The sequence below is a fragment of the Glacieibacterium arshaanense genome, from assembly GCF_004681125.1.
Classification (GTDB): Bacteria; Pseudomonadota; Alphaproteobacteria; order Sphingomonadales; family Sphingomonadaceae; genus Polymorphobacter_A; species Polymorphobacter_A arshaanense.
Genome location: NZ_SIHO01000003.1, coordinates 54364 through 165940 on the forward strand (window position 1 = coordinate 54364; position 111577 = coordinate 165940).

The window sequence follows — 111577 nt, forward strand, 5'->3', positions numbered from 1 at the left end:
GTCCCAAGCGCGCTGCGCCTCATCGAAAACCACGACATGTTCGGACGGAACTTGATCGGGAGCGAGATATTCGTCGCGGAAATGGTGGACGTTCTGCACGAACTTGTCGGGGGAGCGGGCGGCAAGGTGCCGGGCATCGCTGTCGCCGGGATTGGCACGGCCCTTACGGTGCTGGTGATCGCGCCGCAGCGCTTCGCGCAGCACATCGACCAGCGGGCCATTGCCCGACAGATAGGTCGCATCCTCGCCGATATCGCGGGCCATTCGGCCACAGGCGATGTTGAGCCCGGCGAGCGTTTTGCCGGCACCGGGGACGCCGGTGACGAAGCAGATCGCCTTGCCGCCACTGGCGCGCATGGCTTCGACCACCGCTTCAATCGCCGTCGCGGTTAGCGTCAGATTCTCGGCGCCAGCTTCCGAGCGCGAGATTTCGGCGACGTCATGGCCGCGGTACAACGCCTCGGCGGCTTCGATGATGCTCGGCGTCGGGCGGTAGCCGCCGGCGGCCCAATTGAGCGCATCGAAAGGTATGGCATCGCCCGCGGCAAGCATGCGCTTAATCGTCGGCAACACGTCGTCGGCGCTAACACAGATCGGCGTATGCACGCGGTCTGGCGCCCAGAACCCGAAGCCCAGTTGCTGTGGCGAAGCCTTGGTCGCAATCAGCAGCGGCACGATGGTCTTGTCGTGGCTGGTGACGTGGAAGTTCTTGAGGTCGAGCGCATAGCCATGGACTTGCTCGATCGCGTGGCGCGGAAAGCCTGTTTCGCCAACCTTGTATTCGAGCACGAAGATCAGGCCACCAACGACGATGACGGCATCAGCACGCCGCCCCATGCGCGGAATGGCAAACTCGATGAAAATTTGCGCTTCGGGCAGGGCTGCGCCAATCGTTTGCAGATGCGCGATTTCAAACTGCCATGCACCGCGCTGGGCAGGCTCGAGCGCAAAGGTCGCGGATAGCCCGTCGGCCAACTCACCGAACACCGCATTGGCGTCAGCCGCGGCGAGTGCCGCCCCGCTTGCATGGAAATAGGCCCGCCGCATGGCCCTGGCTTGCCAGGCCTGGGGCGGCAACGCAAATCATTACGCCGTGGCAGCAAAGGCGGGCGTTGTGGCGGAGCCTGTAAAAAATTTCCGGCCCGGCCCCTTGTATCGGAATACAGTTTAGATATATCGGGTACATCGAATTATCGATATATCAAAATGGAGTCTAAATATGTTTCATCATTGGAAGGGCGGTCGTGGCCGTCATCATTTCGGCGAGGGTGACGGCGGCGAAGGCCTGCGTGGGCGCATGGGGCGCCACGGGCGTTCGGGGCGGATGTTCCAGCACGGCGATTTGCGCTTGCTGGTGCTGGCGCTGATCGCCGAGGCGCCGCGGCATGGCTATGAGCTGATCCGCGAGATCGAGGCGCGGCTGGGCGGCGCCTATGCGCCATCGCCCGGCGTCGTCTATCCGACGCTGACGATGCTCGAAGAACTCGGCCTCGTCACCAGCGCGGTCACCGAAGGCACCAAGCGCCAGTACACGATCACCGACGCCGGCACCGCTCACCTCGCCGAAAACGCCGCAACGGTCGAGGCGATCTATGACCGCATCGCCAACGCCGGCAACCCGGCCGACTTCGGGCCGCAGGTGCTGCGCGCGATGGCCAACCTCAAGTTCGCGCTGCGCTTGCGGCTCGGACGCGGCGGGTTGAACGCGGCACAGGCGGCGAAGATTGCCGCGGCGCTCGATGCCGCGGCGCTCGAAATCGAAAAGGCCTGAGCCGTGGCGGAGGCTGTCGCGGTCATCGCCACGCCCAACGGCTCGAAATACCTCCAGCAGCTGTGCAAGCATTGGTCGCACAAGCTGGAGACCGAGTTCGATGCAGTGCGCGGCCGGGTCAATTTCGAGGTGGCGGCGGCGCATTTTGCCGCTGCCACCGACGCGTTGACGGTGACGGTGGCGGCACCCGACGCGACGACGCTCGAAAGCATCGAGGCCGTGGTCGCCAGCCACCTGCAGCGCTTCGCCTTCCGCGAGCCGCTGGGTATCGACTGGGTGCGGGGTTAGCGAGCGCCGAATAGTCGAGAGTTTAAGGGCCTCCGGCGGGCAGGCCTGAGGCCTGCACCCGATTGTTATGCGCTCTTCAAATGGGTGCAGGCCTCAGGCCTGCCCGCCGGAGGTCCTTCTCTTAGCCGTACAGCTTGTCGAGCCGCTCGGCGTAAATCTGCTTGAGCACGTGCCGGCGGATCTTGAGGCTCGGCGTCATCTGCAGGTTTTCCACCGTGAAGGGTGCGTCGGCGATGATGACGCGGCGGACTTTTTCGACTGTCGCGACATTGGCGTTGACGCGGTCGACGGCGGCCATCAGCGCGCTGCGGAATTCGGGTTCGTCTTTCAGTTTGGCGGGGTCGGTGGGCATGCCCTTTTCGCGCGCCCAGCTCATCGCCCATTCGGGATCGGGGACGACGACGCCGACCAGATACGGCCGGCGGTCGCCATAGACCATCGCCTGGACGATTTCGGTCTGCAGCGTCAGCATGCCTTCGACGCGCTGCGGCGCGACATTGTCGCCCTTGTCGTTGACGATGATGTCCTTCTTGCGGTCGGTGATGACGATGTGGCCGTCTTCGTCGATATGGCCGATGTCACCGGTCAGCAGCCAGCCGTCCTGCAGGACCTTGGCGGTGTCCTCCTCGTTCTGCCAATAGCCGTGCATGACGAGCTCGCCGCGCACCAGGATTTCGCCGTCGGCGGCAATCTTGACCTCGACGCCGTCGAGTGCCGGGCCGACGGTGTGGATCTTGATGCGGCGGCTCGGGCGGTTGCACGAAATTAGCGGCGCGGCTTCGGTCTGGCCGTAGCCCTGCAGCAGCTTGATGCCGAGCGATTCGAAGAACAGCCCGACTTCGGGGTTGAGCGGCGCGCCGCCCGACACCAGCGCCTTGAGGTTGCCGCCGAAGCGCTGCTGGACCTTGTGGCGCACGGTCTTGTCGAGCAGCGCGTCGAACGGCCGCTCCCAGAACGGCAGCCCCTGGTTCTCGTAGCGCTTGCGGCCGAGCCGCATCGCCTGGTTGAACATCACGACAGCGATGCCGCCCTGCTTTTCGATGGTCTTGACGATGCGCGCGCGCAGCACTTCGAATAGCCGCGGCACGACCACCATCAGCGTCGGCTTGACCTCCTCCATGTTGGCGGCGAGCTTTTCGAGGCCCTCGGCGTAATAGATGCTGGCGCCGAGCCCGATCGGCACGAACTGGCCGCAGGTGTGTTCATAGGCGTGGCTCAGCGGCAGGAACGACAAGAAGCTGTCGGGGTCGGGCGGGAAGTCTTCGGCAATGACGCGGATGGCGCTGGCGACATTGCACAGGATGGCGCCGTGGTGCTGGCGGACGCCGCGCGGCGCGCCGCCGGTGCCCGAGGTATAGATCAGGCAGGCGAGGTCGCCGCGCTTGGCGGTTTGTGCGGCGCGCGTTGCCGCGACATTGGCGGGGTTTTCGGCAATCAGCGTCTGCCACTGGTGCAGCGTCGCGCCGCTTTCCTGACCGATGCGCAGTGCCTCGATGCCGATGACGGTTCGGCATTCCTTTGAGCGGTAGACCGCGGCGAGCAAGGTCTTGGCGAGCTTGGTGGTCGAGACGATCGCCGCGACGGCGCCACTGTCATCGAGGACGTGGAGATGGTCGGATTCGGTGTTGGTGATGTAGGTCGGCACCGTCACCGCGCCCGCCGCCATGATGGCGATGTCGGCGAGGCACCATTCGGGGCGGTTTTCGCTGACCAGCATGACGCGGTCGCCGGGCTTGATACCAATGCCGCGCAGGCCGGCGGCGAGGCTCGACACAGTCTCGGCGGCCTGCCGCCACGAAATCGGCACCCAGGCGCCTTCGTGCTTGTGCGCCAGCATCACCGCGTCGCCAAGCCGTTCGGCCTGATCGAAGAACATCGTGACCAGATTGGGCCAGTTCGCGCACTTTTCGGCCGAGGTCAGCATGCCGTCGCTCCCGCAATTATTGTTATCGGCTGCTTATAGCCCGAGCGCGACGCCTTCGCTACGCGGGTCAGCGCCGCCGCGCCAACCGCCGGCGACGCGTTCGATGCCGTTCGCCTTGTACGGCAAGGACGTCACGGTAATCTCGCTATGACCGAGCGCCTTGAGCTGCGGGATCATCGCCGCCAGCGGCGCGCCCTGCGGGCTCGATTCGATGATCAGCCGGTTATCGAACACCATCATCACCGGCAGCGCGATTGCGTCCTGCACCGGTCTTTTCCAGTCGAGTACCGCGATGATCGATTTCGCCACCTGCGCCGGAATCGTCGGGCCACCCGCGGCGCCGATAGACAGCAGCACGTGACCCTTGTCATCATAGACGATGGTCGGTGTCATCGACGAGCGCGGGCGTTTGCCGGGCTCGACGCGGTTGGCGACGGGTACGCCGTCGACCACTGGGATGAAGTCGAAATCGGTGAGTTCGTTGTTGAGCACGAAGCCGCCCGAAATCAGTCCCGACCCGAACGAGCCTTCGACGGTCGAGGTCAGTGACGCAACATTGCCGCGCGCGTCGACAGCGGAGAAGTGCGATGTCGACGGCACTTCGTTGCTGGTGCCGGCCTTGCGCGGCGGCGCACCGCGCGGGCGTCCGGCGCTGACCGTCGCCATCGTGCCGGTGGCGCTGATCAGGTTGCCGCGGCTGCGGATATAGCCGGCGTCAATCAGCCCGGCGGTCGGCACCTGCACGAAGTCGGGATCGCCGACGAACGCGGCGCGGTCGGCAAACGCCAGCCGCTCGCTTTCGGCGAGCAGGTGCCAGGCGACGGGGTTGTCGGCGCCCAATGCGGCGAGGTCGAAGCGCTGGAGCTGGCCGAGAATCTGGATGACCGCGATGCCGCCCGATGACGGCGGCCCCATGCTGCAAATCTTGTAGCTGCGGTATTTGCCGCATACTGCTGGCCGCGCCTTGGCGGTGTAGCCCGCGACATCGGCGCGCGTCATGCCCGACGGGTTCATCGTCGAGGTTGTTACCGCCGCGACCAGCGCGTCGGCATTCGGGCCGGTGTAGAAGGCCTTGGGGCCAGCAGCCGCAATGGCTTCCAGAGTGCGCGCCAACGGTTCGTTGACGATGCGGCTGCCGACCGGTTTGGGGCTGCCATCGGGCAGCAGGTATAGCGCCGCGCCTTCGCGGGTGCGCGCCAGGTTCTTCGCCTGCGCCGCGACGCCCGCCGCCATGCGCGGCGACATGACGAAGCCGCCACGTGCCAATGCAATCGCCGGTTCGAACAGCTTGGCCCAGGGTAGCGTACCGAGCTTGGCATGTGCCATTGCCAGCATCGCGATGTTGCCGGGGACGCCGACGCTCTTGCCGCCGGGCTTGGCGACGCCGCCGGCGAGCGGCTTGCCGTCAGCGCCGAGGAACATTGTCGGGGTCGCCGACGCCGGTGCGGTTTCGCGGCCGTCGAAGCTCAGCACGCCGCCGCTGGCGGGTTGATAGACCAGCAGCCCGCCGCCGCCGATGCCCGAGGATTGCGGCTCGACCACCGACAGCGCCAGCAAGGTCGCGGCACTGGCGTCGAATGCGGAACCGCCGGCGCGCAGCATCGCGACACCGGCTTCGGCGGCACGGTAGTCGGCGGCAGAAACCATCGCGGTGGATACACCGGCGACCGGGGTGGCAGCAGAAGTCGAGGCAGGCGGGGCAACAGGTGTCGTCGCGCACGCCGACAACAACAGCGCCGCCAGCAAAATCGGACCCTTCATACGTTCCCCCGGTCGTTGGCCGCGCGCAACGCGGCGCGGCGGTCGTATCGTCAGCTGTCTACCCCTACCGCTTCGGAAACGCGACGGAAACCATCACGTCGCAGCAGGCGCACCAGGTCGCGCTTGATATCGGTAATCAATTCCGGACCCTTGTAGACCAGCCCGGTATAAAGCTGGACGAGGCTCGCGCCGGCGCGGATTTTGGCATAGGCATCGGCGCCGCTGGAAATGCCGCCGACGCCGATCAGCGGCAGCTTGCCGCCGGTGGCGCGGCGGAAATCGCGCAAAATCGCCGTCGAGCGTTCCATCAGTGGCTTGCCCGACATGCCGCCGGCTTCATCGGCGTTCCTGCTCGTCAGACCGTCACGTGCCAGCGTGGTGTTTGAAATGATCAGCCCGTCGATCCCAGAACCGGTGATGACATCGGCGATATCGGCGACATCTTCGGGCTGCAGGTCAGGCGCGACCTTGACGAACAGCGGCAGCAGCAGCGGCCCGCGCGCGGCGATCACCGCCGAAACCAGCCGCGTCAGCTCGGCGCGGTCCTGCAGCGCGCGCAGCCCCGGCGTATTGGGGGAGGAGATGTTGACGGTGATATAGCTCGCCCAGCGCCCCATACCGCGCACGCCTGTCGCATAGTCGCGGATGCGGTCCACGCTGTCCTTGTTGGCGCCGACATTGACGCCGACCTGGCCGGGAAGGCCGTGGCGCGCTGCCAGCCGGTCGCGCACCGCCTCGAGCCCTTCGTTGTTGAAGCCGAGCCGGTTGATGACGGCCTCATCCTCGCGCAGTCGGAAGATGCGCGGGCGCGGGTTGCCGTCCTGCGGCTCGGGAGTAACGGTGCCGACTTCGGCGAACCCGAAGCCCAGCCGCAGCATGTCATCGGGGACTTCGGCGTTCTTGTCGAAGCCCGCGGCAATGCCGACCGGATTGGGAAAGGTCAGCCCGGCGACCGTTGTCGACAGCATCGGGTCATCGGGTTTGGCGGTTTTGCCCATCCCCATGCCGACCGCTGCGAGCGTCAGCCGATGCGCGCGTTCGGCATCGAGGAGGAACAACAGGGGTCGCAAGAGTCGAAACATCACATCACCATGGCAGGCCGCTCGGGACTGGTCAAAACCAGCAGCCACTTTTATGCACGGTGTAGGTTAATTTTTTGGAGGCTCATGTGTCGCGTCATTTCTTGCTCGCCGTTTCGGCGCTTGCCGTACTCGCCGCACCACTCGCTGCCGCACCCGCTGCGCCCGTTGCCGCGACGGCGGCAGTCGACCAGTCGGCGGCGCTCAACGCCTTCTTCGCCGATTATGACAAGGCAGCACTGGCGCGCTCGCCGATGCGCTCGGCATATCGCGGGCTAAAGACCGACTATGGCAAATGGGACGACATGAGCGATGCTGCCGAAGTCGCCGACCATGACTTCGACATGAAATGGCTCGCCGACATGCGCACGCGTTTCGCCGGCGCCAAGCTCGACCCGCAGGCCAAGCTGTCCTACGAACTGTTCGAAAAGACGATGGCGCGCCGCGACGGCGGCTTCAAATTTCGGCACGACGGCTATGTCTTCGACCAGATGAACGGCGCGCAGGCCGATTATCCGGCGTTTCTGATCAACATCCACCGCGTCGATACCAAGCAGGATGCGCTCGACTATGTCGAACGGCTCAAGGGCATCGGCCCGGCGCTCGACCAGAACATTGCGGTGTCTAACGAGCGCGCCAAAAACGGCGTGATGCCGCCGAAGTGGGTCTATCCGTTCGTCATTTCGGACGCGCAGAACATCATCAAAGGCGCACCGTTCGATAACGGCCCGGACTCGGCGCTCTATGCCGATCTCAAGGAAAAGGTCGCCAAGCTCGACATTCCGCAAGCCGAAAAGGACGCGATTATCGCCAGCGGCCGCACGGCATTGCTGACCTCGGTCAAGCCGGTCTATGAACGTGTCATCGCCGCGATGAACGCGCAGGAACCCAAGGCCGGCACCATCGACGGCGTCTGGCGCTTCAAAGACGGCGCCGCCTATTACAACGAGCGGCTGGCGAACTACACCACTACCGCGATCACCGCCGAACAGGTCCACCAGCTCGGCCTGCAGCAGGTCGCGCGCATCCATGACGAAATGCGCGGCATCATGCGCGAAGTCGGTTTCAAGGGCGACTTGCCGGCGTTCTTCAAGGAAATGCGCGGCAATCCGAAGTTCCTGCTGCCCGATACCGACGCCGGCCGCGCCGAATATCTCGCCACCGCCAACGCCGACATCCGCGAAGTCGAAGCCAAGCTGCCCAACTGGTTCGGCACGCTTCCCAAGGCAGCGCTCAAGGTCAAGGCGGTCGAAGCGTTCCGCGAAAAATCGGCAGGCAAGGCGTTCTACCAGTCGCCGTCGCAGGATGGCTCGCGGCCCGGTACCTACTATGTCAACCTCTACAAGATGGGTGACATGCCGACGACCGAGATCGAGGCGCTGGCCTATCACGAGGGCATCCCCGGCCATCACCTGCAGCTCGCCATCGCCACCGAATTGAAGGACATCCCGCCATTCCGCAAGTTCGGCGGTTACACCGCTTATTCGGAAGGCTGGGGGCTGTATTCGGAGAAGCTGGCGAAGGACATGGGCCAGTACCGCAACCCGTATAGCGACTTCGGCCGCCTGCAGCTCGAACTGCACCGCGCGGTGCGCCTGGTTGTCGATAGCGGCATCCACTACAAGAAATGGAGCCGCGAGGACGCCGTCGCCTATGCGCTGGCGAATACCGCCGAGACGCCGGGCGCCATCCAGAAGGCAATGGAGCGCTACGTCGTGTATCCCGGCCAGGCGACCGCCTATATGATCGGCCGTCTGAAGATTTCGGAACTGCGCGCGCGTGCCGAAAAGGCGCTTGGGGACAAGTTCGATATCAAGGCGTTCCACGATGTCGTGCTGACCAACGGCGCGGTGCCGCTCGACGTGCTTGAGGCCAATGTCGATGCGTGGATTGCGGCGAAGAAGGCCTGAAGTCCGATAGAGCAAGAGCCTCCGGCGGGCAGGGACTTGTCCCTGCACCCGGTAGTTCGGCGCGGCGCCAGCACAACCGACGCCGCGATTGATGCGCCAACGCAAATTAATGGGTGCAGGGACAAGTCCCTGCCCGCCGGAGGCTCTTCAAATTCGATTCACCTTGAATTCCCGGGATGCCGTGCAACCCCGTCGCGTCCGCCGCCGTTAACGCAGCGGGCATGACCCGCAGGGATCGTCAGGCGCGTGGCCACGCCGCCTCATCATCCGTCCTTTACGGCCCGGTCGCCTGCAGGCGCGCCGGGCCGTTTTTTTGGGGGTGCGACAGTCACTTTGCTTGACTTGCCCCCCATGCTCCCCACATAAGCCGGACGAAATTAGTCCTGTTTTGCTGCACACCCTGAAAGGTGCTGATGATCCGGCTGACCAACCTTGCCGATTATGCGGTTGTCGTGATGACTGCGGCGGCCAAATCGCCCGAGCGCCGGCTGTCTGCGCCCGAGGTGGCGCTGGTGACGGGGATTCCGGTGCCGACGGTGGCGAAGCTGATGGGCACGCTGGCGCGCGCCGGGCTGCTGGCGGCGTCGCGCGGCGCCGGTGGTGGTTTTCAGTTCTGCCGGCCGGCGGCCGAGGTCAGCATCGCGGCGATTATCGAGGCGGTCGATGGCCCGATTGCACTGACGCAGTGCCAGCATCCCGCCGATGGCGTCACCGCTAGCGATTGCAGCATCGGCAGTTCGTGCAGCGTCCGCGGCCATTGGGCGCCGATCAACCGCGCGGTGCGTGATGCGCTGGGCGCGGTGACGCTCGCCGACCTGATCCAGCCGGTTGTCGCGCGTGAAAGTGTAACGGCATGACCGACGATACCCGCACGCTTGACGTCAACGCCGAAGCCCAGGGCGCGGTCGATGACCTTGCGAACTACAAATGGGGCTTTGTCAGCGACATCGAATCCGAAATGGCCCCCAAGGGGTTGAACGAGGACACCGTCCGCTACATTTCGGCGAAGAAGGGCGAGCCGCAGTGGCTGCTCGACTGGCGCCTCAAGGCCTACCGGCTGTGGCTGACGATGGAGGCACCCGACTGGGCCAAGCTCGATATCGCGCCGATCGATTATCAGGACGCCTATTATTACGCCGCGCCCAAAGCCAAGCCGTCGCTGGCGTCGCTCGACGAACTCGATCCTGAAATCCGCCGCACCTATGAAAAGCTCGGCATCCCGATCGAGGAGCAGAAGATGCTCGCCGGCGTCGAAGGTTCGCGGCGGATTGCTGTCGATGCGGTGTTCGATTCGGTCAGCGTCGCCACCACCTTCCGCGCCGAACTTGAACGCGCCGGCGTCATCTTCCGCTCGATCAGCGAGGCGGTGAAGGAATATCCGGAGCTGGTGCGCAAGTACCTCGGCTCGGTCGTGCCGCAGCGCGACAACTATTTTGCGGCGTTGAACAGCGCGGTCTTTTCCGACGGCACCTTCGTCTACATCCCCGAAGGCGTGCGCTGCCCGATGGAGCTTTCGACCTATTTCCGCATCAACGCCGCCAACACCGGGCAGTTCGAGCGCACGCTGATCGTCGCCGACAAGGGCAGCCATGTCAGCTATCTCGAAGGTTGCACGGCGCCGATGCGCGACGAGAACCAGCTCCACGCCGCGGTCGTCGAGCTGGTGGCGATGGACGATGCCGAGATCAAATATTCGACCGTCCAGAACTGGTACCCCGGCGACAAGGACGGCAAGGGCGGCATCTACAATTTCGTCACCAAGCGCGCGAACTGCCTCGGCAAGCGCAGCAAGGTCAGCTGGACGCAGGTGGAGACCGGCAGCGCGATCACCTGGAAATACCCGTCGTGCGTGCTTTCGGGCGACGACTCGGTCGGTGAATTCTACTCGGTCGCGGTCACCAACAACCGCCAGCAGGCCGACACCGGCACCAAGATGATCCACCTCGGCAAGCGCAGCCGCAGCACCATCGTCAGCAAGGGCATTTCGGCGGGCCGGTCGAACAACACCTATCGCGGGCTGGTGCGCGTCGCGTCGGGCGCCGAAGGCGTACGCAACTTCACTCAGTGCGACAGCTTGCTGCTGGGCGACGCCTGCGGCGCGCACACCGTGCCGTATATCGAAGTGCGTAACCCGTCGGCGCAGATCGAACACGAAGCCACCACGTCGAAGATCAGCGACGACCAGCTGTTCTACACGATGTCGCGCGGCCTCAACGCCGAGGAAGCCGTAGCGCTGATCGTCAACGGCTTCTGCCGCGACGTGATGATGCAACTGCCGATGGAGTTTGCCGTCGAGGCGCAGAAGCTGCTCGGCATCAGCCTCGAAGGGAGTGTCGGATGAAACGCAATCTGCTTGGCGCCGTCGCGCTCACCCTCGCACTTGCTGCCTGCGGCAAGCCGCCGCCGCGCGCCGATGTGCCCGGCCAGGACGCGCGCGCCGCGATGGACAAGGCCGCTGCAGTCTATGCCGAATGCGTCGACACCGCCGCGAACAGCATCGATCTCGCGCAGTTCAAATCGGGTGACATGCAGGCCGGCACCGCCGCCAGCCAGATCATCAAGGGTTGCGCCGATGCGCGCACCGCGCTGATCGCCAAGGTCTATGACGTGCGTCGCATCGGCTATCCCAAGGAAGAAGAGCGCGTGTCGCATTCGGTCGCCGAACAATCGGTCGATGCCATCGAAGGCGAGCTGCGCGAACGCGCCGTCGTCGCGATTGTCAGCCGCCAGGTCGGCACCACCGCACCTACCGCCGAAAAGGCCAAGTAATGCTCGAAATTCGTGACCTGCACGCCACCGTCGACGGCAAGGCGATCCTCAACGGACTGACGCTGTCGATAGGCGACGGCGAGGTTCATGCCATCATGGGGCCCAACGGCGCCGGCAAATCCACCTTGTCCTACGTGCTTGCCGGTCGCGCCGGATACGAGGTCACCAGCGGCAGCGTGACGCTTGCCGGGCAGGATCTGCTGGCGCTCGACGCGCATGAACGCGCCGCGGCCGGGCTGTTCCTCGGGCTGCAATATCCGGTCGAAATCCCCGGCGTGTCGAATCTGATGTTCCTGCGCACCGCGCTCAACGCGCAGCGCCGGATGCGCGGCGAGGCCGAAGCCTCGGGCGCCGAGTTCATGAAGCTGATCAAGGCCGAAGCGGAGGCCTTCGGGCTGTCGATGGACATGCTCAAGCGCCCGGTGAACGTCGGCTTTTCGGGCGGCGAGAAGAAGCGCAACGAGATGGTGCAGATGGCGGTGCTGGCGCCGAAGATGGCGGTGCTCGACGAAACCGATTCAGGGCTCGATATCGATGCGCTGCGCGTCGTTGCCGACGGCATCAACCGGCTGCGCGCGCCCGATCGTTCGACACTGCTCATCACGCATTACCAGCGCCTGCTCGACTATGTCGTGCCCGACCGCATCCATGTGCTCGTCGCCGGTCGCATCGTGCGTTCGGGCGGCCCCGAACTGGCGCTCGAACTCGAACGCGACGGCTATGTGGACATTGCCGCGTGACCGCACTGCCCACCCGCAGGCAGGAAGACTGGCGCTACAGCGACCTTGAGGCGCTGCGCGAAGTCTGGCCGCAGGATATCGCGACGACTCGCGCGCTGAGCGTCGCGGCGGGAGAAAGCGCGCGGCTCGATGACACGCTGACCGGCAGCGACTGGCACAATGAAACGGTCACCATCGACCTCGGTGCCGGCGCGACGCTTGACGGTATCATCGTCCAAGCGCGCGATAGCCTTGCGGTGACGACGCAGCACTACCGCATCAGCCTCGGCGCCGGCGCGCGCTGCACGCTGCATGTGCTCGCCACCGGCAGCCGCTTCGGGCGCATAGCCATCGACGTCGAAATGGGCGAGGCCAGCGACTTCAACCTCGGCGGCGTGATGATCGGCGGCGGCGCACAGACGCTCGAAATCGTCACGCATGTCGTGCACGCCCAGCCGCGCGCCACCAGCCGCCAGGTCGTGCGCAGCGTCGCGGGTGACACCGCGACGACCAGCTATCTCGGCAAGGTCGGCGTCGCGCGCAGCGCGCAAAAAACCGACTCGGCGCAGTCGGCGAAGGCGCTGCTGCTGACGCGCACCGCAACCGCGAATCTCAAGCCCGAGCTCGAAATTTTCGCCGATGACGTCAAATGCGCGCACGGCGCCAGCGTCGGCGCGCTCGATGCCAATGCGCTGTTCTATCTGCAAAGCCGCGGGCTCGATCCGGCGGCGGCGCGGGCGCTGCTGACGCGCTCGTTCCTCGCCGCCGCGTTCGCCGACCTCGACGACGAAGCCGCCGAGCGCCTGACCGATGCAGCGATTGCCGCGCTGGGGACCAACCAATGAACGCGCATCTTCCGCACGCCAGCCACCGCGCCGATTTCCCGGCGCTGGCCAATGACTGGGCCTATCTCGACACCGCCGCGACCGCGCAAAAACCGCAGGCGGTGATCGATGCGATCACCCGCGCTTACGGCGTCGATTATGCGACGGTGCACCGCGGCGTTTACGAACGCTCGGCGACGATGACGCAGAGCTTCGAAGCGGTGCGCGCCAAGGTCGCCGACTTCATCGGTGCGGCATCGGCGAACGAAATCGTCTTCACGCGCGGCGCTACCGAATCGATCAACATGGTGGCGCAGGCGTTCGGCGGCATGCAGTTGAAGCGCGGCGACCATATCCTGCTGACCGCGCTCGAACATCACAGCAATATCGTGCCGTGGCAGATGCTGCGCGGCGCTCTGGGGCTGGGCATCGATGTCGCGCCGTTGACGCCTGACGGCAAGATCGACACCGACGCGCTGATCGCGATGATTGGCCCGCGCACCAAGCTGGTGTCGGTCGCGCATGTGTCGAACGTGCTCGGCAGCGTCGCCGACGTGCGCCGCATTGCCGATGCCGCGCACGCCGCGGGCGCCAAGCTGCTCGTCGATGGCTGCCAAGCGGTGCCGCGGCTCAAGGTCGATGTGGCGGCGCTCGATTGCGATTTCTACGTGTTTTCGGGGCACAAGCTCTACGGCCCGACGGGCATCGGCGTGCTGTGGGCGCGGCCCGAGCTGCTGATGCGGATGCCGCCGACACAGGGTGGCGGCGCGATGATCGAAACCGTCACCTTCGAAGCGACGACCTATGCCAAGCCGCCGCAGCGCTTCGAGGCCGGCACGCCGCATATCGTCGGCGTCATCGGGCTCGGCGCGGCAATCGATTATGTGAACAGTATCGGGCTCGACACCATTGCGGCGCACGAAGCGCGGCTGGTCAAGGCGGCGCGTACGGCGCTCGCGGGGTTCGAGCGCGTGCAGCTTTACGGCCCCGAAGACAGCGCCGGCATCGTCAGCTTCAACGTCGCGGGCGTCCACCCGCACGACGTCGGCACCATCCTTGACGAAACCGGCGTCGCCGTCCGTGCCGGGCATCATTGCGCGCAGCCGCTGATGGCACTGCTCGGCGTGCCCGCTACGGCGCGCGCCAGCTTCGGCATTTACAACAACGCGTCCGATATCGAACGGCTGGCTATCGGTATCGCGCGCGTCATCAAGATCTTCGGCTAGCGGAGTAGACCAAGTGGCTGAACGCAAATTTGAAGTCGAGGAAGTCGAAAGCGCGCCCGAAGTGCCCAAGGCGCCGCCGGTCGGCAGCGCCGCCGTTGAGTCGCGCAAGCCGGATTTCCTCGAAGGCTTCATCCGCGAAAAGCCCGCAGCGACGCCCGCCGGCGAGCCCGGGGGCGACCTGTACGAAGCCGTAATCGACGCGTTGCGGTCGATCTACGACCCCGAAATTCCGGTCAACATCTATGACCTGGGGCTCATCTACAACGTCGAACTGGATGACGATCACGCGCTGGTGACGATGACGCTGACGACGCCGCACTGCCCGGTCGCCGAAACTATGCCCGGCGAAGTCGAACTGCGCGTCGGCAGCGTGCCGGGAATCGGTTCGGCCGAGGTCAATCTCGTCTGGGATCCGCCGTGGGATCCGGCGAAGATGAGCGACGAAGCCAAGTTAGAGATGGGAATGCTGTGATGGAAACCGTCACCACCCCCCGCGTCCGTGCGCCGCGCCCGGCACCGATTACGGTCACTGAAAACGCTGCCAAGCGCATCGCCGACATCATCGCCAAGGCGCCCGAGCCGGCGGCCGGCGTGCGGCTGACGACACCCAAGCGCGGCTGTTCTGGACTGGCATATAGCCTCGCCTATGTGACGCAGCCCGCTGTCGGCGACGAACGCGTCGAAACGCCGGGCGGCACGCTGTTCATCGACGGCGGCTCGCTGATGTATCTGATCGGCAGCGTCATGGACTGGCAGGAAGACGACTTCACCGCCGGCTTCGTGTTCACCAATCCCAATGCCAAGGGCCAGTGCGGCTGCGGCGAAAGCTTCACCGTCTGACGATTCCCTGGCGCGCGGTGGCGGTGGCGCTGTTATGCCTGCCGCTCGGTAGTTGTCTTGTCGCGAGTGCGGTGACCACGGTCGTGCTGTTGCCGGTCAAGGTGGTCGGTGCCGGGATCGACGCGGTCGTCACCACTGATGCCGAAGCCGATCAAAAGCGCGGTCGCGAAGCACGCGAGGCCGAGGAAAAGGCCAAGAAGGCGCATGAGAAGCAGGCCAAGGCTGACGCAAAAGCCGCCAAGGACGCGGCGAAGGCCAAGCCCGGGGGCTAGCTGCCCGGCCCCAGCGCCGGATCGAGATCACGCGGGCGCACGAACGCACTGAGCTTCGCGCAGCCGTCATCGAGATCGGTCCAGCGTTCGACATTGCAATCGAGCACCGCCACCGTCGCGGTCGGGTATTTGACTTCGGCTTCGGCCCGCAGCGCGTCATCGTCGCCCGCCAGTAGCAGCACCAGATCTTCAAGTCCGGGGTTGTGGCCCACCATCAGCAGCCGCTCCACCTTGTCATCGGCAGCCTGCACGACTTCGAGCAAGGTCGCCGCCGACGCCAGATAGATGCGCGGTTCGAAACGTGGCTCGAGCCCGAAACCGATGCCGCGCTCGAACGCCTCGATGGTTTCACGGACGCGCTGGGCCGGTGACGCAACGACCGCGTCGAAATTTACCGCTTCATCGGCGAACCATTGCCCGATGCGCATCGCGGCGCGCTGGCCGCGCCGGCTGAGCTGCCGGTCGAAATCGCGTTCGACCGGATCATCGCCCGATTTGGCGTGACGCAACAGGATCAGTCTCTTCACGCAGCCGTTCTTCCCCACTCCGGGCCCCATCATGTAGCAGCGTTACGGCGCTGTAAAAGCGTGATGTTACAATTCGACTTGTTTTGCCAGCACCGGTGACGCCGTCTGCATCGCTGCGACCGCTGCCACCGCATCGTCGATGCCCAGCCTATCGACCGGCGTGCCCGGCGGGAAGGCGCTCAGCAGCCGCGACGGCACCGCGGGGCCGATCAGCACGAACGCGCCGTGATCATTGGCGCGGCGGATCAGCCGCCCGAACGCCTGCGCCAGCCGGCCCTGTGTTACTAGGTCATCGTACGCCGTGCCGCCGAACGCTGCGCGCCGCGCCGCGTGCAGCACCGTCGGGCGCGGCCACGGCACGCCTTCCATGACCACCAGCCGCAGCGATTGGCCCGGCACATCGACTCCGTCGCGCAGCGCGTCGGTGCCGAGCAGCGAGGATTTGGGTTCGGCGCGAAAGATGTCGACCAGCGTGCCGGTATCGATCGGATCGACATGCTGTGCGAACAGCGGCAGGCCTTCCTTCGCCAACCCGTCGACGATGCGCGCATGGACACTGCGCAGCCGCGCAATCGCAGTGAACAGCCCGAGCGTGCCGCCGCCCGCCGCCATGATCAGCCGGCGATAGGCGGTGGCGAGTGCCGGCAGGTCGCCGCGCTTGATGTCGGTGACGATGAGCACGCGGGCTTGCCCGGCATAGTCGAACGGGCTGTCGACGGCGAAGCGCTGCGGCGGCAACGCCAGATGCGTCGCGCCGGTACGCAATTCGGTGTCGCGCCATGCATCGCCCGCCGTGTCGCCGCGTGCGCGCAATGTCGCCGAGGTGACCAGAACGCCATGCGCGGGTTCGAGCACGGCTTGCGCGAACGGCCGCGTCGGGTCGAGCCAGTGGCGATGGATGCCGACATCGAGTTCGCGGGCTTCGATGCGGTCGACAGCGAACCAGTCGATGAAGTCGGGTTCGGCCGGGCCGCCAAGCCGCGCCAGCAGCGCCACCCAGGCGCCGAGCGTCGTGGCGCGCAGCCGCAGCCCGCTGGCGGCGCCTTCGATGCGCGCACGCCCCGGTCCGTCGAGCCAGTCGGGGGCGTCGTCAAGGACCGCGACCAGCCGCGCTTCCAATGCCGCGAGCGGCGCGCGCAACGCTTCGAGCGCGGCGCTGGCGACGGCGGCGGCCTCGATGACGGCGGCGCTGACGTCGGCGACTTCGGTTTCGAGGCTGTAGCCGGCCTCGGCATTGTTGGCGCGCGCCAGCACCTGCGTGCGCACCGCGGAAAGCAGCGCTTCGATCGGCCCGTCGGGGCTGCCGCCGGTGATGCGGCCGCGCCAGTCCTCGCCGGGCAGCGCGCGCGCGGCGTGCCCGGCAGCTTCGAGCGCCAGCGCGCCGGCGTCGTCATAACTGATGATATCCGACAATCTCGCGGCAAGGCCTCGCCTTCGGCCGCGGCCGCCCTTTTCGGGGCCGAGGATCCAGCGCCGCAACTCGATGGCTTCGGCGGCGGTCAGGTGCAGCGAAAAGCTCGAATCGGCAGCGTCGAACAGGTGGTGGCCTTCGTCGAAGACGATGCGCGTCATCGCCGCGCCTTCGGCCTTGCCGCGTACGGCGTTGACCATCACCAGCGCGTGGTTGGCGATGACGAGGTCGGCGCCGACGCTGGCGCGCGTCGCCTTTTCGATGAAGCAGGTGCGGTAATGCGGGCAGCCGGCGTAGATGCATTCGCCGCGCTGGTCGGTCAGCGCGCGCGCCGCGTTGCGCGGGAACAGCGGGCCGAGCCAGCCGGGCAGGTCGCCGCCGACCATGTCGCCGTCGCGGCTGTATTCGGCCCAGCGCGCCGCCAGCAGCGCGAATACCGCGGCGCGGCCCGAAAAGCCGCCTTGCACCGCGTCCTCGAGATTGAGCAGGCACAGGTAATTTTCGCGGCCCTTGCGCACCACGACCTTACCGCGCTTGGCGACCGGTTCCGGGTAGGCGCGTTCGGTTTCGTGATCGAGCTGGCGCTGCAGCGCCTTGGTATAGGTCGACAGCCAGACGGTGCCCTGCGCCTGTTGCGCCCATAGCGACGCCGGCGCGAGATAGCCGAGCGTCTTGCCGATGCCGGTGCCGGCTTCGGCGAGCACGACATTGGGGGCATTCGCCATCTGGCGCGGGCGGAACGCGAACCCCGCCGCATGCGCATAGCCGCGCTGGCCGTCACGGCGTTCTGCGCCGATACCGAGCAGCCGGTCGAGCGTCGCGTCGATGGCGCCGTTGCTGAGTGCGACATCGGCGGGACGCGGGCGCGGCGGCGTTTCCTCCCACTTTTCGAGCTTGGTGAACAGGCTGCGTTCGGGACGCGGCGGCGGCTTGAGCCGCCGCAGGATTTCGGGCGCCCAGTTCCAGCCATGGCGCGCCAGCGCCTGCGCCAGTGCATGCGCGCCGTGACGTTCGGCCCAGTCTGGGGCATCGAGCACGTCCAGCAGATATGCCGCCGCAACCTGCAGGAACGCCGCTTCCTCGGCGCCGTCGGCGGGGGCGGCCAGCCCCAGCGTCGCCGCCAGCCCATAGGCGGTGGGTACGGTAAAACGCGCCGGATAGACGAACGCGAACAGTTCGAGCAGGTCGAAGCCGCCGAGTTCGGGATAGCCGAGCCGGCTCGCGGTGACCGGCGCGCCGAGCAGCAGATGTGGTGCATCGGCGGCGGCGCGCACCGCCGCGCCGCGGGTGACGGGCTGCGTGCTGCCATCGGCACTGCGAATCCACGCTCCTAGATGGTTGGCGACAAGCGCAGGCTGCGGGAAGGTGGACGGCATCCGCCGACTTTAGGCAAAGCGGAACATAACGCAAACAAAGAAAGTGCCCTTCACGCGCGCCGCGGCCGTTTACCGCGCCGCCGTTACCTGTCACAACCCCGCGCGGAAAATGACCTGTTTAAGGATACGACAATGACGCAATCGAAGCTGGTAATCCGCGGTGGCCGGATCGTCGATGGCACCGGCGCCGACGGCTATCTCGGCGATGTGTTGATCGAAGACGGCACGATTGTCGCGGTCGGTGCAGTCGGCGCCACCGACGCCCGCGAAATCGACGCGCGCGGCATGGTTGTCGCCCCCGGCTTCATCGATATCCACACGCATTACGATCCGCAGATCTGCTGGGACCGGCTGGCGACGCCGAGCCTCGAACATGGCGTCACCACCGTGGTCATGGGCAATTGCTCGCTCAGCCTCGCGCCGGTGCGCCCGGCCACCAGCGGCGTCGAAGGTGGCAAGGTCAAGCTGATCAAGATGTTCGAGAAGATCGAGGACATCAAACAGGCGACGTTCGACCTTGCGGTGCCGTTCAACTGGGAAAGTTTCGGCGACTATCTCGATCATATCCGCCCCGGCCTCGGCATCAATGTCGGTGCGCTCGTCGGCCATTCGGCGATCCGCTATTATGTCATGGGTGCCGACAGTCAGGAACGCATCGCCACCGACGCCGAGATCGAGGCGATGTGCGAGCTGATGCGCGGCGCCATGGCGGCGGGCGCGATGGGGCTTTCGACCTCCTATGTCGATATCGACGAGGACGGCCGCCCGGTGCCGAGCCGGCTGGCGGACATGCGCGAGAAGATCGCGCTGTGCAAGGCGATGGCCGAAAGCGGCCGCGGCGTGCTGCAGACGGTGCCGTATTTCATCGATATCGAAAAGCAGCTCGAAAACATCGAGGAACTCGGCGACCTTAGCCTAGCGAGCGGCATCATGTGCTCGATCGCGCCGATCACCTACAGCCCGGTCGCACCCGAAAACTGGAAGCGTTCACTGGCCAAGCTGGAGGAGCAGCGCGCGCGCGGCGCCAAGGTGTTCGGCCAGTCGATGCCGCGCAGCTTCGACATCAACATCATCCTCTCCGAAACCTCGTTCCTGCTCTATCCGGTGCGCAAGTGGGACATGCTGATGAAGCTGCCGCTTGCCGAACGCATCATCGCCTTCGGTGATCCGGTGGCGCGGCCGGTGCTGGTCGAAGCGGCCGAACGGCGGATCATGCCGCTGCTGCGCAACATGGCGGTAGGCCGCGTCTATGCGCCCGAAAACGCGCGCTACCTTGGCCGCAAGCTGCTCGATATTTCCGCCGAAACCGGCAAATCGCCCGCCGACGTCATGCTCGACATCGCGGTTGCCGACGGGTTGCGCACCGAATTCCAGATTCGCGGCGCCATCCATGCCGATCCCGAAATCGTCAGCATCATCCTCGACCATCCGCTGATCCACATCGGCGGTTCGGACGCCGGCGCGCACGTCACGCAATTCTGCGGCGCCGGCGATACCTGCGACATGATCGAGCGCTACGTGCGCGAATTCGGCAAGATGAGCCTTGAACGCGCCGTCCACCGCATGACCGGCGAGCCGGCGCGCGACTGGGGCATCCGCGGCCGCGGCACGCTGGCGCCCGGCCAGGCCGGCGACGTGGTGATCTTCGACGCCGCAACGATCGCGCGTGGAGACGAGATTTTCGAAGACGATTTCCCCGGCGGCGCCAATCGCTATGTCCGCCATGCGACAGGCATCGACAAGGTCATCGTCAACGGCGCCGTGGTGGTCGACAAGGGCGCCTACACCGAAGCGCGCGCGGGCGTCATCGTCTGATACCGGCCACCGTGACCGGCGTCCGTTGCAGGCGAAACATCGCCCGGGGCGTGCCGGTCCGGTAACTGCCGCGCCGAACCGAGGAGAGCGCCAATGTCCCGTTCAACCCTATTGCTGCTGCTCGCCGGTAGCGGATTGTGTGCGCTGGTGGCATGCGATCACCGCGATGCACAGGCGCCCGCACCGGCGCCTGCCGCCACCGCCACTGCCGATGCACGATATCCCGACCGCGTCTATTGGGGCGACGAGCATGTCCACACCGCCTGGTCGGCGGATGCGGCGATGGCAGGCGCGACGCTCGACCCTGAAGCGGCGGTGCGCTTTGCCCGTGGCGAACAGGTCACGTCGAACACCGGGCAGCCGGCGAAGCTGCATCGCGCCTATGACTGGGTTGCAATCACCGACCACAGCGACGGCATGGGCGCGATCAACGAGATGCAGGCCGGCAACACCGACATGATGGCCGATCCGCAAATCAAGCGCTGGGTCGGGATGATGAACGCGGGTGGCGCGACAGGTAAGGCGGCACAGCGCGAAGTCGTCAACGCGCAGGCGACGAAGTCACTGCCGAAAATCCTGATGGACCCCAGATGGATGGTGTCAGCGTGGCAGAAGACCGTCGACATCATGGAAAAATACAATCAGCCCGGCAAATTCACCGCGTTCATCGCCTATGAATGGACGTCGAACGGCGAAAAGGGCGAGAACCTTCACCGCAACGTCATCTTCCGCGATGGCGCCGACAAGACGCGCGCCACGCCGCCGCTGACGACATTCCAGTCCACCGTACCCGGACGCGCCGGCACCGATCCCGAATCGCTGTGGAAGTGGCTGGGTGACTGGGAAACCAAAACCGGCGGTCAAGTGCTGGCGATTCCGCACAACGGCAACATGTCGAACGGCTGGATGTTCCGCGCTGCACGTTATGACGGCACCCCGATGACGCGCGAATGGGCCGAGGCGCGGGCGCGCTGGGAGCCATTGTACGAAGTCTACCAGATCAAGGGCACCGGCGAGGCCAACCCGAAACTGTCGCCGAATGACGAATTCGCCGATTTCAACATCTGGGACACCGCCGACCTCAACGGCAATCCCAAGCAGCCCGGCGACATCGATACCGAATATTGGCGGCAGGCGCTGCGGGACGGGATGAAGCACCAGGCGACGCTTGGTACCAACCCGTTCAAATATGGCGCGGCGGGCGGTACCGACACGCACACCGGGCTGCCGTCAGGGGGTGAGGAGAATAATTTCTGGGGCAAGTTCGCGGTCAACGAGCCCAAGGCCGGCCGCTGGAACCAGGTGTTCCGCAAGGAAGTCACCGGCCCGCGGCTAGATTGGACGATGGCGGCTGCCGGCATCACCGGAGTCTGGGCGACATCGAACACCCGCGCGGCCATCTGGGATGCGATGAAGCGCAAGGAAACCTATGCGTCATCGGGGCCGCGCATCACCATCCGCTTCTTCGGCGGCTATGGCCTCCCAGCCAAGGTGCGCGCCGCCGACATTGCCGCCACCGGCTATGCCAGGGGCGTGCCGATGGGAGGCGATCTCAAGCCCGCACCGGCGGGCAAGGCACCGGTGTTCGTGTTCGCCGCGATGAAGGACCCCGACGGCGCCAATCTCGACCGCCTGCAGATCGTCAAGGGCTGGGTCGATGGTCAGGGTGTCACGCACGAGAAGATCATCAACGTCAAATGGGGCGGCAATCGCAAGCTCGACGCGGCAGGCAAGTTGCCGTCGGTCGGAAACACCGTAGATCTGAACACCGCGACCTATACCAACAACATCGGCGCGACCGAACTCGTCGGCAGCTTCACCGATCCCGATTTCGATCCGAAGCTGCGGGCGTTCTATTACGTGCGCGTGCTCGAAATTCCGACGCCGCGCTGGACGCTGTATGACAGCGTCAAATACAAGGTGAAAATGGATGCCGCGGTGCCCATGGTGCAGCAGGAGCGCGCGGTAACGTCGCCGATCTGGTACAACCCAGCCTAGGCGCAATGCGGGGAGGCAAAGATGAAAAAAGCTCGCAGTGTCGCGCAGTTCGTGCGCGCAACATTGGTTGGCGGCGTGATCTTTCTGGTGCCGGTGCTGGTCATCGCGGTGCTGTTGCGCCACGGCATCAAGCTGGCTACCAAGCTCGCGGCGCCGCTGCTCAAGCACATGCCCGACTTGATCGGCGGAATCCTTGTCGCCGATCTGGTCGCGGCGACGCTGCTGCTGCTGCTGGCGTTTGCGGCCGGGCTGTTTGCGCGCACCAACCCCGGCCAGAGCATGATCCAGTGGGTCGAAAACAGCCTGATCGGCAGCCTGCCGCAGTTCAATTTTGTGCGCGGCGTAGCCGAAGGCGTCGGCGGCAGCGACGACCGCCATGTCGATGTCGTGCTGGTGCCGACCGACGCCGGACTCAACCTTGCCTTCGTGTTCGAACCGAGCGATGCGCCTTGGGTTGCGGTGTTCATCCCCGGCGCGCCCGACTGGCGGGCGGGCGGCGTGGCGTTTGTCGAACGCGCCAACATGCAGCCGGCGGGCATCGGCTTCATCGAGGCGATCAAGGTGCTGCGCAAGCTGGGCTCAGGCGCGCACAAGGTCATCGCGACGTTGGAGCGCGGTCCCGCCTGACGGCGCGGCTTAAGGGCTGACCCCTCGACTTTCAGCGCCGTCACCGGCAATAGGGCGCCATGACGACGACCGTATCCTCCGAAGTGCGCGCTGCCGCGCTTGTCTCCAAGGCCTGGCCATTCGAGGAAGCGCGCAAGCTGCTCGAACGCTACAAGGACGGCCCGCCGGCCAAGGGCCATGTGCTGTTCGAAACCGGCTACGGCCCGTCGGGGCTGCCGCACATCGGCACCTTCGGCGAAGTCGCGCGCACGACGATGGTGCGCCGCGCGTTCGAGCTGATGAGCGATATCCCGACGCGGCTGATTGCGTTTTCGGACGATATGGACGGGCTGCGCAAGGTTCCGGGCGGCATTCCCAACCCTGAACTGCTCGCGGCCAACCTCAACAAGCCGCTGACGCAGGTGCCCGATCCGTTCGGCACGCACGACAGCTTCGGCGCGCATAACAACGCGCGGCTGCGGGTGTTTCTCGATACCTTCGGGTTCGAGTATGAATTCCTGTCGTCGACCGACTGCTACAAGTCGGGGCGCTTCGATGCGACGCTGCTCGCAGTGCTGGCGAACTATGACGCGGTCATCGATGTCATCCTGCCGACGCTTGGGCCCGAGCGGCGCGCGACCTATTCGCCGTTCCTGCCGATCGACCCAGCCAGCGGCGACGTGTTGCAGGTGCCGCTCGTCGCGCGCGACGTGGCGGCGGGCACCGTCAGCTATGTCCGCCCCGGCACCAACGAGACCGTCACGGTTCCGGTCACCGGCGGCCATTGCAAGCTGCAGTGGAAGGTCGACTGGGCGATGCGCTGGGTGGCGCTCGATGTCGATTATGAAATGGCCGGCAAGGATCTGATCGACTCGGTGATGCTGTCGGGCAAGATCACCCGCGTGCTGGGCGCGCGGCCGCCCGAAGGCTTCAACTACGAACTGTTCCTCGACGCCGAAGGCACCAAGATTTCGAAGTCGAAGGGCAACGGGCTGACCATCGACGAGTGGCTGACCTATGCCGCGCCCGAAAGCCTGTCGCTGTACATGTACCAGAGCCCGCGCAAGGCCAAGCGGCTGCACTTCGACGTCATCCCCAAGGCGGTCGAGGAATATTACAGCTTCATCAAGGCGTTCCCCGACCAGCCGCTCGAACAGCAGCTCGGCAATCCGGTGTTCCACATCCACGGCGGCAAGCCGCCGAAGTTCGACCTGCCGCTGAGCTTCGGGCTGCTGCTCAATCTGGTGACCGTCGCCGGCACCAGCGATCCGGCGGTGCTGTGGGGTTTCGTCAGCCGCAATTTCCCCGGCACGACACCGGCGACGCATCCCGAAATCGACCGGCTGGTGGGCTACGCGATTGCCTATGCGCGGGATTTCGTCGTGCCGACGTTGGCGCGCCGTGCGCCGACCGCGCAGGAGCGTGCCGCGCTCGAAGACCTGTCGACGCGGCTTGCGGCAATTGGCGCGGGTGCGGACGCCGAAGCCTATCAGTATGAAGTCTACGAAACCGGCAAGGCGCATGGCTTTGAAAACCTGCGCGACTGGTTCAAGGCGCTGTATGAAATCCTCATCGGCACCAGCAACGGCCCGCGCATGGGCTCGTTCATCGCGCTCTACGGGCTCGATGAAACGCTGGCGCTGATCAACGAAAGCCTGTCATGAAATCTGTCCTCATCGCCGCCGCACTGTTGCTTGCCACGCCGGCGTTCGCCGCGCCCAGCGCTGCAAGTCTGTTCGCCGCGGGCAAATACCCCGAAGCTGTTGCCGCCGGCACGACCGAAGCCACGGCCGCATCGCTGATCATCGCTGGCCGCGCGCAGCTGCAGATCGCCGCCTACCAGACCAGCGACAAGGCGAAGGCCCGTAGCCTGATCGCCGCCGCCAACAGCAATTTCGACGCTGCCCTCGCTAAATCTCCGGGCAATGTCGATGCGACGCTGCAGAAGATCATCGCGCAGGGCTATGTCGCCAAGCTCGACCAGTCGCCCGGCGGCGCCAAGGCGATGAAGAAGGGGCTCGACGCCTTCCTCGCCGCGCACCCCGACAACGCCGTCGCCTGGGCGGTGCTCGGCGGCTGGAACGGCGGCGCTGTCGCGTCGGTCGGCAAATTCGTCGCGGGCACCATGCTCGGCGCCAACCTCGGCGGTATGACCAAGGCGTTCGATCGCGCCATGGCGCTGGCGCCGACCGACCCGGCACACCCGAGCTTCTACGCGCTGACCTTGCTCGACATCGATGATGACAATGCACCGCAGGCCAAGGCGCTGCTGACGCGTGCCGCCGCGATGCCCGCCACCGATGGCTACAGCATCGCGCTCAAGAACGCCGGCGGTGCGGTACTCAAGTTGCTCAATGCCGGTGACAACAAGGGCGCACAGGCAGCAGCGCGGCGCGTGTTGCCGTTCGGGATGCTGGGCAAGAGCTAATAGCCTCCGGCGGGCAGGGGCTTGCCCCTGCACCCATATGTTTGGGGCCGGTGCTGCGGGAACTGATACTGGTTGATTTGGCGCGGTCGGAAATCCGGGTGCAGGGGCAAGCCCCTGCCCGCCGGAGGCGCTTTTCGCCTTCAGATCGCGTCGAAAATCGCCACCTGAAACGTCCCGGCGCCGCGACGCAGCGGCTTGATGTCCTGTTGGTACTTTGCCGAGAACCAGAAGGCCTCGGCCGCAGCGCGCGACGGGAAGCGCGCCAGCACGGCGTTGATGCCGGCGGGCCAGCCCTCGACGGCGTTTGACGGCACACCGGCGAACTGCGTGACACCACCATGCGCGGCGTAGAGACCTGAGTCCTCGAGCGCCTGGCTGTAGGCGGCGACCTTTTCGCTATCGGTGATGCGCGCGGTCATCAGCAGATAGGCCGGGCGCGGGGCGTCGCCGGTGGTGGGTTCGGTCATGTGCGTGTCCTGTCCAAAATGCGGGCGATGGCCGCCGCGTTGGATGCCTGTTAGCACAGTGCGCGCGGAAAATACGCTTGTCACCGCACGGACGGCGCTGCCGCACGCAATCCGCCTTGCGGTGCAGCGCGGTGCGGGGCATGGGTTCGCTTCGGCACGAAGGGCAGTTGATACATGCAACGTCGCAACATCCGCATAGCAGCACTGGTTTCGACGGCGCTGGTCGCCGTGTTGGCGACGCCTGTGGCGGCGCAGGACGCCGCAGCGGCGGCTGCACCGGCGACACCCGCTGCGGCGCTGGCGCTCGACGCCAGCGAGATCGGGCTGCTCAATACGCTGGTCACCGCCGAGGGCCGGCGCGCGCCGCAGCAATCGACCGCGGTGGCGCTGACCGCGCTGACCAGCGAGCAGCTCGATGCGCGCGGCATCATCACGACGCCGCAGCTGGCACGCATTGTCCCCAATCTGATCGCGACGCCGACGCCGGGGCTGGGGCTGACCAACGATTACACGCTGCGCGGGCTCGGCGGCGGCAGCCGGACGGGCGGCGATGCAGCGGTCGGCACCTTTATCGACAATGTCCATGTCCCGACGCCGGCGGCTGACAGCCTGCGCGGCTTCGACCTCGACCGTGTCGAGGTGCTGCGCGGGCCACAGGGCACGCTTTACGGCCATGGCACCACCGCCGGTGTTGTCGCGGTGACGCTCGCCGAACCCGATACGCGCTTCGGCGGCTACGGCGAGCTCGACTATGGCAAATACAATAGCTGGTTCGGGCGTGCGTCGCTCGATGTGCCGCTCGGTGACGGCTTCGCAGTCAAGCTGTCGGGCTTTTATGGCAATCAAGACGGTTACGTGACCAATCCGCTGACCGGCGAGGATTTGAACGGGGTGGAAACTTCGGGCATCCGCGGGGCATTGCGTGTCGCGCTGGGCGAGCATTTTCGCTGGAACGTGGCGGTGGCCTATACGCAGGCGCAGGGTGAGAACATCGTCAATTTTGCCTGCGATCCGGCCAGTCCGCTGTCTTGCAACGACCGCTACAGCACGACCGGGCTGCGCGCGACGGCGCCCAACGGCATCTACACGCCGTATGCGCCCGCGGTGGTCAGTGGCGCCAAAGCCAATTTCCCGCTCGGCAACAGCGTCGACACGCTGCTCGTCACCTCGAACCTGCAATGGGTCGGGGAGAAGGTAACGCTCAGCCTGATTACCGGCGTGGTGAATACCGACCAGAACTATGCAATCGATTTCGCCGACGGTAGGGCGATGCCGAGCCTGTTGGTCCCCGTGCCGGTGGTGCACGGCTATCCGTCGGGCGGCTACAGCGTGACCAGCCAAGGGCAGTTCGACAGCTTCTCGCAGGATGTGCGACTGGCGGGCAAACTGTGGGACGACCGCATCGACTATGTGGTCGGCGGCTATTTCTTCAGTGAAAACAACAACGTCGATTCCGCTGACATCTTCAACCTGGGCGGTAGTGGCGTCGGCACGCCTGTAGTGCTCGCCGACCGCCGGCTGACCAGCCACACCAGCTCGAGCGCCGGCTACGGCCAGATCGACTTCAACGCGACGAAGCAACTGACGCTGACCGCCGGCCTGCGCTACGCCAGCGAAACGCGCAGCTTCAGCCTGACCGACAATCGCGCCGGCTGCCAGTCCAGCGCGTCGGGCTGCCTGAACAGCGCCAACCTGCTGATCAACGGTACCCTCGTGCCGACCGAGGCGACGCATGACGCGTGGATGCCGCGATTCGTGGCGCGCTGGCAGCAGAGCGACGCGCTGATGGTCTATGCCAGTGCCAGTAATGGCACCGGCGCCGGCGGCTGGAACACGGCAGCGATCACGGCGCAGGGCGTGCTGCCCTATGACCCCTCGAATGTCTGGAGCTACGAGCTCGGCGTGAAATCGCAGTGGCTGGGTGACCGGCTGCGCGTCAACCTGACCGGCTTCTATATCAATGCCAATGACGTTCAGGTCAGCTCGGCGGGCGTCGGCGCGACCGGTGCGCTCGATGTCACCACCGCCAACGTGCCCGATTTCACCAATAAGGGCCTTGAACTCGAAGTCATCGGGCGGCCATTCACCAATCTCGTGCTCACCACCAGCATCGGTTACCAGAACGCCAGCTACGGGCTGGGCGGCAGCACCGCCGACTTCAACGCCTTCGGCGCCAAGTCGCTGGCGCGCCAGCAACGCGATTGCCAGGCGCAGCTTTTGGCAGGCAAGATTCCGCTTGGCAGCGGGGCTTCGAATGCCGCCGACTGCGCGCGCGGCGTGATCGATGCCAATGGCGACCTTGCTACGCCGGCGAACACCCCGGCATGGACGGTGGCGATCGGCGGCACCTATAATTTCGCGATCCCGACCGCCGGTATCGTCCTCAGCCCGACGGTCAATCTGTCGTATCGCTCGGGCATTCAAACCGGTGCCGCCAACGCGACGCTCTATACCGGCGCCGTGACCTCGGCGTTCAATGGGCAGGTCTATCCGGCCAACCCGTTCGGCGGCGATGTCATCAGCGGATCATATGACGGGTCGGCGGTGCTGGTCAGCGCGCAACTGGCGATGGAAACCGACGAGGGCAACTGGCTGGTGGCCATCGCTTGCGACAACTGCTTCGACACCGGCGCAACCACCGCCAGCACGGGCAACTGGAGCTATTTGCAGGTGCCGATGACGTGGACAATCCGCGCAAAACGCAGCTTCTGAGCGACATCCGCGATATTTGTTGCGGCTTTGACCGATATCCAGCGGTTTTGGTGCTTTCTCCTCTGGACAAGAGCCGCGCGCGCGGTTGATATCGTCGCAGGTGGGCGTGATTGTTGCGTCACTTAAACAAACGGGATGGGAGGAATTTTCATGGCAGACGAAAAGAAGCCGAACGCACTGCAAAAGCCGTTGACGCCGTCGCCGGCGCTCGCAGCCGTCGTTGGCGCCGCCATGCTGTCGCGTGGCCAGGTTGTCAGCAAGGTGTGGGAGTATATCCGCGCCAACAACCTGCAGAACCCCGCTGACAAGCGCGTCATTCTCGCCGACGCCAAGCTCAAGGCCATTTTTGGCAAGGACAGCTGCACGATGTTCGAAATGAACAAGTTCCTCGCTCAGCATCTGAAATAGTCCGGCCCGGACTTCGGACCGGATACCGTATCGAAATCCCCGCTCGCAGCCACGAGCGGGGATTTTTTCATGGGGCGTCATGACGACAAATGCTTGAAGCGCCTCCGGCGGGCAGGGGCTTGCCCCTGCACCCATTAATCGGGGTGGCACAGCAACGCCAAATGTCGCGTGCGGTGCGCCGATGCAAACTGTCGGGTGCAGGGACGAGTCCCTGCCCGCCGGAGGCTCTTGAATGCCGCCAATAGCACCTGGCCATGCATGGCGCGACCTGCTCGCCGGGCGCTGGCAGGCGTTCGCGCTGATCATGCTCGGCATGTGGCTGATGGCGGCGGACTCGCTGGTTACCGCGACGATCATGCCGAGTGTCGGGGCAGGGCTTGGCGGCTATGCGTGGTTCGGCTGGGCGACGTCGGGGTACCTGATCGGGCTGGTGGTCGCGGGCGCGTGTGCCGGCTGGCTCAGTGACCGCTTCGGCTTGCGCGGCGTCATGGTGGCGTCGGGCATCATTCTGGCAGCAGGCTGCTGGATCAGCGCCGCCGCGCCGTCGATGCTGGCGTTCGTCATCGGCCGCACTGTCCAGGGCATCGCCGCCGGCTGGGTCAGCGGATTCTGCTATGTGATGATCAGCATGGTGTTTCCCGAACGCCACCTGCCACGGGTGTTTGCGGCAGCGACAAGCGTCTGGGGCATCGCCACCTTGCTCGGGCCGCTGGTCGGCGGGGTGTTTGCCGATGCGGGGAACTGGCGCGGGGTGTTTCACATGTTCGCCGGGCAGGCACTGCTGTTTGCGGTCGCTGCGCTGTGGCTGGTACCGCGCGCCGCGCCGCCCGAAAAGCCGGCGCGCGTGCCGGTGCGGCCGTTGCTGCTACTGACGCTGGCGGTGGTGCTGATGTCGAGCGCCGGGGTGACCGCGAACGTCACATTGGCGCTGGTGCTGGTGCCGGCCGGGCTGGCGTTGCTGCGGGCGGCCATCCTTGTCGACCGCCGTGAACCAGCGGGACTGCTGCCCAAGGCCGGCAGCCGCATCGGCACGGCGCTGGGGTCGGCGTATGCGGCGTTCTTTTGCGCCACCGCCGCTGCGGTCGGCTTCAGCGTCTATGGTCCGGCAATACTGCAGTTCACCAACGGGCTCAGCGCGCTGGAGGCCGGCTATGTCATCGCTGTCGAGGCCTTGGCGTGGACCGGTATCGCATTGCTGGTTGCGGGCGCACGCGAGGCCTGGGTCCACCGCTTCATCGTCGTTGGCATTACCATGATCGCACTCGCCACCGCGCTGCTGGTCGGCGTCATGGCCTCGGGTAATCTGGCACTGGTGCTGGTGGCGGGGGCGTTGCTCGGCGGCGGCTTCGGGATGAGCTTTGCGTTCATCAGCCGCGATATCATGGTCAACCTGTCGGATGACGATCGCGCCATCGGTTCGGGGGCGATCAACGCGGTGCGCAACGCCGGCGGCGCGGCGGGCGCGGCGATTGCCAGCGTCGCTGCCAATCTGACGGGCTTCGCACACGGGCTAACGCCGGCGAATGTCACCAGCGCGTCGTTCTGGATTTTCGCGACGGCGCTACCGCTGGCACTGGCGGCAGTGGTGTTCGCGGTGCGGCTGGTGCGGCTAATGGCAGCCAGCGCCCCGGCCGCGCCTGACGGCAGCGACCGGGGGACCTGAGCGGGCGCTAGAGTGCGGCGCGCAGACGGTCCATCGTCGCCTTGTGCAGCCAGATGTTCATCGAGGCGGAGTCGTTCGTGTCACCGGTATAGCCGAGTTCGACGGCGAGCGACTTGCGATTGGCGAGGCTCGAATCGATGCCGACGAGCTTCATCAGGTCGACGATCGAACTGTCCCAGTTGAGTTTCTGGCCGGCCTTCGACGCCATGTCGGTCAGCACGACTTCGAGCGCCACCTTGGGTGCAGCGGGTGCGGCCGGGGCCGCGGCAGCAGCAGCAGCAGGCGCAGCGGCGGCGGGTGCAGCTGGCGCTGCCGGTGCCTTGCCGAAAATCTTTTCCTTGATTGCGGTGAAGATGCTCATGAGGTTTGGCTCCCTAGGTCAAAAATCAAAGCTAGCGGAGCACCGCCAGCGAGTCTAGCGTCGGTTGACGAATTGGCAACCAATCGCAAATGTCAATTTATTGTAATATCAGGCTTTATTGGCCGGGCGGCCGGATTTCAGTCGCCACCAGCCCAGCACGCCGTAGCTGGCCATCGCAGCGAGCAGTACGCCGAGCAGCGCCAGCAGCACTTCGCCGCTGCGCCCGCCAATATAGCCCAGGGTATGCACGCCCATGCTCGAGTTGAACATCCGGGCGCCAGCACCGTGGTCGGCAGGATTGACCACGGCCACGACCTTGCCGTCGGCGACGTTGATGCGGGTGGCACCTTCGGGGTTGATGTCTGCTGCTGCCTGCACGTTGATGGTGATTGGCTTGTCGGCGGCGCGCGGCATGGCGACCGCGCGAATTTTGGCACCGGGCATCGCCGCCTGCGCCGCGGCAAGCGTCGCCGTCCAGCTCGGTTCGCCCGTTGAAGGCGCTACGGTCGGCGCCTTGGGCAGTGCAATGCCGGGCAAGTTGCCGACGATGCGCTTGAACGCCCAGGCCGAACCGCTGCTGAACTGCAGGAACAGCGGCAGCGCCAGCAGCAAAGCGAGGTTGCGGTGGCTGGCGAGCAGCACCGGGCGCTTGAGCGAGGCTGGCCAGACGCGCCATGAAAAGCCGCGCCGCATCGGCCAATAAATGATCAGCCCGCTGATGATCATCGCGATGCCGGCCAACCCGGCGATGCCGGTGATGTTGGTGCCGGTTTTGCCGATCAGCAGCGTGTGGTGGATGTCCAGCGCCCTGTCGCCGATGCCGCGCGTGCCCTTCCAGCGGTCGACAACCTTGCCCTGCGCGTCGATCCACGCCTGCTCGCCACCTTTGAGCGATACGCCATGGACGGCGAGGTCATACGGCGCGAACCGCGCGGAGACCAGCGCGCCGGGATTAGCCGCGACAAACGCATCGAGCGCCGGGCCAAAGCTCGCCGGATCCGGCACCGGGCCACGCGCAGCGGGCAGCGCGATGCGCACAAAATCGCCGCGGAACGCCGCGACGGTGCCCGAAAGTGCGATGACGACAAGAATGGCTGCGAGCACGACGCCGCACCAGCGGTGGATTTTGCGCAGCAGCTGCATGGTCATTCGGTCTCCGTCCTGGTGGCGCCATAGTTGCGTTTGGTGCCGCCGAGCAAGATGATGTCGGCAATCAGCGTGCGGTCAAGCAATGGTGCCAGCGCTGCATAGGCGGCGACACTGGCCAGCGCCAGCATCGTCGACAGCGGCACTAGCAGATTGAGCGCGATGATCGCGCCCGCCAGCGCCAGTGGCGACAGCACCAGCCGGAACGGCGGCGGCGCGCAGCCCCACAGCTTCGCGAAGCGGTGCGATGCAATCCAGACCATCACGAAGCCGGCGAGCGAGGCGATGGCATAGCCCATGGCACCCAGCGCGTGGCCGAGCGCCAGCGCAAGCACGACCGTCGTCGCCAGCCCGATGCATTGCGACCACAGCACGCGCGTCTGCGCGCCGGCTGCCGCGAGACCCCAACGGGCGTGCCCCGACCAGATGGTGACCGGCACCATCCATGCCATCACGGCGAGCAGCGGCGCGGCATCGAGCAGTTTGGGGCCGAGCGCCAGCCGCACGATCGGCGTCGCGAACACCGTCAGCACCAGCGCGAGGAAGGTCGCACCCCAGCCGGTGACGCGCAGCGACCGTGCCAGCAGGATGCCGAGCGAGCCGTCGTTCCGCGCATAGTTGCGCGTCACCGACGGATACAGGTTGAAGTGATAGAGGTTGCTGAACGTCACCAGCGACGTGACGATGCGTGACGCGGCGGCAAACCATGCGGTGGCGACACCACCGATCAGCGCGCCGATCAGGAACAGCGGCGCATATTGGTTGAGTGCCCAGACCAGATTGGTCGATCCCACTGCCGCGCCCTCGCGCAGCAATGCGCCGAAATCGGCGAACGAGCCACGCAACCGGATGCGCGCGATACGGTGGTGCTGGACCATCAGACAATACAGCGTCATCGCGCTGACCGCGGCAATTTCGGCCCAGCCGACCTCAAGCAGATCGCCCGGCGCGCGCACCAGCGTCCAGATCAGTGCGGCGAACACACCCATGCGCAGCATGTCGGCGATGGCCGCCGCCGCCATGCGTTCGGTCGCCTGGAACAGCCATTGCTGGCGCCACGGCGTCGTCAGCAGGCTGAGCGCGAACAGCCAGACCAGTGCCAGCGGCACCGTCGCCTTCATCAACTGCGTCGCGATAATCAGCATCAGCGGCACGGCAATGAACGCCAGCAGCAGGCGCGCGGCGGGAATCTGGAATGCCAGCAGCGGCAGTTCGTCGGGGTCGCGGCCGACGCGGCGCGTGCCGATGACATCGAGCCCGCCGTCGACCAGCATCGCGAAGAACACCGCCAGCCCGACGACATATTCGACCGCGCCATAGTCGACCGGGTCGAGCATGCGCGCCAGCCAGGCGAAAGCCGCAAAGCCGAGCAGCTTGGCGATGACCTGCCCGCCGGCGAGGACGATATAGTCGCGGAAGAACTTGGTGCCGCTACCGGCGAGCTTGTTCCACAGCGTGACGCTAGGCGTGGTCATGACGTGCCGACCGGTGGCGTGCCCGTACAGCGCGCTTGGGAACCGGAAATGCCGTCGCCCACGGGCAAAACCGCTCTACTTGATGGCGAGATAGCCTTCGAAGCAGATGTATTTGCACACGGTGGTGATGTCCTCGAAACCGGCGCGGCGCATCAGCCCGAAGTTGCCCTCGGTCGAAAACGGCTCGAGAATGCCCTTGAGGCTGCGCGTCTTGCCGACGATTTCCTTCTCATCGAAGCCCTGGCGCAGCTTGAATTCATTGTAGAGCCCCACCGCTATGTCCTGGAAGCGCGCATCAGGCGCGCGGACCTTTTCGAACATGATGAACGCACCGCCCCAGTTGAGTGCCTCATAGATGCGGTCGAACAATTGCTGGCGGTCGCGCGGCGGGATGAACTGCATCGTATAGTAGGAGATGATCAGGTCGGCCTTTTCGAACGCGAAGTTGCGGCCGTCCTCCTCCAGAATCGTGATGCTCGGCACGTCGGCGCAATGCGCGCGCGCCTTGGCGACCATCGGCGCCTCGACATCCATGCCGATGAACTTGGCGCCGACGCGGTGCGCATTGTGCAGCGCCAGCTTCTTGAGCAATTCGCCCGTCGAGGTGCCGATTTCATAGACGGTGCTGGTCGGCGACAGGAACCAGTCGCTCAACTGGCAGGTCAGGTCATGGCCTTCCTCGTAGAGCGGCACCGAATGGCGGATGTGATCGACAAAGGTATCCGCGACGCTGCCGCCGAAGCTCCACGCCGCATTGCCCGCTTCGATGTTTTGCCCGACCTTAGTTGCCATCTTCGAATCCCCTCGACTGCCCGTGCGCCCGCAACATAGCAGCGCAGCGCCGTTTCAAACACCCAGTGCGTTGATATCCAGCGCATCTTCCAGCGCATCTACTCTGGCAACTGTTTCAGAACGACCGCGCCTCACCGCGACTTCACGCACCAGCGCCAGATAGTCGTGCATCGCCGTCGCCTCGCTCCAGCGCGTTGCCACCGCGGCCTGGCCCGATGCACCGAGACGGTCGCGCAGCGCGGTGTCGGTGGCCAGCGTCATCACCGCGACGCGCAGCGATTCGCTGTCGGTGAACAGCAGGCCGCCGCCGCTTTCATCCAGTATCTGGGCATAGGGGCCAAGGTCGCGGGCGATCAGCGGCGTCGCCTCGCGGAATGCTTCGAGTGCGACCATCGGGAAGACTTCGTAGCAACGCGAACAGGCGATCAGCGCGCGCGCGTTGCGGTACAGGCCGGGCAGTTTGGCGGGATCGACCTGGCCCAGAAAATGCACATTGGCCTTGCCCTTGGCGAGTTCGTGCAGTTCGGCGCCATAATTGCCCTCGCCGGCGATCAGCAGGTCGGCGGGGATGCGTTCGTCCCACGCCGGGATGACATCCTGCAGCCCCTTGATGACTTCAAGCCGCCCGACAAACAGAAAATACGGGCGCGGATAGGGTGACTGCGCACTGGCCCCGCGTGCTTCGGTTTCGTCGGCGGGCATGAATGATGCCATCTGCCGCATTTCGCGCTTGAAGCCGAAGGCGCGGTGGTTTTCGGCGACCGAATGGCTCAGCGCGATGAATTCGTCGACATGCGCGGCCTCGCGTTCGAGCAAGCCGGTGGAACGCCACAGCTGCGGCGGCCGATGAAACGCCAGCGAGCATTTGAAGCAGTCGCGCGCGTCACACAGCTCGCGGTTGTAGCGCCACAGCACATGGTTGGCGCACACCATCCAGTGCTCATGCGCGGTATGCAGCTTGACGGCGTCGCCGAGCGCCCAGACGCCGGGGCCGCCGACCAGCGAGATATTATGGTAGTGGATCACATCGAAGCCGCGACCCAGCAGCGCGGAAATGGCATCGCGCTGGACGACGGGCTTGCCGATCTGCTGCGTCAGCAGCGCCGAGCCCGTCGGCCAGCGGCTCGACAGCCGGTGGACGGTAACGCCGGGCGGTTCGGGTAGCGGCGGCGGCGGTTCTTGGCCGGTCATCGCGCACCACGCATCGGCGTCATAGATGACTTCGACTTCGCAGCCGGCGCGGGCAAGTGCGTGTGCGAAACTGCGCACATAGCGCCCGTCGCCGCCGAAATTGCACGGCGGGTAAAAGGTCGTGACGAGAGCGACACGCAGCGGCGGTACAGGCTGCGGTTTCGCCATGTCAGGCGCTGGCGTCGGCCGTCGCCTCGGCAGCCGCGACGCCGCGGATCAACCAGATCCCACCGTCGCGTTCGGTCACGCGGTAGCTGCGCAGCTTGAAGGCGTCGCACGCCGACTTGCCGTCGGTCAGGTTGAACGCGATGCCGTGGCCCGGACAGAAAATCTGCGTCGCGTCATGATGGCCATCGACGAGATCGACCATGCGGTGCGGGCAGCGCCGGTCATAGGCGCGCAGGCCTTCGGGGCTGCGCACCAGCAGCAGCTTGAGACCCGGACCATCGACCGCGAGCTTGTCGCCGGCGGGCAGGTCGGCAACCGCGCACAACCGCGTTTCGCCCGAGGCCGCGGGTGCGTCGGCCAGCGTCAGATGGCGGGTGTGCGGATCGGGCGGCACCGGGACTTGGCCTACCGACGGCTCGCCGTGGAACTTGTCGGCGGGAAACAGCGCGATGTCGGCAAAATCGCGACGCGCCAGCGCGGTGCTCGAATACCAATGTTCTGCATTGAACGGCGCATTGTCGTTGAAGCGCGGCGCGTTGGGGTTGATGCGCATGGTCAGCGCGACGCGGGTGTCGTCCGAAATGTTGACGTGCGTGCCGTGGAGCATTTCAGGGTTGAACAGCAGCAACTGCCCGGGCTTCAAGTCGACCTTGGTCGGCGCCGGCAAATTGATGCCGGGCGCCAGATACATGCTCGACGGCTCGTAATCGACACGGTTGCCGAACAGTTCGGGGTACAGGATGACGGTGTTGCCGGTGTTGACGCCGTCGATCGACAGCCAGACATTGAAGCCGTCATAGCTGTGGCCATACCAGGTATCGATGTGCGGGCCGTGGCTGCGCGCCAGCGTCGGCAGGTCGCCGTGGTAAAGGTCATCGTTGAAGGCGATCTGGTGCGCGGCGATCTTGGCGCGCTTGCGGATGCGGCGGGTAATCTGGTTGATGAAGATCGACGGCCGGCGCAGCCCGGCCTCGATCAGCCGCAGCCGCTCCTCCCAGTCCGTCGGCGGTGCGTCTTCCTTGCCGCCGACGCGCGCGACGACCTGCGGATAATGGACGCGCAGCACAATGAGCATGTCGACATAGAAGGGGTCGGGCAGCCCGATGGTCTCATGGCCGACTTCATAGGCCCAATAGTAGAGATCGTCGCGGACGCGCTTGTTGATGAAATCTTCGAGCAGCAGCACCTTCTCGACGGGGAAGTGCAGGTGCAACTTGCGCAGCCCGTCGCGTTCGACGCCGGCGCGCGCTGCCGGCCCGGCAAAATGCGCTACCCCGGCCAGAAACGCGTCATGCAGCTTGGCGAGGATGGCATCGCGGCCGGCATAGTCATCGAGGATCGCATGCTCGCCGCCGAAAACGATTGCCTGGGCATCGGCTAGTTTCACCTGGAGGTCTCCTTCAATTCCGCCTCTGCGGTTTTGCGATATACCTTGACGGTGCCGCCGCCAAGCGTGCCGTCGAACGAAGCCGCAAGATTATATTCACGCGCGATACGCGCCATGGCTGCTTCCTGACCCGGCAAGACATGGTCATCGAACGCCGTGACGATCCAAACGCGCTGGCCCTGCAGCGCATTCAGATCCGCCTCGGTGGCGATCACCGGCCAGCCGGGTGCGAGATAGGATTTGAGCGGTGCGCTGGCCAGCCCGATCGAGGTCGCGACATCGCCCGGCGCGCGCTGCGCCGCAATGAGTGCCAGCGCGCCGGCGAAATCCTGCTTGGGCCGCGCATAGTTGCGCACCAGCAGCAGCGCAGATGCCGCCACCATGACCAGCGTGCCCGCGATCAGTAGCGCGCCCGCGAGTTTCGGGCGCCCAACACGCGCTGCCAGCCAATCGGTTAGCGCCACCGCACCGGCAGCGACGCACAGGAAGACGAAGCCGATATCGACGAAGAAATAACGCGGCCAGATACGGAAATCGAGCGCCACCAGTAGCGCCAGCGCCACCGGAATCGACAGCAGATAGACCGCGACGATGACCGGCGCCCGCCGCCGCATCGCGTTGATGCCCAGCCCGACGAGCAGCAACGCGCCACCCAGCGCCAGCGGCGCCAGCGGGCCGAAGCTGTCGAGGCTCGCAGTGATTTCGCGCAGCGTCCGCAGCGGATTGACCCACTCGGCCATCGCCGAACTGGTCTTGCCCGATGACACGGTGTTCATTGCCTTGAGCACCTGCGTGTAAAGCGGCAGGTGCAGCAGCAAGGTCAGCAACCCGCCGACGACAAAGCCATAGACCGGGCGCCAGTCGCGCTGGCCGCGAACCCACACGACGACATAGACCAGCGCATGCGCGGCGAAGAAGAACCCTGCCGACAGATGCGTGTACATCGCCGCTGCAACGCAAATGCCGTAGCCGGTCCAAACGCTCAGTCTGGGGTTATGCAGCCCGCGCGCCAAGAGTAGCGTCGCGAGCGACGTCCAGAACAGCAGCGCGGTATAGCCACGCGCGTTCTGCGAGAACCAGACATGGTGATACGAAATCGCCAGCAGCAGCACCGCGAGCAAAGAGGCGCGTCGGCCGGCAGCCTCGCGGCCGATAAGCCACAGCACGACCAGGCTGGCGACGCCGTAGAGCATTGCCGGCAGCCGTAGCGCCCAGGCGCTTTCGCCGAACGCCAGGATCGAAGCACGTGCCTGCAGCGAATAGAACATGTGGTTGTTGAGCGAAGAAAAGTCGCCGACGAGGTCGCCATAGGGTTTGCGGACAAAGTCGGTCAGCGTCAGGATTTCGTCATACCAAAGCGGCGCATTGAGCCCGATGACGCGCAGCACCAGCGCCAGCAGCAATATTGCCGCAAGCGCCAGCCACTCGTTGCGGCTGACCGGCTCAGCCGCCACGGCCGGCCTCGAGCGTCTGCCCCAGCGATGATTTCCAACGCGCGATGGCTTCGACCGGCGGGGTGACGGAAATTGCCAGATCGCCGTCGATCATCGCCTCCAATCGCGCAAAATCATCGCGCGCCGCCGTCGGCAGGTTGAAGTCGCGACCCATTTCCTGCGCGCGGTTGTCGATTTCGACGATGATGGCGCGGCGGCCGTGCTGCAGCGCGCGGATGCCGCCGTGCAGCCGGTTGCCGACATAGTCGAGGCTCGGCGCCTCGCGCAGCAGCCGGTCATAGGCCGACAGGCTGGGCTCAAGGATGCGGATGTCGTCGCCAAAGCTGCGCAGCCAGTCATGGTCCTCGGCAGTCTGCACCCAGGCGTGGATGACTTTATAGCGCGACCGCAGCGTTTCGATCAGCCGGCCGTCGGCGGCGCGGTCGGGGATATAGGTGTTGAGCGTGGTGACCACCTCGTCGGCGCGGGCGCGCGGCAACGCGGCGCAACGCTCGGGCGACAGGTTCCACAGTGTCGGGCAGCCGGTGTTGACGGTGTTGGTAATGCCGATGGCGGCAAGCATCGCCTGCGCCTGGCTGTCGCGCACCGAATGCAGCGCCGTAGGATGCAGCACGCGGCGCAGCAGCCAGCGCGTGTAGGGGTCGGGCTTCATCTGGTGCTGGTACCAACCCACCCCCATCAGCACGACGTTCATGCCGAGGAACGCATCGCGCGGGCTGAGCCGCCATACCGAGCGTAGCCACTGGTGCGATGAAATCAGGTTCGATCCGCCCGCGACCACCAGATCGGCGGCCTGCACCATCGCCCGGCCCTTGGCGCCCATCGTGTCATGGCTGGCGACGCTGGCGACCAGTACGTCCTTCAACGGCCGGTCGAGTTGTTCGCGCACCGCTTCCATGATGATCTGGTCGCCGATGTTGGTCGAAGCGACTGACGTGTCGAGCAGGACCGCGCGCTTCATGCGTTTGCCTTGGTGATGCGCGCGCCGATGATGACCTCGAAATCGGGGTCGCAGAAATCGAGTTCGTCGGGTTCGAGCTCCTCGAGCGCCAGCCCCTGCAGATAGGCGGTCGCCGACAGCACATTGCCGTACGGTGTGACGACCGCGGTCGATCCAGGGAAGCGCTCGGCGGCCAGCCGTTCGACGGCGGGCGCGGTCAGCCGCCAATATTCGCCCCAGTCGTCGCGGCCCAGTCGCCGGCCGATCTTGGAGATGCCCGAGGTCGTCAGCAGCAGCACGCCACCGGGCTTGAGGATACGGTGCAGGGTGTCGAGCGCGGCATTCATGTCCCAGATCATCTGCAGCGTCTGCGTGAAGATGATGCAGTCAAAGCTGTTGTCGGGAATGTGCGGTGCATTGGTCAGGTCGGCGACGATGGTGGCGTCGGGATTGCCTTCAACATAGTGCAGCACTTCGGGTTGGGTGACGCGGCCCTGGCCGTATTTGTTGATGTAGAACGGGTCGCCGAGTTCGAGCGTGCGGCCCCGAATTGCATCGGCATTGGCCGCCAGAAACGCCTCGATATAGTGGCGGTCGATCGGCCGGCCGCGCTCCATGCCGAAGCTGGCGCTGACTGGGGTAACGCGGCGCAGGTCGCCGAAGCTGACGCTGCCGCGACGCGGCCATTGCAGCCCGTATTTGCGCCGCATGCTGCCGATCCACGCGCGCTGGCGCGGGGAGAGCAGCCGCCGGAGCAGGCTGTCCTGGCTGCCTTTGCCTGCGTCAGCCAAACCCGCCTCCCAGTTTTTCGCGCAAGGTCCGCAGCCCCTGCCGGACGCGCAGATAGCCATTGCGGCCGTCGAGCAGCCCGCGCCAGTGCCGCCGGTCGCGGAAATAATGCATCTCGATGCGCGGCAGGTCGTGTGCGTCGCGCCGCTGCTGCGCGCGCCCCAGCCGCGTGCCGAAACCGAAGCGGTAGTGCCGCGCGATGGTGGCAACGACCGCCGCGTTGACCGCGCCATAGGGGGCGGCAAAGCTGGTGACCGGCGCGCCGGTCCACGCTGCCAGTTCGGGGGCGCAATCGGCGATTTCGCGTTCGCAGGCGGCGGTGTCGATGCGCGTCAGATTGGCGTGGGTGCGGCTATGGCCGCCGAACTCGAACCCGGCTTGCGCCAATGCGGCAATGTCATTTGCGGCCATCAACCGGCGGAGCGGCACATCGGCGCCTTCCCAATCCTCCGACCCGCCGATGCGCGCGGTCGGCACGAACACCAGCGCGCTGAAGCCATGCTGCTTCAAGATTGGCGCGGCAGTTTCGGCAAAGTCGGCGAACGCATCATCGAAGGTAATCAGCACCTGCTTGCCCGCCGGTGCACCGTCCCACCAGCGCCCGAAGTCATCGAGCCGCTGGCTGGCATAGCCGGCGTCGGCGAGCTCGGCCATCTGCATCGCGAAGGTGGCGGGCGCAATGCTTGTCGGCCCGACGTTCGCCGAGATCGAATGGTAAGTGAGCACCAGCCCCGACATCAGTCCTCGACGACATGCGTTTCGAAGACCGCGCGATAGTCGTGCCACTTGGCGCTGTCGAAGCTCCCGTCGGGACGCAGGCAATCGACCGCGCCATGCGCCATCGCCAGCGCGTGATGCGTGTTGTCGTGCGCAAACAGCCCCTGGCGCCCGAAGGTCAGCAGGCCATCAAAACCTTCGAGCCACTTGTCCATGACCGCAAGATCGGCTTCGAAGCTGCGGTCATAGACCGGATAGGCATAGCCCAGCCGCTTGGTGTGCGTGGCGCGCACTTTGGCGGTCACCGGCAGCCCGACGCCGCCGAGCCATTCGCACAGCTTGGCGCCAAGTTCGTCGTCGGACAGCGCCCACAGTGGCTCGTGCGGATCGCACGGCAGTTCGGCGCACAGGATGGTGACGCCGTGGGGCTCGGTGCTCGCCGAATAATTCTTGGGCTCCGACAGGCGCGAGATCGGCACCGCGATTTCGGGGAAGTAGTGCGCGTCATACTCGGTGAACTGCTGCGTTTCGAGCACGAGATAGATGAGGATCATGCCGCGGTAGCGGATGCGTGCAGCCGCCGCCGCGACTTCGGGCGGTGCCGGCGGGTCCATCATCTTGACCAGCGCGGTAATTGGCAGCGTCGACCAGACGACATCGCTTTCAACGCGGGTTTCGGTGTCGCCACGCTTCCAGCGCACCGCGGTCACCTTGCCGTCCTTGTGCTCGACGGCGCTGACTGCGGCTTCGAGTTCGAAACGCGCGTCGCGGGCTTCGGCGCGGGCACGTAGCGAATCGCTGATCTGGCCAAAGCCCAGCCTCGGGTAGAAAAACCCGCCGGTCATCGGCTTCTTGAGGCCCGGCACCTGGCCGAGGATCTTCTTGATGATCTTGCCGACCGAACTGCCCGAAATGCGCTTTTGCGCTAGCGTCACCGCGAGTTCCTCGGGAGGCAGCGCCCAGAGCTTGCGCATATAGGGGAAGTAAAAGCTTTCGCTCATCGCCGGGCCGAGGCCGGTGAGCAGCACGCTGGCAAAGGTTTCGGGGCCTTCGGGTTTGCGGCGCAGCTTCTTCGTCGCGGCGTCCCAGAACAGCGAAAAGGTGAAGCCCTTGGGCAGCTTGAGCACCAGATCGACAGGCTTCAAGGGGAAATGAATCCAGCGCTTCTGCAGCCGGATGCGGCCGTGGCGCGGGCGCCACAACAGGTCGGGCCCCACGGCGTCCTGGATCATCGCCAGAATGTGCGGCTCGCAGGCGGGGTGCAGGCGGTGGCTGCCGAAATCGCAGTGGATGCCCTCGAGATCGAAGCTGCCCGAGTTGCCGCCGACGCGCGGCGCGCGTTCGAGCGCGACGATCGACTGCGCTTTGCCGCTGTTCGCCAGCATCAGCGCCGCGCCGACACCGGCGGGGCCGGCACCGAGGATGGTCACGCGGGGTTTGGCAGCGTCAGCCTTCATGCACTTGTTCCAGCTTTTTCAATTTGGGGGAGGGCCAGCGCAACTGCACCAGAAAGCCGATCAAGCCACTGGCATAGAGCACCGTCTGCCACACTAACCCGATGGCGACGACCTGCGCCGGATCGGCGCCGAACGGCTTCATCAACGCCGCCATGCTGGCTTCGCGCACGCCGAGCCCGCCGAGGCTGATCGGCGCGATGGCGATGATTTTCGCCGTCGACCAGGCGTAGAACCACGCGGCGGTCGGCGCCTCGACGTGGGCCGCCTGCGCGAACGCGACATTGATCAGGATGAACAGGCATTGCACCGCCATCGAAATGCCGAGGCAGGCGAGCAGCAGTCCCGGCGTGCGCGCCAGGTCGGCGAGCACCGCGACGATGCGCGCCACCAGCTTGAAGACCTTGCCGCCGCTGCGGCGCGCCAGTGCATGGTCGAGCGGAATCGCCACCGCAAAGCCGATGATGACGGCCGCGACGCCTGCCAGCATCAGCAGCCGCAGCGCTTGCGGATCGCCGAGTTCGGGGCGCCACGCGACATAGGCGCCGACCAGCGCGATGAGCAGCAGACCGACGGTATCAAGCAACCGGTCGGCGACCGAGCCGATAGCAAGCTGCGCCTTGTCCTGCGCCTGCGGCATCACCAGCCCGGCCCGCACGACATCGCCGCCAGCAACACCCGGCAGTGCCAGGTTCGCCGCCAGCCCGGCGAGATGCGCGCGAAACGCTGCACCAAAGCCGATGCCGGGACCGATGAGTAGTCGCCATTTCGCAGCCGCCGCCGCATGGCCGAGCAGGAACAACGCCAGTGCCGCGAGCCAGAGCGCCGGCGACAGCGCGCGCGCGGCGGCCCAGACCTGCTTGAACGGCACGAAATGGAAAATCAGCGCCAGCACAACGGCGCTGACGCCGACGCGGACCAGCCAGATGACAGGTAGCTTACGGGCAGGCAGCTTGTCTGTTGGCGGGGCAGCGACGCTCATGCGTCGGGCGCCTCCCATTTCGGCGCGGCCTTGACCGATGGCCGCAAATTGAGCCGCGCCAGCATGTCGGCGAGCAGCCCGAGCGACCAGACCATTACCGCACCCAGCAGGCCCAGCACCGCGGTTTCGGAAAGATTGTCGACATAGATGTCATAGATGCCCTTGAGCACGCCCATGACGAACAGCAGCAGCCCGAGCGGCATGAACACGCGCAGCGGCTGGAAATACACCGTCAGCCGGCAGACAAGAAACATGAAGCGGAAAAAGTCGGTCGGCCGGATCTTCGATACGCCGACGCGCTTGCCATATTCGATCGGCAGGTACGACACGCGCTGGCCGGTCGCGAGCATGCACAGTGTCACCGTGGTGGTGAACGAAAACGCTTCGGGCAGCAGCGGCACGAACTGTTCGAGCGGTTCGCGCCGGAACACCCGCAGACCAGAATTTAGATCGGTGATCTCGTGTCCGGCGAGCAGGCTGGCGAGGTTGTTCAGAACCCATTTTGCCGGCTTGCGGATCATTGGCACGCCCTTCATTGCCGCACCGCGGTCGCCGACGACCATGTCGTTGTATGCCGCCATGCCGATCATTTCGGGCAGATACCTCGCCGGGTAGGTGCCGTCGGCATCGAGAATGGCGACCAGCGGCGCGGTGCTGACCGCGATGCCGGCCTTGAGCGCGCGGCCATAGCCGCCGTTGTTGGGGAAGTTGACGACGCGCGCACCGGTTTCGCGCGCACGGGCCAGCGTGTCATCGCTCGATCCGTCGTTGACGACGATGATTTCGTGGGTGATGCCCGCTTCGGTCAGCACCGCGCGCACGCTGTCGACCGTCGCCTTGACGGCATCCTGTTCATTATACGCCGGGATGACGACTGAAACCGCAAGCGGTGGCGCCTTGGCCGCGCTGCCCGCTGCGGCGTGTTCCGAATGTTCAACCTGCCCTGTCAAAGCTTTACCCCCGGTTGGTCGACGTCTCTATAGCGCGCCGGCGTGACAATGGCACCCTGTTGTCAGCGCAATTCTTCGCTTGTGCAGCATTTTGCCCACAATGCACGACAATCGCGCTAACGACCGCGCGCCGTTGCTGCAACTTTGCACTACGACCGTTACGGACATTGTGCGAATAGCTTGCGACGCCGTGTTTGTGGCAAAGCGACCAAGGATGCCTAAACTGGAACCCCGGATTGCAATTGCACCGCCAGCGCCTGCCGTTCCGGCCGCGCGCACGCCGCGCGCGCGGCTGCAGATTTTCGGGTCGATGCTGCTGCTGGCAATTGCCCTGCTGTGGCCCGCGATGGTGCAGCAGCGCCCGGCGTATTTCTTCGACAGCGCCGGCTATCTGAGCACCGGCACCAAGGCCTTTGCGATTGCCCGCGACAAGCTTGCCGCGAAGCTGACGCCGGCGGACGAAAGGTCGGCCGCTGCGGCACCGGCGCCGAAAGCGCCGCCCGTCAACAGCGTCGTGTCGATTCGCGCCATCGCCTATAGCCTGTTCGCCGCCGCGACCTCGGCGCCGGGCTACCGCATGCATGTGCTGATTGCCGTCAATGCGCTGGTGGTGACGTTGCTGATCTGGGCGTTCTGGCGGATTCGCGCACCGCGCGCGTCACCCGAAGACGAGGCGATTGCGGCGTTGTTCGTCGCGACCGCAACCTCGGCGCCGTGGTTTGTCAGCTACGCGATGCCCGACATTTTTGCCGGCGCGGCGATTCTGGCGCTGCTCATCCTGACCTTTGCGCCGTTGCACCGGCAACGCGTCGCGCGCGCTTGCGTGGCAAGCGTCGTCACCTTCGCGGTCGCCGCGCATGCCAGCCACATCCCCATCATCGGGCTGGTGGTGGCGGCCGCGGTCGCGGAGTTGCTGTTCGAACGCTGGCGCGGCACGGCGCGCTGGTCATGGGACCGGTTCGCCTGGGTGGTCGTGCCCTATATTGCCGGGCTGGTGCTGGTGGTGGCGCTGTCGTTTGTCAGCTTCGGCTCGGCGAGCGTGGCGCCCAAGCGGTTGCCGTTCGCGCTGGCCAAGTCGATCGATGACGGGCCGGGCAACTGGTACCTCAAGGCGACCTGCCGCGAAAAGCATTGGGCGGTTTGCCCGTTCTTCGAACGCACCGGCGGTGGTGGACCCGAGCTGATCTTCGCCGATGACGGGCTGGTCAAGACCGCGACACCGGCGCAAATGGAGGCGGTGCGCAACGAGGAAATGACCATCGTCCGCAATGCGACGCGCGCCTATCCATGGGTGCAGATCCGCTCGGCGATTGCCAATTCGGTGACGCAATTCTTCCGGTTCGGGCTGGAGGACAACAGCTTCGGCTATGTCATCGTGCAACTGCCGAACGGCGAGTTCCGGACGCATGCCGCGCCCGAACCGGTTGACCTGCGGCCGGTCGGGCAAGTCATGGTCTATGGCGGGGTGGCGATTGCAGTCGGTTACATCGTGGCAATCATGCGCAGCCTGACGGCGGTCGAATGGGGCACTTTGCGGTTGCTGCTGGCGGGGCTGGTCGCCAATGCGATGGTCACCGGTGCGCTGTCGAGCATCACCAGTCGCTACCAGAGCCGGGTTATCTGGGTGGTGCCTGTGGTGGCATTGGGTTTATGGCTGGCGCGGCGTTCCCGACCGTCGACGGCGTCAGCTTCTGGCGCAGCATCACCAGCGCAAAGGTGACGCTGGCGTAGCAATGGTACATCCAGTGCAGGCCGAGCCCGAGCACCATCGTCTTGAGCCCGCCGGCGCGGTAGAGCAGCGCCAGAAACTCGCGGTTGAGCCATACATAGGCGAACCCGCTCGCCACGCCGAAGCCCAGCAGCCAACGCCCGAGATGCCAGGGGCTGGAATCGAGAAAGCCGAGCCGCGCGTTGAAGTGGAAAACCATCGCGGCCAGCGGCAGCAGCCAGCACAGATGCGCGAGTACCGACTTCAGCCGCTCGGTGCCGACCAGGTTGAGTTCGGCACCCTGTGTGCGGCCGGCAGCGATGAGCTGCGTCCACGGCACCGCGCGGCTCATGATATCGGTGCGCCAGAGCTGGCGCTTGCCCCAGTCCTTGCAATGCTTGCCGAGTGCTTCGGGGACCAGCGCGATGGCGTGGCCGGCACGGTTGAGCCGGACGCCGAGTTCGATGTCTTCGATGCTGGGGCGGGCATAGCGCACGTCGAAGCCGCCGATGGCGCGAAACACATCGGCCTTGATGGCGCCAAGGCCGGCCCAGAACGTCGTCGCCTGCCGCTCGCCGCCCTGATGGACGAAGTGATGGCGCAGATTGGCATAAAGCGCCGCCGAACGCTGCGAGCGCGGCCGGTCGTCATAGGAACCGAACGCCGCGCTGATCTTCGGGTCATTGATGAATGCAGCTTCGAGCCGGCCGAGCGCGGTCGGGTGGATCGACACGTCGGCATCGACGAAGACAATCAGTTCGGACTTGGCAATCGCGACACCGGCGTTGCGGCCGACCGCCGGGCCACCGGGCGGGCCGTCGTTGCGCAGCACGATGGCGCCGGCCGCACGCGCCATTTCACCGGTGCGATCGAATGAACCGTCGTCGTAGAGAATGAGCTCGTCGGGCTTGCGCTCGCTGGCAGCGATTGCGGCCAGGCAGTCGCCCAGAGTCGCTTCGGCGTTGTACGCCGGAATGACAATCGTCAGCGTCCGTTTCGCCACCATCTGAGGCGCGGCGCTGGCCATGGCCTATTCCGCCGCCTCGAGTGCGCGGGGCATGTCTGAAGTGCTCTGGCCCGGCTTCGCCACGGTGAACTCCTCGTGATAAGAGCGCTCGACATTGACGTTCCAGATGTCGTGCTTCTCGCCGAGGATAATACGCGCAGCGAGCATCGCCGTCAGCATCGAATGATCCTGGTTGTTGTAGCGGTGCATGCCGTTACGGCCGACGGTCTGGAAGTTATCGAACTCGTTGATCCATTCGGACAGCGTGTCGACCGCCGCGCGGTAGTCGCCGTCATAGACCGGATAGGCCTTGGGCTGGCGGATGACGGTGCCGTCGATGATGTTCGACGCCTTGGCGAGGCCGAGGAATTCGAGCTCGCGGCCGGCCTGCGCAATGAGGTCGGCATCCGAGCTGTTCCACAGCCCGTCGCCTTCATGGCAGAACAATTCCATGCCGATGCTGGCGTGATTGGGGTTGGGCACCATCGCCTCGGACCATGACCGGAAGTTCTGGATGCGGCCGACGCTGACTTCGGGGCTGTGGATGTAGATCCAGTTGTCCGGGAACGGGTCGGGGATGTCGAGCACCAGCGCTACGACCAGAAAGTCGCGGTACTTGAGCTTCTTCGCGGCCGCCTGGATGTGGGCGGGGGCGGGCGGATCCATTGCTTCGATCATCTCGACGATCGGCATCGAGTTGATGAACTGGTCGGCTTCGAGGCGCGTGACCTTGACATCGTCAGGGTTCGACCAATCCTTGAGCTCGATGGCATCGACATGCATGCCGGTGCGGAAGATCTTGGTCGCGGCGGTCTGCATGCGGACTTGGCCGCCCTTGGCGATGACCGATTCGCGGAAGGCTTCCCACATCTGGCCGGGGCCGAGCGGCGGATAGTTGAATTCCTCGATCAGGCTGGCTGTGTCATTGGCACCGGTGACGGCGTTGAGCACGGCCTTGACCAGCGACAGGTTCTTGATGCGCTGTGCAGCCCAGTCGGCACGGATTTCGGTGCAGGGAATACCCCAGACCTTTTCAGTGTACGACCGGAAGAAGTGGTTGAACAACCGGCCGCCGAAGCGGTTGGTCACCCATTGCTCGAAATTTTCTTCTTCGCGGTGCGGGAACACCTGCCAATAGGCATAGCTCGCCATGATGCGCACCGATTCGACCGGGCCCATGTTGCCGAGCGCGTTGAAGATCTTGAGCGGGTAGGCGTAGTATTTGCCCTGATAATAGATGCGGCTCATGCGCGGACGCTTGACGAACTTGTCGCCGAGCACTTCGTGCCACAATTCGTCGACTTCGCCGACCTTGGTGAAGAAGCGGTGGCCGCCGATATCGAAGCGGTAGCCTTTGTAGCTTTCAGTGCGCGAAATGCCGCCGACCTGGTCCGATGCCTCGACGACAATCGGCGTCACGCGGCCAGCCCCGCGCTTTTGCAATTCATATGCCGCGGTCAAGCCAGCGGGGCCACCACCAATGATGCCCACCGTCAGCTTTCCGCCAGATTCCGCGCCCTGTTTCGCTTCAACCGACATCAGTAATTCCGAACCCACCATCTGACAGTGTTGCTGCCCGAACTGCGCTCATACAAGAAAGCGGGGATTCGCGAAGCAGGAAATTGATATTGCGCCTAAAGGTCACAGCCGGCGACCCGCCAGTTCCGGCGGTGTGCGGCAGGGCTGTGCGCGTAGACGATTGCAAACGCAGTGTATTCGCCGCGGCTGAATCAGCCGTCGCAACAGGTGCAGGCGCCACACCTAGCCAGCGCCGTCGCGACGAAATGCCCCTACCCACGATGTTGCGCCCTCAATTGCCAATCCGGCGGCTCAAGAAATTAACTAAGCGTAAATTCAATAACCGCAATGCCGCGTTGCAACAAACGGTTTCTGCGACGAAAAGTTGAAAGGCGCCAAACTCGAGCCTTGCGACGCATCAAAATTTACGGGTGAACGCCAGTGTCAATGCATGGTCGCGGGCCTTGTTCAAAACAATATCGGCACGGGCGCGCGCCCGGACGATGTTCTCGCGCAAGTTGGGCAGGTTGATGCGTTCCCAGACGCTGCGCGCGAAGATTTCGGCGTCAGGCTCGGTCATCGCGCGGAACTGTGCATAGAAGGATGTCGGGTCGTTTTCGGCCTGCTTCCAGAATCCGATGAACCGGCCGACGAACCAGTGTTCGAGATCGTCCTCGCGCGCGTCGAGATAGATCAGCGCATCGAGTTGGTCGGCAGCGTCATAGCCCCCGGGCAAGGGTGACAGCCCCAGGCCCTCGACGAGCAGAATGTCGGGCCGGTCGATGGTCCGCGCCAGTTGCGGATCGACATCATAGGTCTGGTGCGAATAGCCCGGAAATCGCGTCGGCGCGACCGGCACCTGCTGCAACGCGCCGACCAGCGCTGCGGCATCATACGTCTCGGGATAGCCCTTGCGCAGCGTCAGGCCACGCGCATCGAGCGTGGCATTGTCGAGCAGGAAGCCGTCGGTCGACACGGTCTCGACGCGGTGCGTTGCATCGAGCGCCGATTTGATGGCCGCACTCAGTACCGACTTGCCCGCCGCCACAGAACCGGTCAGCCCGACCAGCAACGGCCGGCCCGGCGTGGCCCTTGCGACCAGACGCGCCGCAATATCGGCTGCATCGGTGGCTATTGCGTCAGTGCTGGGCATTGGCGTCCCTCATCGACCCGTCTCGCGGTCATTGTGCCGCAATGTGCGTGCTAGGCCAATGAGTCGCTTGGTCGTGGAGCCAGACGAACGCGTGGCGCCGCCCCCCGAAGGGAGGCGGCATTCCAACGGTGTGTTGAAAAATGGAGCGGGCGAAGGGATTCGAACCCTCGACCCCGACCTTGGCAAGGTCGTGCTCTACCCCTGAGCTACGCCCGCTCGGCGGAACGTCCAGCACTGCTGTCCGTTCGGGAGGCCGGGCTATAAGCAGCCCTGACGCCGGGTGCAAGCGCAAAAACTCTGCCCGACAGCAATTTTGCGTCAAAATCCGGGGTTCGTTTGCCGTGCCGTGGCGTTATCGCCCATTCAAGCGACTTGGCAAAGCGGGGGGTTCGGCCCCATATGCGCGTCTCGACCTTCCCCGGAACGGAGCCCGTCATGGCCAGCCTCGCCACCAGCCAGTCCGAACGCGCCAGCATCGCGGCGTTCAAGACCGATGTCATCGACGCGTCGATGAACGCGCTGATTCTGGTCGATTTCTGGGCCGAATGGTGCGGGCCGTGCAAGACGCTGACGCCGCTGCTCGAACGCGTCGTCGCGACCTATGCACCCCGCGTCCAGCTGGTGAAGATCGACGTCGACAAGAACCAGACGCTCGCCAGCCAGTTCCGCATCGAATCGATTCCCACCGTCTATGCGTTCCTGAAGGGCCAGCCGGTCGACGGCTTTGCCGGGGCGCTTGGTGAACGCGAGCTCAAGACCTTCATCGACCGGCTGCTTGCTGCGGTCCCGGCGGCGCCCGCCGAAGCCGATGCTGCAGCCCAAATCGAGGCGCTGGCACAAGCTGCCGCCGACGCGCTGGCCGAAGGAGCAGCGCCGCAGGCCGAGCAGATGTTCGCAGCGCTCGCTGCCGAAGTGCCCGACCGTGTCGAATTCGCTGCAGGACTGGCACGCGCCCGCGTCGCGCTCGGTGACCTCGACGGCGCGCGTGCTGCGCTCGCGGCGCTGCCCGCCGATGCCAAGCATGCGACGCTGGCGCAGGCCCGCGCCGCGCTGGCGCTCGCCGAGCAGGCCACGCCGGTCGCCGACCTCGCCGGCTTAGCCGCGAAGGTTGCCGCCAACCCTGACGATCACGCGCTGCGCATCGAACTCGCCGGCGGGCTGATGGCGCGCGGCGACCGTGACGGCGCTGCCGAAGCGCTGCTCGAAAGCATCCGCCGCGATGCGACGTGGAGCGACGGCGCCGCACGCGCGCGGCTGCTGACACTGTTCGAAGCCGTCGGCCTGACCGACCCCTGGGTTGTGGCAACGCGTCGCAAGCTTTCAACGCTGCTGTTTGCATGACCGATATCGACGCGCTGCCCGAAGTCATCCCGGTCTTCCCGCTCGCCGGCGCGGTGCTGCTGCCGCGCGGGGTGATGCCGCTCAACATTTTCGAACCGCGCTATCTGAAGATGGTGCGCGATGCCGTCGCGGGCACCAAGCTCATCGGCATGGTGCAGCCGCGTGTCGCCAAAACGCGCAGCACGCAACCGCCGGCGCTGTTCGACATCGGCTGCGTCGGCCGCATCACCGAATGCGAGGAAACCGACGACGGCCGGCTGCTGATCGAACTGACTGGCCTGCGCCGTTTCAAGGTGGCGCGCGAGATCGACGTGGTGACGCCGTACCGCCAGATTGTCGCCAATTATGACGGCTTCGACGCCGATGCGGCCGAGCCGGTGGCAGTCAACGCCGCCGCGCGAGCGGCGCTCGAGGAAACGCTGCGCACCTATCTTGATGCCAATGGGCTCAGCGCCGATTGGGAAGCTGTCACCGGCGCCGATGACGAATCGCTGGTCACCACACTGGCTGCCGTCTGCCCCTTCGAACCGGTTGAAAAGCAGGCGCTGCTCGAAGCCCCCGATCTGCCGTCGCGCGCCGCGACGCTGACGGCGCTGATGACATTCGCGCAAGGCTTCGGTGGCGCGGGCCGCGACGACGGCGGGCCGGTAGTGCAATGAGCGAGCATCCGCCCGAGCTCGATCCGCGGCTGGTCGAAATCCTCGTCTGCCCGCTGACTCGCACGCCGCTGCGCTATGACCGCGTCGCGCAAGAACTGGTTTCGGATAGCGCCAAACTCGCCTATCCTGTGCGCGATGGCATTCCGATCATGTTGATCAGCGAGGCCCGCGAGATCACCGATTGAGCGCGCGAGCGAGGGGGAAATAATGAGCGAGACCGGCAAGCCCGAGACCCGCAAGGAAAAGTTCAACCACGAGATGACTGCCTTGTTCTGGGCATTCCTCTACCTGTTCATCCTGTTCGGCATGTTGCGCCTGTACGGCAATGTCCTGCTCGCCAAAAATGGCGATGTCGAAATCCGCTACGGCCTCGCGGCGCTCAACGCGCTGATTTTCGCCAAGGTCATTCTGATCGGCAACTGGATGCACATCGGCCAAAAATCGGACGACCGCCCGCTGCTGGTGTCGGTGCTCGCCAAGTCGGTGGCGTTTTCGGGGTTCTTCATCGCCTTCCACTTCTTCGAGGAAGCGGTCGTCGGCCTGTTTCATCACAAGTCGCTGTCGGAAATTATCACCCTCGACAGCACGCAGCTGCAGGCCGCAATGGTCGCCAGCGTCATTTTCGGCGTGGCGATGATCCCCTATTTCGCCATCCGCGAAGTCACGCGGGCGATTGGTTGGGAACGGTTGAAGGTACTGCTGCTCGAACCGGAAGGCCTCAGCAAGGTATTCGGGACGAAGCAGGGCTGAAGCGCCGCCGGCAGGCAGGGCCGTGGGCCCTGCACCCGAAGCCTAGACCAGTTCGCCGTGGAGTAGCGCCGGCAAGTCGCCGGTTTCGCCGCGGGCTTCGGCCATGAAGCGCGCCTTCAGAGGCGCAATGCGTTCGACGCCGGCGAGGCCGAGGCGGCGGACCAGTGCCGGGCCGCGGCCCTTGAGCGCGAACAGCCGGTTGAGCGCGTCGGTGACGCCGGCAACCATCGAATTGTCGAAGCGCCGCCATGCCGAATAGCGTGCCAGTACCGCCGGTGCGCCAAGATCGAGCCCGAGGCGGGCGCTTTCGACCAGCACCTGCGCCAGCGCCGCGACATCGCGCAGCCCCATGTTGAGTCCCTGGCCGGCAATCGGGTGGATACCGTGCGCGGCGTCACCGATCAGCAGCAGCCGTTCGGCGCTGTAGGTTTCGGCGTGGTGGAAGCCCAGCGGATAGGATGATGACGGCGCGATCAGTTCGATCTTGCCGAGGAAGCCGCCAATGCGCTTGTCGATTTCGGCAGCGAGCGCGCGCGGCCCGAGCTTGGTGTAGCCCGGCGCGTCCTCGTTTTCGATGCTCCAGACAATCGCCGAGCGGTTCGGCGCTTGCGGCACGCCCGTGAGCGGCAGAATGGCGAACGGCCCGGTGGGGTAGAAGAGTTCGAACGCAATGCTGTCGTGCGGGCGTTCGTGGCCGATCATCGTGACGATCGCCGTCTGCGGGTAGCGCCACGACGACACGCGGATGCCGGCGCCTTCGCGCACCGACGAGCGGCGGCCGTCGGCGGCAATCACCAGCGGCGCGCGCAACGCGGTGCCATCGGCCAGCGTCACCGTGGCGCCGGTAGCTTCACGCTTGATGTCGGCAACGCGTGCCGGCGCAAACACCGACACGTTCTTGGCGGGTTTGGCAGCCGCCATCAGCGCGACGCGCAGAAGCCGGTTTTCGAGCATGTAGCCGAGCGGGTCGGCAGCTGCGCCTTCGGTGCGCGCATCGAAATGCAGGTGCAGCGGTGACAGTCCGTCGGTGACGCGGATCTGGTTAATAGCGCAGCCATGGTCGTCGAGCACCTGGCCCAGCCCGATGGCGCGCAGCATGCGCGCCGGGGCGCTGGCAATTGCCGAGGCGCGGCCGTCGAAACCCGGTGCCAGCGTTGCATCGAGATCGGCAGCATCGACCACCGTGCTGGTCAGGCCGTGCGCGTCGAGCGCCAGCGCCAGCGCCATGCCGACCAGACCACCGCCGATAATGATGACATCGCTTTGCATGCACCCCTCATAGCGCTGCAAGGCGCGGCTGCGAAGCGGCGGATTGTCTCAATTGCCGCCATTTACGGTGCCTAAAATTCAGGCTGGTCGAAATCGACGATTAATTTTTGTGCAATGACACCGGGTCCGTTGCATAGGCCATGCGCTGCGACACCGGCAATCGCAACTGGCACGATAATTGAATGGGACAATGCGGGTGCCCTTCGGGTTCCTGCGCCAATCGGGGTTCATGGTGAACCTTCTGCGACTTACGGCCGGAGGCAATGCTTCCGGCCGCTTTTCGTCCCCAGATTTCGTCGCAAGCGTCAGCGTCCAACCTTGACCGATTCGGCGCCAGACGGCATCGTCTGCGCAGCATCGACCGGTGTTGAGGCCCGTCTCGGGCCCGCCGGTGGGCGCATGGGGACTGACACATGGCGAGTACCGCCGCCGGCGCACGCCGCGGCTCCAGCAGCGAAACCACCGGCTCACGCGGGATCGTGGCGCGCGCCACAAGTGCGTTGCGCGCCACTGGCCGCATCATTTCCGGTGTCGCGCTACTCGCCCTGGCGCTGGCGCTGGCCGCCGCGCTGATCAGCTACAGTGCGCTCGACCCGTCGCTCAACACCGTCACGTCGCGCCCCGCCGGCAATCTGGCGGGTGTGCCGGGCGCGTGGTTTGCCGACCTGGCGCTGCAACTGTTCGGCTACGCAGCCGCCGCGCTGGTGCCGCCGCTGGCGGTGGCCGGTGTCCGGCAGCTGCTCGGACGCGGTTTGGCACCGTGGCGCCGGATGCTGCTGGCGAGCCTGTTTGGCATACTGGCTCTCGCTGCAACGCTCGGGATCGCGCTACCGGGTCCCGATGTGCGGCTGCCTTCAGGGGCCGGCGGCATCGTCGGCTTGATTGCTGCGCGACTGATCGCGATTGCCGGCGAAACGGCGTGGCTCGCTGAAGTTTCGGTGGCGCTGCTGGCGGCGCTGCTGCTCGGGCTGACCGCCGTCGGGCTGTTGATTTGGGGTTCGGGGCTGACACTAGGCGACGGCGGCGCGCTGCTGCGGCTGCTGCGACGCAAACCGGCCGATGACGCCGACGACGAGCCCGCTGCAATCGTGCGGCGGCCGCGTGCAGTGCGTGAAGCGGACGACGATGTCGAACCGGTCACCGCCGAAACCGCCGCAGCACCGCGCACGACAATCGTTGCCGCCAAGCCGGCGCCTGCATCGACCAAGCGCGCCGAGAAAGACCGCCAGCCGGGGCTCGACCTGCGCGACCGCTATGTGCTGCCGGCGCTGGCGTTGCTGACACCGGCGCCCAAATCGCAGGGCGCGCGCATCGACGCTGCCGCGCTTGAACAGAATGCCCGACTGCTCGAATCGGTGCTCGAAGATTTCGGGGTCAAGGGCCGCATCGGCGAAGTCCGCCCCGGCCCCGTGGTCACCATGTACGAACTCGAACCCGCAGCAGGAATCAAGGCGAGCCGCGTCATCGGGCTGGCAGATGACATTGCGCGGTCGATGAGCGCGCTGTCGGCGCGCGTCGCCGTGGTCGCCGGCCGCAACGTTATCGGCATCGAGCTGCCGAACAACCGCCGCGAGACCGTCTATCTGGCTGAAATGCTCGGCTCTGCTGCGTTCGATGACCAGAACGCCAGCCTGCCGCTGGTGCTCGGCAAGAACATTGCCGGTGATCCGGTCATCGCCGACCTGTCGCCGATGCCGCATCTGCTGATTGCCGGCACCACCGGCTCGGGCAAGTCGGTCGGGCTCAACTGCATGATCCTGTCGTTGCTGTACCGGCTATCGCCCGAACAGTGCCGGATGATCATGATCGATCCGAAGATGCTCGAACTGTCGGTCTATGACGGTATCCCGCACCTGCTGGCGCCGGTGGTGACCGAGCCGGCGAAGGCAATCCGCGCGCTCAAATGGGCGGTCGAGCAGATGGAGGACCGCTATCGCATGATGGCGAGCATCAATGTGCGCTCGCTGTCGGGTTTCAACCAGCGCGTCCGTGAAGCGAAGGTCAGCGGCAAGCCGTTCGAGCGCAAGGTCCACACCGGTTACGACCAGGAATCGGGCACGCCGATCTACGAGGTCGAGCGGCTTGAATTCGAGCCGTTGCCGTTGATCGTCATCGTCGTCGACGAGCTTGCCGACTTGATGATGACCGCAGGCAAGGAAGTCGAATTCCTGATCCAGCGCCTCGCGCAAAAGGCGCGCGCGGCGGGCATCCACCTGATTATGGCGACGCAGCGCCCGTCGGTCGATGTCATCACCGGCGTCATCAAGGCCAATCTGCCGACGCGCATCAGCTTTGCCGTCACCAGCAAGATCGATAGCCGCACCATCCTGGGTGAACAGGGTGCCGAGCAGCTGCTCGGCAAGGGCGACATGCTCTACATGCCCGGCGGCAAGCAGGTCGTGCGCGTTCACGGGCCGTTCGTCAGCGACGAGGAAGTCGAGGCGGTTGCCGACCATTGGCGCACGCAAGGCCATCCCGAATATCTCGAAGCTGTCACCGAGGAGCCCGACGACGACGGCCCCGGAGGCGGCTTCGGCCTCGATGTCGGCGGCAAGGGTGGCGACGAGGAAGCCGACCTGTATCAAAAGGCCATCCGTGTCGTCGCCGAAAGCCAGAAGGCCTCGACCAGCTACATCCAGCGCCAATTGCGCATCGGCTATAACAACGCCGCACGGCTGATCGAGCAGATGGAAAAGGACGGCTATGTCGGCGCCGCCGACCATGTCGGACGCCGCGAGGTGTTGATCGACGGCAGCGGGGAGCGGATCTGATGCCTTTGGAACAGATATTCAGCATCGCCAGCGGTGTTGCCATGCTTGGTTGGCTGCTGCTGGTGCTGGCGCCGTTCAACCGCAAATTGCTGGTACGCGGCGCGCGTATTGTCGTGGCACTGTTGTGCGGCGGCTATGCCAGCCTGCTCGCCCATGCGCTGCTGGCGGGACCGGGCGCGCCGGCGGGGGCGGGGTTCGGCAGCCTCGAAGGTGTGTCGCTACTGTTTTCGGCGCGCGGCGCGCTGCTCGCCGGCTGGGTGCACTATCTGGCGTTCGACCTTTTCGTCGGCAGCTGGGAAGTCGAAAATGCGGGCGCCCACGGCATTGCGCACTGGCTGGTGCTGCCGTGCCTGTTCTTCACGTTGATGGCGGGGCCGGTCGGGTTGCTGCTCTACCTGTTGCTGCGCGCCACCATCGGTAAACCGGCGCGCCTGGCTTGAGCCATGTCACCACCGGTGGTTGCCTGTGTGGCGGGCTGCGTTATGCCGCAGCGGGCGTGCCCGACAACGCCGGTCTGTGCTTTTGCGCTGATTGCCGCAAAGCCTCGGGCGGCGCGGGCATCGGCTTCATGGGATTTTCCAGCAGCGCGCTGACGTTCAGCGGCGCAGCCCGGCAATATGTCTCCAAGTCGGCGCGTGGGAGCGACGCGGTGCGCAACTTCTGCCCCGTCTGCGGCAGCTTGGTGTTTGGCGGCATCGTCGGCACCGACACCGATCACACCATCTATGCCGGCTCGCTCGATGACCCGGCGGTTTTCGTGCCACAGATTGTCATCTTCAACCGTGACCGGCCGGTCTGGGCGCCGCTGCCGGCTGGTCTCAGCGTTTTCGAAGCGATGCCGGACTAGGCCAGCACGCCGCGGCTTCGCATCGCCACCGCGTAAACCAGCAACAACGCCGCGACCGCGACGATTCCGGCGGGCAGACCGATGCTGCCGCCTGGTGCCGGGTAAATGAACGCGACCAGCAGCATCCCCGCCGCCCCCGCCAGCGACAGCGCCAGCAACGAAACTGCCGAGGCGCGGCGCAGCAGCAACAACAGGCTGCCGAGCAATCCCGCCCAGGTCGCGATGCCCCAGACCGCGAAGGTCCACGTCGGTAGCGAATAGACATGGTCCTTCACCGCCTGCGCGACGCTTTCCATATAAGGCTCGTACTGCGTTGCGGTGGCGGTAAAATCGACAGCCGCCATGCCGTTCCACAGCACCGCCACGATGCCGACGGCCCAAAGGTGCCACGGTGTTCGAACTGTCATCGCTCCCTCCCCAGGCAACGCAATGGACGATACGCTTTTCAGCCGCGCAGAAACAGCCCGATGGTCAGTGCGATGCCGATGACCACGACGCCGACCTTGAGCACCATGACCGGCACCCGTTTCAAGGCATGCGCGCCGAGGTAGCCGCCGAGCATCGAGCCGCTGCCGATCGCCAGCGCATAGCCCCATGCCACCGCGCCAGAGAACACGAACACCAATGTCGCGGTGAAGTTCGACAGCGATACCAGCACGTTCTTGGTGCCCGCGGCATTGCGCACCGGCATGCGTGCCAGCGTCAGCGCGGCGAGTGTCATGATGCCGGCGCCGCCGCCGAAAAAGCCGCTGTAGATGGCGATCGCGGCCTGGATCAGCCCCGAAACCCATGCCGGCGGCGGCACGCTTTGCGCGTGCGGCTTCGGGCCGAAGCTGCTCCACGCAAACAGCCCGGTGGCACCAAGCACCAGCCACGGCACCATCGCGGCAAACACCTTTGAGGGCGTCTGCAGCAGAAGGAACGCCCCGGCGACGCCGCCGATCAACGTGATGATCGCCATCGCCTTGAACGACAGCCGTTCGGCATTCGCCACCAGCGACCGGCCAGCGTAGCCCGTCGTCACCTGACCGGGAAACAGCGCCACCGTCGAGGTAATGTTCGCCAGCCGCGGGTCGAGACCGGCAAAGATCAGCGCCGGCAAGGTCACGAACGAGCCGCCGCCGGCGAGCGCGTTCTGCACGCCCGCCCACAGCCCGGCGCCAAACAGCAACAGGAAGGTCAGCGCCACGCTATTGCGCCGAAATGCCGCCGTCGATGAACAACCCGTGCCCGGTGACGAACTTCGCCTCGTCCGACACGAGATACACAGCGCCCCAGGCGATATCGTCGGGCTCGCCGACACGGCCGAGCGGCACTTGCCGGCCAAGCTTGGCGAGGCCCTCCTCGCGGCCCATCGCGCCGGTGAGATTGTTCAGGATCGGCGTATCGACGAACACCGGATGGATCGAGTTGCAGTTGATGTTGTAGCGGCGCTTGGCGCAGTGCAGCGCCACCGACTTGGTCAGGTGCCGCACACCGGCCTTCGCTGAGTTATAAGCCGCCATATTGTGGCCGGCGATGACCCCGGCGATCGAACTGATGTTGAGGATCGAGCCATGCTGGTTGTCGCGCGCGCAAGTGGCCGCCATCAGCGGCAGCGCCAGCTTGCAGCCGTAGAACACGCTGTCGAGATCGATGCGATGCACCTTGTGCCAGGTTTCGAAAGTGGTTTCCTCGACGGTGCCGCCGTCGCCGACGCCGGCATTGTTGACCAGGATGTGCAGTCCGCCGAAGGTTGCCTCGGCAAACGCCAGTGCGGCTTCCCACTGCGCCGGATCGGTGACGTCATGGCCGAACGACGCGGCATTGGCGCCAAGCTCGGCGGCCTTGGCAGCGGCGCCGGCAGCGTTGATGTCGGTGAGCAGCACCCGCGCGCCCTCGGCGATGAACTTCGTCGACATGGCGGCGCCCAGCCCCGATGCCGCGCCGGTTACCAGAATGATCTTGCCTGCCAATCGTGCCACTGTTGCTCTCCGCCAAGGTTGTTTCTGCATGACCATGGCCATGGTGAAGACGCGAGGCAAGCCGGTTCAAGTGATGCTGGCGGGCAACACTGCCGTTTACGTCAACCGCCGCGACAATGTCGACGCCTTGCCCGCCTGCTGGCGTTAACGTAATCGTTGCCGCAACAACCAGTGGTTACGCTGGTCACGCAGTTCCAGGGGAGAAGATCATGAAGCGTATTCTTTTGATGTCGGTGTGTCTGCTTGCCATGCCGGGTGTGGCATTGGCGCAATCGACTGCCGGCGACGCGCCGGCGACCAATTCGTCGCGGCCAACCGACGCACAGGACGCAGATACCGGTAGTGCCAGCACCGGCAACTACCAGGGCGACATCATCATCACCGCCACCAAGCGCAGCCAGACGCTGAGCGAAGTGCCGATCGCCGTGTCCGCCGTCACCGGCGACCAGCTGCGCAATTCGGGCGCGGTCGATATCCGTGCGCTCAACCAGCTTTCGCCGTCGCTACTCGTTTCGTCGGCTTCGGCCGAAACATCGGGCGCCGCGCGTATCCGCGGTATCGGCACCGTCGGTGAAAACCCCGGTCTTGAAAGCTCGGTCGCCACCTTCATCGACGGCGTCTACCGGTCGCGCACCGGCGTCGGCCTGTCCGAACTCGGCGGTGTCGAACGCATCGAAGTGCTGCGCGGTCCGCAGGGCACGCTGTTCGGCCGTAACGCCTCGGCCGGTCTGATCAGCATCACCACGCTGCGTCCCAAGTTCGATATCGGCGGCTACGCGGCAGCGAGCTACGGCAACTACAACGCCATTCGCCTTGAAGGCGGCGTCACCGGCGGCATCACCGACAAGGTCGCTGCCCGTGTCGACGGCGTGTTCTTCAAGCGCGATGGCTTCATCGAAAACGTCATCAACGGCGAAGACGTCAACAACCGCGATCGCTGGCTGGTGCGCGGCAAGGTGCTCATCGAGCCCAACGACAACCTCAGCATCCTGATCATCGGCGACTATGCCAGCCGTTCGGAAGAATGCTGCGCTTCGGACTATAGCCCGGCGCAGACCGCGACCAAGGACGCCCAGGGCAATCTGCTGATCAGCGGCAACAACGCGGTCATCAACCTGCTGCGTAGCCCGGCGCTCGGCGGCATCATCACCGATACGCCCTATTCGCGGAAGACCTCGATCACCCCGGGCCGCAATTACAATTCCGATGTCACCGACTGGGGCTTTTCGGGCCAGATCGACTGGACGTTCGGCGCGGTCAACATGACCTCGATCACCGCCTATCGCGACTGGAAGCTGACGCGTGGCCAGGACGCCGACTTCAACAATGTCGACATTCTGTATCGCACCGCGGCGACCAACGAGTTCAAGACCTTCAGCCAGGAACTGCGCTTCCAGGGCGAGGCCTTTGACAACAAGCTCAACTGGCTGGTCGGCGGCTATTACGCCAATGAAAAGCTCAACACATTTGACGACCTCAAGTACGGTCAGCAGTATCAGCAATATGCCAACGGGCTGATTGCCGCGACCGGGCTTAGCTATGACACGATCGGCAGGATCCTCGGCCAGCCGTCGATGAACGGCACCGGCATCGTGTCGGACACCTATGCGCAGAACTCGAACAACTGGGCGCTGTTCACCCACGACGAGTTCAACATCACCGACAAGCTGACGCTGACTGCCGGTATCCGCTACACGCACGAAACCAAGTCGCTCGATGCCAATCTGCTCGCCAACAACACTTTCTGCACGGCGATCTCGGCGTCACCGTTCCGCGCCTTGAACGCGCTGCCCTGCGCGATCAACAGTCGCGTCAACGGCATCTACAGCGGCGAAATCAGCGAAGGCGCCTGGTCGGGCACTGCAGTGGTGAGCTATGAGTTCAACAAGCAGCTGATGACCTATGCGAGCTACGCGCGCGGCTACAAGGCGGGCGGTTACAACCTCGACCGCGCGGCGCTGATCACCGGCAGCCCGAACATCTCGCAGCTCGAGTTCGAGCCTGAAACCGTCAACGCCTATGAACTCGGCGCGAAGTTCAACGGTCATAACTTCAACCTTAACGCGGCGCTGTTCTACTCTACCTTCAGCGGCTTCCAGCTCAACACCTTCAACGGGCTGGCGTTCATCGTCGCCAACATCCAGGCCTGCAAGACCGACCTGAACGGCCTCAATGCCGACGCCTTCAACGACACCGGCCAGTGCGCGCCGGACAACATGAAGTCGGGCGTTTCGACGCGCGGTATCGAACTCGAAGCCGCCGTCTACCTGACCGACACCTTCCAGGTCAGCAGCGGCTTCACCTATGCCGACGCCAAGTATGACCAGCAGATCGTCAGCTCGGCACCGCTGGTCGCAACGCCGGGCAACCCCAACGCCAACGCCGTGTTGCCTAACCCGACACTGGCGCTGCTGCCCGGTGCCAACCTGTCGAACGCACCCAAGTATGTCATGACCGGTTCGGCAACGTGGACGCCGCCGATCCCCGGCACCGACATGACCGCGCTCGCCTATGCCGACTTCCGCTATCAGTCGGGCTTTAACTCGGGTTCGGATCTGTTCCCCGAAAAGGAAACGCAGGGTGTTGTCGTCGTCAATGCACGTATCGGCATCAACGGCGCCAAGGATCGCTGGTCGCTCGAACTCTGGGCGCAGAACCTGTTCAACGTCAACTACAACCAGGTGACGTTCAACACGCCGGTGCAGGGTTCGAGTTCGCAGGGTCTCGTCGCCAAGGGCCTCGCGGCCTCGGCAACGACGCTGTTCGGCAACTTCGTTTCCGAACCCCGCCTGTTCGGCGCGACGATCCGCACGCGCTTCTAAGCCGCGGCGCAGCTCAAGCTATCAGGGGCGTCCGCACTTCGGTGCGGGCGCCCTTTGTTTGTTTGAAAGGGCCTCCGGCGGGCAGGCGTGACGCCTGCACCCGGTTGTTGGTGTGGGTGTACAGAGCGCGCCGCTGGCTCCTGATGCGCTGCCGAAATTAATGGGTGCAGGGACAAGTCCCTGCCCGCCGGAGGCTCTTAAGCCTTCAGCCCCCCGCTGCAATCATCGCGGTCACCGCCTTGATGCGCGCATCAAGGTCGGGCAGCCACGGCGCGTTCGGCGGCGCGACCGCACGCAGCGCTTGCCATTCGCGCAGCGCCGACTTGGCGTCACCGGCCTGCAGCCACGCCAGCCCGAGGAAGTAGCGCGGCGCCGGATTTTCGGGCGCGAGCTTGCCGGCATTGTCGAATGCCAGTCGCGCCGCGGGCGTCACCATGCCGCCGGCGTGCATCATCATCGCCTGGCCCAGACCGACCCACAAATCGGCATCGTTGGGCATCGCCTTGAGTGCGACCTGCAGCCCATCGATGGCATCTTCGGTGCGGCCTTCGCGGGTCAGCGCATCGGCAAAGGTCAGCCACGCGCCGACATCGCCCGAATTGGCGAGCAGCGCCTGCCGCGAGGCTTCGAATTCGGTGGTGGAATCGCGGTCGGCTTCGGGGCGTGGCGCCGGCACGGCGGGCAAATCGGGTCGCCCGGCGACCAGATAGCCGACGACGCCGAGCGTCAGGGCGCCAAGTACGGCTATCACTCGCGGCCGTTGCCGCCAGCTTCCGCGCAGCATCAGCCCGGCGAGCGCTGCCACCAGCAGCACTACGGCAATCAGCGTGACGATCAGCGGGGTCATGCTTTGGTCTCCGAGCCGCGCCGCCGGAACAGCCGCAGCGCCAGCAACAGACCGACGCCAAGGAACAGCAACGGCGCCAGCCAAAGGCCAAGTGCGGCGCCATGCGTTGGCGGGTTGAAACTGACCCAGTCGCCGTAGCGCTTGATCAGCCAGGCGCGGACTTCGTCGGGTGATTCACCAGCGGCAATCTTGCTGCGGACCAGCGCGCGCATATCGCCGGCCATGTCGGCATGGCTGTCAGCAATCGACTGGTTCTGGCAGACGAGGCAGCGCAGTTCGTGCATCAGCGCCTGCGCCTTGGCTTCCTGCGCCGCATCCGGCAGCGGCGTGTCGGCGAGCGCGGCCGGTGGCATTGTCGGGTCAGCAGCCAGCGGCGCCGCGAACAGCAGCAACAGCGCCAGAAAAAGCGCCCTCATCGCCCGGCCTCGGTCAGCTTGGCCATCAGCAGCGCGATGTGTTCGGGCCGGATTTCACCGATGTGCTGGTAGCGAATGATGCCGCGGCCATCGATGACGAAGGTTTCAGGGACACCGCTCGATCCCAGCGTAATCTGTGTCTGGCCGGTCTTGTCGAGCCCGACGCGCGTGAATGGATTGCCGTTGGTCTTCAGGAACGCCGCGACATCGTCGGGGGCGTCGCGCACCGCGATGCCGTTGACCGTCACGCCCATCGCCGTCAGCCGCGCCAGTTGCGGCGCCTCGACGCGGCAGGGGATGCACCATGACGCGAAGACGTTGACGAGCACCGGCTTGCCAGTTTTGAAATCGGCGCTGGTCAGGCCGGGCGCACCGCCAAGCCCGGGCAGATTGACCGCCGGCATCGGCTGGCCGATCAGTTTCGAGGTCACGGTGACGCGCGTTTCGCGGCCAAGCTGGCTACCGACGAATACCACGAACACCGCGAACAGCAGCAGCGGGCCGTAAATCGCCAGCCGCGTCAGCCAGCTGCGTGCGGGGGTTTCGGGTGTCTCGGTCATGCCGCCACCAAAGCGCCGACCGGCTGCGCTGCACTGCGTCGCGCACTTGCACGCGCCGTCATCGACAGCGCACCGCCGAGCGCCATGATCAGCCCGCCCGCCCAGATCCAGATAACGAACGGCTTCCACCAGACATGCAGCTGCCAGCGGCCCGAACCATCGGGTTTGCCGAGCACGGCGTACAGGTCACCGTTGATGCGCGTGTGGATCGCCGCCTCGGTGGTGTCCATCATCGGCGAGGTGTATAGGCGCGCCTGCGGGTGCAGCACCGTCAGCGGCTGGCCGCCGCGCGAGACGTCGAGCGTGGCCTCCAGCGCGGTCCAGTTGGCGCCCGCCACCGGCGCGACATCGACCAGCTTCATCGTATAGCCCGCGACTTCGGCGCTTTCGCCGAGCCGCAGGTTGACCAGCAGTTCGCGCGTCAACGCACCGCTCGCGGTGATGCCGAACAGCGTGAACGCGACACCCAGATGCGCCAGCGCCATGCCCCAGGTCGCACGCGGCGTGCGCCACGGCATCCGGCCCCACAGGATGGCGAGCGTCGCGACGCCGAGCCACGCCGACAGCGCAAAGCCGATCAGCGAGAACGCCGCGCGCACATCCCAGACGGCGAACGCATAGAGCGCCAGAGCGACCGCGAGCAGGCCCGGCACCGCCAGTTTGCGCGCGAGCTTGTCGGTGCGCGCTGCGCCCCAGGTGAGGAACGGCCCGACCGCCATCAGCAGCACCAGCGGGATCATCAGCGGGCCAAACGTCGCGTTGAAATATGGCGGGCCGACCGAAATCGGGCCGACGCCCAGCACATCGACGAGCAGCGGATAGCCCGAGCCGACAAACACCACGCCCAGGCCCGCGGCGAGCAGCAGATTGTTGGCGACCAGCGCGCCTTCACGACTGACGGGGGCAAAGCCTTCGCCGACCGCAACGGTCGAAGCGCGCAGTGCATAAAGCAGCAACGCGCCGCCGATATACAGCGCCAGCAGCACCAGCAGAAAGGCACCGCGCGCCGGATCGACGGCGAACGCATGCACCGACGTCAGCAGCCCCGAACGCACCACGAAGGTACCGATCATCGACAGCGAGAAGCCGACGACGGCGAGCAGGATCGTCCAGTTGCGCAGTGCGTCGCGCTTGGCCAGCACCGCCACCGAATGCAGCAGCGCGGTCGCGGCAAGCCACGGCATCAGCGAGGCGTTTTCGACCGGGTCCCAGAACCAGTAGCCGCCCCAGCCGAGCTCGTAATAGGCCCACCAGCTGCCGAGCGTGATGCCGCAGCCCAGTGCCGCCCACGCTGCCAGCACCCAGGGCCGCACCGCCGCCGCCCAGGCCGGGCCGACGCGGCGTTCGAGTAAAGCTGCCACGGCAAACGCGAACGCTACCGACAGCCCGACATAGCCGGCGTAGAGCATCGGCGGATGGAACGCGAGGCCGGGGTCCTGCAGCAGCGGGTTGAGGCCGTTGCCCTGTGTCGGCGCAATCGCCAGCCGCGCGAACGGGTTCGAGGCGGCGAGCAGGAAGGCGTAAAAGCCCAGCGCGATGATGCCCTGCATCGACAGCACCAGCGCGCGGAAGCGGTCACCGAGCGGGCTGTCGGCGAGCGACACCGCGGCGCCCGCCACTGCCATCACCAGAATCCAGAGCAGCATCGAGCCTTCGTGATTCCCCCAGACGCCGCTCAATTTGTACAGCATCGGTTTCATCGTGTGGCTGTTTTCGGCGACCAGCTTGACCGAAAAGTCACTCGTCGCGAATGCCCAGACCAGCGACCCGAACGCCAGGCTGACAAGTAGCGCCTGTGCCAGTGCGGCCGGCACCGCGAGACCGGTCCAGCGCTCGGCATCATCGGCGGGCGCGCGCAGCCACGGCGCAAGCGCCTGCAGCAGCGCGAATGCCGCCGCCAGCCACAGCGCCGCGTGACCCAGTTCAACGATCATGAAGTGACCTTGCCTTGCACCTTGTGCAGTGATCCCGCGACTTCGGGCGGCATGTATTTTTCGTCGTGCTTGGCGAGCACGCTGGTCGCGATGAAGGTGCCCTGCGCGTCGAAATGGCCTTCGGTGATGACACCCTGGCCTTCGCGGAACAGGTCGGGGACGATCCCGGTGTAGCGCACCGGCACGTCGCGCGCGTTGTCGGTGACGCGGAACGCCAGCGTCAGTCCGTCGGGCAGGCGCTGGACGCTGCCCTTTTGCACGAGCCCGCCAAGGCGGATCGCCTCGCCGGGCGCCGGGGCGTGCGCGAACACGTCGCTGGGGGCGTAGAAATAGGTGGCGCTGGTGCCAAGTGCCGAAATCCCCAGCGCCAGCGCGCCGGCCATCGCGGCGAGCGCCAGCCCGAGCAGCACGAGCCGCTGGTGTTTGGGCTTCATGCCCGGTTTGATGGTGTTGGTGTTCAACGTCGGCGCTCCGCCTTGAGCTTTTCGGCCGCCGCTTCGGCGCGCCGCATCGACACCCAGCTTTGCAGCAGGATGGCCAGCAAACCGCCGACGGTCACAGCATAGGCCGGGATGATGAATGCGGCGTGAGTCATGTGTACGCCGCCGCAATCCGCCGCGACCGTGCTGCCACGGCTTGTTCGGCGAGCGCGGCGCGCATCCGCATCAGCACGATGGCGCCGAACAACAGGCTGAACCCCGCGACCGACAGCAGCAGCGGCATCAGCATTTCGGGCGCGATCGACGATGACGCACCGGTTGCCGACAGCTTGATGGATGAGCCTTGATGCAGCGTATTCCACCATTCGACCGAATATTTGATGATCGGCAGATTGATGACGCCGACAATGGCGAGGATCGACGCGGCCTTCCCGCCGCCACGCTCGGCCTCGGCACTGCTCAGCGCCAGATAGCCGAGATAGAGAAACAGCAGCACCAGCATCGAGGTCAGGCGCGCATCCCACACCCAGTAAGTGCCCCAGGTCGGCTTGCCCCACAGCGACCCCGAAATCAGGCAAATCGCGGTGAACGCTGCGCCGACTGGCGCAATCGCGCGTGCGGCGATTTCGGCGAGCGGATGCCGCCAGACCAGCGCAACGGCTGAAGCGACCGCCAGCCCCAGATAGCCACCACTGCCCAGCCACGCGGCCGGGACGTGGACATACATGATGCGGACGCTTTCGCCCTGCTGATAGTCGGGCGGGCTGTCGAACAGCCCGATCCACAGCCCGGCCGCGGTTAGCACCAGCCCGAGCAAGGTCAGCGGCAGCGTCAGCACACGGGCGATACGCAGGAAGCGGGCAGGGTTGGCAAAACGGTGCATGGTCGGCGCCGGTCTAGCACCAAAGTCCGGGCGATTGCAGCATCATTCCATGCCGCTGCGCAATGCCGCAGCCGCGGCAAATGGTGTCACCGCGACAATCACCAATGTCGCCGCGCCGAGCAGCTGCAAGCCGCCCGGCTGGCCGACGCCGACGCCGAAAATTAGTATAGGCAGCGCGAGCGGCAGTACGATAAGTCCGGCGAGCGCGCCACCACCGCGCAAGCCGGCGGTCAGGCAGGCGGCGAGCAGCGCCAGTGCCGCGAGCGCCGGCGTGCCGATCAGCAGCCCAATTGCCAGAGGGGCCAGAGCCGGGGTGCCGAGCAATACCCCCGCGACCGGCAGCGCCACGAGCAGCGGCAGCGCAAAGCCGAGCCAGTGCGCGACCAGCCGTGCCGCCGCAAAGGTTTCGAGCGCCAACCCGCGCGTCACTAGCTGATCGAGCGTGCCGTCGGCGACATCGGGGGCGACCAACGTTTCGACCGGCAGCAGCGCGGCGAGCAGTGCCGCCACCCACAACACGCCCGGCGCAATCCCCAGCAGCAACTTGCCGTCGGGGCCGACGGCGAACGGGAACAGCGCCGCGGCGAGCACGAAGAACACCACCGGCAGCGCCAGCGCAGCCGGTCGGCGCAAGGCGAGCGCAAGGTCGCGGCGGACGAGCAACCAGAACATCAGGCGAGCATCAGTTTTTGGGGCGCATCGAGCCCGATGTCGCCATGTGTCGCGGCAATGACCAGCCCGCCGTTGGCACGGTGGGCACGCATCGCCGTGGCCAGCCGATCGAGCGAAGCGGCGTCGAGTCCGACACCGGGCTCGTCGAGCAACCACAATTCGGCACCCGAGGCATGTGCGCGCGCCAGCACGGCACGATGCTTTTGGCCGCTCGACAGTACGCCGACCGGCAGCTCGGCGAGCGGCAAAAGGTCGAATGCCGCCAGCGCCGCATCGACCGCCGCTGCGCTCTGACCGTCGAGCCGCGCCCAGTGCGTCAGTTCGTCGCGCAGCCGCATATTGGGTTTGAGCGCCAGTTCATGCCCGGCCCAGCCGATGCGAAACGGGTTGTCGATGCGGCCGGCAACGGGGCGCAGCAGTCCAGCCAGCATCCGCAAAAGGCTCGATTTTCCGGCGCCGTTGCGGCCTTCGATCTGCACCGCGCCGCCGGCTTCGACGCGCAAGTCGAGCCCCTCGAACAGCAACCGGCCACCGCGCGCGCAGGCCAGCCCTTCGACAATCAACGCGGGTGCGGTGTTCATTCTCGCTGCATAGCCGCTCTCGCGCCGCACCGCAAAACCGGCTAGAGCGCGGGGCATGACGACCAAACCCAAGCCCTCGGCAACTGCCAAGTTCGTGCTCGATTTCGCGCCGCTGCTGGTGTTCTTTGCCGCCAACAAGCTCGCCGCCATCTTCGTCGCGACCTTTGCCACTATGGCAGTGACGTTGCTGGTGATGCTGGTCTCACACTTCCGCTACGGCCGCATCCAGCCGATGCAATGGGTCGTCGGCGTCATGGTGTTCGTGTTCGGCGCCGCGACTTTGGTGCTGCACGACCCCAACTTCATCAAGATCAAGCTGACCGTCATCTACCTGCTGTTCGCCGGCGTCCTGCTGTTCGGCAAGCTCACCCATCGCCCGCTGCTCAAGATGGCATTCGGCGAGGCGTTTCCGGCGCTCGACAATGACGGCTGGCGCAAGCTGACGCGCAACTGGATCATCTTTTGCCTGGCGCTCGCCGGCATGAACGAGGTGCTGCGCCGCACGCTGACCACCGACCAATGGGTCGACTTCAAGGTCTGGGGGGTGACGGCGATTACTTTCGTGTTCGCGCTGGCGCAGTCGCCGATTTTGTCGCGGCATGCGGAGGACAAGACGCCTAAGGGTTGAGGGCCTTCGGCGGGCAGGGCTGAGCCCTGCACCCGACTGTTTAGAGGGGGTTAAATCTGGTCAGCCTTTACGGGTGTGGAGACTTTCTAAGTCTCCACACAAATAATATTAAATATCAATTAGTTAATTGAAATTGTCAGCCGCAAAGTCCCAATTTACCAGCGATTTCAGGAACGCCGCGACATAGTCCGGGCGCTTGTTCTGGTAATCGAGATAATAGGCGTGCTCCCAGACATCGAGCGTCAGCAGCGGCGTCTGACCGTGGACCAGCGGCGTATCGGCATCGTGCGTCGTGGTGATCGCCAGTTTGCCGCCATCCGCCACCAGCCAGGTCCAGCCGCTGCCAAAATGCCCGGTTGCGGCCTTGGTGAACGCCTCGTCGAATGCCGCCTGGCCGCCGAAGTCGAGGATGATCGCGTCGGCCAGCTTGCCCGTCGGCGCGCCGCCGCCACCGGGCGTCATCGAATGCCACAGAAAGTCATGGTTCCACGCCTGTGCTGCGTTGTTGAACAGGACGGTGTCATTGCTCGCATGTGCGGCCGCGATGATCGCCGGCAAATCCTTGTCGGCGAGCGGCGTGCCGGCGATGGCAGCGTTGGTCTTGTCGACATAGGCCTTGTGATGCTTGCCGTGGTGAAACTGCAGCGTCTTTGCCGAGATGTGCGGCGCGAGCGCGTCGTCGGCATAGGGCAAGGGGGGAAACGTAAGCGGCATGGTGTGATCTCCGATGGTGGAACAATAGCCCCAACGCACCGAAACCAAACTCGATCCAACGCCACGAGACAGTTTGTCGCGCACACCAAAAATTGGGTGCAGGCCTCAGGCCTGCCCGCCGGAGGCTCTTCTAAAGCATCCCATGCCGCTTGAGCGCATGGCGCAACTGGTCATAGCTCAGCGCCAGCGCAGCGGCGGTGGCGCGCTGGTTATGGCGATGGCGGGCCAGCGTTTCGGTCAGGATGTCGTGTTCGTATTTGTTGATCGCCGCGCGCAGGTCGGGGACGGTGAGCGACGGCGCCGCGGGCAGGACGTCGGTGGTGGCCGCGACATCGGTCGTCGGGTCGATTTTGGGGGAAGGCAGCGCGGGTGCCTCGGTGCGGGTGGTCAGCGATTCGGTCGGGCGCCACGGTGAATCAAACGCATCGAAGACGATCGCGCCGATCGGCACTTCGGCGTCGCCCCAGCGGTAGAGCGAACGTTCAACGACATTTTTGAGCTCACGGACATTGCCCGGCCAAGGGTAGTTGGCCAGCGCGGTGGTCGAGGCGGGGGTGAAGCCGGGGAAGCCGCTCCAGCCGAGTTCGACCGCCATGCGGCGCGCGAAGTGGTTCGATAGCAGCGCGATGTCTTCCTTGCGGGCGCGCAGCGGCGGCAGCGTCACGACTTCGAAGCTGAGGCGGTCGAGCAGGTCGGCGCGGAAGCGGTTGGCGTGTGCGAGTGCGGGCAGGTCCTCGTTGGTGGCGCCGACAACGCGCACATCAACGCTGATTGGCCGGTTCGAGCCGAGCCGCGTCAGCTCGCCATATTCGACGACGCGCAGCAGGCGTTCCTGCGCGCCGGCCGACAGCGTGGCGATTTCGTCGAGGAACAGCGTGCCGCCGTCGGCATCCTCGAAGCGGCCGGCACGCGCCCGGGTGGCGCCGGTGAAAGCGCCCGACTCATAACCGAACAGTTCGGCGTCGATCAGGTTTTCGGGCAGCGCCGCGCAATTCAGCGTCACCAGCGGGCCGCCCCAGCGCGGGGACAGGCGGTGGAGGCGCTCGGCAATCAGCTCCTTGCCGGTGCCGCGTTCGCCGATGACCAGCACCGGCCGGTTGAGCGCGGCGGCCAGGCTGGCGCGTTCGACGGCATCGAGAAAGCTCGGCGATTGGCCGACGAGTGTGGCGGGCGCTTGCATTCCCAATGTTTAGCGTAATTTCCCAATATTCAGCAAGGGTTCATCTACAAAAATTGCGCATAAAATGATAAAATCATTCAATTTCAATGGGATAATTTTCCGCACAAAGTTGGCACGCTCCATGCATTGCACTTGGCATGAGCCGCCAACCAGCGGCCAAAGAGTTCAAGGAGAAGACCAATGACCACCCGTTTCCAGCAATTGACCCGCAGCCTCGTTGGCGTCGTCGGCGCCGTGCTGCTCGCCACCACCTGCCTCGTCGCCGCCACCGGCCCGGCGCAGGTTGCGACAAATCAGACTTCAGTTTCGGTGTACCTGGCCGCCTGATCCGCCAAGGGTACAACGACCAGGCCGGGGCGGCTCCCTCACCCCCCCCTCACGCTCCGGCCTGCCACCTCTTTTAGTAACGGAGTATCGCAATGGGCATTTTCTCCCGCACCCGCGACATCATCGCCGCCAACATGACCGAGCTGCTCGACAAGTCGGAAGACCCGTCGAAGCTGATCCGCATGATCATCATGGAGATGGAGGAAACGCTCGTCGAAGTCCGTTCGGGCGCGGCGCGCACGATCGCCGACCAGAAGGAAATGCGCCGCGCCGTTGCCCGCGCCGAAGCCGCCGCCGAAAGCTGGGCCGAAAAGGCCGAGCTGGCGCTGTCGAAGGGTCGTGAAGACCTCGCGACCGCCGCGCTGGTCGAACGCGCCAAGGCGCGCAACTTCGCCGAAAGCACGCTGCAGGACGTCATCGCGCTCGACGAGCATCTGTCGGCGAACGAGGAAGACATCCGCAAGCTCGAAGCCAAGCTGCGCGAAGCCCGCCAGCGCCAGAACGCGCTGCTTGCCCGCATCGAAAGCGCCGACAGCCGCACCAAGATGCGCGCCATGTACAAGGGCCCGCGCATCGAGGATGCCTTCGCCAAGTTCGAAATCATCGAACGCCGCGCCGATATGGCCGAAGGCCGCGCCGATGCGCTGTCGCTCGGCGGGCCGCTGGCCAGCCTCGAGGATGAAATCGCCGGCCTGCGCACCGATGACGGTGTCGCTGCCGAACTCGCCGCCATGAAGGCGCGCCTGGCTGCGGCCAACAGCAAGAACGAGGGCTGAGCCATGGATATCGATTTCACCGCAATGGTCATCGTTCCGACCGTCGTCATCGGCTTGCCATGGCTGATCCTGCACTATGTGACGCAGTGGAAGCGCGCCAAGGGCATGACCGCCGAAGACGAGAACATGCTCGATGAAATGCACGAAACCGCCCGCCGGCTCGATGCCCGCCTCGAATCGATCGAGCGCATCATGACCGTCGACCACCCCGGCTGGAAAGAACGCGCCACCGGTATCACCGACCGTTCGGGTCGCGAGCTGCCGCGCCACTGACCGCCGACCAAGGAGCCATTCACATGAACGACCTGTCCAAATCCTTCGCCCTCGACAAGGCCAACGCGCGTTTCCTCGGCGTCTGTGCCGGCATCGCCAACTACACCGGCTGGGATGTGACCTGGGTCCGCGTCGCCACGGCGGTGCTGACACTGGCGGGCTTCGGATCAGTGCTGCTGATCTACCTCGTCATCGCCTGGCTCGCACCCAACGCCTGATCCAGATTTCGCCCGCTTACAGGGAGCATTCCAATGTCCGTCCGTCGCACCAGCTTCTACCTCGACAAGCGCAACAAGCGTTTCATGGGCGTCTGCTCGGGGGTGGCCGATTACTTCGGCTGGGATGTGACCTGGGTGCGCATCGCTGCGGTGGTGCTGACCGTGTCGGGCATTTTGAGCATCCTGCCGCTGATCTATCTCGCCACCGCGTGGATCGCCAATCCCAAGCCGAACGCATTGTATGTCGAGGATGCCGAGCAGAACCAGTTCTGGACGCAGGTCCGCGTCGCACCCAAGCGCACCATCCGCGAAGTGCGCTCGTCGTTCCGCGACGTTGACCGCCGGCTGCGCGATGTCGAGGCCTATATGACTTCGTCGAACGCCCGCCTTTCGAACGAAATCGACCAGCTGCGCTAAGCGCGCCGGCTAACAGGGAGTCAGGGTTATGGATTGGGGTTCACCGGTTTTCGTCCTCGTCATCATCGGGATGAGCATTGTCGCCTGGGTCATCACCACCGCGATCCGTGCCCGTCACGGCTACCCGGTCGAGAACGAATGGGGCGGGCTGACCCACAAGGCCCCCGCGCTTGAACACCAGCGCCAGACCGAGTTGCTGGTGCAGGAAAACGAACAACTGCGCGGCAAACTCAGCCGCATCGAGGAACGCGTTGCGGTGCTTGAACGCATCGCCACCGACAAGGCCGGCCGACTGTCCGACGATATCGAACAGCTCCGCTGACCGCACACCAGTAAAAGGCTCAGACCATGGAAAACGTCATTTACGCGCTTATCCCGATCACCGCGCTGTCGATCCCGATCGTCGCCATCCTCGCCAATCCGTTGAAGCGCCTGATCGCGCTGCAGGAGCGCAAGGTTGAACTGGCGGCGACCACGGCGGGCGAAGCGGCGGCGCAATATGCCGCCAAGATCGAACGGCTCGAAGCGCGTGTCCAGGTGCTCGAACGCATCGCCACTGACAAGGGCACCGCATTGTCCGCCGAAATCGAAAGCCTGCGGCTACCGCCGCTCAACTAACCGGCATTTGTAACAGGGAAACTCCGAAATGGCCGAACTTTCCATTCCGCTGATGATCGTGCTGATCGTTGCGATCACCACCTTCGGACGCATTTATCGCAGCCGCCACGCGCATCCGGCACAGCCGGTCGACGCGCTCAGCCTGACCGAGGCGGCGCAGATGAAATCCGAAATCCATCGGCTTAACGAGCGCATCCAGGTGCTCGAACGCCTCGCCGTTGACCCCGCCAAGCGCCTGTCCGACCAGATCGACGCGCTCGGCGATCCGAAACTCATCGATCGCAAATAGGGAGTATCGCTCATGTTCCCCGTTGAATCCCTCGTCGTGCTTGGCACCTGCAGCCTGATCGCCATCGCCGTCATCGGCGCGGTGTTCGCCTGGAGCTGGAAGGGCTGGCTGCAACTACGCCACCACCAACTCGAGGCCGGCCATTATGCCGGCGGCTCGGCAACCGGTGGCGACATTCCCGCCGTTGCCAACCGCATCGACCTCGCCGACCTGCGCGAGCGCATCAAGAAGCTCGAAGCGATTGCCGCCGGCGTCGATTTCTAAGTCGCGCACGACTTGACCTTGGCGCTGCCATGCCGCACCGCATGCGGCATGGCAGCCCCCACCACCTTCGATGATGTCGAGGCCGAATTCGAAGCCTTCGACGATTGGGACGACCGCTACCGCCTGCTCATCGAGCTGGGCCGGACGCTCGAGCCCATGCCCGACGCGCTCAAGACCGATGCCACCCGCGTCCGCGGCTGCGCCAGCCAGGTCTGGCTTTACCCCACCCGAAACGGCGACACGCTGCATTTCATGGCCGACAGCGACGCCGCCATCGTCAAGGGGCTGGTGGCGCTGGTGCTGTTGCTGGTGCAGGACCAGCCGTCGGCGGCTGTCAATGTTGCCGATATCCGCACGCGGCTTGACCAGCTCGGTCTGGCGAAGCACCTTTCGTCGAACCGCACGCAGGGATTGGCATCGATGATCGCACGCATCGGCGAACTCGCGCATGAATGAAGCAGTTCGCACCAGCCTGATGGGCCGCGCGCTCGATCACGTGCCGCACATGCGGGCGCTCGGTATCAGCTTTCGCGGCATCGAAGACGGCTGGGTCGAACTCGAAATGGCTTATTCGCCCGACCTCGTCGCCTATCCCGACAGCGGCGTCATCGCCAATGGCGCGATCTTTGCGCTGATGGATTCGACCGCCGGCATCGCCGTTGTCGCCGGGCTGCGCCAGTCGATGCCGATCGCCACCATCGACATGCGGCTCGACTATCTGCACCCGCCGGCACCGTTCGAGCGGCTGATCGGCCGCGCGCAATGCTACAAATACACGCGCTCGATGGCGTTCGTCCGCGGGCTTGCCTATCAGGACAGTATCGATCACCCCGTCGCCAACATGGTCGGCAGCTTCGTGCTGCCCGGTGCATCATGACGACGCTCGAATGGGCCAATGAACTGCGGCGTTCGGGGCGTGGCGAGCGCATCGAGAGCTTGCCCTATGCGGTGATGCTCGGCGTCATCGCCGACCACGACGGCAGCGATTTCAAGCTGATCATGCCGTACCGCGAATCGCTGATCGGCTCGCCCGGCCGGCTGCACGGTGGCGCCATCGCCGGCTTGCTCGAACTCGCGGCGCTGTCGACATTGGTGCTGGCACTGCCCGAAGACGAGCCGCTGCCCGAAATCAAGCCGGTCACCGTGACGGTCGATTTCATGCGCGAAGGCGGCATGCGCGATACCTTCGCCGCCGCGACCATCACCCGGCTCGGACGCCGCATCGCCAACCTGCGCGCGGTGGCGTGGCAGTATGACTACAGCCGGCCGATTGCGGCGGCCAACCTCAACATCGTGCTGGCGCGCGCGGCTACTTAGCCGGCGGCGGTGGCGGCATATACGGCGTGAAGCGGCCGTACATGCAACTGCCCTGATGCGTGCCCATGCCGACGGCGGCGCCGGGCAGCACATAGTCGATGATATTGCCCTGGCACAGCTGGCCGCCATGCGCGCGGTCGATAATCGTCATCTTCGACGTCAGCCCGGTGCACGCCGGTGACATGTCGTTGCGATACCAGCGGTTGCCGACCTGGAACATGATGACGCCTTCGTTGATGACGCGCGTCTTGCGGATCTGCACCGTCGAAATGCAGGCGATCGACGGACCAAGGTCCTTGCCGCCAAGCATTGGATCGGCAGGGTTGTTGCCGACGTCGGCAGGTGGGATGGCGGCAGGCGTGGTTGCCGCGAGCGTAGGCGCAGTGGCCAACAGCAGTGCTGAAAACGGCAGCATCAATGCGGCGCGGGACGTCATGGCAGTCTCCTGAAATTTGCGAGCAGATTATAGCACGTCAACGGCGCTTGTCCGAAGGCCGGATTACTTCACGTTGCCAGCGGCGCTTGTCGGCGGCAGATACGGCGTGAACCGCGCGTAAACACAACTGCCGCCGCCCTTGCCTTGCGCTGTGTTGAAGCGAAAGCTGTTGCCAGCACACAGTTTGCCACCGGGCGCCGCGTTGATCAGCGCCGCATCGGACTTCAGGCCGATGCAGCGCTGGTAGAGGTCGTTGCGGTACCATTGCGCCCCGGCCTGGAACATGATGATCTTGTCGCTGACGATCTCGGTCTTGCGGATCTTGTCGGCAGCGATGCAGGCGACCGAATTGCCCAGAACAGTGCCGCCGAGCATTGGATGTTGCGGCACGCCGTCGGCGGGCGTGCCACCGAAGTCGAGCGAGCTGCCGCTGTTCTGAATTGAACCTGCGGGCTCGACCTGACCGATTTGCGCGGACGCTGCCGTTGTGGTCAGGCAGGAAATGACCAGCATTGTTCGAAGGTGCATGGCGAGCCCCCTATCAACACGTTGTACTTATAACATGTTTGCGTGCGGATAGGGCAGCCGTTTGAAGTTAGCCCCTGAAGCTGTCCTTGCCGGCGCGGCGCGCTGCGAATTCGTCGGCGGTGGCGGCGCGCACGAACGGGTTGGTGGCGCGCTCATAGCCGATGGTCGACGGTACCGTCGGCTGGTTCGCGGCGCGCAATTTGGTGATTTCCTGCACGCGTGCGGCGAGCGCGGCGTTGTCAGGTTCGACCGTCACCGCAAAGCGTGCGTTCGAAGCAGTATATTCGTGCGCGCAGAAAACGCGGGTGTCGTCGGGCAGCGCCATCAGCTTGCCGAGGCTGTCGAACATCTGCGCTGCGGTGCCTTCGAACACCCGGCCACAGCCGAGTGCGAAAAGCGTGTCACCGCAGAACAGCGTCTTTGATCCGGCTTCGTAATAGGCATTGTGGCCCAGCGTGTGGCCGCCGCAATCGATCACGCTGAACGCGTTTGCGCCCAGCGCGACGCTGTCGCCCTGCGCGACCGCGCGGTCGATACCGGGGATCTTCGCCGATTCCCCAGCCGGGCCGGTGATGCTGCAGCCGGTCGCGGCCTTGATCGCCAGATTGGCGCCGGTGTGGTCGGGGTGCCAGTGGGTGTTCCAGATCTGCGTGATCTTCCAGCCGCGTGCCGATGCCGCATCGAGCACAGGATCGGCGACTGCGGGGTCGATCACCGCGGTCTCGCCGCTCGCCGCATCGTGCGCCAGATAGACGTAATTGTCGCTCAGCACGGGCACCTGGACGACTTCGATCATGTTACCAGCTCCCGGTGTTGGGCATCGACAGCCACGGTTCCGCCGGCGTCAGCCGCGCACCGGCCTGCAGCAGCTCGACCGAAATGCCGTCGGGGGTGCGGACGAACGCCATATGGCCGTCGCGCGGTGGCCGGTTGATGGTGACGCCGCCCGCCGCCAGTCGCGCGCAGGTCGCGTAGATATCATCGACCGCATACGCCAGATGGCCGAAGTTGCGGCCGCCGGTGTAGCCGGCCTCGTCCCAATTGTGCGTCAGTTCGACCTGCGCATCCTCGTCGCCGGGGGCGGCGAGGAAGATCAGCGTGAAGCGCCCGGCCTCGCTGTCGACGCGGCGCAGTTCCTTCAGCCCGAGCAGTTCGAAAAACGCCAGCGTCGCCTCGACATGGCTGACTCGGATCATCGTGTGGAGGTATTTCATGCGGGAACTCCTTCGCGCAGCGACCGGCCTTCGAACTTTTCGAACAGGTCGATGACGTGTTGCGGTAGCGGTGTCGGGCGGCCGCGCACTTCGGCGACATGGACATGAACTTCCTCGCCCGTCGCACGCAGATCGTCCTTGCCGCTGGCGTGCAATTCAAACGCCACGGTCATCGAACTGTTGCCGATACGAGCGCAGCGCACCCCAATGTCGATGACTTCATCGAGCCCGATTGCGGCCTTGTAGTTGACCAGCGCTTTGGCGACGTGGAACTCGAGCCCGCCGACGATGCCCATGTTTTCGTACATGCCGACCGCGCGCCAATATTCCACCAGGCCGATGTCAAAATATTCGAGGTAGCGCGAGTTGAACAGCACCGCTTGCGCGTCGATTTCGGCAAAGCGCACGCGCTTGGGGTAGAAGAAGGTGAAATCGCTGCGCGCCATGGTTGCTCCCGTTTCAAACGTCGGGCATCATTAGACCGCAAAATGCCCCCGCGCAAAGGCCCGCCATGACCGACACCAAAACCGGACTGAACGCCATTATCGCCGCCGCCATATTGGCCGTCGGGCTGGTCATCGGCGGGTGGGTGCTGGGCAACGGCCTGACGCGCGCCAAGTTTGCCGACCGTTCGGTGACGGTGCGCGGGCTGGCGGAACGCGACGTCACCGCCGACCTTGCGACCTGGACGATCAGCACCTCGGCGGTCGGCAGCGACCTCGCCAGCCTGCAGGCCAAGGCCGACAGCGACGGCGACCGCGTCATGGCGTTCCTGAAAGCCAAGGGCTTTGCTGATGACGAAATCGAATCGGGCGGTATCAGCGTCAACCAGTACAGCGACAGCAACGGCCGCCCCAACATCACCATCCGTCGCAAGATCCAGCTGCGCACCACCAAGGTCATGGAAGCCCGCGCCGCATTCGCCAAACAGGCCGAGCTGATGCGCCAGGGCGTCGTGTTCGATTCCGACAGCGGCGGCATGGTCTACAGCTTCACCAAATTGAACGACGTCAAGCCGCCGATGATTGCCGCGGCCACCAAGAACGCCCGCGAAGGCGCCGAGCAGTTCGCCAAGGATTCGGGCGCCGGCGTCGGCGAGATCAAATCCGCCAGCCAAGGCTATTTCTCGATCATCCCGCGCGACGGCGACTCGTCGGGTGCGTCGGCGAGCGCGTCACCGTTCCAGAAGGTGCGCGTGGTGACGACGATCGATTTCTATCTCGACTGAGGCCCGACCGTCATGACCGTTCGCGTCGCCAGCTGCGGCTGCGGGCAACTGAGTGCTGTCTGCACCGGTGAGCCCTTCCGTATATCCGTATGCCATTGTCTGGATTGCAAGAAGCGTAGTGGCAGCGCGTTTGCGGCGCAGGCGCGGTGGAACGATGCCGATGTCGAAATGCGCGGTGAATTTCGCGAATGGTCGCGCCTGTCGGATAGCGGCAAGCGCGGCACTTTCCGGTTTTGCGGTAAGTGCGGCGCGACCGTCGCCTATGCCATCGAAGCGATGCCCGGCGTCACCGCCATCCCGATCGGGGCGTTTGCCGAGCCGGGCTTTCCGCCGCCTGAATATTCGGTCTACGAAGGCCGCAAGCACGACTGGCTCGCCATCGTCGGCGAAAACATCGAGCACTACGACTAGCCCCAGCCCAAAAATCGGGTGCAGGGCCAAGGCCCTGCCCGCCGGAGGCTCTTTCGGTCTTCCCGCCTTACGCCGGCGTCACCGTCACCGCCGTGCGGCCGCAGAGCATGACGTCGAGACCGGCCCTGCCATCGGGTGACGCGGTGACTGCGTCGGTGGTGGCGCCGGTGACGGTGTAGGCGCGGCCGGGCTGGAGGCGTTCGAGGCCGAGGGTTTGGGTGCCTTCGCCGGCGCCGGGGTAGAGGACGAGGCGGAGGTTGTCGCCGTCGCTGATGGCTTGGGCGACGAGCACTGCGGGGTAGCTGGCGGCTTCGAGCACGGGGCCGGTGCGTGACGGGGCGTGCGGGCCTTGCGTGAACGAGCGGCGGAAGTCGCCGGCCTGCATCAGCTGGCCGAGGATGGCGTAGGTGTTGGTATCGTTCGAGCCGCCGGTGTAGCGGCGCACGCCGTCGCGGATTTCGAGGCCGCAGTCGGAGTCGAGGCTGTTCTGCGCGGCTTCGGCCACATAAGCGTCGCCGAATTCCTTGGCGGCCACCAAAATCGACGCGAACGATCCGGTGTGGCCCGACTTGTAGTTGCCGGTGTCGAGGCCCTTGCCGGGCAGGCTGATACGCATCTTCCCATTGGCATCGGGGTGGATGGCGGGCGCGATTTCGCGGCGCGCGATCGCCCATTGCTGCTGCGCGCTGCCCGGCGCGAAGCAGTTCTGGAACGCCGCATAGGCGACTTCGCCGGTCGGGAACGGGATCGGCATACCGGTGTGCTGCGAGCGCAGCCCGATGATTGAGCCGGCCTCGTCGGTGAATTCCTGGTTCAGCATCTTGAACCAGCCGGGGGCGTAGCGGCGGACATTGTCGCTGCCGGTGACTGCGTCCTGCACGGCGAGCGAGGCAAGGCCGTAGTGGTTGCAGATCGGGTAGATCCAGTTGGGCTCACAGGCGAACAGCCCGAACTCAGCACTGTCATAGTTGGTTTTGACCGAGCCGATGATGGTGTTGAAGTCATGCACATAGGCGGTCTTGGCATTGAGCCGGAACGTCAGGCTGCCGGGTTCGAGGTAGCGCCGGTCGCCGCTCGCCAGCATGTACTGGCCGACGTGCATGCCGAACCAGCCGGTGAGCATGATGTTGTCGCGCGCCGCCGGGTCCCAGTTGGTGAAGTTTAGGTGGCCCCAGCACGATTCATAGACCCAATAGCCCCAGACCTTGCGCAGCAGATATTTGTCGATGAGGTTGCGCTGCGCCTGGCCCATATAGCCGTGGAAATTGGGCACATAGGCGGTCTGCGCGATGCCGAGCGCGAAGCCCATGTGGTTGAGCTGGTAGCGCAACGCGGCGGGCTGGAACTGGTCGATGATGTCGAACCCGCCCCATTCGGTGACCGGCTGCAGCGCGCGGTCGAGCAGGTAACGCAGCGCGGCGAGGTCGGTGGGGGTCATTTCGCGCGTGGCCGGATCGGGAATCTCGGCGGCCTGCGCGCGGACTTCGGCGAGCGAGGCATCGAGGAACGCAACGCGCGGGGCGATCTTGGCGAGCGCTGCGTCACGCAGCCGGACATTGCGGCGGTGGAAGGCATAGCCGATGCCTGCGGTGGCGAACGCCGCCGCATAGGGCCCGCCAGCCCAGACGGTGTCGCCCGCCATCGCGCCCGCCAGTGCCGCCGACCCCAACCAGACGATGACCGGGCCAAGCACCATGCCGGCCCAGAACCACGCCACCAGCGAGAACACGAACAGCGCCAGCGTCAGCGGGAACAGCACCGCCGCCCAGCCGCCGACCGACAGGAAACCGGCGCCGGGCAGCCAAAGCCCGATGCCCGCTGCTTGCAGGCTAGCCGAGGCCCCGAGCAAGGTCGGCAGCAGTCCGGCGACGCACATCGCGGCGTAGATCGTCCAGGTGCGGCGCTGGCGCGCGGCGGTGACGGGGCCCTTTTGCGCGGGTAGCGGCTGCGCCGACGCAGTGCCGAAACCGATATCCTGAACCGTCATGACAGGCTCCCCTTGACCGCGCTGCAGATCGAACCGTGCAGTGCATCGAGAAATTCTACCGAGGGTTGGGCTGGTGCCGACACGCTGGCAGCGGTGGCGGCAACGCCAAGTCCGAAGACTTCGGCGGCGAGCAGCAACAATAATGCAGGTTTCCAGCGCCATTTGCGCGCAACGGGTGCGGCAACAGAGGCGGGCGACCACGCGACCGACGCGCTGGCGGTCACCGCCGGCGCAACCAGCAGCCGGTCGCGCAGCCAGCGCAGCGGCCATAGCAACTGGCTCAGCAGGTAAACCGCGAATGCACAGCACGCCATCGAATGCCCTCCCCAGAGCGAATGCAAATGCGAACCTGCGACTCCCGCCGCGCCATGTCCACCAAATTATGCGGCCATATAAAATGGGTGCAGGGTCTGGACCCTGCCCGCCGGAGGCCCTTCTACGCCTTGGTCGCAAACCAGATGATATGCCGCGGCCCCTTGCCGTTGGCGCGCGCGCGCACGACGACTTCCTCGACGCTGAAGCCCGCCGCACCCAGCCGGCGCGTGAACTTTGGGTCGGCGCCGGCGGACCACACTGCCAAAATGCCGCGGGGGCGCAGCGCATCGCGGGCTTCAGCGAGGCCGCGTTTGGCGTAGAGGCTGCCGTTGTCGTCGCGCACCAGCCCGTCGGGGCCGTTGTCGACATCGAGCAGGATGGCGTCATAGTCGGCGCGGCCGTCGTGGATGAGGGCGCCGACATCGGCGATATGGACGCGCACGCGCGGGTCATCGAGGCAGCCGGCGGCGAGCTTGACCATCGGGCCGCGCGCCCAGTCGATGATTTCGGGGACGAGTTCGGCGACGGTGATGCGGGCTTGCGAGTCGACTTCGGCGAGTGCGGCGCGCAGCGTGAAGCCCATGCCGTAGCCGCCGATCAGCAGGTGCGGTGCCTTCCGCCCCGCCAACCGCTCGCAGGTCATCGTGGCGAGCGCGATTTCGGAGCCGCTCATCCGGCTGCTCATCAGCTCGTTGCGGTCGAGCACGATCATGAAGTCGTCGCCGCGGCGGAACAGCCGCAGTTCGTCGCCGCCGGGGATTTGCGCAGTATCGAGCAGTTCGCGAGCGATCATCGGCGCGGTCTCCGGTTGTTCATCGTCGGCCCTGTCTTTCACCGCTGTCGGTGAAATCAAAGCGGATACGCACCCAGGTGCCCCACAATGGCTTGCCGCCCTTGCGTGGCGGGCGGACGCGGAACTGCCATGCGGCTTCGCGAAGCGCGCTGCCGAGCCGCGAGCCGCGTGGTGATTCCTCGAGTTCCTGGCAATCTTCGACGCGGTTGCCTTCGACAGTGCGGCAGGCGATTTCGGCCCAGCTCCCCGACGGTGCGCCCTGCGGCAGATAGCCGGCGAGTTCGGCGTGGCTCGGCTCGCGCACCCACTCGGCGTTGTACAGCGGCTCGCCGCCGGGGCCCTGGCCGGGGCCATAGGGGGCGGGGGTGTCGCTGCCGTCGGTCTGCGCGAGTTCGTTGCGGTGGTTGGGCAGCTTAGAGATATCGAGCGGCTGGTCGAGCTGCGGGCCGAAGGTGATATCGGTCGGCGGCGGTGGTGGCGGCGGCTTCGACGGCGGCTGCTTTTCGGGCTTGGGCGTCGCCTTGTGTGCGGTCGGCGAGGGTCTTTTGACGATGCGTTCGGCGGGCACGTTGCGCGATTCGATGAGGTGGATGTCTTCGAGCTTCTTGCGCACCGTCGGCGCCAGCACGAACAGCATATAGCCGAGCACCGCGTGGACGAGTACGACGAAGAGGAAGCCGAGCACGCGGCGCGGTACGCCGGACTCGCGCTGCTCCGCCCACCAATCCGCAACGGCGCTGGTCACCCGGCAGTGTCCGGATGCTCCTTGAGCAAACGAGCGGCTTCGACGCCGGCAGGGTCGGTCGGTGCGACCTTGACGATGGCATCCCAAGCGGCGCGCGCCAGCTTGAGCTTGCCCTGCGTGAAGGCGATGTTGCCGGCCTCGAGCGCGACATCGATATCGCCGGGCAGCAGCTTGCCGGCCTTGAGGATGGCGGCTTCGGCGGCGGGCAGATTGCCGGCGCTGCGTTCGATGGTCGCGGTCAGCAGCCAGCCATCACCCGATTCGGGGTCAATCGCGACGGCCTTGGCGATATCCGCCCGCGCGGCGTCAAGGTCGCCGAGCTCGACCGCGGCGCGGCCGTGATCGATGAGCAATTCGGGGCGTTCGGCGCCGGTATCGCCCGCCGCCGCCAGCCCCGAATTGAAGAAGCCGAGTGCGCGCTTGGGGTCACCCGCCAGCAGCGCGGTATTGCCGGCCTGGCCCCAGAGCGCGGCGGTCTGCGGGCTTTTCGCGACTTCGGCGGCACGCGCGGCGGATTCGAACGCGGCGATCGCGGCAGGGTAATCCTTCTGCGTCAGATAGGCGAGGCCGAGGCACTGGCGCGACGGCACGCCGCCGCCGTTGACGCGCCAGTCGATGGCGTAGCTGATCGCCTCGCCGGGCTTGGTCGCGGCGAGATCGAGGCAGTGGCGATAGCGCTGCGCTTCGATCTGCTCGCGCGTCGGGGCAATCGCCGCAGGCGCAGCGGCGGGTGCCGCAGCAGGGGTCGCGGCGGCAAGCGCCGAGAACAGCAACAGGGTGGACAACATCAATGCGACTCCAGCAGCCCGGCCACCGTCGCCAGCAGCAGATCGATATCCGCGGGCCGCGACAGGCGGTGATCGCCGTCCTTGATGAAAGTCACCTGCACATCCGATGAACGCACCGCCGCCGCGATATCAAGGCCGATCTGCCACGGCACCGCGTCATCCCCTTGCCCGTGCAGCAGCCGCACCGGCGCATCGATGGCGACCGGCCGCCCGAGCAGCCGCTGGCGCTGGCCGTCCTCGATCAGCGCACGCGTGTAGATGTATGGGCCGTCGCCATAGTCGCTCGGGCGCTCGATGCGACCGTGCGCGGCCAATGCAACGCGTTCGGCGTCGGTCAGCGCCAGCCCCCAGTCGGTGAAATCAGGCGCGGCGGCGATACCGACCAGCCCGACCACGCGGTCACCCAGCGCTTGCGCCACCAGCAGCGCCACCCAGCCGCCCATCGACGAACCGACCAGCAGCAACGGGCCAGGGGCCACCGCATCGACCAGAGCCAGCACATCGTCGCGCCAGCGCGAAATAGTGCCGTCCTCGAAGCGCCCCTCGCTCGCACCGCAGCCCGAATAGTCGAGCCGCAGCAACGTCCGCCCGTTCGTCGCCGCCCAGGCATCGAGCGCCAGCGCCTTGCTGCCGGTCATGTCGGACATGTAGCCGGGCAGGAAGACCACAGTCGCGTCAGTGCCGGGGCGGTGGTGGTACGCCAGCCGGATACCGTCACCACGGTCGAAGAAGTCGGGGGAAGTCATTGCAGCGGCTTTAGGCGCTGGCGCGGATTCGGGGAAGGGCCTCCGGCGGGCAGGGCCTTGGGCCCTGCACCCATTAATGTAGTCGGCGCACCACAACACAGCGCATAGCCCTTAGCACCGACCAAATATATGGGTGCAAGGCCCGAGGCCCTGCCCGCCGGAGGCACTGCTACCTTGCAATTAAGCCCCAAAAACTTGACTTGAGCGCGCGTCTACCTAGGGTGCGCGCTCTTTGCAGCTTTACAGGTTTATCATGTCCACGATCCGCATCACGCTTCCCGATGGTTCCGCACGCGATGCCGCGCGCGGCACCACTGCGGGCGAGATCGCGGCATCGATCGGCGCGGGTCTGGCGAAGGCGGCGCTGGCGGCGAAAGTGAACGGGGAACTCGTCGATCTGTCGCGGGCCATCGAAGCCGATGCTGACGTAGCGCTGGTGACGGCGCGGGACGAGGCGCTGGCGCTCGAACTGGCGCGCCATGACTATGCGCATGTGCTGGCGGAAGCCGTGCAGACGCTGTTTCCCGGCACGCAGATCACGTTCGGGCCTTCGACGGATGATGGATTCTATTACGACTTCGCCCCCGTTGACCGGCCGTTTACCGAGGACGACCTGCCGCTGATCGAAGCCGAAATGCGCAAGATCATTGGCCGCGACGCACCGCTGGTGCGCGAGGAATGGTCGCGCGCGCAGCTGATCGCGCATTTCAACGCCAAGGGTGAAAGCTTCAAGGCCGAGTGGGCGGGTGACTTGCCCGAGGGCGAAGTCCTGACGATCTACCGCGCCGGCACCGCGCCCGACGCCTGGCTCGACATGTGCCGCGGGCCGCATCTGCCGTCGACGGGCAAGCTCGACCCCAACGCCTTCAAGTTGACGCGCGTGTCGGGCGCCTATTGGCGCGGTGACCAGAACAACGCGATGCTCAGCCGCATCTATGGGACGGGCTGGCTCAACAAGAAGCAGCTCGACGCGCATCTGCTGCGGCTGGAGGAAGCCGCCAAGCGCGACCACCGCCGCATCGGCCAGGACATGGACCTGTTCCACCTGCAATCCGAAGCGCATGGCAGCGTGTTCTGGCACCCCAACGGCTTCATCCTGTGGCGCCAGCTGGAGGCGTACATGCGCCGCCGGCTCGACAAGGCCGGCTATGTCGAGGTCAAGACCCCGCAGCTGATGGATTCGAAGCAATGGGAAGCTTCGGGCCATTGGGGCAAATACCGCGAAAACATGTTCGTCGTGCCCGACGAAGTGCCGAATACCGAGGACGAAGGCCCGGTCGTGACGGGCAAGGGCGACATGATGGCGCTCAAGCCGATGAACTGCCCGGCGCATGTGCTGATCTTCCGCCAGGGCATCAAGAGCTACCGCGACCTGCCGATCCGCATGGCCGAGTTCGGCTGCTGCCACCGCAACGAGCCGCACGGCGCGCTGCATGGCATCATGCGCGTCCGCCAGTTCACGCAGGACGACGCGCACATCTTCTGCCGCGAAGACCAGATCGTCGACGAAGTCCGGCTGTTCTGCGAGCTGCTCGATTCGGTCTACAAGGACCTCGGGTTCGCCGATTACGCCATCAAGCTGGCGCTGCGCCCCGAAAAGCGCTTCGGCACCGAGGAAATGTGGGACCGCGCCGAAAACGATTTGCGCGAAGCCGTACGCGCCACGGGGCGCGCCACCGAAGCCTATGGCTGGGAAGAGCTGCCCGGCGAAGGTGCGTTCTATTCGCCCAAGCTGGAATTTCACCTGCGCGACGCCATCGGCCGGACGTGGCAGGTCGGCACCATCCAGCTCGACTATGTGCTGCCCGAACGCCTCGATGCCAGCTATGTCGGCGAGGACGGCGCGCGCCACCGCCCGGTGATGCTGCACCGCGCGATTCTCGGCACGTTCGAACGCTTCATCGGCATCCTGATCGAGCACCACGCCGGGCGCTTCCCGCTGTGGCTGGCGCCGCGCCAGGCCGTCGTCGCGACGATCGTGTCGGACGCCGACGACTATGCCGCCGAGGTTGTCGCAGCGTTGCAGGCCGCCGGCATCCGCGCCGAGGCCGACATCCGCAACGAGAAGATCAACTACAAGGTCCGCGAGCATAGCCTGGCGAAAGTGCCCTACATGCTCGTCGTCGGCCGCCGCGAGGCCGAGGAGCGCACCGTCGCGCTGCGGCCGCTGGGTGACGGCGCGCAGCAACAGGTGCTGCCGCTCGCCGAAGCCGTGGCGCTGCTGGCGAAGGACGCTGTGGCACCCGATTTGCGCTGATTTGCGCCGGTTCTGACGCGCGCCCTTTCGCTGGCGCGCGTTTCGGCTTACATTGACCAAGATACACATCAGGAGACGCCGTCATACCACCGCCCCTTACCCGCCGCCCGCAGAACGCGCCTGTGCCGATGAACGGCCCGCGCTACGACGAATTCATCACCGTGCCCAAGGTGCGCGTGATCGATCAGGACGGCGAGAATCTCGGAGTCCTGTACACCAAGGAAGCCATCGCGACCGCGCATGAAGTCGGGTTGAACCTCGTCGAAGTGTCGCCGGGCGCCGATCCGCCGGTGTGCAAGATCCTCGACGTCGGCAAGTTCAAATACGAAGCCCAGAAAAAGGCCGCCGCGGCGCGCAAGAACCAGAAGACGCAGGAGATCAAGGAGATCAAGATGCGTCCGAACATCGACGATCATGACTATGATACGAAGATGAAGGCGGTGCAGCGGTTCATCGAGGACGGCGACAAGGTCAAGCTGACTTTGCGCTTCCGCGGTCGCGAGCTGTCGCACGGCGAACTCGGGCTGCGGCTGCTGGAGCGCGTCCGTGATGACGCGATCGATTACGCCAAGGTTGAACAGCTGCCGAAGATGGAAGGTCGGCAGATGTTGATGGTGATTGCGCCCAAGTGAAGCGCGGCCAGCGCTAAGGTAAAATTTGCTCTTGCGGATTTTGCCTTAGCGCGCGGACTCGCGCAAACCCGGCCGGCGGGGCGGACGGCAATCCCGCCCGAACCCGTCCGACGCGCGGGCTTTGCCCGCGCCCCTACCTTCCGCATTGCGCCCCCTGCCGTCCGCAGAGACTCACCCCCCGACCTTGCCGGACCCCGCCGCATCCCCCGGCACGGCAGCCTCGCCCCCAACCCCCGGATCATTCGGCACCCCGGGCTCACCCTCGTGCACCCGTCCACCAACCTTCCCGTCATCCGCGCCCTGCGCCGGCGGTCGCCCGGTCTTGAGCGCCTCGGCCGCTGCGGGTGGCACCGGATGCAATCCCGCCGCCGTATTGTCGCGGGCGCTCACTCCACGCCCTCGCCGCGCGACGGCGCCACCTTCACCGCATCGGGCGCGCTGTCGCTGTCGTCGCTCGGCACCGGCACTGGATCATCGACCGGCGTGAACGGCATCGGGTCCGAAACGCCGGGCGCGTCGGTGGCAGGGTCCTGAACCGGCGCATCGGGTGCCGGATCCGGCGTGGGTTCAGGCAGCGGCGGTGTCGAAGCAGCAGTCATCATCGTCTCCTGTCAGCGTGTCATCACGCGGCAAATGCCGGTCCGCTTAATACCAACCACCGCCCCGCATGTTCCAATCCACCCGCAGCCCAATCTGTGCTTCACCCCACCGCCGCGACGCTGCTAAGGACATGCCAAGTTCAGCCTGGGGAGGCCCCGCCATGTCCGACGCCGATCACCTGTTTCCCGTCACCGACGCCGCGCTCGCCGCGACGCGCACCACTGCGGCGCAATATGCCGCCAACTATGCGCGCTCGCTCAGCGACTCCGACGGCTTCTGGCGCGACCAGGTCGGCCGGCTCGACTGGATGACCCCGCCGACGAAGATGGGCAACTGGAGCTGGGACCCCGTCGACATCAAATGGTTCGAAGACGGCGTCCTCAACGTCAGCGTCAATTGCCTCGACCGTCATCTGCCCCACCACGCCGATACCATCGCCATCGTCTGGGAGGGCGATGACCCGAAAGCGCCGGTGCGCCGCATCAGCTACGGCGAACTCCATGCCGAAACCTGCCGGATGGCGAACGCGCTGATCGGGCTGGGCGTGCAAAAGGGCGACCGCGTCACGCTGTACATGCCGATGATCCCCGAAGCCGCGATGGCGATGCTGGCGTGCGCGCGCATCGGCGCGGTGCACTCAGTGGTGTTCGGTGGCTTTTCGCCCGAAGCCATCGCCGGCCGCATCCAGGACGCCGACAGCAAGTTCGTCATCACCGCCGACTATGGCAACCGCGCCGGCAAGCCGTTGCAGCTGAAGGGCGCCGTCGACAAGGCGCTCGAACAATGCCCCGATGTCGAGGCGGTGCTCGTCGTCCGCCACACCGGCGCCGAGGTCAACATGCACCCCGAACGCGACCATTGGTGGCATGAACTCCGCGCCCAGGTGCCTGCGACCTGCACACCCGAGCCGATGGCCGCCGAAGACCCGCTGTTCATCCTCTATACCAGCGGCTCGACCGGCAAGCCCAAGGGCGTGCTCCACACCACCGCCGGCTATCTGCTGTGGACGAACATGACGTTCGAAACGGTTTTCGATTACCGGCAGGGCGAATTGTTCTGGTGCACTGCCGACGTCGGCTGGGTCACCGGGCACAGTTATATCGTCTATGGCCCGCTGTCGAACGCCGCCACCGTGCTGATGTTCGAAGGTGTGCCGAACTACCCCGATGTCGACCGCTTCTGGGCGACGATCGCCAAGCACAAGGTCAATATCTTCTACACCGCACCGACGGCGCTGCGTGCGCTGATGCGCGACGGCCCCGAACCCGTCGACCGCCACGACCTGTCGTCGCTGCGGCTGCTCGGCACGGTGGGTGAACCGATCAATCCCGAAGCCTGGCTGTGGTATCACCGCCATGTCGGCAAATCGAAGCTGCCGATCGTCGATACCTGGTGGCAGACCGAAACCGGCGGCGCGATGATGACGCCGCTGCCCGGCGCGCATGCCTTGAAGCCCGGCGCGGCGGCGATGCCGTTCTATGGAATCGTGCCGGCGCTGGTCGATGCCGAGGGCAAGTTCATCGCCGGGCCGGAAGGCCAGAACCCCGGCCCCAACGAAGGTAATCTCGTACTGACGCGCAGCTGGCCGGGGCAGGCGCGCACCGTCTACGGCGATCACGAACGCTTCACCCAGACCTACTTCACCACCTATCGCGGGCTGTATTTCACCGGCGACGGCGCCCGCCGCGATGCCGACGGCTATTGGTGGATCACCGGCCGCGTCGACGACGTCATCAACGTCAGCGGCCACCGTATGGGCACCGCCGAAGTCGAAAGTGCACTCGTCGCCCACCCCGACGTCGCCGAAGCCGCGGTCGTCGGCTATCCGCATGACATCAAGGGCCAGGGCATCTACGCCTATGTCACCTTGAACAGCGGCGTCGAAGCCAGCGACAAACTGCTCACCGAACTGCGCTATTCGGTGCGCGAACACATCGGCCCGATCGCCACGCCCGACCACCTCCACCTGACCCCCGCGCTGCCGAAAACACGCTCGGGCAAGATCATGCGCCGCATCCTGCGCAAGATCGCCGAGAATGACTTCGCTGCGCTGGGCGATACCTCGACGCTCGCCGACCCGAGTGTGGTGCAGGCGCTGATCGACGGGCGGCTCAACCGCTAACGGGAACCGCGACCGGCATCGCGGCGTTGTGCCTGCACAACTTCGGAGAATGCCATGACCGACAAACCTGCGCCCAAACCCATTGTCGCCGACGCCGATGTCGAGCGCGTCAAGCGGGAGATTGAGGCGGATAAGGCAAAGGCGGCCAAGAAGACGAAGTGAAAGGGCCTCCGGCGGGCAGGCCTGAGGCCTGCACCCGATAGTTTAGGGAAGTGCCGACACAACCGACGCCGCGATTGATGCATGCGCGCAAATTACTGGGTACAGGGACAAGTCCCTGCCCGCCGGAGGCTCTTAAATCAGCCAGCCAACAACGACACCCACCGCCAGCGCCAGCGACCCCACCGCCACCAGCGGCCAGCGGCTCGGCGCATCGGGCAGTGGCGGCAGTGGCGGTTGCGGCGGCGCGGCGCCTTCGACGGGCACGCGGTCGGCGAGCTGGCGCAGGATGCGCGGCAGCTGGCGCAGGCCGCGCCAGTTGAGCACGAGGCTGTCGGCGAGGCGCGCTTCGGGGCTGAGCTCGTCGCGCATCCAGGCGGCGACATAGGGCTCGGCGGCGTTCCACATGTTGAGGTCAGGGTCCAGCGACAGCGCGACGCCTTCGACCATCACCATGGTTTTCTGCAGCAGCAACAGGTGCGGTTGCACCGCCATGTCGAAGGCGCGGGTGATGGCGAACAGTCCGTCGAGCAGGTTGGCGATCGAAATGTCGCGCGTCGCCAGCCCGCGGATGGGTTCGCCGACGGCGCGCAGCGCGGTGGCGAACTCACCGATATCGTGGTGCGCGGGCACATAGCCGGCTTCGAAATGGATTTCGGCGACGCGGCGGTAGTTGCCCGTCAACAGCCCGTAGATGATTTCCGCCAGATAGACGCGGGCGCGGCGGTCGAGGCGCCCCATGATACCGAAATCGATCACGCCGATGCGCGGGTGCTCGGTGCCGTTGCCGGGGGGAATGACGAACAGATTGCCCTGGTGCATGTCGGCGTGGAAGAAGCCTTCGCCGATGGCCTGGCGCAGGAAGCTGCGCACCAGCGTCGCGGCAATCGCGGCGCGGTCGAGGCCGAGCGCATCGACGGCGGCGCGGTCGGACATCTTGACGCCGCCGATCCAGTCGATGACCAGCACGCGGCGCGTCGTCAGCGCCCAGTCGACATCGGGCACGAGGAAGTCGGGCTCGGCGATCATCGCCGCCTTCAGTTCGGAGGCGGATGCGGCCTCGCGGCGCAAGTCGAGCTCGGCGAAGGTCCAGGCCTTGAAGCTGGCGATGACGGCGCGCGGGCGCAGCCGGGCGAACTCGCCGCCTAGTGTTTCGGCGTGCGCGGCAGCCCATTCATAGGTTTCGATCGACTGCGCCATTTCGGCTTCGATGCCGGGGCGCAGCACCTTGATGGCGACGTCGCGGCCGTCGTGGGTGCGGCCGCGATGCACCTGCGCGATCGATGCGGCACCGACGGCGACAGGGTCGATGTGCGCGAAATGCTGCGACCACGGCCCTTCATAGGCGATGGTCAGTGCGGCCTCGACATCGGCAAACGGCAGCGGCGGCAGTGCGTCCTGAAGGCGCGCGAGGTCGTGCGCGGCTTCGGGCCCGACGAGGTCGGGGCGGGTGGCGAGCGCCTGGCCGAGCTTGATCGCGGCGGGGCCGATGGCTTCGAACGCTTCGGCGTAGCGCGGGACGGCAGGCGTGTTGACGCCGATGCGGGCAATGCGCGCGAGGCGGCGGATGCCGGCGGGTGCGTTGGTGTCAGCCTCGATACCGCGCAGCGCACCGTGGCGCGCGAGCGTGCGGCCCCAGCGCAGCAGGCGCCATGTGTGCGTAACGCTGCTGGTCAAGGTTGGCTCAGACCTTCCAGCCGCTGTGGATGGCGACCAGTCCGCCGAGAATCGGCCGCACCGATACCCGCGAGAAGCCGGCGGCGGTGATCATCTTGGCGAATTCGGGCATCGGCGGGAAGCGCCGGATGCTTTCGACGAGGTAGCGATAGGCCTCCTCGTCGCGCGCCACCAGCTTGCCGATCTTGGGCACGACCTTGTGCGAATAGGCGTCGTAGATCTGCCCGAACCCCGGCCATTCAGTGGTCGAAAATTCGAGGCAGAAGAACCGCCCACCATAGCGCAGCACGCGGTGCGCTTCGCGGAGTGCGGCGGGAATATCGGTGACGTTGCGGATGCCGAAGGCGATTGTGTAGGCGTCGAAATGCGCGTCGGGGAAGTCGAGCTTTTCGGCATTCTGTTCGCGCCAGACGAGGTCGGTCAGCCCGCGCTTGGCGGCGCGCTCGATGCCGACGTCGAGCATCGCCGGGTTGATATCGGCCACCGTGACCTGCGCGCCCTTTTCGGCCATGCGGAACGCGATGTCGCCGGTGCCGCCGGCCATGTCGAGGATCTGCTCGCCCGCGCGCGGGCGCAGCATGCTGACAAAGGCGTCCTTCCAGCTGCGGTGCAGCCCGCCCGACATCAGGTCGTTCATGATGTCGTAGCGGGCGGCAACGCGCGCGAACACGCTGCCGACGCGCCGGGTCTTTTCCTCGGGGGCGACTTGCTGGAAGCCGTAGCTGACTGTCTCGCTCATCGCGCTGCTCTAGCCGAGTCAGCCCCTGCGGGCAAACCGTGCGGTTGCCGCAGCCGCTGCCGTTACTTCAGCGTGGCGAGATAGGCGATCAGATTGGCGCGCTTCTGCGGATCGGGCATGCCGGCATAGGTCATCTTGGTGCCGGGGATCATCTTGCGCGGGTTGGCAAGATAGGTGAACAGATTGTCCGGGGTCCACTTGATCTTGCTGGCCAGGTTCGCAGCCGAGTAGGTGTAGCCCTTGACGCTACCCGATGGGCGGCCCACGACGCCGAACAGCGACGGGCCAATCATGTTCTTGCCGGCCTCTCCCGAGTGGCAGGTCTTGCATGTCGTGAACAGCTTGGCGCCGGCGGCCGCATCGCCTTTGTATGCCGAAAGCGGTTGCGCCGGGGCCTGTGCCAGCGCCGGTGCGGCAATCAGCGTTGCCAGTACAGCGATCGTCAGTTTGCTCATAACATTTTCTCCTTATGCAACACCCCAAGGGCTCTTGCCTTACACGATTTCAAGCCTAGGGCAACGGTGCTGCCAATGTCGCAGGCAGTGCCGCCGGCCGCGGACCGCCGGTCGCCCAGTCTAGCAATTCGGCGCTGTGCACCAACGCCAGCGTGTCGCCCGCGAGTTGCGTCAGGCAGCCGATGTTGCCGCTGGCGACGATGGTCGCGCCGGTGGCGTTGAGCGTCGCCAGCTTGCGATCGCGTAGCGCACCGGCGAGCTCGCTCTGCAGGATGTTGTAGGTGCCCGCCGAGCCGCAGCACAGATGCGCATCGGCGGGTTGCAGGACATCGAAGCCGGCGGCGACCAGCAGCGCGCGCGGCGCATCGACGCGCTGGCCGTGCTGCAGCGAACATGCGGCGTGATAGGCGATGCGCAGGCCCTGACCGTTGACGCTGGCGGGCAAGCCGGCGTCGGCGACGACTTCGCTCCAGTCCTTCGACAGTGCGGCGATGCGGGCAGCGCGTGCCGCGTAATCGGGGTCATCGGCGAGCAATTTGCCATAGGCCTTGAGCTGCGACCCGCAGCCCGACGCGGTGACGATGATCGCTTCGTAGTCGTGCCGCTCAAGCGCCGCTTCCCAGCGTTCGACATTGGCGCGCGCCATGGCCTGCGCGGCGTGTTCCTGGCCGATGTGATGGACGAGCGCGCCGCAGCAGACATCGTCGGCATAGTCGACGCCGATGCCGATACGGTCGAGCAAGCGGATGGTGGCGGCCTGTATCTGCGGTGCCAGCACCGGTTCGGCGCAGCCGCGCAGCATCAGCACGCGGCGTTTATGCTGCGTGGCGGATGCGGGTTCGGACTTCGGCAATTGACGCGGTGCCAACGCCAGCATTGCCGCCAGCGGCCTGAACGCACTGCTGCGGGCCAACATCGGCTGGACCAGTCTACCCAGCGGTGCCAGTGCTAGTGCGGCGCGGAAGCGGTCGCGGTGCGGCAGTACCGCGCCGAGCATCCAGCGCGTCAGCCGGTCGTGCCACGGGCGCTGGTAGTTTTCGGCAATATAGGCGCGGCCATGGTCGATGAGCTGCGCGTAATCGACGCCCGCCGGGCAGGTGGTAGTGCAGGCGAGGCACGACAGGCAGCGGTCGACATGGCGCACCGTGACTGCGTCGGGGGTGCCGCCGGCTTCGAGCATGTTCTGGATCAGCGCGATGCGCCCGCGCGGAGAATCACGCTCGTCGCCGAGCAGCACATAGGTCGGGCAGGTCGCGGTGCAGAAGCCGCAATGCACGCATTTGCGGATCGCCGATTCGGAGCGCTGGACCGCGGGCGCGGCGCGTTGCGCGTCAGTGAAATGCGTCTGCATCAGTTGCCTGCCATACGGTCGGTGAACACACCGTCGGGGTCGAATGCCGCGCGCACGCGCACCGAAAGTGCAGCGAGCGGTGCCGGTTGCGCCGCGAACATCGCACATGGCGCTGCGCCGGCACGGTCGCGCAGCAGCATCGCGCTGCCACCGGCGGCCTTTGCCAATGCGTGGATGTCGGGCGCCACCGCTGCACCATCGGCCGCGACCGACAGCAGCACCAGCCCGCCCGCCCAGTCATAGCGCGCCTGCACGTCATGTTTTGCCGCCAGCGCCGCGACGGTCGCCGCTGCTGCCGTCGGCGGCACGGTCAGCCGCCACTGGCTGGCAGCATCGTCTTCAGCATCGGTCAGGGTGCGCCAAACCGCACGGCCTTCGTCGTCATCGAGGCGGCGCAAATTGCCGAAACCCGAAAGCGCGGCGTCGAGCAGTGTCGCGCGCGCCGCAACCGAGGGCGCAAAGCCCTCGAGCCGCAACAGCGTCGCGCCGCCCGGAATGTGCGCGGCACCCGAAACCTCGGCGGCAGTGCTGCACGCTCGGCACAGCGCGGCAACACCGCGCGCATCATCAAGCCCGTCGAGCGCCAGCGTCAGCACCGTCGCGGGTGCGGGCATGACCTTGACCGTCACCGTCGTCAGCGCCGCAAGGCTGCCCCAGGAACCGGCAAGCAGTTTGGGCAGGTCGAAGCCGGTGACGTTCTTGACGACACGGCCGCCGGCGCGGAACCGGATGCCGCGGCCGTTGACGGCTTCGAAGCCGAGGAAATGGTCGCGCACCGCGCCCGCCACCAATCGGCGCGGCCCGGCGATATTGGCGGCAATGGCGCCGCCGAGCGTCGAGCCAGCGCGTGCTGCGGGTTCGAACGCCAGGTGCTGGCCGCGCGTCGCCAGCAGCGCCACCACGGTTTCCAGCCGCACCCCGGCCTCGGCGGTCAGCACCAGCTCGTCGGGCTCATATGCGATGATGCGGTCGAGCCCTGACAGGTCGAGCACTGCCGAATGTTCCTCGACCAGCCCGGTGCGGTGGCGCGTGTCGCCGCCACGGATGCGCAGCTTGGTGCCAAGCGCGCGCACGTCGCGCACCATGTCGGCGATTTCCTCGACACTGGTGGGAGCGAGGCGCGTCATCAGAATCGTGGCAGGTCGGGGAACGGCAGCTTGCCGCCATGGATGTGCATCCGGCCCATCTCGGCGCAGCGATGCAGCAACGGAAACACCTTGCCGGGGTTGAGCAGCCCGGCCGGATCGAACGCCGCCTTGAGCGCGCGCTGCTGGTCGAGATCGTCGTCGCCGAACATGTCGCACATCAGGTCGCGCTTTTCGACGCCGACGCCGTGCTCGCCGGTCAGCACGCCGCCGACCGCGACGCACAGCCGCAAGATGTCGCCGCCGAGCGCTTCGGCGGTTTCGAGCATCCCCGGCTCGTTCGAATCGTAGAGGATCAGCGGGTGCAGATTGCCGTCGCCGGCGTGGAAGACGTTGACGACGGGCAGCCCGTATTCGCCGGACAGCCGCGTCATTTCGCGCAGCACATGCGGCAGCTCACGGCGCGGGATGGTGCCGTCGATGCAGAAATAGTCGGGCGCCAGCCGCCCGGCAGCCGCGAACGCCGCCTTGCGCCCGGCCCAGAACCGCAGGCGCTCGGTTTCGTTGGTCGAGGTGGCGACCGAGGTGGCGCCATTGCCGCGCGCGATATTCTCGACCTCGCCGCACAGGAAATCGCATTCGGCGGGCACGCCGTCCAATTCGACGATCAGCAACCCGGCGACGTCGCGCGGATAGCCGGCGTGGACGAAATCCTCCGAAGCGTTGACCGCGGCGCGGTCCATCAACTCCATGCCGGCGGGGATGATGCCCGCGGCGATGACGGCGGCGACGCAACGCGCCGCGTCCTCGATATCGCCAAAGCCGATCAGCAGCGCGCGTGCCACCTGCGGCGCCGGCAACATCCGTACTGTCACCTGCGTGACGATGCCGAGCAGCCCTTCGGAGCCGATGACCACCCCGCGTAAGTCATAGCCGCTGTCACCCATGCCCTTGCCGCCGAGCCGGACGATCTCGCCGTCGGGCAGCACCATTTCTAGGCCCAGGATGTTGTTCGTCGTCAGCCCGTATTTGAGGCAGTGCACGCCGCCCGAATTCTCCGCGACGTTGCCGCCGATGGTGCAGGCGATCTGGCTCGATGGGTCGGGCGCATAATAGAAACCGCGCGCTTCGACAGCGCGGGTGATGGCGAGGTTGGTGACGCCGGGCTGCACCACCGCACAGCGGTTGTCATAATCGATTTCGAGCACGCGGCTGAGCTTCGACATGCCGATCAGCACTGCATCGGCCAGCGGCAACGCTCCACCCGAAAGCGACGTCCCCGCGCCGCGCGGCACGACCTTGACGCCATTAGTTGTGCACCAGCGCAGCACCGCCGCGACTTCTTCGGTCGATGCCGGCAGCACTGTCGCCAGCGGCACCTGATGGTACGCCGTCAGCGCGTCCGATTCGAACACCCGCAGCGCCACCGGATCATCGATGACGCTGTCGGCCGTGACCAACGTGCGCAGCGCCGCGACGATCTCGGCGCGCCGCGCCAGCGTCGCGAGGTCGGGGGTGGGCATGTCCATGTGCGAGCAATGCCGCGCTAGCGCGGGACGAGCAAGTAAAAGAGCCTCCGGCGGGCAGGCCTGAGGCCTGCACCCGATTGAAGAGCGCCAAACAAATGGGTGCAGGCCTCAGGCCTGCCCGCCGGAGGCTCTTTTACTTGCTCGTCCCGCGCTAGCGCGGCATTGCTCGCACATGGACATGCCCACCCCCGACCTCGCNATCTTATCGCGCTGTATACCCGCCATCGATGACCAGCTCGGCCCCGGTCATGAAGCTCGACTCGTCCGACGCCAGGAAGATCATCGCATCGGCGATCTCGCGTGGGTAGCCCAACCGGCCGAGCGCGTGCGCGGCGATCAGTTGGTCGCGCATTTCGTTGGCGTTTTCGGATTCGTGAATGGCGTTGTTGACCATCGGCGTTTCGATGAAGCCCGGGTGCACCGAATTGACGCGGATATTGAGCGGCGCCCATTCGATCGCGGCGGCCTTGGTCAGCAGCAGCACGCCGCCCTTCGACGCGCAATAAGCGGCGGCACCGGGAAACCCGACCTTGCCGAGGATCGACGACAGGTTGACGATCGAGCCGCCGCGGCCGCCCGCGGCAATCGCCTCGCCGCCGTAGCGCACACCCAGGAACACGCCGTCGAGGTTGATCGACATCATCGTCCGCCAGTCGGCGAGCGTGTGCGTCATCAGCTCGCCGCTGCCAGCCACTGCAGAGCCCCGGGCAATGCCGGCGTTGTTGATCAACACGTCGAGCTTGCCGTAGCGCGCCAACGTCGCGGCGATCACCGCCTGCCAGTCGGCCTCGAGCGCCACGTCATGCGGCACGAAGAACGCATCGCCGCCGTCGCCGGTAATTTCGAGCGCGATTTCGGCGCCAAGTTCATGGTTGCGGTCGCTGAGCACGACCTGCGCGCCTTCACGCGCCAGCCGGCGTGCGGTTTCGGCGCCAAGCCCCGATGCCGCGCCGGTAACCAGCGCGACCTTGCCGGCGACGCGGCCCTTCTTGTTGCTCATGTAATGCTCCCCATCGGATGTTTTCCAACGGGTAGACCGCGTGCAGGCTTACCGCAACGGGGATGAAGGGCCTCCAGCGGGCAGGGGCTTGCCCCTGCACCCATGAGTTGGGACGCCCACCGCAAACACAGCCGCTGATTGTTGAACACCGCCCCAAACAATCGGGTGCAGGCCTCAGGCCTGCCCGCCGGAGGCCCTTGGTTCAGACCTTGTCGGCGTAGATCATCCGGCCATTGCCGAGCTGGTCGAGCACCGGCTTCAGGTCGTCGGTCGACAGCGCGAAGCAACCCTGGCTGCGGCCGAGCTTGCCGGTCATCTGCACGATCGTCGGGCTGACATACCAGGCGGCGTGGACGACGATGGCGCGCGGCTCGGCGGCGCTGTTGGTCGCGTCGAGGCCTTCGAGGCGCATCGACTGGCCGTGCTTGCCGACGTAGAAATCGCCTGTGGCATAGGCGCCGGGTGACGAGGCGTTCGAGCCTTCGTCGTTCGACCAGCGCGAAAGCCAACCGGTGTGCGCCGGATCCGACCCGCGGCCGTGCGCGACGAGATAGGTCGTCGTCTGGCCGCTGCCGAGATCGAGAACGTGGAAACGCGGATCACGCGAGGCGCGCGAGAAATCGACGATGCCAATCTTGTCGGCGTGCGCGATGCTGCTGCGGTGCTTGTTGAGCGACGCGAGCGCCCGCATGCGGATGGTGGGGTCGATGCCATTCGGGGCAGCAGCACGTGCCGGCACGCCCAGCGCGGCACCAGCCATAAGCGCGCCGCCCAGCAAATTGCGGCGGCTGAGCTCTGGAGTAAGCAACTTCATAGATGGCAACATAGGCAAAATTTTCCGTTAAGTCAGGCGGATTGCCACGGCCTGTGCCTGTGGTGCGATGAGCTGAAGCTGAACAACGTTAATAATATTGCGTTAAAGGGCCTCCGACGGGCAGGGGTGACCCCTGCACCCGATTGTTATTGGTGCACTGTTACCGGACGCGTTCGCCGCCTTTGATGACGCCACTGACGTGTTCGAGCACGGCGATATTCGCCAGCGCATCGCCTTCGACCGCGACCATGTCGGCATAGCGGCCGGGCGCCACCGCGCCGACGTCCTTTGACCAGCCCAGTAGCTCGGCCGCGTTCACCGTCGCCGATTGGATCGCCGCCATCGGCGTCATGCCATAGCGCACCATATACGCGAACTGTTTGGCGTTATCGCCGTGCGGATACACCCCAGCGTCGGTGCCATACGCCATCTTGACCCCGGCGCGCACCGCCTTGGTGAACTGCGCGCGCTGGATATCGGTGGTCTCGCGGTTCTTGCGCAGATAATCCGCCGGCCAGCCATCGCGCGTGCCGACTTTCTCGATGTAATCGCCGTCATAAATGTCCATCACCAGCCAGACCCCCTTGGCCTTCGCCAGCGCAATGCCCTCGTCGTCGATCAGCGACGCATGCTCGACCGAGCGCACCCCCGAACGAATGGCAGCCTTGACCCCCTCTGCGCCATGCGCGTGCGCGGTAGCATAGCTGCCGGCACGCACCGCCTCGGCAACGCCGGCGCGCATTTCCGCCTCGGTCAATTCAAGCTGGCCGGGCTCGGCGCCGATCGCCAGCACCGCGCCGGTGGCGATGAACTTCAAGCTGTCGGCGCCGTGCTGGAACAAGTTGCGCGCCTTGATCCCCATGTCGTTCGCATCGGTCACCACACCGACGCGCATGTCGGCGGGCACCATCACATCGGGCGCCAGCCCGGTGACCTCGCCGCCGCCGCCGGGCGCGGTCAGATAGGCGCCCACCGTGTTCATCCGCGGTCCCGCCACCGTGCCGGCGTTGATCGCATCGCGCAGTGCGATATCGATATAGGCGCGGTAGTTGCCGACGTTGTGGACCGTGGTGAAGCCGGCGTTGAGCGTCTTTCGGGCATTCGCAACGCCGATCAGCACCGTCTCGGCCGCCGAATGCAGCAGCGGCTCGGCGACATTGTTCGACGTTTCATAGTCGGCCAGATGCACGTGCATGTCGATCAGCCCCGGCAGCACCATGTAGCGCGACCAATCGGTCACCGCGCCGTCGGTCGGTGCGCTTTTGAAGGGCGCGACGCTGACAATCCGTCCCTTGTCGATGGTGATCAGCTGGTCGGTCAGCACCGTCCCCGCCACCACGTCGACCAGCCGCCCGGCACGCACATAGGTCGCTGCCGCTGTGGCCGATGCGGCACACATGACCCCCGCCAGAATTGCAACCGTCACAAACCGCATCACTTGCCTTCCCTTGCCCCTTTGGCCCGCGCATAAGGGCTTACATTTCAAAGGAAGTCGAGATGCGCGCTCATACCCAGATGTTGCTTACCGCCGCCGCAATGATGCTGGCGCTGCCGGCAGTTGCCGCCAACCCCAACGCCCCGTCGCCCGCACAAGTCGCCGAAGCCAAGGCTTTGCTCGGCAAGGGCGTCGGCTTCAACACCGCGCAGGGCCAGCGCAATACCGTCGCCTATGCCAACTTCCTGGCCGAACAGTTCAAGGCCGCCGGCTTTGCCGCCGAAGACATCACCATCACGCCGGTCGATGACACCGCCATCATGACGGTGCGCTACCGCGGCAAGGGCGGCAAGCGCCCGATGGTCGTCACCGGCCACATGGACGTCGTTGCCGCCAATCCCAAAGACTGGACGCGCGACCCGTTCACCATGGTCGAGGAAAATGGCTATCTGTTCGGCCGCGGTGTCGAAGACAACAAGTTCGACGTGTCGATGGTCGCCGCCACGCTGATGCGTTTGAAGCGCGAAGGCTTCAAGCCCGACCGCGACATCTACCTGATGCTGTCGGGCGACGAGGAAAATGCCGGCAACACCGCGCCGCTGCAGGCGAAAATCGCCAAGGCCGCGAACGCCGAATTCATGCTCAACTCCGACGGCGGCGGCGGTGAACTCGGCGAAGACGGCAAGCCGATCGGCTACGGCGTCCAGGGTGCCGAAAAAGCCTATGCCGACTTCGAGGTGACTTTCACCAACCCCGGCGGCCACAGCAGCGCGCCGCGCCCCGACAACGCCATCAACAATGTCGCGCGCGGCGCACTCGCGGTGGCCGGCTACCAGTTCCCCGTCATGTCGAACGAATGGACACTGGGCAGCTTCGCCGCCGCCGGCAAGACTACGCCGGCGCCGATGGGCCCCGCCATGCTGGCGTTCGCCGCCAACCCCAACGACGCCGCTGCCGCCGCGATCATCGGCGCCGATCCGATGACCGTCGGCCAGTTGCGCACCACCTGCGTGTCGACGATGGTCAGCGGCGGCCATGCCCCCAACGCGCTGCCGCAACGCGCCGCACTCAACATCAACTGCCGCATCTTCCCCGGCACACCGGTCGAGGAGGTCCGCAAGAAGATCGCCGACCTCGTCAACAGCAACCGCGCGCCCGGCGCCCCCGAAGCCACCGTCAAGGCCGTCGGTGGCTGGGTCGCCGGCGACGCGTCGCCGCTGCGCCCCGACATCATGAAGGCCGTCACCACCGCCGTGCAGGCGCGCTACCCCGGCATCGCCGTCGTGCCGAGCATGTCGTCCGGTGCCACCGACAGCGTCTTCTACCGCGCGCTCGGCATCCCGAGCTACGGCACCGCCGCGCTGTTTATGAAAGCCTCCGACAGCTTCGCCCACGGCCTCAATGAACGCGTGCCGGTCGACGCCATCCCCGGCGCGCTGCAGCAGTGGCACGAGGTGATTACGACTTTGGCGAAGTAAAAAGGGTGCCCGATCAGGGCACGATGCCGCCAAAGTCGCAGGCGTTGCCGGCGCAGTCGCGCTTGACCAGGATCGTGGCGATTTCGGTACCGCGGTCGGTGGCGGCGTCGGTGCCGATGATGGCCACGCGGCCATCGGCGGGCGAGACGTATTCCGCCACGATATCGCCGAAGCCGTTGCGCTGCACGGCGATCTTCTGGCCTTTGGTGACGGTGTCGTTAAGCTTGACTAGCAGGGTCACGAAGCCGCCGGCGACGGCGAGCACCGACTCGAGGTCATCGCCGACAAAGGCGTTCATGTCGGCGGCGGTCTTGCCGACAGGTCCGGGCAGGACGCCGTAATAGGCGAGCACGTTGGCGTTGCCATCGACGCCGAGCTGCACCATGTCGGCGACAAAGCCGCGCGGCCCGCCGAGTTCGGTGGTGACTGCCGGAATGCCGGCTTTAACCAGTGCATATTCGAGCGTGCCGGGTAAGCCGGGGTCTCTCATTATCTGGTCGACCGGGAACAGCCCGCCGAGCTTCAGCGATTCAGGGTCATTGGCATAGGCAAACACGAAGCGCGCGAAATCGATGCCGGTGCCGCCGGTGTGATGATCGATGCCGACATCGACATTGCCCTTGATCAGCTTGGTGGTGATCAGCCAGTTGGGGCGCTCGACGGTGTTGCCGTTCTCGCGCCCCGGCCATGACCGGTTGGGGTTGATCTGCGCGCCGCCGAGGTCGTTGATCGTCCAGGTGCGGGTGATGTTTTCGACGCCCTGCCGGCTCGGGCCGATCAACGCGATGGCTGTGCCGCTCATTTTGGCCGGATCGAGCGTGGCGAACGTCGCCTGCACCGCGCCGATCGGGTTGAGCTCGTCGCCGTGGTTGCCGCCCACGAAGAGTATGCGCTTGCCGGGCTTTGCGCCCTTGGCCACCAGCACCGGCACATACCAATATTGCCCGGTGCTGGTTTCGGCGCCGCGGAACATGAAGCGATGCATCTTGCCCGGCGCCAGGTCGGTCAGGTCGAGCTGGCTGATCACCGGCGCGCCCTGAATGGTATCGCCGGTGTACACCGTCGCTGCCGCAACGCTGCCGGCCCAAAGCGCGGCCGTTACGCCAATCAATCCACGAATCACCATCGCAGTTCCCCCTGCATCGAAATGACGTGGGAACATCCTCATACGAAACGCAGGGGCCTTCAATCGAATAGCGCGGTCATCGTACGCGGTCGATGGTCGCAGAACCGGTAGAAGGCCGCGTCTAGCCGATCAACGCATCGAGCCAGCGTTCGGCGAGCGCGCCGGCTTCTGCGGCGCTGAACGTCGCGGGGTTGAGACTGCGTTCGAGCCAAAGGCCGTCGATCAGCGCGGTTAGGCCGATCGCGGCGAGGCGGGTTTCGCGGGCGCCGCATGCCGCCAGCAGGCTTTCGACCTGCGCGCGAGTGGCGGCGGCGACGCTGTCGCGGATGGCGGCGATGGCGGGGTTCGAGCCGGCGAGCGCCCAGAACGCCGCCCAGGTGGCGAGCAGCTCGGGGTCGCTGATCGGCGGGCGGAAGTTGGCTTCGACATAGGCGCTGAGGCGCGCCCGCGGAGTGGGGCCGGCGGCGGCGACCGCGGCGTCGAGCAGCGCGCCGATGCGGTCGCCGGTTGCGTGGTAGGTCGCCGCAATCAGGTCATCGATGCCGCCGAAATAGTGCGTCACCAGCCCCGCCGAGACGCCGGCTGCGGCCGCCACCATGCGCACCGAAATGCCGCCGGCGCCGTGCGTGGCGAGGCACTGCGCGGTCGCCGCGATCAGCGCGTCGCGGCGGACGGCTTCGCCTTCGCGGTGGAATGGTGCGCGTGCCACGGGGTGTGCCCTTGCTTCCGAATAACCGTTGTTATACACGTGTAAAACAATTTGAGGCAAGCTCCCCATGAGCCCAACAATGACCGCCGATTCTCTTGCAAATGCCGACCCGCTCGATGGGCGCTCGCTGCCGGCGTGGCTGTACAACGACCCCGAATTCTTCGGCGTCGAGATGGAACGCGTGCTGCGGCCGTCGTGGCAAGTGGTGTGCCATGTCAGCGAAATCGCCGGTGGCGGCGACTGGCAGACGCTCGAATTCCTCGGCGAAAGTATCATCGTCATTCGCGGCGATGATGGTCAAGTCCGCGCCTTCGCCAATGTCTGCCGCCACCGCGCCTCACGCCTCGTCGATGGCACCAGTGGTTGCGCGAAGAAGCTTGTCTGCCCGTATCACGCCTGGGTCTATGAAACCGATGGCCGGCTGAGCGGTGTGCCGTTTTCGAGCCAGTACGCCGGGCTCGACAAGGCGACGCACGGGCTGTTTCCTGTCGAACATGAAATTTGGCACGGCTTCGTTTTCATCCGCTTGCAGGATGACGGCGGCCCGTCGGTCGCCGCGATGATGGCGCCGCACGATGCCGAAATCGCCCCCTACCGCTTCGATGACCTGCGCCGCTTCGGCAAGCCGACGCTGCGGCCGCGCGCGGTCAACTGGAAGAACGTCGGCGACAATTATTCGGACGCGCTGCACGTGCCGTTCGCGCATCCCGGCCTCAAGTCGCTGTTCGGGCACAATTACATCATCGAGGCCGGCGAGCATGTCGACCGGCTGCGCGGCCACCTCCACGACGAACCGCGTTCCAGCCTGTCGGAACACGCCTATCACCGGCTGCTGCCGCGCGTCGACCACCTGCCCGAAAGCCATCAGGACCTGTGGCTGTATTTCAAGCTATGGCCGAACATCGCGTTCGACATCTACCCCGACCAGGTCGATTTCATGCAGTGGCTGCCGCTGACGCCGACGACGACGCTGATCCGCGAAATGTCATACGCCATCCCCGATGACCGCCGCGAAATGAAGGCGGTGCGCTACCTCAACTGGCGCATCAACCGCCAGGTCAATGCCGAGGACACCGCGCTGATCAGCCGCGTCCAGGCCGGCATGGGGTCGCGCTATTACACCAGCGGGCCGCTCGGCGAGTCCGAGGTCTGCCTCAAATCCTTCGCGCGCCGCATGCGCAATGTCATCCCCGAAGCGCGGCTCGACCGCGCGCCCGCACCCGGTTGGAGCCTCCGCAAATGACCTACGACGCACTGATCATCGGCGGCGGCCACAACGGGCTGACCTGCGCCTTCTACCTCGCGCGTGCGGGGATGAAGGTCCGTGTGCTCGAACGCCGCGGCATCGTCGGCGGTGCTGCGGTGACCGAGGAATTCCACCCCGGGTTCCGCAATTCGGTGGCGAGCTATACCGTGTCCTTGCTCAACCCCAAGGTCATCGCCGACATGAAGCTCGCCGAACGCGGCTTGCGCATCATCGAGCGGCCGATATCGAACTTCCTGCCGCAGGCTGTCGGCGGCTATCTCAAGCTTGGCGGCGGGCTTGAAGCCACACAGGCCGAATTCCGCAAATTCTCGAACCATGACGCCGATGTGCTGCCGGCCTATTACGACGCGCTCGAACGCGTTGCCGACCTGCTGCGCGACCTCGCGATGAAGGCACCGCCCAACCTTGGCGGCGGCTTGCGCTCGCTGCTCGCGGCCGCCGTGCAGGGCAAGCGCTTCGCGCAACTGTCGGTCGAAGATGCGCGCGACGTGCTCGACTTGTTCACCAAGTCGGCGCGCGATTTCCTCGACGGCTGGTTCGAAAGCGAAGCCGTCAAGGCGGCGTTCGGCTTCGACGCGGTCGTCGGTAACTATGCCAGCCCCGATACGCCGGGCAGCGCCTATGTGCTGCTCCACCACGTCTTCGGCGAGGTCAACGGCAAGAAGGGCGCCTGGGGCCATGCCGTCGGCGGCATGGGCGGCATCACCCAGCGCATGCGTGCGGCGTGCGAGGAAGCCGGCGTCGAGATTTCGACCGACGCCGCCGTGGCGCGGTTGATCGTCGAAAACGGCAAGGCGGTCGGTGTGCGGCTGGTCGACGGCAGCGAAGTGCGGGGCAAGCGCGTCGCCGCTAACGTCAACCCGCGACTTTTGTACCAGCAGCTTATTGATAAGCAGGACCTCAGCCCGGAATTCCACCGCCGCATCAAGGGCTTCAAGTGCGGCTCGGGCACCTTCCGGATGAATGTCGCGCTCAGCGAACTGCCGCGCTTCACCTGCCTCCCCGAACCCGGCGACCATCTGCAAAGCGGCATCATTCTGGCGCCGACGCTCGAATACATGGATGCGGCGTTCACCGACGCGCGCAAGTATGGCTGGTCGAAAGCGCCGATCGTCGAGATGCTGATCCCGTCGATCGTCGATGATAGCCTCGCCCCCCCGGGGCAGCACGTTGCCAGCCTGTTCTGCCAGCAGTTCGCGCCTGTGCTGCCTGACGGCCGGCATTGGGACAATGAACGCGAAGCTGCCGCCCAGTGCATCCTCGATACCGTCGAACTGCACGCGCCGGGGTTCAAGGCCTCGGTGCTCGGCACGATGATGCTGTCCCCACACGATCTCGAAACCAAGTTCGGGCTCATCGGCGGCGACATCATGCACGGCAATATGAGTACCGACCAACTCTGGGCGGCGCGCCCGCTGCTCGGCCATGGTAACTACCGCGGGCCAATCGAAAACCTCTACATGTGCGGCGCCGGCACGCATCCCGGCGGCGGCGTGACGGGTGGGCCCGGCCACAATGCGGCGCACGAGATTCTGGCAGACGCATCGTTCACGGGTAAGTTCCGGCGCTGGAAGTAAGGGCCTCCGGCGGGCAGGCCTGAGGCCTGCACCCATTTGTTTGGGGCTCTTCAATCGGGTGCAGGCCTCAGGCCTGCCCGCCGGAGGCCCTTAACCGCAATCGCGTCGCCCGCCGCATCAACCAGAACACCGGCGCGCCGGCGATCAGCAGCACGGTACTCCAGCCGGTGGCCTGCACGCCGGCGCCCCAAAGCGTCCAGAACACATAGCCCAGCGCGACGAGGCCGATGGCGCCGCCGATGCGCAGGCGCAGTGCCGAGGTGGTGACGCCGAGGTAGACGAACAGCGTCGATGACGTCGACAGCAGCGCCAGATAGACGAAAAGGTCGGTCATGCCGCGGCTGGAATTGAGCAGCAGCAGGATGGTGGTCAGCACGGCGTTGAACAGCAACGCGCGGACGGGGGTGCCGTGCGCATTGACGATGCCGAACCACGCCGGTATCGCGCCGGCGCGGGCGACGCTGACGACCAGCGCGCCGTTGCCCAGCGACAGGCCGTTGAGGCAGCCGATGCCGCTGATCGCGGCGAAGATGGCGACGGTCAGTGCCGGGCCGTGTCCCCAATATTGCGCGATGAAGTCGGCAAACGGCGCGTGGCTGGCGGCGGCGACATCGGCGGGCATCAGCAGCGCGATGCCCGAGCAGGCGATGATGTAGATGACGCCGGTGAGCGCAGTGCCCCACATCAGTGCACGCGGCAGGTTCTTCGTTGGTTCGTCGACTTGTGCGCTGGCGAACGACGCCGATTCAAAGCCGAGCATCGCCCATAAGGTCAGCGCGGCGGCACCGGTGATGGCCGACGCCGAGAATCCCTCAGCCGGCAACGGTGCCAGCGCCGCGCCCTTGGACGCGCCGGTCACCCATAAGGTGATGCCGATCGCGGCGAATAAGGGCGTCAGTTTGAGGATGGTGGTGACAATCTGGAAGCCACCGGCGGCATGCGCGCCGCGCAGATTAACCACAGTCACCCCCCACACCACGGCAATCGACAGCAGCGCTGGTAGCCCGGGCACGTTGGCGATGCCCGGTGAAAACATGCTGAGATAGCTGACCGCGGCGGTCGACACCGCGGCATTGGCGACGACGGTCGCGACCCATTGGCTCCAGGTGACGAGGAACGCCGGCAGCGGCCCGAAGGCAGTGCCGACAAAGCCGTGCGGGCCATCGGCTTCAGGCAGATGCCGCGTCAGCCGCACCAGCATCGTCACGATGGTCATGGTGCCGATGATGGTCAGCGCCCAGCCGACGACGGCGTTCCAGCCGAACGGCGCGAGTGCTGCGGGCAGTAGGAACACCCCCGACCCGATCATGATGCCCATGACCATCGCGAGACACATCCAGAAGCCGAGCTTTTTGTGCGTGGCGGTGTCGGTCAACTGCCGCTGGCCTGAAAATACTTTGCCATGATGCGTTCCCCCGTGTCGCTGCGCGCGCCAACGAAGAAGGGCCATATTGCACGTAAATGCAATATGGCCCTGTCGTTTTCGCCGTCGCCGTTGCCGGCGCGGGTTTAGAAGCGCTGGGTAATCTGCAGACCCAGTTGCATCGGCGTGATCGGCACGGTGTAGACGATGCCGGGTGCCGAGGCGCCATTGTCCTGCACATCGAAGTAGTTGCCGGCGCAGACCTTGGTCGTGCACGACGTGTAGCGCGACGAGTTGCCGAGGACGTTGAACAGGTTCTTGCCCCAGAACTCGATCGCCCAGTTGCCGCGCGCGACACCTGCGGTGAAGTTGACCGCCGCATAGCCCGGCGACTTGCCGAACAGGTCGCGGTCACCCGGAATCGGGCCACCCCAGCCGTTATAGCCTGCCGTGCGGAGTGCACTGTAGAACGACGACTGATAGGTCAGCGTGCCCTGGACGTGCGCGTCATAGTCACCGACCATCCACTGGTAGCGCGCGGTACCGGCGGCCTTGAACTGCGGCACGACCGGCAGCGACGTGCCGTCGGGCGCCAGCACCTGGTTCGCCTGGCCCTGCGGCCCGGGAATGGTGCAGTCGTTCGACGGGTTCGAATAGGCGCAATAGTCGGTGGTCAGCTTGGCGTTGAGGTAAGTCGCCGAGCCGTTGACCGTCAGGCCCTCGGTGACCGCCCAGCTGATATCGGCTTCGATGCCCTTGACGTTGGCGTTGCCGGCGTTCTGGATGACGGTCAGGCTGTTCTGACCGAGGAACGACAGCTGGAAGTCGTTCCAGGTTTCATAGAACAATGCCCCGTTGAAGCGCAGCCGGTTATCCATCCAGCTGGTTTTCCAGCCGATTTCATAGTTGTTGAGGAAGTCGGCGTCATACGGCGGCAGGTTGCCGTTGCGATTGACGCCGCCCGGCCGGTAGCCCTTTGAATAGGTCGCATAGACCAGTCCTTCGGGGCTGAAGTTCCACGTCAGGTTGAGCTTGGGCAGGAAGCCCGTGTCGTTGACGTTCTTGTCGAGCCGGACGCACGGCTGGCCGTTGACGATCGGCAGGCCATCAATGTGGTCATGCTGGCCGGGCAGGCAGCGGCGTTCGCCCGACTTCAGCCCGTAGAAGCCGAACAGCGAGTTGTCGAACTTGTAGAAGCGGCCACCCGCCGTCGCGGTCAGGTTCGGCAGGATGTCGAACGAAGCTTCGCCGAACACCGCATAGTCCTTGTCGGTGCGCTGCTGGTTGGTCAGCCAGATCGTGCCCGGATAGCCGGTGATCGTCATGCCGCTGTTGAGCGCCGGATCAATGACATAGTTCTGGAAGATGTGGTGGTTCTGGACCTGGTAGAACAGCCCGGCAACGAAGCGGAAGCGGTTGGCCTTGTCCGACGCGATGCGCAGTTCGTGGCTCTGCTTGCTGAAATTGTCATGCCCTTCGGTGTGCTGCGAAGGGTTGATGAAATTGCCGTTGTTGTCGGTGATATAGGCGCCCGTGTACGGGTCATAGAAGAAGGTGTAGTCCGAATAGTCGCCCGTCGACTGGATTTCGCGGGTCAGGTACGAGCCCGAATAGGTCAGGTCGAAGTTGCCGATCTTGCCTTCGATCAGCAGCGCGGCTTGCGCCCACTGGTCCTTGAAGGTGTCGGGCTGGAAGCGCGTCACTTCAAGCTCGCCGACCGCCGGATTGTAGCCGAAAACGCCGTTCGATTCCTGGACCTGGCCCATGATCGTCGGGGTGATCGACCAATTGTCGTTCAGGTCGACCTTGAGCGCGGCGCGGGCACCATAAGTATCGGTCCAGTTGAAATCGTTCTGCACCAGATCGTCATTGTTGATGGTGATGCCCGACGTCGGGTAGGTGCGCGTGCCCGGCACGTTGTCGATATAGCCGCCGTCATGCTGGTACCAGCCGACGAGGCGGACTGCAGCATTATCGCTGACCGGCGCGTTGACATAGCCTTCCATGACATAGCCCGGCGATCCGTGCGCGGTGATGTTGGCGCCGAGCGTGTAGCTCGCCGACAGCTTGCCGATATCGGGCTTGTTGGTGATGATGCGAACGACACCGGCCTGCGCGCTGGCGCCGTAGAGCGTGCCCTGCGGCCCGGCGAGTGCCTCGACACGCGCGATATCATAGATGTGGAGATCGAGGTTGCCCTGGATCGTGGTGATCGGCTGTTCGTCGAGGTAGGTGCCGACGCTGGGCTGCGAGCCCGAATGGTTGCCGTCACCGCCCGACACGACGCCGCGGAAATAGGTCTTCGCCGAACCCGGACCGGCGGTCTGGTACGACAGGCTGGGGATCAGCGCGGCATAGTCGGTGAAGCTGTCGATGCGCAGTTGCTGCAGCTTCTTGGTGTTGAACGCGGTGATGCTGATCGGCACGCTCTGCAGCGTTTCAGACCGCTTCTGCGCGGTAACGACAATTTCCTCTAAGCCCGTGCCGACGGTCGCTTCAGCGTTCGAAGTGTAAGGCGAAGCGGCCGGGGCCGCCGGAGCGGCCGTTGTCTGCGCCAGTGCCGGTGCGCCGAGCACCAGCAGCGAACTGCCGAGCCAAAGCGCGGTCCGCGTCGACCGAAGTGAAATTTTCGTATTGCCCACCATTACGCATCTCCACTGAGTGTTTAAATTTTCTAACGTGATTGTTCGATTGTTACTCATCAAACGGCACCGCCGGATAGCTGTCAAGCACCGAACCCAGCGTGGCGCGCAACGGCCCCAACCATTTGTCATAGTGTTGCCAAAGCTCCACACCCGCGGTGTAGATCGGCTGGCGCACCTGTTCCGAACTCGGCGTGCGCACCGCGCGCTCGGTTTCGTGGAACGACAGGCAGGCGGCTTCGAACGGCAGCCCGCAATAATCGAGCAGTGCGCGGATCTGCGTTTCGCTGTCGGCGACCATGTCTTCGTAGAACACGCGGTGGACGCGGCCGGGCAGCACCCTGTCGTAATGCGCCATCAGTTCTACATAGTCGGCATAGTAGCGGCCGATGTCTTCAAGGCTGTAGCTGAAGTTCTGGCCACGCGCGAAATGCTGCTTGAAGCCGGCGAAGCAGCCACCCATCGGGTGGCGCCGCGCGTCGATGATCTTGGCATCGGGCAGAATCGTCGCAATCAGCCCGACATGCTGGAAATTGTTCGGCATCTTGTCGATGAACAACGGACGGCCGGTCTGGCGCTGGATGCGCGTGCTGTCGAGATAGGCCTG

General features: G+C 65.5%; 114 protein-coding genes and 1 tRNA gene (2 of these 115 running past the window's edge). 50 read left to right on the forward strand and 65 right to left on the reverse strand.

Annotated features, from left to right (window positions below; translation table 11 throughout):
• Positions 1 to 1047: the 5' portion of a DUF2075 domain-containing protein gene (locus tag EUV02_RS12190; RefSeq protein WP_243445897.1), read on the reverse strand. The gene continues 960 nt to the left of window position 1, outside the view; 1047 of the gene's 2007 nt are visible here — the first part of the coding sequence; the start codon lies at positions 1045 to 1047; its stop codon lies beyond the left edge, outside the window.
• Positions 1048 to 1219: 172 nt separating this feature from the next.
• Here EUV02_RS12190 and EUV02_RS12195 point away from each other — a divergent pair, with 172 nt between their 5' ends.
• Positions 1220 to 1771: a PadR family transcriptional regulator gene (locus EUV02_RS12195; RefSeq protein WP_135246573.1), complete on the forward strand. Its 552-nt coding sequence runs from the start codon at positions 1220 to 1222 to the stop codon at positions 1769 to 1771.
• Between the two features lie 3 nt (positions 1772 to 1774).
• A complete protein-coding gene (locus EUV02_RS12200) occupies positions 1775 to 2059 on the forward strand; it encodes a DUF2218 domain-containing protein (protein WP_135246574.1) in 285 nt (94 codons plus the stop codon).
• A gap of 121 nt (positions 2060 to 2180) precedes the next feature.
• Here the strand turns inward: EUV02_RS12200 and EUV02_RS12205 are convergent, their stop codons facing one another.
• From EUV02_RS12205 to EUV02_RS12215, 3 genes are read right to left on the reverse strand one after another with little or no spacing between them, the layout of a single operon-like run.
• Complete coding sequence (locus EUV02_RS12205) at positions 2181 to 3983, reverse strand: AMP-dependent synthetase/ligase (RefSeq protein ID WP_135246575.1); 1803 nt, start codon at positions 3981 to 3983, stop codon at positions 2181 to 2183.
• A 33-nt stretch (positions 3984 to 4016) separates the two neighbouring features.
• The gene (gene ggt / locus EUV02_RS12210; protein WP_135246576.1) at positions 4017 to 5744 is read right to left on the reverse strand and encodes a gamma-glutamyltransferase; all 1728 of its coding nucleotides are present in this window, start codon (positions 5742 to 5744) and stop codon (positions 4017 to 4019) included.
• Positions 5745 to 5794: 50 nt separating this feature from the next.
• On the reverse strand, positions 5795 to 6826 hold the full coding sequence (locus tag EUV02_RS12215; RefSeq protein ID WP_135246577.1) for a quinone-dependent dihydroorotate dehydrogenase: 1032 nt from the start codon (positions 6824 to 6826) through the stop codon (positions 5795 to 5797).
• 86 nt (positions 6827 to 6912) lie between these two features.
• Between EUV02_RS12215 and EUV02_RS12220 the strand changes: the two genes are divergently transcribed.
• The 10 genes from EUV02_RS12220 (at position 6913) to EUV02_RS12265 (ending at position 15383) form a co-directional block, all read left to right on the forward strand.
• Positions 6913 to 8733, forward strand: a complete 1821-nt coding sequence (locus EUV02_RS12220; RefSeq protein WP_135246578.1) for a DUF885 domain-containing protein — start codon at positions 6913 to 6915, stop codon at positions 8731 to 8733.
• A gap of 413 nt (positions 8734 to 9146) precedes the next feature.
• Positions 9147 to 9590, forward strand: coding sequence for an SUF system Fe-S cluster assembly regulator (locus EUV02_RS12225; protein WP_243445898.1), 444 nt, complete (start codon positions 9147 to 9149; stop codon positions 9588 to 9590).
• Positions 9587 to 11074, forward strand: a complete 1488-nt coding sequence (gene sufB / locus EUV02_RS12230; RefSeq protein WP_135246579.1) for a Fe-S cluster assembly protein SufB — start codon at positions 9587 to 9589, stop codon at positions 11072 to 11074. Before EUV02_RS12225 ends, sufB begins: the two co-directional genes overlap by 4 nt.
• Entirely contained in the window at positions 11071 to 11502 is a 432-nt protein-coding gene (locus EUV02_RS12235; protein ID WP_135246580.1) for a hypothetical protein, read from the forward strand. The genes sufB and EUV02_RS12235 overlap by 4 nt, the downstream gene beginning before the upstream one ends.
• On the forward strand, positions 11502 to 12242 hold the full coding sequence (gene sufC, locus EUV02_RS12240) for a Fe-S cluster assembly ATPase SufC (protein WP_135246581.1): 741 nt from the start codon (positions 11502 to 11504) through the stop codon (positions 12240 to 12242). Before EUV02_RS12235 ends, sufC begins: the two co-directional genes overlap by 1 nt.
• A complete protein-coding gene (locus tag EUV02_RS12245) occupies positions 12239 to 13066 on the forward strand; it encodes a SufD family Fe-S cluster assembly protein (RefSeq protein WP_135246582.1) in 828 nt (275 codons plus the stop codon). Before sufC ends, EUV02_RS12245 begins: the two co-directional genes overlap by 4 nt.
• The gene (locus EUV02_RS12250; protein WP_135246583.1) at positions 13063 to 14271 is read left to right on the forward strand and encodes an aminotransferase class V-fold PLP-dependent enzyme; all 1209 of its coding nucleotides are present in this window, start codon (positions 13063 to 13065) and stop codon (positions 14269 to 14271) included. The genes EUV02_RS12245 and EUV02_RS12250 overlap by 4 nt, the downstream gene beginning before the upstream one ends.
• 13 nt (positions 14272 to 14284) lie before the next feature.
• Positions 14285 to 14743, forward strand: coding sequence for an SUF system Fe-S cluster assembly protein (locus EUV02_RS12255; RefSeq protein ID WP_135246584.1), 459 nt, complete (start codon positions 14285 to 14287; stop codon positions 14741 to 14743).
• The gene (locus EUV02_RS12260; RefSeq protein WP_135246585.1) at positions 14743 to 15111 is read left to right on the forward strand and encodes a HesB/IscA family protein; all 369 of its coding nucleotides are present in this window, start codon (positions 14743 to 14745) and stop codon (positions 15109 to 15111) included. Before EUV02_RS12255 ends, EUV02_RS12260 begins: the two co-directional genes overlap by 1 nt.
• 71 nt (positions 15112 to 15182) lie before the next feature.
• Positions 15183 to 15383: a hypothetical protein gene (locus EUV02_RS12265; protein WP_135246586.1), complete on the forward strand. Its 201-nt coding sequence runs from the start codon at positions 15183 to 15185 to the stop codon at positions 15381 to 15383.
• Here EUV02_RS12265 and EUV02_RS12270 read toward each other — a convergent pair.
• Positions 15380 to 15910, reverse strand: coding sequence for a SixA phosphatase family protein (locus EUV02_RS12270; protein WP_135246587.1), 531 nt, complete (start codon positions 15908 to 15910; stop codon positions 15380 to 15382). The two genes, EUV02_RS12265 and EUV02_RS12270, sit on opposite strands and share 4 nt — an antisense overlap.
• 66 nt (positions 15911 to 15976) lie before the next feature.
• Positions 15977 to 18697 carry an ATP-dependent DNA helicase gene (locus tag EUV02_RS12275; protein WP_135246588.1) on the reverse strand — a complete coding sequence of 907 codons (2721 nt, stop codon included), beginning with the start codon at positions 18695 to 18697 and terminating at the stop codon, positions 15977 to 15979.
• 132 nt (positions 18698 to 18829) lie between these two features.
• Between EUV02_RS12275 and EUV02_RS12280 the strand changes: the two genes are divergently transcribed.
• From EUV02_RS12280 to EUV02_RS12300, 5 genes are all read left to right on the forward strand, one after another.
• Positions 18830 to 20512: an N-acyl-D-amino-acid deacylase family protein gene (locus tag EUV02_RS12280; protein WP_166430618.1), complete on the forward strand. Its 1683-nt coding sequence runs from the start codon at positions 18830 to 18832 to the stop codon at positions 20510 to 20512.
• Positions 20513 to 20605: 93 nt separating this feature from the next.
• Positions 20606 to 22510 (forward strand): DUF3604 domain-containing protein, encoded by a 1905-nt coding sequence (locus EUV02_RS12285; protein ID WP_135246590.1) that lies wholly within the window; start codon positions 20606 to 20608, stop codon positions 22508 to 22510.
• 21 nt (positions 22511 to 22531) lie between these two features.
• Entirely contained in the window at positions 22532 to 23137 is a 606-nt protein-coding gene (locus EUV02_RS12290) for a DUF502 domain-containing protein (protein WP_135246591.1), read from the forward strand.
• Between the two features lie 59 nt (positions 23138 to 23196).
• Positions 23197 to 24780: a lysine--tRNA ligase gene (locus tag EUV02_RS12295; protein ID WP_135246592.1), complete on the forward strand. Its 1584-nt coding sequence runs from the start codon at positions 23197 to 23199 to the stop codon at positions 24778 to 24780.
• The gene (locus EUV02_RS12300) at positions 24777 to 25544 is read left to right on the forward strand and encodes a hypothetical protein (RefSeq protein ID WP_135246593.1); all 768 of its coding nucleotides are present in this window, start codon (positions 24777 to 24779) and stop codon (positions 25542 to 25544) included. Before EUV02_RS12295 ends, EUV02_RS12300 begins: the two co-directional genes overlap by 4 nt.
• A gap of 140 nt (positions 25545 to 25684) precedes the next feature.
• Here EUV02_RS12300 and EUV02_RS12305 read toward each other — a convergent pair whose 3' ends face one another.
• Entirely contained in the window at positions 25685 to 26011 is a 327-nt protein-coding gene (locus EUV02_RS12305) for a DUF1330 domain-containing protein (RefSeq protein WP_135246594.1), read from the reverse strand.
• Between the two features lie 174 nt (positions 26012 to 26185).
• Here EUV02_RS12305 and EUV02_RS12310 point away from each other — a divergent pair, with 174 nt between their 5' ends.
• The 3 genes from EUV02_RS12310 (at position 26186) to EUV02_RS12320 (ending at position 30794) form a co-directional block, all read left to right on the forward strand.
• Complete coding sequence (locus EUV02_RS12310; protein WP_135246595.1) at positions 26186 to 28723, forward strand: TonB-dependent receptor; 2538 nt, start codon at positions 26186 to 26188, stop codon at positions 28721 to 28723.
• 150 nt (positions 28724 to 28873) lie between these two features.
• Positions 28874 to 29131, forward strand: coding sequence for an SWIB/MDM2 domain-containing protein (locus EUV02_RS12315; protein ID WP_207790183.1), 258 nt, complete (start codon positions 28874 to 28876; stop codon positions 29129 to 29131).
• Between the two features lie 232 nt (positions 29132 to 29363).
• Positions 29364 to 30794, forward strand: coding sequence for an MFS transporter (locus EUV02_RS12320; protein ID WP_135246597.1), 1431 nt, complete (start codon positions 29364 to 29366; stop codon positions 30792 to 30794).
• Between the two features lie 7 nt (positions 30795 to 30801).
• On the opposite strand, the gene EUV02_RS12325 is transcribed toward EUV02_RS12320, so the two are convergent.
• From EUV02_RS12325 to EUV02_RS12385, 13 genes are all read right to left on the reverse strand, one after another.
• The gene (locus EUV02_RS12325) at positions 30802 to 31155 is read right to left on the reverse strand and encodes a DUF3597 domain-containing protein (RefSeq protein WP_135246598.1); all 354 of its coding nucleotides are present in this window, start codon (positions 31153 to 31155) and stop codon (positions 30802 to 30804) included.
• 108 nt (positions 31156 to 31263) lie between these two features.
• On the reverse strand, positions 31264 to 32304 hold the full coding sequence (locus EUV02_RS12330; protein WP_135246599.1) for a PepSY-associated TM helix domain-containing protein: 1041 nt from the start codon (positions 32302 to 32304) through the stop codon (positions 31264 to 31266).
• Complete coding sequence (locus tag EUV02_RS12335) at positions 32301 to 33776, reverse strand: oligosaccharide flippase family protein (protein ID WP_135246600.1); 1476 nt, start codon at positions 33774 to 33776, stop codon at positions 32301 to 32303. The genes EUV02_RS12330 and EUV02_RS12335 overlap by 4 nt, the downstream gene beginning before the upstream one ends.
• Positions 33777 to 33851: 75 nt before the next feature.
• Entirely contained in the window at positions 33852 to 34568 is a 717-nt protein-coding gene (locus tag EUV02_RS12340; RefSeq protein WP_135246601.1) for a methyltransferase domain-containing protein, read from the reverse strand.
• Between the two features lie 54 nt (positions 34569 to 34622).
• The gene (locus EUV02_RS12345) at positions 34623 to 35927 is read right to left on the reverse strand and encodes a glycosyltransferase family 4 protein (protein WP_135246602.1); all 1305 of its coding nucleotides are present in this window, start codon (positions 35925 to 35927) and stop codon (positions 34623 to 34625) included.
• Between the two features lies 1 nt (position 35928).
• Entirely contained in the window at positions 35929 to 37314 is a 1386-nt protein-coding gene (locus EUV02_RS12350; protein ID WP_135246603.1) for a Rieske 2Fe-2S domain-containing protein, read from the reverse strand.
• Entirely contained in the window at positions 37311 to 38768 is a 1458-nt protein-coding gene (locus EUV02_RS12355; protein WP_135246604.1) for a glycosyltransferase family 39 protein, read from the reverse strand. Before EUV02_RS12355 ends, EUV02_RS12350 begins: the two co-directional genes overlap by 4 nt.
• Complete coding sequence (locus EUV02_RS12360; protein WP_135246605.1) at positions 38758 to 39729, reverse strand: polysaccharide pyruvyl transferase family protein; 972 nt, start codon at positions 39727 to 39729, stop codon at positions 38758 to 38760. The genes EUV02_RS12355 and EUV02_RS12360 overlap by 11 nt, the downstream gene beginning before the upstream one ends.
• Complete coding sequence (locus tag EUV02_RS12365; RefSeq protein WP_207790184.1) at positions 39726 to 40499, reverse strand: class I SAM-dependent methyltransferase; 774 nt, start codon at positions 40497 to 40499, stop codon at positions 39726 to 39728. The genes EUV02_RS12360 and EUV02_RS12365 overlap by 4 nt, the downstream gene beginning before the upstream one ends.
• Positions 40492 to 41235 (reverse strand): polysaccharide deacetylase family protein, encoded by a 744-nt coding sequence (locus EUV02_RS12370; RefSeq protein ID WP_135246606.1) that lies wholly within the window; start codon positions 41233 to 41235, stop codon positions 40492 to 40494. The genes EUV02_RS12365 and EUV02_RS12370 overlap by 8 nt, the downstream gene beginning before the upstream one ends.
• On the reverse strand, positions 41235 to 42671 hold the full coding sequence (locus EUV02_RS12375) for a protoporphyrinogen/coproporphyrinogen oxidase (protein WP_135246607.1): 1437 nt from the start codon (positions 42669 to 42671) through the stop codon (positions 41235 to 41237). Before EUV02_RS12375 ends, EUV02_RS12370 begins: the two co-directional genes overlap by 1 nt.
• The gene (locus tag EUV02_RS12380; protein ID WP_166430619.1) at positions 42661 to 43650 is read right to left on the reverse strand and encodes a lysylphosphatidylglycerol synthase transmembrane domain-containing protein; all 990 of its coding nucleotides are present in this window, start codon (positions 43648 to 43650) and stop codon (positions 42661 to 42663) included. The genes EUV02_RS12375 and EUV02_RS12380 overlap by 11 nt, the downstream gene beginning before the upstream one ends.
• Complete coding sequence (locus tag EUV02_RS12385) at positions 43647 to 44600, reverse strand: glycosyltransferase family 2 protein (protein ID WP_135246609.1); 954 nt, start codon at positions 44598 to 44600, stop codon at positions 43647 to 43649. Before EUV02_RS12385 ends, EUV02_RS12380 begins: the two co-directional genes overlap by 4 nt.
• Before the next feature lie 214 nt (positions 44601 to 44814).
• Here EUV02_RS12385 and EUV02_RS12390 point away from each other — a divergent pair, with 214 nt between their 5' ends.
• Entirely contained in the window at positions 44815 to 46320 is a 1506-nt protein-coding gene (locus EUV02_RS12390) for a hypothetical protein (protein WP_135246610.1), read from the forward strand.
• Here EUV02_RS12390 and EUV02_RS12395 read toward each other — a convergent pair.
• The 4 genes from EUV02_RS12395 to EUV02_RS12410 all read right to left on the reverse strand — a co-directional run bounded on the left by EUV02_RS12395 (position 46217) and on the right by EUV02_RS12410 (position 50201).
• Positions 46217 to 47335: a glycosyltransferase family 2 protein gene (locus tag EUV02_RS12395; RefSeq protein ID WP_135246611.1), complete on the reverse strand. Its 1119-nt coding sequence runs from the start codon at positions 47333 to 47335 to the stop codon at positions 46217 to 46219. The two genes, EUV02_RS12390 and EUV02_RS12395, sit on opposite strands and share 104 nt — an antisense overlap.
• A 3-nt stretch (positions 47336 to 47338) precedes the next feature.
• Entirely contained in the window at positions 47339 to 48853 is a 1515-nt protein-coding gene (locus EUV02_RS12400; protein WP_135246612.1) for an NAD(P)/FAD-dependent oxidoreductase, read from the reverse strand.
• A 397-nt stretch (positions 48854 to 49250) separates the two neighbouring features.
• Positions 49251 to 49985: a type I pantothenate kinase gene (locus EUV02_RS12405; protein WP_135246613.1), complete on the reverse strand. Its 735-nt coding sequence runs from the start codon at positions 49983 to 49985 to the stop codon at positions 49251 to 49253.
• Between the two features lie 141 nt (positions 49986 to 50126).
• Positions 50127 to 50201: transfer RNA gene (locus EUV02_RS12410), tRNA-Gly, on the reverse strand.
• A gap of 219 nt (positions 50202 to 50420) precedes the next feature.
• Here EUV02_RS12410 and trxA point away from each other — a divergent pair.
• From trxA to EUV02_RS12430, 4 genes are read left to right on the forward strand one after another with little or no spacing between them, the layout of a single operon-like run.
• Positions 50421 to 51326, forward strand: a complete 906-nt coding sequence (gene trxA, locus EUV02_RS12415; protein WP_135246614.1) for a thioredoxin — start codon at positions 50421 to 50423, stop codon at positions 51324 to 51326.
• Positions 51323 to 51985: an LON peptidase substrate-binding domain-containing protein gene (locus EUV02_RS12420; RefSeq protein ID WP_135246615.1), complete on the forward strand. Its 663-nt coding sequence runs from the start codon at positions 51323 to 51325 to the stop codon at positions 51983 to 51985. Before trxA ends, EUV02_RS12420 begins: the two co-directional genes overlap by 4 nt.
• Positions 51982 to 52170 carry a Trm112 family protein gene (locus EUV02_RS12425; protein ID WP_135246616.1) on the forward strand — a complete coding sequence of 63 codons (189 nt, stop codon included), beginning with the start codon at positions 51982 to 51984 and terminating at the stop codon, positions 52168 to 52170. The genes EUV02_RS12420 and EUV02_RS12425 overlap by 4 nt, the downstream gene beginning before the upstream one ends.
• 22 nt (positions 52171 to 52192) lie before the next feature.
• Positions 52193 to 52735, forward strand: a complete 543-nt coding sequence (locus EUV02_RS12430) for a hypothetical protein (protein ID WP_135246617.1) — start codon at positions 52193 to 52195, stop codon at positions 52733 to 52735.
• 42 nt (positions 52736 to 52777) lie between these two features.
• Here the strand turns inward: EUV02_RS12430 and EUV02_RS12435 are convergent, their stop codons facing one another.
• The gene (locus EUV02_RS12435) at positions 52778 to 54004 is read right to left on the reverse strand and encodes a UbiH/UbiF/VisC/COQ6 family ubiquinone biosynthesis hydroxylase (protein WP_135246618.1); all 1227 of its coding nucleotides are present in this window, start codon (positions 54002 to 54004) and stop codon (positions 52778 to 52780) included.
• A gap of 413 nt (positions 54005 to 54417) precedes the next feature.
• Between EUV02_RS12435 and EUV02_RS12440 the strand changes: the two genes are divergently transcribed.
• Genes EUV02_RS12440 through EUV02_RS12450 form a run of 3 tightly spaced genes read left to right on the forward strand, consistent with a single transcriptional unit; the run spans position 54418 to position 57622 of the window.
• Entirely contained in the window at positions 54418 to 56775 is a 2358-nt protein-coding gene (locus EUV02_RS12440; RefSeq protein ID WP_135246619.1) for an FtsK/SpoIIIE family DNA translocase, read from the forward strand.
• Positions 56775 to 57215, forward strand: a complete 441-nt coding sequence (locus EUV02_RS12445) for an ABA4-like family protein (protein WP_135246620.1) — start codon at positions 56775 to 56777, stop codon at positions 57213 to 57215. Before EUV02_RS12440 ends, EUV02_RS12445 begins: the two co-directional genes overlap by 1 nt.
• Positions 57212 to 57622, forward strand: a complete 411-nt coding sequence (locus tag EUV02_RS12450) for a GFA family protein (RefSeq protein WP_135246621.1) — start codon at positions 57212 to 57214, stop codon at positions 57620 to 57622. The genes EUV02_RS12445 and EUV02_RS12450 overlap by 4 nt, the downstream gene beginning before the upstream one ends.
• On the opposite strand, the gene EUV02_RS12455 is transcribed toward EUV02_RS12450, so the two are convergent.
• Genes EUV02_RS12455 through EUV02_RS12465 form a run of 3 tightly spaced genes read right to left on the reverse strand, consistent with a single transcriptional unit; the run spans position 57619 to position 59616 of the window.
• Positions 57619 to 58029 carry a hypothetical protein gene (locus EUV02_RS12455; RefSeq protein ID WP_135246622.1) on the reverse strand — a complete coding sequence of 137 codons (411 nt, stop codon included), beginning with the start codon at positions 58027 to 58029 and terminating at the stop codon, positions 57619 to 57621. The genes EUV02_RS12450 and EUV02_RS12455 overlap by 4 nt on opposite strands.
• A gap of 38 nt (positions 58030 to 58067) precedes the next feature.
• A complete protein-coding gene (locus EUV02_RS12460; protein WP_207790185.1) occupies positions 58068 to 58811 on the reverse strand; it encodes a sulfite exporter TauE/SafE family protein in 744 nt (247 codons plus the stop codon).
• A 1-nt stretch (position 58812) separates the two neighbouring features.
• Complete coding sequence (locus EUV02_RS12465) at positions 58813 to 59616, reverse strand: glucose 1-dehydrogenase (RefSeq protein ID WP_135246623.1); 804 nt, start codon at positions 59614 to 59616, stop codon at positions 58813 to 58815.
• Between the two features lie 179 nt (positions 59617 to 59795).
• Between EUV02_RS12465 and EUV02_RS12470 the strand changes: the two genes are divergently transcribed.
• Entirely contained in the window at positions 59796 to 62408 is a 2613-nt protein-coding gene (locus EUV02_RS12470) for a TonB-dependent receptor (RefSeq protein ID WP_135246624.1), read from the forward strand.
• A gap of 205 nt (positions 62409 to 62613) precedes the next feature.
• On the opposite strand, the gene EUV02_RS12475 is transcribed toward EUV02_RS12470, so the two are convergent.
• From EUV02_RS12475 to ccmA, 9 genes are read right to left on the reverse strand one after another with little or no spacing between them, the layout of a single operon-like run.
• Positions 62614 to 63255: a tetratricopeptide repeat protein gene (locus EUV02_RS12475; protein WP_135246625.1), complete on the reverse strand. Its 642-nt coding sequence runs from the start codon at positions 63253 to 63255 to the stop codon at positions 62614 to 62616.
• Positions 63252 to 63671: a cytochrome c-type biogenesis protein gene (locus tag EUV02_RS12480; RefSeq protein ID WP_135246626.1), complete on the reverse strand. Its 420-nt coding sequence runs from the start codon at positions 63669 to 63671 to the stop codon at positions 63252 to 63254. The genes EUV02_RS12475 and EUV02_RS12480 overlap by 4 nt, the downstream gene beginning before the upstream one ends.
• The gene (locus EUV02_RS12485) at positions 63668 to 64231 is read right to left on the reverse strand and encodes a DsbE family thiol:disulfide interchange protein (RefSeq protein ID WP_207790186.1); all 564 of its coding nucleotides are present in this window, start codon (positions 64229 to 64231) and stop codon (positions 63668 to 63670) included. Before EUV02_RS12485 ends, EUV02_RS12480 begins: the two co-directional genes overlap by 4 nt.
• Positions 64228 to 66165 carry a heme lyase CcmF/NrfE family subunit gene (locus tag EUV02_RS12490; RefSeq protein WP_135246627.1) on the reverse strand — a complete coding sequence of 646 codons (1938 nt, stop codon included), beginning with the start codon at positions 66163 to 66165 and terminating at the stop codon, positions 64228 to 64230. Before EUV02_RS12490 ends, EUV02_RS12485 begins: the two co-directional genes overlap by 4 nt.
• The gene (gene ccmE / locus EUV02_RS12495; RefSeq protein WP_135247003.1) at positions 66162 to 66599 is read right to left on the reverse strand and encodes a cytochrome c maturation protein CcmE; all 438 of its coding nucleotides are present in this window, start codon (positions 66597 to 66599) and stop codon (positions 66162 to 66164) included. Before ccmE ends, EUV02_RS12490 begins: the two co-directional genes overlap by 4 nt.
• 23 nt (positions 66600 to 66622) lie before the next feature.
• Positions 66623 to 66760, reverse strand: coding sequence for a heme exporter protein CcmD (gene ccmD, locus EUV02_RS12500; protein ID WP_135246628.1), 138 nt, complete (start codon positions 66758 to 66760; stop codon positions 66623 to 66625).
• Complete coding sequence (locus tag EUV02_RS12505; RefSeq protein WP_135246629.1) at positions 66757 to 67488, reverse strand: heme ABC transporter permease; 732 nt, start codon at positions 67486 to 67488, stop codon at positions 66757 to 66759. The genes ccmD and EUV02_RS12505 overlap by 4 nt, the downstream gene beginning before the upstream one ends.
• Positions 67489 to 67530: 42 nt before the next feature.
• Entirely contained in the window at positions 67531 to 68160 is a 630-nt protein-coding gene (gene ccmB, locus EUV02_RS12510) for a heme exporter protein CcmB (RefSeq protein WP_135246630.1), read from the reverse strand.
• A complete protein-coding gene (ccmA, locus tag EUV02_RS12515) occupies positions 68160 to 68741 on the reverse strand; it encodes a heme ABC exporter ATP-binding protein CcmA (protein ID WP_135246631.1) in 582 nt (193 codons plus the stop codon). Before ccmA ends, ccmB begins: the two co-directional genes overlap by 1 nt.
• Before the next feature lie 55 nt (positions 68742 to 68796).
• On the opposite strand from ccmA, the gene ispZ reads away from it, so the two are divergent.
• Entirely contained in the window at positions 68797 to 69369 is a 573-nt protein-coding gene (ispZ, locus tag EUV02_RS12520) for a septation protein IspZ (protein ID WP_135246632.1), read from the forward strand.
• Between the two features lie 123 nt (positions 69370 to 69492).
• On the opposite strand, the gene EUV02_RS12525 is transcribed toward ispZ, so the two are convergent.
• On the reverse strand, positions 69493 to 70083 hold the full coding sequence (locus tag EUV02_RS12525) for a superoxide dismutase (RefSeq protein ID WP_135246633.1): 591 nt from the start codon (positions 70081 to 70083) through the stop codon (positions 69493 to 69495).
• Between the two features lie 130 nt (positions 70084 to 70213).
• Complete coding sequence (gene pspF, locus EUV02_RS12530) at positions 70214 to 71263, reverse strand: phage shock protein operon transcriptional activator (RefSeq protein ID WP_135246634.1); 1050 nt, start codon at positions 71261 to 71263, stop codon at positions 70214 to 70216.
• 180 nt (positions 71264 to 71443) lie between these two features.
• Between pspF and EUV02_RS15695 the strand changes: the two genes are divergently transcribed.
• The 12 genes from EUV02_RS15695 (at position 71444) to EUV02_RS12585 (ending at position 75762) form a co-directional block, all read left to right on the forward strand.
• Positions 71444 to 71590: a hypothetical protein gene (locus EUV02_RS15695; protein WP_166430620.1), complete on the forward strand. Its 147-nt coding sequence runs from the start codon at positions 71444 to 71446 to the stop codon at positions 71588 to 71590.
• A gap of 92 nt (positions 71591 to 71682) precedes the next feature.
• Positions 71683 to 72366: a phage shock protein PspA gene (gene pspA / locus EUV02_RS12535; RefSeq protein ID WP_135246635.1), complete on the forward strand. Its 684-nt coding sequence runs from the start codon at positions 71683 to 71685 to the stop codon at positions 72364 to 72366.
• A 3-nt stretch (positions 72367 to 72369) separates the two neighbouring features.
• Positions 72370 to 72639, forward strand: coding sequence for an envelope stress response membrane protein PspB (gene pspB / locus EUV02_RS12540; protein ID WP_135246636.1), 270 nt, complete (start codon positions 72370 to 72372; stop codon positions 72637 to 72639).
• Positions 72640 to 72662: 23 nt separating this feature from the next.
• Positions 72663 to 72857 carry a PspC domain-containing protein gene (locus tag EUV02_RS12545; protein WP_135246637.1) on the forward strand — a complete coding sequence of 65 codons (195 nt, stop codon included), beginning with the start codon at positions 72663 to 72665 and terminating at the stop codon, positions 72855 to 72857.
• A 33-nt stretch (positions 72858 to 72890) separates the two neighbouring features.
• Positions 72891 to 73274, forward strand: a complete 384-nt coding sequence (gene pspC, locus EUV02_RS12550; RefSeq protein WP_135246638.1) for an envelope stress response membrane protein PspC — start codon at positions 72891 to 72893, stop codon at positions 73272 to 73274.
• Positions 73275 to 73302: 28 nt separating this feature from the next.
• A complete protein-coding gene (locus tag EUV02_RS12555) occupies positions 73303 to 73596 on the forward strand; it encodes a hypothetical protein (RefSeq protein ID WP_135246639.1) in 294 nt (97 codons plus the stop codon).
• Between the two features lie 26 nt (positions 73597 to 73622).
• Positions 73623 to 73892: a hypothetical protein gene (locus tag EUV02_RS12560; RefSeq protein ID WP_135246640.1), complete on the forward strand. Its 270-nt coding sequence runs from the start codon at positions 73623 to 73625 to the stop codon at positions 73890 to 73892.
• Between the two features lie 28 nt (positions 73893 to 73920).
• On the forward strand, positions 73921 to 74181 hold the full coding sequence (locus EUV02_RS12565) for a hypothetical protein (RefSeq protein WP_135246641.1): 261 nt from the start codon (positions 73921 to 73923) through the stop codon (positions 74179 to 74181).
• A 12-nt stretch (positions 74182 to 74193) separates the two neighbouring features.
• Complete coding sequence (locus EUV02_RS12570; RefSeq protein WP_135246642.1) at positions 74194 to 74445, forward strand: hypothetical protein; 252 nt, start codon at positions 74194 to 74196, stop codon at positions 74443 to 74445.
• Between the two features lie 48 nt (positions 74446 to 74493).
• Positions 74494 to 74901 (forward strand): SufE family protein, encoded by a 408-nt coding sequence (locus EUV02_RS12575; RefSeq protein WP_135246643.1) that lies wholly within the window; start codon positions 74494 to 74496, stop codon positions 74899 to 74901.
• A complete protein-coding gene (locus EUV02_RS12580) occupies positions 74894 to 75322 on the forward strand; it encodes a PaaI family thioesterase (RefSeq protein WP_135246644.1) in 429 nt (142 codons plus the stop codon). The genes EUV02_RS12575 and EUV02_RS12580 overlap by 8 nt, the downstream gene beginning before the upstream one ends.
• On the forward strand, positions 75319 to 75762 hold the full coding sequence (locus EUV02_RS12585; RefSeq protein WP_135246645.1) for a PaaI family thioesterase: 444 nt from the start codon (positions 75319 to 75321) through the stop codon (positions 75760 to 75762). Before EUV02_RS12580 ends, EUV02_RS12585 begins: the two co-directional genes overlap by 4 nt.
• Here EUV02_RS12585 and EUV02_RS12590 read toward each other — a convergent pair.
• The 5 genes from EUV02_RS12590 to EUV02_RS12610 all read right to left on the reverse strand — a co-directional run bounded on the left by EUV02_RS12590 (position 75755) and on the right by EUV02_RS12610 (position 78386).
• The gene (locus EUV02_RS12590) at positions 75755 to 76198 is read right to left on the reverse strand and encodes a hypothetical protein (protein WP_135246646.1); all 444 of its coding nucleotides are present in this window, start codon (positions 76196 to 76198) and stop codon (positions 75755 to 75757) included. The two genes, EUV02_RS12585 and EUV02_RS12590, sit on opposite strands and share 8 nt — an antisense overlap.
• A 63-nt stretch (positions 76199 to 76261) precedes the next feature.
• Positions 76262 to 76726 carry a hypothetical protein gene (locus EUV02_RS12595; RefSeq protein ID WP_135246647.1) on the reverse strand — a complete coding sequence of 155 codons (465 nt, stop codon included), beginning with the start codon at positions 76724 to 76726 and terminating at the stop codon, positions 76262 to 76264.
• A gap of 67 nt (positions 76727 to 76793) precedes the next feature.
• Positions 76794 to 77522: a hydroxyacylglutathione hydrolase gene (gene gloB, locus EUV02_RS12600; RefSeq protein ID WP_135246648.1), complete on the reverse strand. Its 729-nt coding sequence runs from the start codon at positions 77520 to 77522 to the stop codon at positions 76794 to 76796.
• A gap of 1 nt (position 77523) precedes the next feature.
• Positions 77524 to 77940 (reverse strand): VOC family protein, encoded by a 417-nt coding sequence (locus EUV02_RS12605; protein WP_135246649.1) that lies wholly within the window; start codon positions 77938 to 77940, stop codon positions 77524 to 77526.
• Positions 77937 to 78386: an acyl-CoA thioesterase gene (locus EUV02_RS12610; protein ID WP_135246650.1), complete on the reverse strand. Its 450-nt coding sequence runs from the start codon at positions 78384 to 78386 to the stop codon at positions 77937 to 77939. The genes EUV02_RS12605 and EUV02_RS12610 overlap by 4 nt, the downstream gene beginning before the upstream one ends.
• Before the next feature lie 65 nt (positions 78387 to 78451).
• Here EUV02_RS12610 and EUV02_RS12615 point away from each other — a divergent pair, with 65 nt between their 5' ends.
• A complete protein-coding gene (locus EUV02_RS12615; protein ID WP_135246651.1) occupies positions 78452 to 79168 on the forward strand; it encodes an SIMPL domain-containing protein in 717 nt (238 codons plus the stop codon).
• 12 nt (positions 79169 to 79180) lie between these two features.
• Positions 79181 to 79579 (forward strand): GFA family protein, encoded by a 399-nt coding sequence (locus EUV02_RS12620; RefSeq protein ID WP_135246652.1) that lies wholly within the window; start codon positions 79181 to 79183, stop codon positions 79577 to 79579.
• 67 nt (positions 79580 to 79646) lie between these two features.
• Here the strand turns inward: EUV02_RS12620 and EUV02_RS12625 are convergent, their stop codons facing one another.
• From EUV02_RS12625 to EUV02_RS12650, 6 genes are all read right to left on the reverse strand, one after another.
• Positions 79647 to 81566 carry a linalool dehydratase/isomerase domain-containing protein gene (locus EUV02_RS12625; RefSeq protein ID WP_135246653.1) on the reverse strand — a complete coding sequence of 640 codons (1920 nt, stop codon included), beginning with the start codon at positions 81564 to 81566 and terminating at the stop codon, positions 79647 to 79649.
• Positions 81563 to 81880 carry a hypothetical protein gene (locus EUV02_RS12630; RefSeq protein ID WP_135246654.1) on the reverse strand — a complete coding sequence of 106 codons (318 nt, stop codon included), beginning with the start codon at positions 81878 to 81880 and terminating at the stop codon, positions 81563 to 81565. The genes EUV02_RS12625 and EUV02_RS12630 overlap by 4 nt, the downstream gene beginning before the upstream one ends.
• 122 nt (positions 81881 to 82002) lie before the next feature.
• Complete coding sequence (locus EUV02_RS12635; protein WP_135246655.1) at positions 82003 to 82674, reverse strand: spermidine synthase; 672 nt, start codon at positions 82672 to 82674, stop codon at positions 82003 to 82005.
• Positions 82675 to 82693: 19 nt separating this feature from the next.
• Positions 82694 to 83419 carry a hypothetical protein gene (locus tag EUV02_RS12640; protein WP_135246656.1) on the reverse strand — a complete coding sequence of 242 codons (726 nt, stop codon included), beginning with the start codon at positions 83417 to 83419 and terminating at the stop codon, positions 82694 to 82696.
• Positions 83416 to 84207, reverse strand: coding sequence for a tetratricopeptide repeat protein (locus tag EUV02_RS12645; protein WP_135246657.1), 792 nt, complete (start codon positions 84205 to 84207; stop codon positions 83416 to 83418). The genes EUV02_RS12640 and EUV02_RS12645 overlap by 4 nt, the downstream gene beginning before the upstream one ends.
• Positions 84207 to 84953, reverse strand: coding sequence for an alpha/beta fold hydrolase (locus tag EUV02_RS12650; RefSeq protein ID WP_135246658.1), 747 nt, complete (start codon positions 84951 to 84953; stop codon positions 84207 to 84209). Before EUV02_RS12650 ends, EUV02_RS12645 begins: the two co-directional genes overlap by 1 nt.
• A 253-nt stretch (positions 84954 to 85206) precedes the next feature.
• Between EUV02_RS12650 and thrS the strand changes: the two genes are divergently transcribed.
• Complete coding sequence (gene thrS / locus EUV02_RS12655; protein WP_424022194.1) at positions 85207 to 87210, forward strand: threonine--tRNA ligase; 2004 nt, start codon at positions 85207 to 85209, stop codon at positions 87208 to 87210.
• 128 nt (positions 87211 to 87338) lie between these two features.
• A complete protein-coding gene (gene infC, locus EUV02_RS12660) occupies positions 87339 to 87842 on the forward strand; it encodes a translation initiation factor IF-3 (protein WP_135246659.1) in 504 nt (167 codons plus the stop codon).
• A 386-nt stretch (positions 87843 to 88228) separates the two neighbouring features.
• On the opposite strand, the gene EUV02_RS12665 is transcribed toward infC, so the two are convergent.
• Positions 88229 to 88444 carry a hypothetical protein gene (locus tag EUV02_RS12665; protein ID WP_166430621.1) on the reverse strand — a complete coding sequence of 72 codons (216 nt, stop codon included), beginning with the start codon at positions 88442 to 88444 and terminating at the stop codon, positions 88229 to 88231.
• Between the two features lie 158 nt (positions 88445 to 88602).
• Between EUV02_RS12665 and acs the strand changes: the two genes are divergently transcribed.
• Positions 88603 to 90564, forward strand: a complete 1962-nt coding sequence (gene acs, locus EUV02_RS12670) for an acetate--CoA ligase (protein WP_135246661.1) — start codon at positions 88603 to 88605, stop codon at positions 90562 to 90564.
• 294 nt (positions 90565 to 90858) lie between these two features.
• On the opposite strand, the gene ubiB is transcribed toward acs, so the two are convergent.
• The 9 genes from ubiB to EUV02_RS12715 form a co-directional block, all read right to left on the reverse strand.
• Positions 90859 to 92400, reverse strand: coding sequence for a 2-polyprenylphenol 6-hydroxylase (gene ubiB, locus EUV02_RS12675; RefSeq protein ID WP_135246662.1), 1542 nt, complete (start codon positions 92398 to 92400; stop codon positions 90859 to 90861).
• Between the two features lie 7 nt (positions 92401 to 92407).
• Entirely contained in the window at positions 92408 to 93139 is a 732-nt protein-coding gene (locus EUV02_RS12680) for a class I SAM-dependent methyltransferase (RefSeq protein ID WP_135246663.1), read from the reverse strand.
• A 62-nt stretch (positions 93140 to 93201) separates the two neighbouring features.
• Positions 93202 to 93594: a c-type cytochrome gene (locus tag EUV02_RS12685; RefSeq protein WP_135246664.1), complete on the reverse strand. Its 393-nt coding sequence runs from the start codon at positions 93592 to 93594 to the stop codon at positions 93202 to 93204.
• A gap of 55 nt (positions 93595 to 93649) precedes the next feature.
• The gene (gene glcF / locus EUV02_RS12690) at positions 93650 to 94945 is read right to left on the reverse strand and encodes a glycolate oxidase subunit GlcF (RefSeq protein WP_135246665.1); all 1296 of its coding nucleotides are present in this window, start codon (positions 94943 to 94945) and stop codon (positions 93650 to 93652) included.
• Entirely contained in the window at positions 94945 to 96072 is a 1128-nt protein-coding gene (locus EUV02_RS12695; protein ID WP_135246666.1) for an FAD-binding protein, read from the reverse strand. Before EUV02_RS12695 ends, glcF begins: the two co-directional genes overlap by 1 nt.
• Positions 96072 to 97559, reverse strand: a complete 1488-nt coding sequence (locus EUV02_RS12700; RefSeq protein WP_135246667.1) for an FAD-linked oxidase C-terminal domain-containing protein — start codon at positions 97557 to 97559, stop codon at positions 96072 to 96074. Before EUV02_RS12700 ends, EUV02_RS12695 begins: the two co-directional genes overlap by 1 nt.
• 202 nt (positions 97560 to 97761) lie before the next feature.
• Entirely contained in the window at positions 97762 to 98559 is a 798-nt protein-coding gene (locus EUV02_RS12705) for an SDR family NAD(P)-dependent oxidoreductase (protein ID WP_135246668.1), read from the reverse strand.
• A gap of 202 nt (positions 98560 to 98761) precedes the next feature.
• Entirely contained in the window at positions 98762 to 99373 is a 612-nt protein-coding gene (locus tag EUV02_RS12710; RefSeq protein WP_135246669.1) for a murein L,D-transpeptidase catalytic domain family protein, read from the reverse strand.
• A 160-nt stretch (positions 99374 to 99533) separates the two neighbouring features.
• The gene (locus EUV02_RS12715) at positions 99534 to 100808 is read right to left on the reverse strand and encodes a Xaa-Pro dipeptidase (protein ID WP_135246670.1); all 1275 of its coding nucleotides are present in this window, start codon (positions 100806 to 100808) and stop codon (positions 99534 to 99536) included.
• Positions 100809 to 100870: 62 nt separating this feature from the next.
• On the opposite strand from EUV02_RS12715, the gene EUV02_RS12720 reads away from it, so the two are divergent.
• The gene (locus EUV02_RS12720; protein WP_135246671.1) at positions 100871 to 102286 is read left to right on the forward strand and encodes a M20/M25/M40 family metallo-hydrolase; all 1416 of its coding nucleotides are present in this window, start codon (positions 100871 to 100873) and stop codon (positions 102284 to 102286) included.
• Between the two features lie 13 nt (positions 102287 to 102299).
• Here the strand turns inward: EUV02_RS12720 and EUV02_RS12725 are convergent, their stop codons facing one another.
• The gene (locus EUV02_RS12725) at positions 102300 to 103412 is read right to left on the reverse strand and encodes a succinylglutamate desuccinylase/aspartoacylase family protein (RefSeq protein ID WP_135246672.1); all 1113 of its coding nucleotides are present in this window, start codon (positions 103410 to 103412) and stop codon (positions 102300 to 102302) included.
• Positions 103413 to 103533: 121 nt separating this feature from the next.
• The gene (betI, locus tag EUV02_RS12730; RefSeq protein WP_243445899.1) at positions 103534 to 104121 is read right to left on the reverse strand and encodes a transcriptional regulator BetI; all 588 of its coding nucleotides are present in this window, start codon (positions 104119 to 104121) and stop codon (positions 103534 to 103536) included.
• 79 nt (positions 104122 to 104200) lie between these two features.
• Here betI and EUV02_RS12735 point away from each other — a divergent pair, with 79 nt between their 5' ends.
• Together EUV02_RS12735 and EUV02_RS12740 are read left to right on the forward strand one after the other, a co-directional pair.
• Positions 104201 to 105364, forward strand: coding sequence for an aromatic ring-hydroxylating oxygenase subunit alpha (locus tag EUV02_RS12735; protein WP_135246674.1), 1164 nt, complete (start codon positions 104201 to 104203; stop codon positions 105362 to 105364).
• Positions 105361 to 106965 carry a phytoene desaturase family protein gene (locus EUV02_RS12740; RefSeq protein ID WP_135246675.1) on the forward strand — a complete coding sequence of 535 codons (1605 nt, stop codon included), beginning with the start codon at positions 105361 to 105363 and terminating at the stop codon, positions 106963 to 106965. The genes EUV02_RS12735 and EUV02_RS12740 overlap by 4 nt, the downstream gene beginning before the upstream one ends.
• Before the next feature lie 67 nt (positions 106966 to 107032).
• Here EUV02_RS12740 and EUV02_RS12745 read toward each other — a convergent pair whose 3' ends face one another.
• The 3 genes from EUV02_RS12745 to EUV02_RS12755 all read right to left on the reverse strand — a co-directional run.
• Complete coding sequence (locus tag EUV02_RS12745) at positions 107033 to 108340, reverse strand: APC family permease (RefSeq protein ID WP_243445900.1); 1308 nt, start codon at positions 108338 to 108340, stop codon at positions 107033 to 107035.
• 134 nt (positions 108341 to 108474) lie between these two features.
• Positions 108475 to 110973, reverse strand: coding sequence for a TonB-dependent receptor (locus EUV02_RS12750; RefSeq protein ID WP_166430622.1), 2499 nt, complete (start codon positions 110971 to 110973; stop codon positions 108475 to 108477).
• 49 nt (positions 110974 to 111022) lie between these two features.
• Positions 111023 to 111577 carry the end of a tetratricopeptide repeat-containing sulfotransferase family protein gene (locus EUV02_RS12755; protein WP_243445901.1) on the reverse strand. The gene runs 1470 nt beyond the window's last position, so only the last 555 of its 2025 coding nucleotides appear in the window; its start codon lies off the right edge, out of view; its stop codon occupies positions 111023 to 111025.

Bases quoted from the DNA above. Each gene is read 5' to 3' on its own strand.
- pspA (WP_135246635.1), top strand. From the start codon at position 71,683: ATGGGCATTTTCTCCCGCACCCGCGACATCATCGCCGCCAACATGACC.
- ccmE (WP_135247003.1), bottom strand. From the start codon at position 66,599: ATGAAGCCCAAACACCAGCGGCTCGTGCTGCTCGGGCTGGCGCTCGCC.
- trxA (WP_135246614.1), top strand. From the start codon at position 50,421: ATGGCCAGCCTCGCCACCAGCCAGTCCGAACGCGCCAGCATCGCGGCG.
- EUV02_RS12340 (WP_135246601.1), bottom strand. From the start codon at position 34,568: ATGGCAACTAAGGTCGGGCAAAACATCGAAGCGGGCAATGCGGCGTGG.
- EUV02_RS12695 (WP_135246666.1), bottom strand. From the start codon at position 96,072: ATGACGCGCCTCGCTCCCACCAGTGTCGAGGAAATCGCCGACATGGTG.
- EUV02_RS12420 (WP_135246615.1), top strand. From the start codon at position 51,323: ATGACCGATATCGACGCGCTGCCCGAAGTCATCCCGGTCTTCCCGCTC.
- EUV02_RS12555 (WP_135246639.1), top strand. From the start codon at position 73,303: ATGGATTGGGGTTCACCGGTTTTCGTCCTCGTCATCATCGGGATGAGC.
- EUV02_RS12705 (WP_135246668.1), bottom strand. From the start codon at position 98,559: ATGAGCAACAAGAAGGGCCGCGTCGCCGGCAAGGTCGCGCTGGTTACC.
- EUV02_RS12470 (WP_135246624.1), top strand. From the start codon at position 59,796: ATGAAGCGTATTCTTTTGATGTCGGTGTGTCTGCTTGCCATGCCGGGT.
- EUV02_RS12620 (WP_135246652.1), top strand. From the start codon at position 79,181: ATGACCGTTCGCGTCGCCAGCTGCGGCTGCGGGCAACTGAGTGCTGTC.
- sufB (WP_135246579.1), top strand. From the start codon at position 9,587: ATGACCGACGATACCCGCACGCTTGACGTCAACGCCGAAGCCCAGGGC.
- sufC (WP_135246581.1), top strand. From the start codon at position 11,502: ATGCTCGAAATTCGTGACCTGCACGCCACCGTCGACGGCAAGGCGATC.
- EUV02_RS12750 (WP_166430622.1), bottom strand. From the start codon at position 110,973: ATGGTGGGCAATACGAAAATTTCACTTCGGTCGACGCGGACCGCGCTT.
- EUV02_RS12570 (WP_135246642.1), top strand. From the start codon at position 74,194: ATGTTCCCCGTTGAATCCCTCGTCGTGCTTGGCACCTGCAGCCTGATC.
- EUV02_RS12225 (WP_243445898.1), top strand. From the start codon at position 9,147: ATGATCCGGCTGACCAACCTTGCCGATTATGCGGTTGTCGTGATGACT.
- EUV02_RS12275 (WP_135246588.1), bottom strand. From the start codon at position 18,697: ATGCCGTCCACCTTCCCGCAGCCTGCGCTTGTCGCCAACCATCTAGGA.
- pspF (WP_135246634.1), bottom strand. From the start codon at position 71,263: ATGCAAGCGCCCGCCACACTCGTCGGCCAATCGCCGAGCTTTCTCGAT.
- EUV02_RS12480 (WP_135246626.1), bottom strand. From the start codon at position 63,671: ATGAGGGCGCTTTTTCTGGCGCTGTTGCTGCTGTTCGCGGCGCCGCTG.
- EUV02_RS12285 (WP_135246590.1), top strand. From the start codon at position 20,606: ATGTCCCGTTCAACCCTATTGCTGCTGCTCGCCGGTAGCGGATTGTGT.
- EUV02_RS12525 (WP_135246633.1), bottom strand. From the start codon at position 70,083: ATGCCGCTTACGTTTCCCCCCTTGCCCTATGCCGACGACGCGCTCGCG.
- EUV02_RS12260 (WP_135246585.1), top strand. From the start codon at position 14,743: ATGGAAACCGTCACCACCCCCCGCGTCCGTGCGCCGCGCCCGGCACCG.
- EUV02_RS12645 (WP_135246657.1), bottom strand. From the start codon at position 84,207: ATGTTGTCCACCCTGTTGCTGTTCTCGGCGCTTGCCGCCGCGACCCCT.
- EUV02_RS12250 (WP_135246583.1), top strand. From the start codon at position 13,063: ATGAACGCGCATCTTCCGCACGCCAGCCACCGCGCCGATTTCCCGGCG.
- EUV02_RS12465 (WP_135246623.1), bottom strand. From the start codon at position 59,616: ATGCAGAAACAACCTTGGCGGAGAGCAACAGTGGCACGATTGGCAGGC.
- EUV02_RS12435 (WP_135246618.1), bottom strand. From the start codon at position 54,004: ATGCAAAGCGATGTCATCATTATCGGCGGTGGTCTGGTCGGCATGGCG.
- EUV02_RS12445 (WP_135246620.1), top strand. From the start codon at position 56,775: ATGCCTTTGGAACAGATATTCAGCATCGCCAGCGGTGTTGCCATGCTT.
- EUV02_RS12440 (WP_135246619.1), top strand. From the start codon at position 54,418: ATGGCGAGTACCGCCGCCGGCGCACGCCGCGGCTCCAGCAGCGAAACC.
- ccmB (WP_135246630.1), bottom strand. From the start codon at position 68,160: ATGTTCTGGTTGCTCGTCCGCCGCGACCTTGCGCTCGCCTTGCGCCGA.
- EUV02_RS12295 (WP_135246592.1), top strand. From the start codon at position 23,197: ATGACGACGACCGTATCCTCCGAAGTGCGCGCTGCCGCGCTTGTCTCC.
- EUV02_RS12205 (WP_135246575.1), bottom strand. From the start codon at position 3,983: ATGCTGACCTCGGCCGAAAAGTGCGCGAACTGGCCCAATCTGGTCACG.
- EUV02_RS12345 (WP_135246602.1), bottom strand. From the start codon at position 35,927: ATGGCGAAACCGCAGCCTGTACCGCCGCTGCGTGTCGCTCTCGTCACG.
- EUV02_RS12425 (WP_135246616.1), top strand. From the start codon at position 51,982: ATGAGCGAGCATCCGCCCGAGCTCGATCCGCGGCTGGTCGAAATCCTC.
- EUV02_RS12490 (WP_135246627.1), bottom strand. From the start codon at position 66,165: ATGATCGTTGAACTGGGTCACGCGGCGCTGTGGCTGGCGGCGGCATTC.
- EUV02_RS12455 (WP_135246622.1), bottom strand. From the start codon at position 58,029: ATGACAGTTCGAACACCGTGGCACCTTTGGGCCGTCGGCATCGTGGCG.
- EUV02_RS12610 (WP_135246650.1), bottom strand. From the start codon at position 78,386: ATGGCGCGCAGCGATTTCACCTTCTTCTACCCCAAGCGCGTGCGCTTT.
- EUV02_RS12735 (WP_135246674.1), top strand. From the start codon at position 104,201: ATGACCGCCGATTCTCTTGCAAATGCCGACCCGCTCGATGGGCGCTCG.
- EUV02_RS12650 (WP_135246658.1), bottom strand. From the start codon at position 84,953: ATGACTTCCCCCGACTTCTTCGACCGTGGTGACGGTATCCGGCTGGCG.
- EUV02_RS12565 (WP_135246641.1), top strand. From the start codon at position 73,921: ATGGCCGAACTTTCCATTCCGCTGATGATCGTGCTGATCGTTGCGATC.
- EUV02_RS12505 (WP_135246629.1), bottom strand. From the start codon at position 67,488: ATGCACCGTTTTGCCAACCCTGCCCGCTTCCTGCGTATCGCCCGTGTG.
- EUV02_RS12575 (WP_135246643.1), top strand. From the start codon at position 74,494: ATGGCAGCCCCCACCACCTTCGATGATGTCGAGGCCGAATTCGAAGCC.
- EUV02_RS12740 (WP_135246675.1), top strand. From the start codon at position 105,361: ATGACCTACGACGCACTGATCATCGGCGGCGGCCACAACGGGCTGACC.
- EUV02_RS12320 (WP_135246597.1), top strand. From the start codon at position 29,364: ATGCCGCCAATAGCACCTGGCCATGCATGGCGCGACCTGCTCGCCGGG.
- EUV02_RS12430 (WP_135246617.1), top strand. From the start codon at position 52,193: ATGAGCGAGACCGGCAAGCCCGAGACCCGCAAGGAAAAGTTCAACCAC.
- ispZ (WP_135246632.1), top strand. From the start codon at position 68,797: ATGACGACCAAACCCAAGCCCTCGGCAACTGCCAAGTTCGTGCTCGAT.
- EUV02_RS12725 (WP_135246672.1), bottom strand. From the start codon at position 103,412: ATGGTGATTCGTGGATTGATTGGCGTAACGGCCGCGCTTTGGGCCGGC.
- EUV02_RS12720 (WP_135246671.1), top strand. From the start codon at position 100,871: ATGCGCGCTCATACCCAGATGTTGCTTACCGCCGCCGCAATGATGCTG.
- EUV02_RS12370 (WP_135246606.1), bottom strand. From the start codon at position 41,235: ATGTCGGGGCTGGTGCTCACTTACCATTCGATCTCGGCGAACGTCGGG.
- EUV02_RS12195 (WP_135246573.1), top strand. From the start codon at position 1,220: ATGTTTCATCATTGGAAGGGCGGTCGTGGCCGTCATCATTTCGGCGAG.
- pspC (WP_135246638.1), top strand. From the start codon at position 72,891: ATGTCCGTCCGTCGCACCAGCTTCTACCTCGACAAGCGCAACAAGCGT.
- EUV02_RS12615 (WP_135246651.1), top strand. From the start codon at position 78,452: ATGACCGACACCAAAACCGGACTGAACGCCATTATCGCCGCCGCCATA.
- acs (WP_135246661.1), top strand. From the start codon at position 88,603: ATGTCCGACGCCGATCACCTGTTTCCCGTCACCGACGCCGCGCTCGCC.
- EUV02_RS12560 (WP_135246640.1), top strand. From the start codon at position 73,623: ATGGAAAACGTCATTTACGCGCTTATCCCGATCACCGCGCTGTCGATC.
- ccmD (WP_135246628.1), bottom strand. From the start codon at position 66,760: ATGACTCACGCCGCATTCATCATCCCGGCCTATGCTGTGACCGTCGGC.
- EUV02_RS12380 (WP_166430619.1), bottom strand. From the start codon at position 43,650: ATGAGCGTCGCTGCCCCGCCAACAGACAAGCTGCCTGCCCGTAAGCTA.
- EUV02_RS12300 (WP_135246593.1), top strand. From the start codon at position 24,777: ATGAAATCTGTCCTCATCGCCGCCGCACTGTTGCTTGCCACGCCGGCG.
- EUV02_RS12700 (WP_135246667.1), bottom strand. From the start codon at position 97,559: ATGGACATGCCCACCCCCGACCTCGCGACGCTGGCGCGGCGCGCCGAG.
- EUV02_RS12475 (WP_135246625.1), bottom strand. From the start codon at position 63,255: ATGACCCCGCTGATCGTCACGCTGATTGCCGTAGTGCTGCTGGTGGCA.
- EUV02_RS12590 (WP_135246646.1), bottom strand. From the start codon at position 76,198: ATGACGTCCCGCGCCGCATTGATGCTGCCGTTTTCAGCACTGCTGTTG.
- gloB (WP_135246648.1), bottom strand. From the start codon at position 77,522: ATGATCGAAGTCGTCCAGGTGCCCGTGCTGAGCGACAATTACGTCTAT.
- EUV02_RS12325 (WP_135246598.1), bottom strand. From the start codon at position 31,155: ATGAGCATCTTCACCGCAATCAAGGAAAAGATTTTCGGCAAGGCACCG.
- EUV02_RS12715 (WP_135246670.1), bottom strand. From the start codon at position 100,808: ATGCGGTTTGTGACGGTTGCAATTCTGGCGGGGGTCATGTGTGCCGCA.
- EUV02_RS12305 (WP_135246594.1), bottom strand. From the start codon at position 26,011: ATGACCGAACCCACCACCGGCGACGCCCCGCGCCCGGCCTATCTGCTG.
- EUV02_RS12315 (WP_207790183.1), top strand. From the start codon at position 28,874: ATGGCAGACGAAAAGAAGCCGAACGCACTGCAAAAGCCGTTGACGCCG.
- EUV02_RS12405 (WP_135246613.1), bottom strand. From the start codon at position 49,985: ATGCCCAGCACTGACGCAATAGCCACCGATGCAGCCGATATTGCGGCG.
- EUV02_RS15695 (WP_166430620.1), top strand. From the start codon at position 71,444: ATGACCACCCGTTTCCAGCAATTGACCCGCAGCCTCGTTGGCGTCGTC.
- infC (WP_135246659.1), top strand. From the start codon at position 87,339: ATGAACGGCCCGCGCTACGACGAATTCATCACCGTGCCCAAGGTGCGC.
- EUV02_RS12580 (WP_135246644.1), top strand. From the start codon at position 74,894: ATGAATGAAGCAGTTCGCACCAGCCTGATGGGCCGCGCGCTCGATCAC.
- EUV02_RS12485 (WP_207790186.1), bottom strand. From the start codon at position 64,231: ATGACCGAGACACCCGAAACCCCCGCACGCAGCTGGCTGACGCGGCTG.
- EUV02_RS12235 (WP_135246580.1), top strand. From the start codon at position 11,071: ATGAAACGCAATCTGCTTGGCGCCGTCGCGCTCACCCTCGCACTTGCT.
- EUV02_RS12280 (WP_166430618.1), top strand. From the start codon at position 18,830: ATGACGCAATCGAAGCTGGTAATCCGCGGTGGCCGGATCGTCGATGGC.
- EUV02_RS12335 (WP_135246600.1), bottom strand. From the start codon at position 33,776: ATGACCACGCCTAGCGTCACGCTGTGGAACAAGCTCGCCGGTAGCGGC.
- EUV02_RS12390 (WP_135246610.1), top strand. From the start codon at position 44,815: ATGCCTAAACTGGAACCCCGGATTGCAATTGCACCGCCAGCGCCTGCC.
- pspB (WP_135246636.1), top strand. From the start codon at position 72,370: ATGGATATCGATTTCACCGCAATGGTCATCGTTCCGACCGTCGTCATC.
- EUV02_RS12215 (WP_135246577.1), bottom strand. From the start codon at position 6,826: ATGTTTCGACTCTTGCGACCCCTGTTGTTCCTCCTCGATGCCGAACGC.
- thrS (WP_424022194.1), top strand. From the start codon at position 85,207: ATGTCCACGATCCGCATCACGCTTCCCGATGGTTCCGCACGCGATGCC.
- ggt (WP_135246576.1), bottom strand. From the start codon at position 5,744: ATGAAGGGTCCGATTTTGCTGGCGGCGCTGTTGTTGTCGGCGTGCGCG.
- EUV02_RS12585 (WP_135246645.1), top strand. From the start codon at position 75,319: ATGACGACGCTCGAATGGGCCAATGAACTGCGGCGTTCGGGGCGTGGC.
- glcF (WP_135246665.1), bottom strand. From the start codon at position 94,945: ATGCAGACGCATTTCACTGACGCGCAACGCGCCGCGCCCGCGGTCCAG.
- EUV02_RS12545 (WP_135246637.1), top strand. From the start codon at position 72,663: ATGAACGACCTGTCCAAATCCTTCGCCCTCGACAAGGCCAACGCGCGT.
- EUV02_RS12630 (WP_135246654.1), bottom strand. From the start codon at position 81,880: ATGGCGTGCTGTGCATTCGCGGTTTACCTGCTGAGCCAGTTGCTATGG.
- EUV02_RS12635 (WP_135246655.1), bottom strand. From the start codon at position 82,674: ATGATCGCTCGCGAACTGCTCGATACTGCGCAAATCCCCGGCGGCGAC.
- EUV02_RS12625 (WP_135246653.1), bottom strand. From the start codon at position 81,566: ATGACGGTTCAGGATATCGGTTTCGGCACTGCGTCGGCGCAGCCGCTA.
- EUV02_RS12685 (WP_135246664.1), bottom strand. From the start codon at position 93,594: ATGAGCAAACTGACGATCGCTGTACTGGCAACGCTGATTGCCGCACCG.
- EUV02_RS12710 (WP_135246669.1), bottom strand. From the start codon at position 99,373: ATGAAGTTGCTTACTCCAGAGCTCAGCCGCCGCAATTTGCTGGGCGGC.
- EUV02_RS12400 (WP_135246612.1), bottom strand. From the start codon at position 48,853: ATGTCGGTTGAAGCGAAACAGGGCGCGGAATCTGGCGGAAAGCTGACG.
- EUV02_RS12360 (WP_135246605.1), bottom strand. From the start codon at position 39,729: ATGAAGCGCGCGGTCCTGCTCGACACGTCAGTCGCTTCGACCAACATC.
- EUV02_RS12605 (WP_135246649.1), bottom strand. From the start codon at position 77,940: ATGAAATACCTCCACACGATGATCCGAGTCAGCCATGTCGAGGCGACG.
- EUV02_RS12290 (WP_135246591.1), top strand. From the start codon at position 22,532: ATGAAAAAAGCTCGCAGTGTCGCGCAGTTCGTGCGCGCAACATTGGTT.
- EUV02_RS12665 (WP_166430621.1), bottom strand. From the start codon at position 88,444: ATGATGACTGCTGCTTCGACACCGCCGCTGCCTGAACCCACGCCGGAT.
- EUV02_RS12595 (WP_135246647.1), bottom strand. From the start codon at position 76,726: ATGCACCTTCGAACAATGCTGGTCATTTCCTGCCTGACCACAACGGCA.
- EUV02_RS12330 (WP_135246599.1), bottom strand. From the start codon at position 32,304: ATGACCATGCAGCTGCTGCGCAAAATCCACCGCTGGTGCGGCGTCGTG.
- EUV02_RS12310 (WP_135246595.1), top strand. From the start codon at position 26,186: ATGCAACGTCGCAACATCCGCATAGCAGCACTGGTTTCGACGGCGCTG.
- EUV02_RS12375 (WP_135246607.1), bottom strand. From the start codon at position 42,671: ATGAAGGCTGACGCTGCCAAACCCCGCGTGACCATCCTCGGTGCCGGC.
- ccmA (WP_135246631.1), bottom strand. From the start codon at position 68,741: ATGAACACCGCACCCGCGTTGATTGTCGAAGGGCTGGCCTGCGCGCGC.
- EUV02_RS12680 (WP_135246663.1), bottom strand. From the start codon at position 93,139: ATGAGCGAGACAGTCAGCTACGGCTTCCAGCAAGTCGCCCCCGAGGAA.
- EUV02_RS12395 (WP_135246611.1), bottom strand. From the start codon at position 47,335: ATGGCCAGCGCCGCGCCTCAGATGGTGGCGAAACGGACGCTGACGATT.